Annotated in this window: 111 protein-coding genes, 2 tRNA genes, 1 pseudogene and 2 riboswitches (1 of these 116 running past the window's edge); of the genes and pseudogenes, 8 read left to right on the top strand and 106 right to left on the bottom strand. The window is 47.5% G+C overall.

Annotation, left to right across the window (positions count from 1 at the left end; all coding sequences use genetic code 11):
• The 98 genes from argB to EYB31_RS27325 all read right to left on the bottom strand — a co-directional run.
• Positions 1–736 carry the 5' portion of an acetylglutamate kinase gene (gene argB / locus EYB31_RS27810; RefSeq protein ID WP_131016744.1) on the bottom strand. 56 nt of this gene lie to the left of the window's left edge, so the window shows 736 of its 792 coding nt (coding positions 1–736); it begins with the start codon at positions 734–736; the stop codon falls past the left edge of the window.
• 71 nt (positions 737–807) lie between these two features.
• A complete protein-coding gene (argJ, locus tag EYB31_RS27805) occupies positions 808–2034 on the bottom strand; it encodes a bifunctional glutamate N-acetyltransferase/amino-acid acetyltransferase ArgJ (RefSeq protein WP_131016743.1) in 1227 nt (408 codons plus the stop codon).
• 41 nt (positions 2035–2075) lie between these two features.
• On the bottom strand, positions 2076–3125 hold the full coding sequence (argC, locus tag EYB31_RS27800; RefSeq protein WP_131016742.1) for an N-acetyl-gamma-glutamyl-phosphate reductase: 1050 nt from the start codon (positions 3123–3125) through the stop codon (positions 2076–2078).
• Between the two features lie 286 nt (positions 3126–3411).
• Positions 3412–4284, bottom strand: coding sequence for a YitT family protein (locus EYB31_RS27795; protein WP_131016741.1), 873 nt, complete (start codon positions 4282–4284; stop codon positions 3412–3414).
• Between the two features lie 110 nt (positions 4285–4394).
• Positions 4395–5526 (bottom strand): peptide chain release factor 2 gene (gene prfB, locus EYB31_RS27790; protein ID WP_131016740.1). Its coding sequence is split into 2 segments (ribosomal slippage): positions 4395–5453 and positions 5455–5526, totalling 1131 coding nucleotides; the frame shifts between segments, so codons are not numbered across the junction.
• Between the two features lie 99 nt (positions 5527–5625).
• Complete coding sequence (gene secA / locus EYB31_RS27785; protein WP_131016739.1) at positions 5626–8133, bottom strand: preprotein translocase subunit SecA; 2508 nt, start codon at positions 8131–8133, stop codon at positions 5626–5628.
• Between the two features lie 227 nt (positions 8134–8360).
• Positions 8361–8903, bottom strand: a complete 543-nt coding sequence (gene hpf, locus EYB31_RS27780; RefSeq protein ID WP_131016738.1) for a ribosome hibernation-promoting factor, HPF/YfiA family — start codon at positions 8901–8903, stop codon at positions 8361–8363.
• A gap of 235 nt (positions 8904–9138) precedes the next feature.
• The gene (locus EYB31_RS27775) at positions 9139–9336 is read right to left on the bottom strand and encodes a cold shock domain-containing protein (protein WP_131016797.1); all 198 of its coding nucleotides are present in this window, start codon (positions 9334–9336) and stop codon (positions 9139–9141) included.
• 289 nt (positions 9337–9625) lie between these two features.
• Positions 9626–9955 carry a hypothetical protein gene (locus EYB31_RS27770; protein WP_131016737.1) on the bottom strand — a complete coding sequence of 110 codons (330 nt, stop codon included), beginning with the start codon at positions 9953–9955 and terminating at the stop codon, positions 9626–9628.
• Entirely contained in the window at positions 9948–10346 is a 399-nt protein-coding gene (gene fliS, locus EYB31_RS27765) for a flagellar export chaperone FliS (RefSeq protein ID WP_131016736.1), read from the bottom strand. Before fliS ends, EYB31_RS27770 begins: the two co-directional genes overlap by 8 nt.
• A gap of 29 nt (positions 10347–10375) precedes the next feature.
• Positions 10376–12265: a flagellar filament capping protein FliD gene (gene fliD, locus EYB31_RS27760; protein ID WP_131016735.1), complete on the bottom strand. Its 1890-nt coding sequence runs from the start codon at positions 12263–12265 to the stop codon at positions 10376–10378.
• A gap of 29 nt (positions 12266–12294) precedes the next feature.
• Complete coding sequence (locus EYB31_RS27755) at positions 12295–12696, bottom strand: flagellar protein FlaG (protein ID WP_131016734.1); 402 nt, start codon at positions 12694–12696, stop codon at positions 12295–12297.
• Between the two features lie 74 nt (positions 12697–12770).
• Complete coding sequence (locus EYB31_RS27750) at positions 12771–13754, bottom strand: Gfo/Idh/MocA family protein (RefSeq protein WP_131016733.1); 984 nt, start codon at positions 13752–13754, stop codon at positions 12771–12773.
• 18 nt (positions 13755–13772) lie between these two features.
• The gene (locus EYB31_RS27745) at positions 13773–14801 is read right to left on the bottom strand and encodes a Gfo/Idh/MocA family protein (protein ID WP_131016732.1); all 1029 of its coding nucleotides are present in this window, start codon (positions 14799–14801) and stop codon (positions 13773–13775) included.
• The gene (locus tag EYB31_RS27740) at positions 14798–15685 is read right to left on the bottom strand and encodes an SGNH/GDSL hydrolase family protein (RefSeq protein ID WP_131016731.1); all 888 of its coding nucleotides are present in this window, start codon (positions 15683–15685) and stop codon (positions 14798–14800) included. Before EYB31_RS27740 ends, EYB31_RS27745 begins: the two co-directional genes overlap by 4 nt.
• Positions 15663–16391 (bottom strand): acylneuraminate cytidylyltransferase family protein, encoded by a 729-nt coding sequence (locus EYB31_RS27735; protein WP_131016730.1) that lies wholly within the window; start codon positions 16389–16391, stop codon positions 15663–15665. The genes EYB31_RS27740 and EYB31_RS27735 overlap by 23 nt, the downstream gene beginning before the upstream one ends.
• The gene (locus EYB31_RS27730; protein WP_131016729.1) at positions 16388–17437 is read right to left on the bottom strand and encodes a nucleotidyltransferase family protein; all 1050 of its coding nucleotides are present in this window, start codon (positions 17435–17437) and stop codon (positions 16388–16390) included. The genes EYB31_RS27735 and EYB31_RS27730 overlap by 4 nt, the downstream gene beginning before the upstream one ends.
• Entirely contained in the window at positions 17434–18072 is a 639-nt protein-coding gene (locus EYB31_RS27725) for an acetyltransferase (protein WP_131016728.1), read from the bottom strand. The genes EYB31_RS27730 and EYB31_RS27725 overlap by 4 nt, the downstream gene beginning before the upstream one ends.
• Complete coding sequence (neuB, locus tag EYB31_RS27720) at positions 18069–19148, bottom strand: N-acetylneuraminate synthase (protein ID WP_131016727.1); 1080 nt, start codon at positions 19146–19148, stop codon at positions 18069–18071. The genes EYB31_RS27725 and neuB overlap by 4 nt, the downstream gene beginning before the upstream one ends.
• Positions 19145–19819 carry a PIG-L deacetylase family protein gene (locus EYB31_RS27715; protein WP_131016726.1) on the bottom strand — a complete coding sequence of 225 codons (675 nt, stop codon included), beginning with the start codon at positions 19817–19819 and terminating at the stop codon, positions 19145–19147. The genes neuB and EYB31_RS27715 overlap by 4 nt, the downstream gene beginning before the upstream one ends.
• Complete coding sequence (gene neuC, locus EYB31_RS27710) at positions 19819–20979, bottom strand: UDP-N-acetylglucosamine 2-epimerase (protein ID WP_131016725.1); 1161 nt, start codon at positions 20977–20979, stop codon at positions 19819–19821. Before neuC ends, EYB31_RS27715 begins: the two co-directional genes overlap by 1 nt.
• A 2-nt stretch (positions 20980–20981) precedes the next feature.
• A complete protein-coding gene (locus tag EYB31_RS27705) occupies positions 20982–21626 on the bottom strand; it encodes an HAD family hydrolase (RefSeq protein ID WP_131016724.1) in 645 nt (214 codons plus the stop codon).
• Positions 21604–22503 (bottom strand): ATP-grasp domain-containing protein, encoded by a 900-nt coding sequence (locus tag EYB31_RS27700; protein ID WP_131016723.1) that lies wholly within the window; start codon positions 22501–22503, stop codon positions 21604–21606. The genes EYB31_RS27705 and EYB31_RS27700 overlap by 23 nt, the downstream gene beginning before the upstream one ends.
• Before the next feature lie 11 nt (positions 22504–22514).
• Entirely contained in the window at positions 22515–23201 is a 687-nt protein-coding gene (locus EYB31_RS27695; protein WP_131016722.1) for a class I SAM-dependent methyltransferase, read from the bottom strand.
• 5 nt (positions 23202–23206) lie between these two features.
• Complete coding sequence (locus tag EYB31_RS27690; protein WP_131016721.1) at positions 23207–23902, bottom strand: class I SAM-dependent methyltransferase; 696 nt, start codon at positions 23900–23902, stop codon at positions 23207–23209.
• On the bottom strand, positions 23895–25088 hold the full coding sequence (locus tag EYB31_RS27685) for a LegC family aminotransferase (RefSeq protein ID WP_131016720.1): 1194 nt from the start codon (positions 25086–25088) through the stop codon (positions 23895–23897). The genes EYB31_RS27690 and EYB31_RS27685 overlap by 8 nt, the downstream gene beginning before the upstream one ends.
• Positions 25085–26092 (bottom strand): NAD-dependent 4,6-dehydratase LegB, encoded by a 1008-nt coding sequence (locus EYB31_RS27680; RefSeq protein ID WP_131016719.1) that lies wholly within the window; start codon positions 26090–26092, stop codon positions 25085–25087. The genes EYB31_RS27685 and EYB31_RS27680 overlap by 4 nt, the downstream gene beginning before the upstream one ends.
• Positions 26093–26111: 19 nt before the next feature.
• Complete coding sequence (locus tag EYB31_RS27675) at positions 26112–27980, bottom strand: motility associated factor glycosyltransferase family protein (protein ID WP_131016718.1); 1869 nt, start codon at positions 27978–27980, stop codon at positions 26112–26114.
• Between the two features lie 25 nt (positions 27981–28005).
• Positions 28006–28581 (bottom strand): hypothetical protein, encoded by a 576-nt coding sequence (locus EYB31_RS27670; RefSeq protein WP_131016717.1) that lies wholly within the window; start codon positions 28579–28581, stop codon positions 28006–28008.
• Between the two features lie 299 nt (positions 28582–28880).
• Positions 28881–30854, bottom strand: coding sequence for a flagellin N-terminal helical domain-containing protein (locus EYB31_RS41315; RefSeq protein WP_131016716.1), 1974 nt, complete (start codon positions 30852–30854; stop codon positions 28881–28883).
• A 206-nt stretch (positions 30855–31060) separates the two neighbouring features.
• A complete protein-coding gene (gene csrA, locus EYB31_RS27660; protein ID WP_131016715.1) occupies positions 31061–31297 on the bottom strand; it encodes a carbon storage regulator CsrA in 237 nt (78 codons plus the stop codon).
• Entirely contained in the window at positions 31297–31821 is a 525-nt protein-coding gene (fliW, locus tag EYB31_RS27655) for a flagellar assembly protein FliW (protein WP_131016714.1), read from the bottom strand. Before fliW ends, csrA begins: the two co-directional genes overlap by 1 nt.
• Before the next feature lie 38 nt (positions 31822–31859).
• Positions 31860–32420 carry a DUF6470 family protein gene (locus EYB31_RS27650; protein WP_165452655.1) on the bottom strand — a complete coding sequence of 187 codons (561 nt, stop codon included), beginning with the start codon at positions 32418–32420 and terminating at the stop codon, positions 31860–31862.
• Between the two features lie 34 nt (positions 32421–32454).
• On the bottom strand, positions 32455–33747 hold the full coding sequence (flgL, locus tag EYB31_RS27645) for a flagellar hook-associated protein FlgL (protein ID WP_131016712.1): 1293 nt from the start codon (positions 33745–33747) through the stop codon (positions 32455–32457).
• A gap of 18 nt (positions 33748–33765) precedes the next feature.
• On the bottom strand, positions 33766–35460 hold the full coding sequence (gene flgK / locus EYB31_RS27640) for a flagellar hook-associated protein FlgK (protein ID WP_131016711.1): 1695 nt from the start codon (positions 35458–35460) through the stop codon (positions 33766–33768).
• A 20-nt stretch (positions 35461–35480) separates the two neighbouring features.
• On the bottom strand, positions 35481–35984 hold the full coding sequence (locus tag EYB31_RS27635; protein WP_131016710.1) for a flagellar protein FlgN: 504 nt from the start codon (positions 35982–35984) through the stop codon (positions 35481–35483).
• A 26-nt stretch (positions 35985–36010) separates the two neighbouring features.
• Positions 36011–36289 carry a flagellar biosynthesis anti-sigma factor FlgM gene (gene flgM / locus EYB31_RS27630; protein ID WP_131016709.1) on the bottom strand — a complete coding sequence of 93 codons (279 nt, stop codon included), beginning with the start codon at positions 36287–36289 and terminating at the stop codon, positions 36011–36013.
• Between the two features lie 95 nt (positions 36290–36384).
• On the bottom strand, positions 36385–36813 hold the full coding sequence (locus EYB31_RS27625) for a flagellar protein (RefSeq protein ID WP_131016708.1): 429 nt from the start codon (positions 36811–36813) through the stop codon (positions 36385–36387).
• Between the two features lie 118 nt (positions 36814–36931).
• A complete protein-coding gene (locus tag EYB31_RS27620) occupies positions 36932–37573 on the bottom strand; it encodes a ComF family protein (protein WP_165452654.1) in 642 nt (213 codons plus the stop codon).
• Positions 37574–37729: 156 nt separating this feature from the next.
• Positions 37730–39379 carry an ATP-dependent helicase ComFA gene (locus tag EYB31_RS27615; RefSeq protein ID WP_240762919.1) on the bottom strand — a complete coding sequence of 550 codons (1650 nt, stop codon included), beginning with the start codon at positions 39377–39379 and terminating at the stop codon, positions 37730–37732.
• Positions 39380–39580: 201 nt separating this feature from the next.
• A complete protein-coding gene (locus tag EYB31_RS27610; protein WP_131016705.1) occupies positions 39581–39985 on the bottom strand; it encodes a glycosyltransferase family protein in 405 nt (134 codons plus the stop codon).
• 57 nt (positions 39986–40042) lie between these two features.
• The gene (locus tag EYB31_RS27605) at positions 40043–40768 is read right to left on the bottom strand and encodes a response regulator (RefSeq protein WP_131016704.1); all 726 of its coding nucleotides are present in this window, start codon (positions 40766–40768) and stop codon (positions 40043–40045) included.
• Positions 40740–41930 carry a sensor histidine kinase gene (locus tag EYB31_RS27600; protein ID WP_131016703.1) on the bottom strand — a complete coding sequence of 397 codons (1191 nt, stop codon included), beginning with the start codon at positions 41928–41930 and terminating at the stop codon, positions 40740–40742. Before EYB31_RS27600 ends, EYB31_RS27605 begins: the two co-directional genes overlap by 29 nt.
• A gap of 90 nt (positions 41931–42020) precedes the next feature.
• Positions 42021–44534: a stalk domain-containing protein gene (locus tag EYB31_RS27595; RefSeq protein WP_131016702.1), complete on the bottom strand. Its 2514-nt coding sequence runs from the start codon at positions 44532–44534 to the stop codon at positions 42021–42023.
• 290 nt (positions 44535–44824) lie between these two features.
• Complete coding sequence (gene metK / locus EYB31_RS27590) at positions 44825–46030, bottom strand: methionine adenosyltransferase (protein WP_131016701.1); 1206 nt, start codon at positions 46028–46030, stop codon at positions 44825–44827.
• A gap of 141 nt (positions 46031–46171) precedes the next feature.
• Positions 46172–46441 carry an alpha/beta-type small acid-soluble spore protein gene (locus EYB31_RS27585; protein ID WP_131016700.1) on the bottom strand — a complete coding sequence of 90 codons (270 nt, stop codon included), beginning with the start codon at positions 46439–46441 and terminating at the stop codon, positions 46172–46174.
• A 449-nt stretch (positions 46442–46890) separates the two neighbouring features.
• A complete protein-coding gene (locus EYB31_RS27580) occupies positions 46891–50568 on the bottom strand; it encodes an S-layer homology domain-containing protein (protein WP_131016699.1) in 3678 nt (1225 codons plus the stop codon).
• 458 nt (positions 50569–51026) lie between these two features.
• A complete protein-coding gene (locus tag EYB31_RS27575) occupies positions 51027–55049 on the bottom strand; it encodes an S-layer homology domain-containing protein (RefSeq protein WP_131016698.1) in 4023 nt (1340 codons plus the stop codon).
• 244 nt (positions 55050–55293) lie between these two features.
• Positions 55294–56400, bottom strand: a complete 1107-nt coding sequence (locus tag EYB31_RS27570; RefSeq protein WP_131016697.1) for a glycosyltransferase family 4 protein — start codon at positions 56398–56400, stop codon at positions 55294–55296.
• Between the two features lie 187 nt (positions 56401–56587).
• The gene (csaB, locus tag EYB31_RS27565; RefSeq protein WP_131016696.1) at positions 56588–57721 is read right to left on the bottom strand and encodes a polysaccharide pyruvyl transferase CsaB; all 1134 of its coding nucleotides are present in this window, start codon (positions 57719–57721) and stop codon (positions 56588–56590) included.
• Complete coding sequence (locus EYB31_RS27560; RefSeq protein ID WP_131016695.1) at positions 57697–59772, bottom strand: DUF5693 family protein; 2076 nt, start codon at positions 59770–59772, stop codon at positions 57697–57699. The genes csaB and EYB31_RS27560 overlap by 25 nt, the downstream gene beginning before the upstream one ends.
• A 198-nt stretch (positions 59773–59970) precedes the next feature.
• A complete protein-coding gene (locus tag EYB31_RS27555) occupies positions 59971–61674 on the bottom strand; it encodes a phospho-sugar mutase (protein WP_131016694.1) in 1704 nt (567 codons plus the stop codon).
• A gap of 28 nt (positions 61675–61702) precedes the next feature.
• Positions 61703–62149 carry a 3-hydroxyacyl-ACP dehydratase FabZ gene (fabZ, locus tag EYB31_RS27550; protein ID WP_131016693.1) on the bottom strand — a complete coding sequence of 149 codons (447 nt, stop codon included), beginning with the start codon at positions 62147–62149 and terminating at the stop codon, positions 61703–61705.
• Between the two features lie 139 nt (positions 62150–62288).
• Entirely contained in the window at positions 62289–62813 is a 525-nt protein-coding gene (locus tag EYB31_RS27545; protein ID WP_131016796.1) for a CDP-alcohol phosphatidyltransferase family protein, read from the bottom strand.
• 106 nt (positions 62814–62919) lie between these two features.
• Positions 62920–63165 carry a DNA-directed RNA polymerase subunit beta gene (locus EYB31_RS27540; protein ID WP_131016795.1) on the bottom strand — a complete coding sequence of 82 codons (246 nt, stop codon included), beginning with the start codon at positions 63163–63165 and terminating at the stop codon, positions 62920–62922.
• A gap of 28 nt (positions 63166–63193) precedes the next feature.
• On the bottom strand, positions 63194–64063 hold the full coding sequence (locus tag EYB31_RS27535; protein WP_131016692.1) for a flagellar hook-basal body protein: 870 nt from the start codon (positions 64061–64063) through the stop codon (positions 63194–63196).
• 24 nt (positions 64064–64087) lie between these two features.
• A complete protein-coding gene (locus EYB31_RS27530; protein WP_131016691.1) occupies positions 64088–65020 on the bottom strand; it encodes a flagellar hook-basal body protein in 933 nt (310 codons plus the stop codon).
• A 46-nt stretch (positions 65021–65066) separates the two neighbouring features.
• Positions 65067–66068 carry a rod shape-determining protein gene (gene mreB / locus EYB31_RS27525; protein WP_131016690.1) on the bottom strand — a complete coding sequence of 334 codons (1002 nt, stop codon included), beginning with the start codon at positions 66066–66068 and terminating at the stop codon, positions 65067–65069.
• A 181-nt stretch (positions 66069–66249) separates the two neighbouring features.
• Positions 66250–66537, bottom strand: a complete 288-nt coding sequence (gene spoIIID, locus EYB31_RS27520) for a sporulation transcriptional regulator SpoIIID (RefSeq protein ID WP_131016689.1) — start codon at positions 66535–66537, stop codon at positions 66250–66252.
• 211 nt (positions 66538–66748) lie between these two features.
• Positions 66749–67477 (bottom strand): M23 family metallopeptidase, encoded by a 729-nt coding sequence (locus EYB31_RS27515; protein ID WP_131016688.1) that lies wholly within the window; start codon positions 67475–67477, stop codon positions 66749–66751.
• A 119-nt stretch (positions 67478–67596) separates the two neighbouring features.
• Positions 67597–68637: a stage II sporulation protein D gene (gene spoIID / locus EYB31_RS27510; RefSeq protein WP_131016687.1), complete on the bottom strand. Its 1041-nt coding sequence runs from the start codon at positions 68635–68637 to the stop codon at positions 67597–67599.
• A gap of 152 nt (positions 68638–68789) precedes the next feature.
• A complete protein-coding gene (gene murA / locus EYB31_RS27505) occupies positions 68790–70109 on the bottom strand; it encodes a UDP-N-acetylglucosamine 1-carboxyvinyltransferase (protein WP_131016794.1) in 1320 nt (439 codons plus the stop codon).
• A gap of 238 nt (positions 70110–70347) precedes the next feature.
• Positions 70348–70596: a DUF1146 family protein gene (locus tag EYB31_RS27500; protein ID WP_131016686.1), complete on the bottom strand. Its 249-nt coding sequence runs from the start codon at positions 70594–70596 to the stop codon at positions 70348–70350.
• 27 nt (positions 70597–70623) lie between these two features.
• The gene (locus EYB31_RS27495) at positions 70624–73173 is read right to left on the bottom strand and encodes a S8 family serine peptidase (protein WP_131016685.1); all 2550 of its coding nucleotides are present in this window, start codon (positions 73171–73173) and stop codon (positions 70624–70626) included.
• Between the two features lie 152 nt (positions 73174–73325).
• Complete coding sequence (locus tag EYB31_RS27490) at positions 73326–74834, bottom strand: NADH-quinone oxidoreductase subunit N (protein WP_131016684.1); 1509 nt, start codon at positions 74832–74834, stop codon at positions 73326–73328.
• A 3-nt stretch (positions 74835–74837) separates the two neighbouring features.
• Complete coding sequence (locus EYB31_RS27485; protein ID WP_131016683.1) at positions 74838–76481, bottom strand: complex I subunit 4 family protein; 1644 nt, start codon at positions 76479–76481, stop codon at positions 74838–74840.
• On the bottom strand, positions 76471–78354 hold the full coding sequence (gene nuoL / locus EYB31_RS27480; RefSeq protein ID WP_131016682.1) for an NADH-quinone oxidoreductase subunit L: 1884 nt from the start codon (positions 78352–78354) through the stop codon (positions 76471–76473). The genes EYB31_RS27485 and nuoL overlap by 11 nt, the downstream gene beginning before the upstream one ends.
• Positions 78355–78443: 89 nt before the next feature.
• Complete coding sequence (gene nuoK, locus EYB31_RS27475) at positions 78444–78755, bottom strand: NADH-quinone oxidoreductase subunit NuoK (protein ID WP_131016681.1); 312 nt, start codon at positions 78753–78755, stop codon at positions 78444–78446.
• A gap of 1 nt (position 78756) precedes the next feature.
• Positions 78757–79296, bottom strand: coding sequence for an NADH-quinone oxidoreductase subunit J (locus EYB31_RS27470; RefSeq protein WP_240762917.1), 540 nt, complete (start codon positions 79294–79296; stop codon positions 78757–78759).
• Positions 79286–79741 carry an NADH-quinone oxidoreductase subunit NuoI gene (nuoI, locus tag EYB31_RS27465; RefSeq protein WP_131016680.1) on the bottom strand — a complete coding sequence of 152 codons (456 nt, stop codon included), beginning with the start codon at positions 79739–79741 and terminating at the stop codon, positions 79286–79288. Before nuoI ends, EYB31_RS27470 begins: the two co-directional genes overlap by 11 nt.
• A gap of 21 nt (positions 79742–79762) precedes the next feature.
• Entirely contained in the window at positions 79763–80773 is a 1011-nt protein-coding gene (gene nuoH, locus EYB31_RS27460; RefSeq protein ID WP_131016679.1) for an NADH-quinone oxidoreductase subunit NuoH, read from the bottom strand.
• Complete coding sequence (locus EYB31_RS27455) at positions 80773–81879, bottom strand: NADH-quinone oxidoreductase subunit D (RefSeq protein WP_131016678.1); 1107 nt, start codon at positions 81877–81879, stop codon at positions 80773–80775. The genes nuoH and EYB31_RS27455 overlap by 1 nt, the downstream gene beginning before the upstream one ends.
• A gap of 4 nt (positions 81880–81883) precedes the next feature.
• Entirely contained in the window at positions 81884–82729 is an 846-nt protein-coding gene (locus tag EYB31_RS27450) for an NADH-quinone oxidoreductase subunit C (RefSeq protein WP_131016677.1), read from the bottom strand.
• Positions 82726–83244: a NuoB/complex I 20 kDa subunit family protein gene (locus tag EYB31_RS27445; protein ID WP_131016676.1), complete on the bottom strand. Its 519-nt coding sequence runs from the start codon at positions 83242–83244 to the stop codon at positions 82726–82728. Before EYB31_RS27445 ends, EYB31_RS27450 begins: the two co-directional genes overlap by 4 nt.
• Entirely contained in the window at positions 83229–83594 is a 366-nt protein-coding gene (locus EYB31_RS27440; RefSeq protein ID WP_131016675.1) for an NADH-quinone oxidoreductase subunit A, read from the bottom strand. Before EYB31_RS27440 ends, EYB31_RS27445 begins: the two co-directional genes overlap by 16 nt.
• Positions 83595–83856: 262 nt before the next feature.
• On the bottom strand, positions 83857–84267 hold the full coding sequence (locus tag EYB31_RS27435) for a F0F1 ATP synthase subunit epsilon (protein ID WP_131016674.1): 411 nt from the start codon (positions 84265–84267) through the stop codon (positions 83857–83859).
• A 152-nt stretch (positions 84268–84419) separates the two neighbouring features.
• Positions 84420–85826 (bottom strand): F0F1 ATP synthase subunit beta, encoded by a 1407-nt coding sequence (gene atpD / locus EYB31_RS27430; protein WP_131016673.1) that lies wholly within the window; start codon positions 85824–85826, stop codon positions 84420–84422.
• 123 nt (positions 85827–85949) lie between these two features.
• Positions 85950–86810: an ATP synthase F1 subunit gamma gene (gene atpG / locus EYB31_RS27425; protein ID WP_131016672.1), complete on the bottom strand. Its 861-nt coding sequence runs from the start codon at positions 86808–86810 to the stop codon at positions 85950–85952.
• A gap of 117 nt (positions 86811–86927) precedes the next feature.
• Positions 86928–88442 (bottom strand): F0F1 ATP synthase subunit alpha, encoded by a 1515-nt coding sequence (gene atpA / locus EYB31_RS27420; RefSeq protein WP_131016671.1) that lies wholly within the window; start codon positions 88440–88442, stop codon positions 86928–86930.
• A 15-nt stretch (positions 88443–88457) separates the two neighbouring features.
• Positions 88458–89009 carry a F0F1 ATP synthase subunit delta gene (locus tag EYB31_RS27415; RefSeq protein WP_131016670.1) on the bottom strand — a complete coding sequence of 184 codons (552 nt, stop codon included), beginning with the start codon at positions 89007–89009 and terminating at the stop codon, positions 88458–88460.
• Positions 89006–89491 carry a F0F1 ATP synthase subunit B gene (atpF, locus tag EYB31_RS27410; RefSeq protein ID WP_131016669.1) on the bottom strand — a complete coding sequence of 162 codons (486 nt, stop codon included), beginning with the start codon at positions 89489–89491 and terminating at the stop codon, positions 89006–89008. The genes EYB31_RS27415 and atpF overlap by 4 nt, the downstream gene beginning before the upstream one ends.
• A 112-nt stretch (positions 89492–89603) precedes the next feature.
• Complete coding sequence (atpE, locus tag EYB31_RS27405; protein ID WP_131016668.1) at positions 89604–89822, bottom strand: F0F1 ATP synthase subunit C; 219 nt, start codon at positions 89820–89822, stop codon at positions 89604–89606.
• A gap of 82 nt (positions 89823–89904) precedes the next feature.
• Positions 89905–90672: a F0F1 ATP synthase subunit A gene (gene atpB, locus EYB31_RS27400; RefSeq protein WP_131016667.1), complete on the bottom strand. Its 768-nt coding sequence runs from the start codon at positions 90670–90672 to the stop codon at positions 89905–89907.
• A gap of 36 nt (positions 90673–90708) precedes the next feature.
• Positions 90709–91086, bottom strand: a complete 378-nt coding sequence (locus EYB31_RS27395) for an ATP synthase subunit I (protein ID WP_131016666.1) — start codon at positions 91084–91086, stop codon at positions 90709–90711.
• Positions 91079–91312 (bottom strand): AtpZ/AtpI family protein, encoded by a 234-nt coding sequence (locus tag EYB31_RS27390; protein WP_131016665.1) that lies wholly within the window; start codon positions 91310–91312, stop codon positions 91079–91081. The genes EYB31_RS27395 and EYB31_RS27390 overlap by 8 nt, the downstream gene beginning before the upstream one ends.
• 198 nt (positions 91313–91510) lie before the next feature.
• Positions 91511–92653, bottom strand: a complete 1143-nt coding sequence (gene wecB, locus EYB31_RS27385) for a non-hydrolyzing UDP-N-acetylglucosamine 2-epimerase (RefSeq protein ID WP_131016664.1) — start codon at positions 92651–92653, stop codon at positions 91511–91513.
• Between the two features lie 41 nt (positions 92654–92694).
• Positions 92695–93324 (bottom strand): uracil phosphoribosyltransferase, encoded by a 630-nt coding sequence (gene upp, locus EYB31_RS27380; RefSeq protein WP_131016663.1) that lies wholly within the window; start codon positions 93322–93324, stop codon positions 92695–92697.
• Positions 93325–93481: 157 nt separating this feature from the next.
• Positions 93482–94729, bottom strand: coding sequence for a serine hydroxymethyltransferase (gene glyA, locus EYB31_RS27375; RefSeq protein WP_131016662.1), 1248 nt, complete (start codon positions 94727–94729; stop codon positions 93482–93484).
• 32 nt (positions 94730–94761) lie between these two features.
• Positions 94762–95346: a TIGR01440 family protein gene (locus EYB31_RS27370; protein WP_131016792.1), complete on the bottom strand. Its 585-nt coding sequence runs from the start codon at positions 95344–95346 to the stop codon at positions 94762–94764.
• An 84-nt stretch (positions 95347–95430) separates the two neighbouring features.
• The gene (gene rpiB / locus EYB31_RS27365) at positions 95431–95889 is read right to left on the bottom strand and encodes a ribose 5-phosphate isomerase B (RefSeq protein ID WP_131016661.1); all 459 of its coding nucleotides are present in this window, start codon (positions 95887–95889) and stop codon (positions 95431–95433) included.
• A 109-nt stretch (positions 95890–95998) separates the two neighbouring features.
• A riboswitch (ZMP/ZTP riboswitch) is annotated at positions 95999–96079 on the bottom strand.
• 68 nt (positions 96080–96147) lie between these two features.
• Positions 96148–96735, bottom strand: a complete 588-nt coding sequence (locus EYB31_RS27360) for a low molecular weight protein arginine phosphatase (RefSeq protein WP_131016660.1) — start codon at positions 96733–96735, stop codon at positions 96148–96150.
• Positions 96736–96808: 73 nt separating this feature from the next.
• Positions 96809–97321 carry a manganese efflux pump MntP gene (locus EYB31_RS27355; protein ID WP_131016791.1) on the bottom strand — a complete coding sequence of 171 codons (513 nt, stop codon included), beginning with the start codon at positions 97319–97321 and terminating at the stop codon, positions 96809–96811.
• Between the two features lie 154 nt (positions 97322–97475).
• A complete protein-coding gene (locus EYB31_RS27350; protein ID WP_131016659.1) occupies positions 97476–98531 on the bottom strand; it encodes an L-threonylcarbamoyladenylate synthase in 1056 nt (351 codons plus the stop codon).
• 182 nt (positions 98532–98713) lie between these two features.
• Complete coding sequence (gene spoIIR / locus EYB31_RS27345; RefSeq protein ID WP_165452653.1) at positions 98714–99550, bottom strand: stage II sporulation protein R; 837 nt, start codon at positions 99548–99550, stop codon at positions 98714–98716.
• Positions 99551–99638: 88 nt separating this feature from the next.
• Positions 99639–100688, bottom strand: coding sequence for a peptide chain release factor N(5)-glutamine methyltransferase (prmC, locus tag EYB31_RS27340; protein ID WP_131016657.1), 1050 nt, complete (start codon positions 100686–100688; stop codon positions 99639–99641).
• Positions 100685–101767, bottom strand: coding sequence for a peptide chain release factor 1 (prfA, locus tag EYB31_RS27335; RefSeq protein WP_131016656.1), 1083 nt, complete (start codon positions 101765–101767; stop codon positions 100685–100687). Before prfA ends, prmC begins: the two co-directional genes overlap by 4 nt.
• A gap of 165 nt (positions 101768–101932) precedes the next feature.
• Complete coding sequence (gene ychF, locus EYB31_RS27330; protein ID WP_131016655.1) at positions 101933–103033, bottom strand: redox-regulated ATPase YchF; 1101 nt, start codon at positions 103031–103033, stop codon at positions 101933–101935.
• A gap of 256 nt (positions 103034–103289) precedes the next feature.
• Positions 103290–104006 (bottom strand): flagellar brake protein, encoded by a 717-nt coding sequence (locus EYB31_RS27325; RefSeq protein ID WP_240762916.1) that lies wholly within the window; start codon positions 104004–104006, stop codon positions 103290–103292.
• Positions 104007–104104: 98 nt separating this feature from the next.
• Positions 104105–104198, bottom strand: a riboswitch (cyclic di-GMP riboswitch).
• A 344-nt stretch (positions 104199–104542) separates the two neighbouring features.
• Between EYB31_RS27325 and tadA the strand changes: the two genes are divergently transcribed.
• Together tadA and EYB31_RS27315 are read left to right on the top strand one after the other, a co-directional pair.
• The gene (gene tadA, locus EYB31_RS27320) at positions 104543–105040 is read left to right on the top strand and encodes a tRNA adenosine(34) deaminase TadA (RefSeq protein WP_420819478.1); all 498 of its coding nucleotides are present in this window, start codon (positions 104543–104545) and stop codon (positions 105038–105040) included.
• Complete coding sequence (locus EYB31_RS27315; RefSeq protein ID WP_131016653.1) at positions 105037–106224, top strand: MalY/PatB family protein; 1188 nt, start codon at positions 105037–105039, stop codon at positions 106222–106224. Before tadA ends, EYB31_RS27315 begins: the two co-directional genes overlap by 4 nt.
• Positions 106225–106405: 181 nt before the next feature.
• Here EYB31_RS27315 and EYB31_RS27310 read toward each other — a convergent pair whose 3' ends face one another.
• The 5 genes from EYB31_RS27310 to EYB31_RS27290 all read right to left on the bottom strand — a co-directional run bounded on the left by EYB31_RS27310 (position 106406) and on the right by EYB31_RS27290 (position 110607).
• Complete coding sequence (locus EYB31_RS27310) at positions 106406–107080, bottom strand: LiaF transmembrane domain-containing protein (protein ID WP_131016652.1); 675 nt, start codon at positions 107078–107080, stop codon at positions 106406–106408.
• Positions 107077–108246, bottom strand: a complete 1170-nt coding sequence (locus EYB31_RS27305) for a hypothetical protein (protein ID WP_131016651.1) — start codon at positions 108244–108246, stop codon at positions 107077–107079. Before EYB31_RS27305 ends, EYB31_RS27310 begins: the two co-directional genes overlap by 4 nt.
• Positions 108243–108764: a hypothetical protein gene (locus tag EYB31_RS27300; RefSeq protein ID WP_131016650.1), complete on the bottom strand. Its 522-nt coding sequence runs from the start codon at positions 108762–108764 to the stop codon at positions 108243–108245. Before EYB31_RS27300 ends, EYB31_RS27305 begins: the two co-directional genes overlap by 4 nt.
• Positions 108761–109252 carry an RNA polymerase sigma factor gene (locus EYB31_RS27295; RefSeq protein ID WP_240762912.1) on the bottom strand — a complete coding sequence of 164 codons (492 nt, stop codon included), beginning with the start codon at positions 109250–109252 and terminating at the stop codon, positions 108761–108763. The genes EYB31_RS27300 and EYB31_RS27295 overlap by 4 nt, the downstream gene beginning before the upstream one ends.
• 413 nt (positions 109253–109665) lie before the next feature.
• Positions 109666–110607, bottom strand: a complete 942-nt coding sequence (locus EYB31_RS27290; protein WP_131016648.1) for a fumarylacetoacetate hydrolase family protein — start codon at positions 110605–110607, stop codon at positions 109666–109668.
• Between the two features lie 329 nt (positions 110608–110936).
• Here EYB31_RS27290 and EYB31_RS27285 point away from each other — a divergent pair, with 329 nt between their 5' ends.
• The 6 genes from EYB31_RS27285 (at position 110937) to EYB31_RS27260 (ending at position 114197) form a co-directional block, all read left to right on the top strand.
• Positions 110937–111308, top strand: coding sequence for a cupin domain-containing protein (locus tag EYB31_RS27285; protein ID WP_206105505.1), 372 nt, complete (start codon positions 110937–110939; stop codon positions 111306–111308).
• Positions 111309–111357: 49 nt separating this feature from the next.
• Positions 111358–111753: a RidA family protein gene (locus EYB31_RS27280; protein ID WP_131016646.1), complete on the top strand. Its 396-nt coding sequence runs from the start codon at positions 111358–111360 to the stop codon at positions 111751–111753.
• A 16-nt stretch (positions 111754–111769) separates the two neighbouring features.
• Positions 111770–113098, top strand: a complete 1329-nt coding sequence (locus EYB31_RS27275) for a short-chain fatty acid transporter (RefSeq protein WP_131016645.1) — start codon at positions 111770–111772, stop codon at positions 113096–113098.
• A gap of 181 nt (positions 113099–113279) precedes the next feature.
• Positions 113280–113939, top strand: a complete 660-nt coding sequence (locus EYB31_RS27270) for a GntR family transcriptional regulator (protein ID WP_131016644.1) — start codon at positions 113280–113282, stop codon at positions 113937–113939.
• An 89-nt stretch (positions 113940–114028) separates the two neighbouring features.
• A tRNA-Arg gene (locus tag EYB31_RS27265) sits at positions 114029–114105 on the top strand.
• 18 nt (positions 114106–114123) lie between these two features.
• Positions 114124–114197, top strand: a tRNA-Pro gene (locus tag EYB31_RS27260).
• Between the two features lie 300 nt (positions 114198–114497).
• On the opposite strand, the gene EYB31_RS27255 is transcribed toward EYB31_RS27260, so the two are convergent.
• The 3 genes and pseudogenes from EYB31_RS27255 to EYB31_RS27245 form a co-directional block, all read right to left on the bottom strand.
• On the bottom strand, positions 114498–114752 hold the full coding sequence (locus tag EYB31_RS27255; protein ID WP_165452651.1) for a hypothetical protein: 255 nt from the start codon (positions 114750–114752) through the stop codon (positions 114498–114500).
• A gap of 29 nt (positions 114753–114781) precedes the next feature.
• A complete protein-coding gene (locus tag EYB31_RS27250) occupies positions 114782–115063 on the bottom strand; it encodes a hypothetical protein (RefSeq protein ID WP_131016642.1) in 282 nt (93 codons plus the stop codon).
• Positions 115064–115185: 122 nt separating this feature from the next.
• Positions 115186–115343, bottom strand: a pseudogene (locus EYB31_RS27245) (IS5-like element ISLpl3 family transposase); the annotation flags it as partial.

Here is a 115343-nt window from a genome sequence, read left to right as displayed (position 1 = left end):
CCGGCTCGGCGCCGTTCACGATCACTACTTCTTGCACATCGCCCTGAATGCACTGCACGGCTGCGCGCACCTTCGGGATCATACCGCCATATATTTCTCCGGATGCAATCATGTCTTCCGTTTGCTGTACCGTCACTGTCGGCAGCACTACTTTTTCCCCGTCCACCGTCTTCATAATACCCGGCACGTCGGTAACTACGATCATGCGCTCCACGCCCAGATGCGAAGCGACTGCGCCAGCTGCCGTATCGGCATTGATGTTATAACGCTGCCCGCCGTCAGCTCCAAGTCCTACCGGTGCAATGACCGGGATGAAGCCCATCGCCAAAATACCCTCGATCAATTCGTTGTTCACATGCGTCACATCGCCCACCAAGCCGACTTCATGCGCATTCGCCACCGGCTTCACTTGAATCAAACGACCGTCTACACCGGAGAGACCCAGCGCTTTGGCGCCGGATAGCTGAATTTTGCGGACGATCTCTTTGTTGATCTGCCCGGACAGCACCATCTCTACAACATCAAGCACCGCTTCGTTTGTTTTGCGCAAGCCGCCGACAAACTCGGTTTCAATACCCAGCTTCTCCAGCGTGCCGGAAATCGCCGGACCGCCGCCATGTACGATAACCGGAATCGTGCCTTCTTCCTGCAGCCGTTTCATATCGTCGAAAAAAGCGTCCGGCAGCGCCGCCAGCGTGCTGCCCCCGCATTTAATTACAAAACAATTCGGTTTCATCCGCACGTTTCCCCTTTTGACCCTTTTATAAATCCGCTTGTGCCCGGTACCTTCTCCGCTTATGGATGGGATTACGTCCGGTAAGCCGCATTGATCCGCACATAGTCGTACGTCAAATCGCAGCCCCAGCCAGTTGCTTTGCCTGCGCCCATGTTCAAGTTCACATGAATCAGCACGAAGTCGCCCTTCAAATACTCCAGCGCCGCAGCCTCGTCAAACTTCACCGGGCGGGATTGCTCCAGCGTCACGATATCGCCAAGGCGAATATCGACGGTTTCCGTGTTCACCGGCTGCCCTGCACGCCCAACGGCCGCGATAATGCGTCCCCAGTTGGCGTCCGCTCCAAAACATGCCGATTTCACAAGGCTCGATCCGATCACCGTCTTAGCAATCACTTTCGCCGCTTCGTCGGAAACTGCACCGACGACGTTGACTTCGATCAGCTTGGTTGCGCCTTCGCCGTCGCGGGCGATGGCTTTGGCCAAATATTCAGCCACATATTGAAAGCCTTCCTCATAAGCAGCCCAATCGGGGTGCGCCGGAGTCAAAGACTCGTTCTCAGCAAATCCGCTGGCCATAGCGACTACCATGTCGTTGGTGCTGGTATCGCCGTCCACCGTGATCATATTAAATGTGGAGTCGGTTACACCGCTCAGCAGCTTCTGCAAATTCGCGCTGTCGACAGCTGCATCGGTGGTGATGAAGCCAAGCATGGTCGCCATGTTCGGGTGTATCATGCCCGAGCCCTTGGCCGCTCCCGCGATATGTACCGTTTTTCCGTTAACGGTCAAGCTGACGCACGTTTCTTTTTTTACAAGGTCCGTAGTCAGAATCGCTTGGCTAAAATCGTCCCCGCCCTCTCGGCTAACCCGCTCCGGCAGCCGCTCGATGCCCGCGCTCACCTTCGCCATCGGCAGCAATTCGCCGATCACACCCGTCGACGTCACGCCAACGAGATGTTCGGCTACGCCAAATGCCTTCGCTGCAGCAGCGCGCATCTCCCGTGCGTCGTCTTCGCCTTGCTTGCCCGTGCAAGCATTGGCGTTGCCGCTGTTGACCAGCATCGCCTGCAGCTTGCCTTCCGCTGCGATGCTCTCCTGCGTCACATGCAGCGGCGCTGCTTGGAACGCGTTAAGCGTGTATACGCCGGCGGCTGCCGCCGGTACGTCGCAGACGATCACGCCGAGGTCGTGGCGCTCCGTTTTTTTCAAACCGCAATGAAGGCCGCCGGCACGAAACCCTTTCGGAGTCGTGACCGAGCCGCCCTCTACAACCGTGAAATGCTTACCCACGTCCATTCACCTGTCCCACTCTAGATTGGATATAACACCCTTGCCGTTTACGGATAAGCCGGAGTAAACTTCAATCCCGTCGTTTCGTCCCAGCCCATCATCAGATTCAAGTTCTGCACGGCCTGGCCGGCAGCCCCTTTAACCAAATTATCAATAACGGAAATAATCGTCAGCAGCCCTGTCCGCTCATCCAGCGAAAACCCAATATCGCAGTAGTTCGAGCCCCATACTTCCTTGGTCGCCGGGTATTTGCCCTGTTCCCGGATTCGCACGAACGGACGGCCTTCGTAATATTGACGGTACAACTCTCTGATCTCATCCTCTGAGCGCTGCACAATCGGCCTTACATATATCGTGCTGAGAATGCCCCGCGTCATCGGCACCAGGTGCGTCGTAAACGTCATGACCACATCTTTGCCTGCGACACGGCTTAACGTCTGCTCAATCTCAGGCGTATGCTGATGTTTATTCACTTTATAAGCAAAGAAGTTTTCGTTCACTTCGGAATAATGCGTCGTCATGCCAAGACCCCGGCCCGCTCCGGAAACGCCCGATTTGGCGTCCACGATAATCGAATTCGTGTCGATCCAGCCTGCTTTTACAATCGGCACAAGTCCAAGCGACGTTACCGTCGGATAACACCCCGGGTTCGAGATAAACTGCGCTCCCGGCACGTCGTCTCCAAATACCTCAGCAAGCCCGTATACCGCTTTATCCACATAAGCCGCGTCGGCTTGCTTGCGTTTATACCATCGCTCGTGTGTTTCCGCCGATTTCAAGCGAAAATCACCCGATACGTCAATTACTTTCAGTCCCGCGTCCAGCATCTTAGGTGCGATTTCGGTGCTGACTCCATGCGGAGTCGCCAAAAACACAACGTCGGCCTTGTCTGCGATCAAAGGCACATCTACCGCATCGAGCCGGTCTACAATAATTTCCTGCAAATGCGGAAAACTTTCCGCCAGCGGCGTTCCCGCACTAGACGAAGATACAACCGACGTAATCTGAACATTAGGATGCGTCAGCAGCATCCTGATGAGTTCAACTCCGCCGTAACCCGTTGCGCCTACAATAGCCGCACGTATATGTTGAGACATATCCGTCCCCTCCCACATTCAAAAACTATGTATTATTATACATTCGAAGGAATAATAATTCAATAACATTTCGTGCCCGGACTCGGGGAACATGCTACCAAATTACTCCTTCTATATAATAGCATATTCGCCCTGAAAGAGGGACCGGCAGATGAAAAAGCACTTTTAAAATACGGTTTAGTATTTTCCATTTCTGACATTCTCAACCGCAAACTTCCAGGTTTGCTCTTCCGCCACAACAAATAGCCCTGGCATCATCTTGTCAGGGCTGCATCCTTTTGTAGCTTCATACCGAATTATGCAGCTGGAACCCTTCCCCCAGAACCTCGTTGGTATCGCTGAGAATGACAAAAGCGTTCGGGTCGCATTGCTTGACGATCTCCTTCAGCTTCAACACCTCCGTCTGCCGCACAACCACCATCAGCACCGTTCTTTCTTCGCCCGTATAACCTCCGGCCCCCTTCAATCGGGTCAGTCCGCGGTCCAGCCCGTATAGAATTGCCTTCTGAATAGCCTCCGTTTCGTTCGAGATGATGAAGGCCACCTTGGAAAACGATAACCCGATCTGCACGACATTAATCGTTTTGCTGGTCACAAACAGCCCGATAAGCGCATACAGCGCCTTTTCTGCGGAAAATACAAAAGCCGCCGATACAATGACAAGCCCATCAAGTAGGGCCACTGTGATGCCTAGACTGATCCCTGTGTATCTATGAATGATTTGCGCCGCCAAGTCGAGCCCGCCTGTAGATCCTCTGCCGCGAAACACAATACCTAACCCGGCGCCGATCATAATTCCCCCATAGATGCTCGCCAGCAGCAGGTTATGCGTCATGACCGGCAAATTTTTGGTCAGCAGAATCAGCAGCGGCAGAAGAACGGAGCCAACCGCCGTCTTAACGCCAAATTGCCCTCCCAGCAGCCAAGTGCCTGCTATAAACAGCGGGATGTTTAAGGCCCATTGCGTCAAAGCCGGCTCAAAACCAAGCAGTTCTTTCACGATAATGGAAATGCCGGAAACACCGCCCGATGCCACCTGATTGGGACTCAAAAATATATTAAAGCTCGCCGCAATAATCAGCGAACCTAACAAAAGCAAGCCGTATTCCTTAACCAATCTCGCCGTTTTGGACAACGGCGCTTTCCTTCTCACGCCCATCGTTCTCCCTCCAAGTAAAAAGAAACATCCTACCCCGCAGTATCAGCTTAAGAGTAGGATGGGTTTTTCAGGCTATTATTATTTCACACCGAATGGCTGCATTCGCCCTTTTATTGTTCTGCGCCGGATTGCTTGTCGGTGTCCCTGATTTGCCAACGCAAATAGGCATCTATAAATTCATCGAGATCTCCGTCCATGACGGCCCCGATATTCCCTGTTTCCGCCGACGTCCGGTGATCCTTGACCATACTGTAGGGATGGAATACGTAAGAGCGAATCTGACTGCCCCAAGCGATATCACTTTGCTCACCGCGAATTGCGGCAATTTCCTTCTGCTGTTCAGCGATTTTCAGCTCATACAGCTTGGAACGCAGCATCTTCATGGCGCGATCGCGGTTCTGAATCTGCGAACGTTCCGTCTGGCACGCAACTACAATGCCTGTTGGCATATGCGTGATCCGAATCGCGGACTCAGTTTTATTGACGTGCTGGCCGCCGGCGCCGCTGGAACGGTACGTATCGACCTTCAAGTCGTCCGAACGGATTTCAATTTCAATCGAGTCATCGATTTCCGGCATAATATCGCATGAAACAAATGACGTATGCCGACGTCCGGATGCGTCGAATGGCGAGATGCGCACAAGCCGGTGAACACCTTTTTCCGCCTTCAAATATCCGTACGCATTGTAACCTTTGATCAGAAAGGTCACACTTTTTACCCCTGCTTCATCACCGGGCAAAAAGTCGATAAGCTCCACCTTAAAGTCGCGTTTCTCCGCCCAACGGCGGTACATCCGCATCAGCATCTCGGCCCAATCCTGCGATTCGGTTCCACCCGCTCCCGGATGCAGCTCCAAGAAGGCATTCATATGATCATAAGGCTGATTGAGCAGCAACTGCAGCTCAAAGTCCTCAAACTTCTTAACAAGGCTTTTCACCCCGCTTTCAATGTCTGCAGCCATGCTTTCATCCTGCTCTTCTTCCATCAGCTCGACCATAAGCTCCAAATCCTCATATTCACCCGAGAGTTTTTGGAATTGCTCCACCGTCGCTTTTACGGCATTGGCTTCGCTTATGACCTTCTGTGCTCTATCGTTGTCATCCCAAAAATCAGGAACCGACATTTTCTCTTCAAAATCGGCAATTTGCTCCAATTTGAAGTCTAAGTCAAAGAGACCCCCTAAGGGCTGCGAGTCGCGTGGACAAATCTCGCAAATTGTGTTTCACTACCGGATCCAACATATAACAGACACCTCATTTATCATAATATTGACGCAAAAGGAAGACCGGCTTACATACCGGCCCTCCTTCATCAAGACTTTCCAATTGGAAAATAGGTTATTACTTCCCGTGGCAGTTTTTAAATTTCAATCCGCTTCCGCATGGGCAATCGTCGTTGCGGCCGATTTTGTCCACCGCAACAGCCGGCTTCTTCGGCAGGGATTCGCCGTTCGAGCTCACCGCTTGACCTTCCGCAACCACTTGGCGCTCCAGATTCATCTCCACTTGGGCTTTCATGATATAAGTGGACACTTCTTCCTGAATGCTTTGAATCATGCCGTTAAACATTTCAAAGCCTTCAAACTGGTATTCGCGCAGCGGATCTGTACCGCCGTAGGCCCGCAAATGAATCCCTTGGCGCAGGTGGTCCATCGCGTCGATATGATCCATCCACTTGCTGTCTACAGCACGCAGAACAACAACCTTCTCGAATTCGCGCATGAACTCTTCGTTGACCATATTTTGCTCGCGTTCTTCATATTGCTTAAGCACGAAGCCCCAAATAAACTCAACAAGCTCCTCTTTTTCCTTGCCCCATAAATCTTCGGCAGTCAGTTGGCCTTCGTTTAAGAAGGTACCGTTACCGTAATCAATGATCGCTTGCAGATCCCATTCCTCAGGAACCAGATCGGCTGGACAATGCGCTTCAACGATTCGTTCAATAACAGGCTTGATCATGCCCAGCGTAATCTCGCGGATATTATCCGACTCGATTACTTCGCGGCGCTGCTTGTAAATGATTTCGCGCTGTTGATTCATCACGTCGTCATATTGGAGTACGACTTTACGAACGTCAAAGTTATTGCCTTCGACGCGTTTTTGAGCCGATTCAATGGCTCTGCTGATGAGCTTGCTTTCGATTGGCTGATCTTCTTCAAAACCAAGCTTATCCATCATGCCCATAATATTTTCGGCGCCAAATCTGCGCATCAGCTCGTCTTCCAGCGACAAATAAAACTGCGAAGAGCCCGGATCGCCTTGACGACCGGCCCGGCCGCGCAGCTGGTTGTCGATACGGCGGCTCTCATGACGCTCTGTACCCATAATATGCAACCCGCCGATTTCGGCGACTCCCGGCCCGAGCATAATGTCGGTACCACGGCCGGCCATGTTGGTCGCAATCGTCACCGCTTTCGGTTGCCCCGCCTGCGATACGATTTCAGCTTCTTCACGATGGTATTTTGCATTCAAAACTTTATGTGATATGCCTTTGGCTTTCAGCATGCTCGAAATACGTTCCGAGTTCTCAATAGAGACCGTACCGACAAGTACCGGCTGGCCTTTTTGGTGGCGCTCCGCAATTTCAGCGACAACGGCGCGGAATTTGCTGCCAACGGATTTATATACGACATCGGGCGTATCGATACGGATCATCGGCCGGTTGGTCGGGACGATAATGACTTCAAGCCCGTAAATTTTCTTGAATTCTTCTTCTTCCGTCTTCGCCGTACCGGTCATCCCGGCAAGCTTGCGATACATCCGGAAGTAGTTCTGGAACGTGATCGTTGCTAGCGTCATGGATTCATTTTGTACTTTGAGGTTTTCTTTCGCTTCAATCGCCTGATGCAGACCTTCGCTGTAACGACGGCCGACCATGAGACGTCCGGTAAATTCGTCAACGATCATAACCTCATCGTCTTGCACTACGTAATCGACGTCGCGTTTCATGATGACGTGGGCTTTCAGCGCCTGCTGCACGTGGTGGTTTAAGGTTACATTGGCATGATCAAACAGGTTCTCGATGCCAAATGCCTTCTCCGCCTTCGCTACCCCGCCTTCGGTCAATGTAACCGAACGAACTTTAATATCGACCGTGTAATCTTCTTCTTCCTGTAAGCGGCTGACAAAGCGATCTGCGGCATAATACAGCTCGGTCGACTTGGCAGCTTGTCCGGAAATAATGAGCGGCGTTCTGGCCTCATCCACAAGCACCGAGTCCACTTCGTCAATGACCGAGAAAAACAACGGGCGCTGCACCATCTGCTCTTTGTAGAGCACCATGTTGTCGCGCAAATAGTCAAATCCGAACTCATTGTTTGTACCATATGTAATATCGCAGCGGTACGCTTCTTGTTTCTCACTATGCTCCATTTGCGACAAGTTGATGCCGACAGTCATGCCCAGGAAGTTGTAAATCTGTCCCATTTCCCCGCTATCCCGTTGAGCGAGGTAATCGTTGACCGTTACCACATGCACGCCTTTGCCGGCGAGTGCGTTTAAATATACCGGCAGCGTACCTACCAGCGTTTTACCTTCCCCGGTCCGCATTTCCGCAATGCGCCCTTCGTGCAGCACCATTCCCCCGATCAACTGCACGTCATAGTGCCGTTTGCCGAGGACACGTTTGGATGCTTCCCGGACAACCGCAAAAGCTTCCTCCAGCAGATCGTCGAGCTCTTCCCCTTTTTCCAGACGATCGCGGAACTCCTGCGTTTTTCCTTTGAGCTCCTCATCGGATAACGCTTGTATAGTAGGTTCCAATTCATTGATACGTTCAACGACTTTCCAATATCGCTTAATCTCACGATCGTTAGAATCGCCGAATATTTTTTTCACGAGTCCAAGCATGGGCTAACCCCTTCCCCTGATCAATAACGGTTTGCCTTAAATTGTAGCAGTTATAGCTTCAAGTCGCAAGAAAAGCCGGAAAACATAGGCAGCTTTCATATCGTTAAAAATAATGACTTATGTAGTGACGCTCCCGGGAAATTGAAAAAAGCCCGGGCCGTATTGGCCTAGGCTTAAGTTAACTTAAATTGAATCGATTTATTCCCATTTTCATAAATAACTGTTGATTATTGCGCCGGCTCGATTAAACCGTACTTACCGTCATTGCGCTTATAAACTACATTGACTTTTTCTGTATCGGAATTCGCAAACACGAAGAAATTATGCCCGACCATATTCATTTGCAGAATGGCCTCGTCGATATCCATCGGTTTTAATGTAAACCGTTTGGTACGAACTAATTCATAATCGTCCTCATCCTCATGATAACTGGATGTGTCGATCTTGAACAAATCCCTCATGCCGCTTTCTTGGCGGATTCTGCGATTGACTTTCGTCTTATGTTTGCGGATTTGTCTCTCCAGCTTGTCTACGACCAAATCGACCGCTGCGTACATATCCTGATGCCGTTCCTCCGCCCTCAACATCACACCGGGAAGCGGAATCGTCACCTCAACAGCTTGCAAACCTTTTACCAGACTTAACGTTACATTAACCTCAGATGTAGGGGGAGCCTCGAAATATCGTTCTACTTTACCGAGCTTCTTCTCAACGTAGTCCTTCAATGCCTCAGTAACTTCGAATTGTTTGCTTCTAATGTTGAATTTCATAGGTATAACTCCTCCTTTCTCTTACATTATACTATATTCCACCTTCGATTTAAAAATCCTTCATATTCCCTTAACATTTTCGCAATTTTCTGACAAAATATGCTGACCTGTCACAAATCCGGCATATATTGCTCGTAGAAGCGGCTGAACGCAAAAAAAACCGGGAACTGAAGCTTACAGTTCCCGGCAGGTGCTTAAGATATACCTTTTATATGATGGCCGTCCGGCCATTTGATTACAGCTTAATTACGTTAGCTGCTTGTGGTCCGCGAGCGCCTTCTACGATGTCGAATTCAACCGCTTGGCCTTCTTCCAGCGTCTTGAATCCATCGGATTGAATTGCAGAGAAATGTACGAATACGTCTCCGCCGTCTTCACGCTCAATGAAACCGTAACCTTTTTCTGCGTTAAACCATTTCACTTTACCTTGCATGTAATACATTCCCTTCATTGTCAAATAACTGCAGGCTAGAGCCTTCAATTTGACTATATCACTGGCTTTGGCGGAATGTCAATGCAAACCGACACAAGAAATTCACATATTGATATTTTTCAAGTAATAGTTATTAATACCACGTATGAACCAATTATCATCATGTCAATTGTTTAATCCAAGCGAGTTATCCACAACATTATCCACACTGTGCATAAGTTATGCACAGCTCAGAAATTATTGCTAAGTACCATAGACATTGCCTTCCTTATGAGCAGCACCAATTTATTTAATACTTGCGATCAAAAAAAACACTACTACTATAGCTACTATCTGCATCATACATGCTCTGCTTTGTTTTATTCCGAGTTATTTTGTTCAATTCTTGTTGAGCCTGCTCTTTTAAACTAATCATTTTCTTTAAAATCACCTGATCTGCTTGCACAACATTTCGAATCCTGCTTGCCAAAGTTTCTTCATGAATAAACTCTTCACCCATAAGAGTAATTAGAACTTCGCGTTGCTCTATAAACAAAACATATTGTTCATATTCTACTATTTCCAAGCTATCCAATAGCCTTTGAGTCAACTGTTCTATTTTTTCGATTAATTCAAGCATGCGAAGCGTCGCCCGTTGTTTTCTGGGCTATTGCCAGTTTATTTGCCTCTACCCATGTATTTTTCAATTCCATTAGAAACTGCAGTACTTCTTCTGCAGGCTCGGCTTTCTTATTTATGTTAGCCTCCATTAATCGATGAATGAAATAGTCATATAGCTGTAATAGACCTTCGGCAACAGAAGATTTTTTATCCAATGTTATTACAAACTCGTTAATTATGTCCTGCACACGCATTAAATAATTATGGGCTTCCTGATGCTTATTTTCGTTAAGTGAATCAATCGCTTTCCTACAGAAGCGGATTGCTCCATCGCATAACATAATCAGCAATTGAGCGGGTGTGGCCGTTTGTATTGTCATTTCCAAATACTTATTTTGCTGTTGAAGCATCCGAACAGCCTCCTAAATTAAAATGGAGCTTAGCTTGTTCCGCCTATTTTACTTAACAGTGAACTCCCTTGTGACTGCAGCTTAGAAATTGCTGATTCCATTGCAGAAAATTGCTTGTAGTATCTGTCTTCCAAATCCTGAAGTCGGCTATTTTGAGTAGTAATCTGCTTATTGATGTCGGTAATCTGTTTTCCAATGTCATAATTACTTAATGTACTCTCTTGAGTCCCTGCTTTGTCTGTGATTAAGCTAAAAATACGGGAGGTCTGATCGTATAGCCTTACCGCAAAACCATGTCCGTTATCAGAAGTGTCGTTATCGCTGGCTGTAAACATATTCATAACCTTATCTGGGTAATTGGTGAGGGCTTCCTTTAACTTACTTTCATTAATGGTCAATTTTCCTCTGTCTAAGTAGGAGGTCGTGGTTATTCCAATTTCAGAAAGGACTTTTAAATCACCTGCCGGTAAATTATTAATAGCTGATGTCATACTTAGACGAAAATTAGACAAGGCTGAATTCAGAACTGTATCATTATGCAGGAGACCGCTCTTGGCTTGGGTTTCCCACAATTTAATTTGATCGTCTGTCATCGCAGATCTTTCATCATCCGTTAATGGCAGGTAACTCCGATTTCTTGTTTCGTTTATTTTAGAATCGATGCTACTGATCAGGTCGTTATATTTATCAATAAAATTCTTGATGTTGTTATAAACCGCATCTACATCCTGCGATACGGAGATACTGACGGGAGCAGTCATTTCTGATTTTGCAGTGTATGTAACGCCATTAATTGTGAAAGTATTGCTGGAAAATTTCTCTTCCTGCAGACCATTGTATTCTACCAGCGCATCCTGCCCCTGAGCCGCGGACTTATAATAATCATAGTCATCACCACCTGTTGGCGTGGATGTTAGCCCAAGAGAGCCCAAAATGTCCTCAGAATCAACCGTCATATCGGAAAACGTCAGTTTTTCATCTTTATCAGGGTTAAAAAAATTCAGCTTCCCGTTAACATCCAAATAAGCTGTTACGCCAGCTTTATTTAGACCTGTACTGTTAATACCGTTGATGAGCGTACTAATGTTGGTTGTATCTTTAATGGTGAAGTTATATTGTTCACCTTTATACTCAATCCGAAGTACTTGAGGGGCACTCAAAGATCCGTTTATTTTTGTCAAACCATCTGCAGTCGGCGGCGTTCCCGACGTAAACGCCTTTCCTGTGACGAGTCCGCCGGTAATCTTATCCGCCGTTGGGTCAAGGCCCGGCGAAAGTCCTAGGACATTTTGCAAAAATGCAATGTCCTTTGTTTTTATATCCACAACAGCCTTCTCGCCCGTAGTTGAAGACGCAAAGAAGAATCGGTCCAAAGTAGCGTCATAATTTGCGGTAACCCCTGTTAAGTTAGCCTTTAAATTAATAGCGCTCGCCAAACCAGATAATGTATCAGTCATATTAACTTGTATTGTTGTACTTCCCTTACTTCCTGTGATTGTTAACTCCGCAGGACCTGGAGGGGACATCCCCATATCGGCTAAGGTAGCATTTGCTCCACCCTTACTTGTTGCTCCAATCTTGTTGTCTGAGGTTAGCTGGGCCGCTGAGGCTAGCCGATTAACCTGGAGTGTATATGTACCATTGATGGCACTTGGAGTTGCCGCAGCTGAAAGTAAGGTATCGTTAGATGATGACGTTTTTTTAGTCAAATAGGAAGATTGCAATTTCATGTTAAAAGACAGGTTTTTAAAATCTAAAATCTTCGAGTTTAGAGTCCGGAAATCATCCTGCTGCCATTCCAACACTTGCTTTTTCTGTTTTAATTTATCCAAAGGCGCCTGCTGTGCCTTCATAAGTTTTTGGACCAATGAGTCTACATCTATACCGGAATTTGAAAATCCGTTTATTCTGGTGACCATTCAATATCCTCCTTCCGTGTTAAATCAGGTTAACTCCGTTTATCTACAAACAAACCGGCCAGATCCCAAAGTTTTGCGATCAAATCCTGCATTTTTTCCGGTGGAATTTCACGAATGGTTTCACCCGTATCATTATTAATAACTTTCACCATTATTTGCTTAGTTTTATCATGAATCGAAAATTTTAGGGAAGTGGAACTCCCTTGAACAATTTTCAGCGCCTTATCGATGACCTTAATGAGATGCTCGTCACTTATAGGAATTTGTTCCCCTCGAAGCTCCGCCAACTTCATATCTTTTTCCGTTCGAATCGAAGCAGCAACTTCATTTTCATTTGTCGTAGAACTATCTGCTTTCTTATCTTTGGAGTCATACACGCTAGGAGTTACATTGCTACTTGTACTCCCTCCAATCGATAAATTTGAGCTCATTAGATAGACCTCCATCCGGATATAGTTATATTAGCTATATCGGAAAATAGTCCCATATACTTTAGTGACAATTATCAACACTTGCCACTATCTATATATGTACCGGCTATTTTTTCAACTAATTCCAATGTCTTAATACCATCACTGATGGAGTTAAGGAAATTTATATCATTTCCGTGTACAACACGTTCAATGAAATATACCATCTGCGCCACGAATCCTGGCTTCACTTCTTTGTCTATTGTATCTGCTTCAATTTTTAATGGTTCTTCGCCCCGGAGGTGCAGTACAGGCTCTTCCAAGTTATTAAACGAAATTTTCCCATCCTCAAAGTATAGCTCATAATTCCAATTACCTATAGAATGAAAATAAGCCTGATAAGTCACCGGTACATTATTGTCTGACATAATTAGTGCAGCGTAGCGATGGTTATAAGGTTCGTCCTCGCGGAGGTTAGAAAATGAAACCACATTGCGTATATCACCAATATAATAGCGTATCAGATCAATACAGTGGATAGAATTTAAAATCAATAGATTTTCTAGCTTAAATTCGGGAAAGCCAGACTCACGATAAGGACGGTATCGTTCAAAGCCATCCATTCTCATCCCAATCAAACCGCCTTTTTCAGCGATTAAAAGTTTGGCTTTCTGCACGACACTGTAGAATCGACGGTTTAGTCCAATCATTACTTTTGTACCGTATTCTTCAGAAAGCTTTACAAGATTATATCCTTCACTTAACGTTAAACCAGGTGGCTTTTCGATCAACAAGGGGATACCATATGGGATTAATTGGGAAACAACCATATACAAATTTTCCGCGCTTACTGCAACTAAAATTCCGTCCGGTTTCTCGGTATCGACCATTTGATCTATATTCTGATACGTATGCAAAATATTAAAAGTATCTTGGGCTCTTCTATTGCTCTCTGCAGTTCGATTTACCGCGGCAACTACTTTTATATCCCTAGATTCAAATTGATTAAGCCATTCAATAGCTTTAACATGAAAGGCCGCTATCCCGCCTGTGCCGACTATTGCAAGTTTACAGGTCATTGCGGTGTCTCCTTAATCTTATGTAAATGAGAACTGCTGGTGTACAATTTGATTATCTTTTATCGGAAGAGTAATAAGTTTATTCTGATTAAAGTTAGAGTAATGAATAGCGATTATTGCCTCTAGAGAATTAATAGCTGCTGAACAATTTATCAAGGGCTCATTATACATCAGCATCTCTATCCCTTGTTGGCATAAGCGGATCAAATCCAATCCTTTAAATGGCACCTTCTCAACCACATGTAATGGAGTCCCGTATCTTGTTACTGGCAAGATCCTGTCTTCTACCTTCCGGGCTTCTATCGTATAGTAGCCTTTTAGTTCTTCAATAATTACACGCCCGTAGGATCCATTGATTATCAGCAGCGGTGTAATACCCAGATCGTCGGGCATTTCGAAAAACATCCGAGCGCCATTTTGAAAGTGAAGTAAAGCGTATCCCCCTGGATCATGGAACTGAGCCCCTCTCGGATTGGCGGTGTGAGGCTCAGTTAAAAAACCAACAACAGATTTGATTTCCGTATCCAGTAAGAACGATACGATATCAATTACATGTGTTCCGTTGCACGCCATCTGCCCCCCCCCCATGGTATAACTGACACTATGGATCTGACCAATCAAGCCATCCTGGAGCCGAAGTTTCAGTTCTTTATAATCCTGCATCCATCTTCTAGCGTGGTTAACAAGCAATAAAACACTCTTTTCCTTGGCGGTTTGTTGCATCATTCTAGATTCGTATAATGACGTAGCTATTGGTTTTTCACAAAAGATTTTTGTCACCCCATCTTCTACTAAATCCTCGAATATTTTTGAATGACTAGGGCCATTAGTGGCGATTATTACAATATCGGGGTTAACCGCAGAAACCATTTCACGATGGCTCGTAAATCCTATCCTTTCCGAAAGTCCATGATCTCCGATAACCCGCCTTACAGTTTCCAAATTTAGATCTGATATACCCGATAGCACTGCGTTCGGTAATTCTAATACAGATTTAAGGTGCCGAAGACCCATTGGGCCTAATCCGATAATTGCGATTCTGCTCATAGATTTGCCTTCTCTCTTACGGTGTGGATTAAATCGTTTAGCTCGGTATGATGCAAATTGTGTTTTTGAATTTTATCGAAAATTTGTTTAAGCAGAAGAAATTCATTTCGATCAAATGCCAAGCATATAAGATTGTATAAGTTATCTGCATAATCAGAGAATGATTCATAAGAAGATACAAAGTTGGAATAAGCCTCATCGAAATGATTTTGTTGATAATGTTGAAATCCTGCTACATTATAAATTATTGCCTGCAATAAAGATAATAGCTTTCCGGCAACCAATTGGTTACCCGCTTTGTTTAGATGATGATCATCTGGCAGTAAATACTGCTGCGGCTGTTTTGGATTTAAATCAGGTTCCATATCTATAAAGAAAACTTGGTTATTGTCTGCGCCTTTTTTAAGCACCTGATTGTATAAGGTTACTTGTTTGTTAATCCCCGAATATCTTGTATCCATTTTTACAGATGTGGGGAGAATGCCGACAACTGCCAGCTTTACCTGTGGCCTCATTTTTATAAATTCCAAAATTCGTGAGTAATAGACCGAAAATTCATGCACGTTTACGTACTGTTTACCACCAAGATGCTCTCTGTACCATAGATCTACAATACCTACTTGCAATACAATTACATCTGGTTGAAAAAAAAACAAGTGATCCGCAAATTGCTCAGCAACCGACTTGATAGTACAGGACCGCTGTCCCCTATTAATTACCTCAATATAGAGCTCGGGATTATTTTGCCTGAGCTTTCTGTCGATTAAACTACCGTACGTTTCGTGATAATGGACCGCCAACTCATTTTCTGTTACGGGATTAAAATTGTTAATTCGATGGGGTCTCGGTAAAGAGAGTGAATCAGCCGCGACTAATATTCTCATGGAAGTCCCCTGATTTCTTAAGATTTCTATAGAGAATTTGCTCTACAATAAAAAAATCGAATTCATTATCTATATCCACGGAGCGCTCACTAGGCATACAATATCCTATGGTCTCTTCGGTCAAAAATGTTTTCTGACGAAGCAGCCAGTCTGTCCTAGCGACATAAACGGCCCCATTAAGTACGTATACCTTCGGCAAATCCTGTCGGCGAGTCGCGAACTCACTCATTTTAATAACAGGTACCAGTTGATCATCCAAACCCAATGAATACATCCAGTAGGGGCTTTTTTCCGGTTCAGTTACCGTAACGCAAGCATCAGCTTCTTGTTCAATTAGTTTTTCCAGACAACCATCGATATCTTCAGATAAACGCATTGGAGAAGTTGGCTGCAGTTGTACGATCAGATCGTAGCCTGGGACTTGTTGTACTGCATGAAGAACAGGGTCTATGCCGGGTGTATGATCTTGTGCTAACTCGGAAGGACGAACAAAAGGCACTTCACATCCCCATTTACGAGCAACAGAAATGATCTCATCATCATCCGAAGTTAGAATGAGCCGGTCGATATATTTAGACTGTTCCGCTGCATGTATGCTCCAAGCAATGAGCGGTTTTCCGCATATATCCCTTATGTTCTTTCGGGGCACTCCTTTAGATCCTCCACGAGCGGATATAATAGCCAGAACTCGTTTGCCTGATATCATCCCAATCCCTCTTTAAAGTCATTATTTGCACGCTGGAAGTCATCCTTACGGCCAATATCAAGCCAGTACTCTCTTATGGGAAAAACAGATGTTTCTTCATTCTGTTCAATCAACTTTTCAAATAAAGTAGGCATATCATAAAAAGTACCTATCGGTACTCTTTCAAGTACTTCCGGCTCCAGGGCGTAAATCCCGCCATTCACAAAAAACCTTTGTACTGGTTTTTCTTCAATGCTCAACAATTTATGATGATCCACTTTTATAACGCCATACGGCACCTGAAACTCATACTCTCTAACACACATAGTTGCCTTGGAATTATTTTCCTTATGAAAATCTAAAAGTCGCTCAAAGTTCACTTTCGTTAAAATATCTCCGTTCATCACTATAATGGATTCACGTGGTTTTTCTTCTATTAAACTTAAAGCACCTGCCGTGCCGAGTCTTTTATCTTCGTGCAAATACTTTATTTGTATGCCCCATTGAGACCCATCCCCAAAATAATCTACAATCATGTCAGCACGATAGTTTACTGAAATATAAAACTTATAGAATCCGTGCTCGATAAAATTTTCAATGATTGTCTCCAGTATTGGCTGTGAGCCCACTTTTAACAACGGCTTAGGGCAATCGTCCGTAAGAGGACTTAGCCTTGATCCCAGACCTCCAGCCATCAGGACAACCCAATTCTCTTTTCTGTCTTTCTTTATGAGGTTCTCCAACAATTCCATCCCGGTTATGGAGCCGCCTTCATCTAATACAGGAATTTGATGAAGACGCTTTAGCTTCATAATTGCCAGCACACTTTCCTTAGTATCGTTGATATTAGCCGTCGTCGGGTTGGTCTTCATGACTAGCTCCACAGGAGAATCCAGAGAGATTCCCTTCAAAATTCCACGTCTGATATCGCCGTCAGTAACGGTACCGAGGAGCCTGTAGTACTCATCCACAACTAACGCCAACTGCATAGTTCCCCGGTCGATGATTTGTAGAGAATTCAATATAGTAGTGCTCGGGGAAATTAATATATCTTTCCAAGTTTTCATTGAGTAGCCTCCTTCACCTTGGCAGGAACCCCAAATACCTTTTGCCCGGGTGAAACGTCTTTTATAACAACGGAACCGGCACCAATCAATGACTGGGCTCCAATATGGATATTTTGGATAAGAGTGCTTCCTGCTCCAATATGTACGGATTCATCTATTATGACGCCACCACATAGAGTAGATCCTGGGGAGATATGCACATGAGCGGATATACGACAATCATGATCTAACGATACCTTCGTATTAACAATCGTATTGCAACCGATTTGGCAGCCCGGCTGAATAATAGCTCCCGCCATAATCTGTGTTCCTTCAGCTAAATCCACATCATTCGCAATTAATACGGAAGGATGAATGATATTTATAAAATGAAAACCAAGCGCTTTAAATCGGTCAAATATATTTTTTCTAAGCTCCAACGACCTCACAGATCCGATACCATTGACGAGATGTACCTGACTAGGCTCCACTTGTTGTAGAAAACTGTCGTCGCCCAGTCGTTTAACGCCCGGAATCAGCGCTGTCTCGTCCCAGTCGGTAAATCCCATAATCCTACAAGATTGCAGCCTTAAACAATCGGCCAAAACCTTTGCATGACCGCCACCACCTATAATAATAACCGGGGCATTATTCATTCCAGGAGGTCATCCTCGTCAAAATTGTGCATTGCGGATTTCCCGAGCATTTCCCAGTAATGAATAGGCGCTAAACCGTTGCCCGGTCGTTTGATTCCAATATTATCTTCCGTATATATATCGCCAATTGCAATTTTTTTTGTTGCAATTAGGCTCTTCCTGGCCACATGCATATTCTTTAATTCTGATGGGGCTGGAGTCTTTATTCCAGAACCTAAGGCCATTTCAACCTGCCTGATGCCTGCAACCATAGCTTTAAGCTCTTTTGCATCCAAGGAGGCTTTATGATCAGGACCAGGCAAATTACGATCTAATGTAAAATGCTTTTCGATAATTGTTGCTCCTATGGCAACAGCCGCTATGGGAATAGCAATACCTTCAGTGTGATCGGAAAGTCCAACTGGTAGTTGAAATGCAGCTTTTAGAGTATCCATCGCTTTTAAATTCACCTCATCGTAAGGAGTAGGATACTCCGTGGTACAATGTAACAGACTAACGTGTTTTTGTAATAGAGCTTGCCCCTCCGATGAAGTATAAGCATCTTTAAATTTCTTAATGGAGGGCATTTCAACCCCGCCAACAAGCCCGAATGCCAACACTCCCAAAGCCGTTTCAATTTCCCCAAGGCAGCTCAAACCAGTGGATAAAATAATTCTTTTCTTGGTTTTGGCCGCGGCGAGCAAAAAAGGGGCACTGCTTAAATCACCTGATGAAATCTTTATCGTTTCCATCCCCATCTGTCTTTCGAGCAAATCCAGACTATCAAAATCAAAAGGGGTGGACAAAAATTCAATGCCATATTTATCGCATATCTTTTTTAATTCATAATGATCGCTAACGCTTAATTCCAGCTTTTTGAGCATCTCCAGCTGGGATTCTCCTAGCTCTGTCGTTTTCAGCTGGTAATCTGATTTAGGAGCCGACTTGCTGACCAAACTTTCTGATTTAAATGTTTGAAATTTGATCGCATCGGCACCCGACTTTACAGCAGCATCGACAAGCTCTATTGCCAAATCCAAAGAACCATTATGATTCACCCCGGCTTCTGCAATAATGTAGGTACGCTTCTTAATCACCGTATAACCTCCCTCAGGAGCATAAACGCTTCGGCTGCTTCGCACCCCGAAGCCGATCCTCGAAATGCCGCCAAACTTTTAATGGATTGCTCACTGCGCGGAAAAGGGAACTCTCCAATCTCACTCTCAAACATAGACATGATTTGGATCTTCTGCTCTAAAAAAGCACTAATATCCATAAACACATTAGGCCGAAATCCATTAAGATCGGGATTGATTCCAAACTCTGTTTCAGATAATGTCTCGTATACTAAAATTCTTTCGATCCCGGGGTATCTAAACCATTTTGTACAAGCGATTGTCGCATCGAACACCATTTTGTGATCTGAATGAACATCTCCTGGATATGGTAAATATACAATCTCAGGTTGTAACTGTTTAAAGACCGTACTTAACTGCTGTACCATTTCACCAAGCGCTACCGTATCCAATTTAGCAGCCGGGAAGTCGAGTTTATGAACAGAACTAAACGGGTATACTGCCGCTACCTGTGCAATCTCTTCTATCCGTTTATCAATTAGTCGGGGTGAAAAGCCGTCTTCAACTCTCGCTTTCGTAAAAATAACCCAATGGATCCGGTCGCCGCTATTTACATGCTTTAACAAAGTCCCTCCGCAGCCCAGAGTTTCATCATCAGGATGCGGCGCTATCACCACAACTTGTTTGCTCATTAGTAGGTGATCTCCTTAATCAGCAGTTTATTGTCTATAGGAATATCAGCTAAAATCTTTGCAATCCTATGGGAAGATTGTCCATCGCCGTACGGATTTTCACAAGAGTAAACAATTTTTTTATACTCCTCATCGTACAATGCCTTACTCACCGCATCGCAGATCGACGAGATTTCATGTTCGACAAACTGTACATTTTGTGCATGCAGGCGTCCTTTTTGTCGATTGCCAATGTTGACAACAGGAAGCTTAAGTAGAGGCGCCTCCAAAATCCCGGCGCTTGAATTCCCGATCAAGCAGGAAGCTTTTCTCATAATATTCACGAATTCAAGTCGAGGTATATTTTTGGATATAAACAAGAACGGCAGCTGGGAGTGTTCTTCAATAGCTTTGATCATCTCTTGACTGCCCGCATCGGAATTAGGGTAGCTTAATACCGTTTTAATTCCCAACCGGCTAACCGCTTCCAAAGTAGTATTCATTTGTTCATATGCATGTTCTATTTCTGTAGATATAACATGTTGAATTAATAAGAGGAATGGCTCCCCATCCAGTATTTGGAACCCCAATCTTTCTGATAATTGTTCACAAGATAACTCCGGTATATTTAAAAGCCGATCCAGCCCGGGATTGCCTACGTTATAGACCCGAAACGGTTCCTCTCCAAGTTTAACGATCCGCTCACTGCTTTCTTGATTTGTGGTAAAATGCAAATGTGCCAGCTTAGTGACGGCATGCCGGACTTGATCGTCCACATTGCCTATAACCTTATCTCCACCACACAAGTGAACAACAGGAATATTTAAATAAGCACCAATTAATGCGGTAGTCATGGACTCCTCACGATCTCCTAATACAATAAGAAAATCTGGATTCACTCGAGTCACGGTTTGGATCATACCCTGAAGCTGCACTGCTAAGCCTTTTACACGAGAAGACGCGAAGTCTCCGCTAATCAAACTTTCTATTTTATCGGCGATCTTAAAGCCATCCCGTTCTATATCCTTGATAGTAAGTCCGTACTTGGGCGATAAATGCGCTCCTGTTACAATGAGTTCCAAATCAAGGCCGTCATGCTCATGGATAGCCTTAAACACAGACGACATGATATCGTATTCCGACCTGATTCCAGTAACCCCAACAATTTTACGTTTAGCCATGGTCATACCTTCTTCATACAGTTTACTTGAACGAAGTGAAAACCAGCATTTATTGCAAATCGCCGGTCTATATCTCTGTCTCCGAAATAAACAATTTTATCGGGAGAAATTTCTTGTAATACTTTAATTTGCGAAATCACTTGAATAGACGGCTTGTAGTAATCCGCACCAAAATCTCCAGTTACGATAATCGAATCATAGCTAAACCATTTTGGTAAACCGAGTGACTTGATTTTTGAATGTTGCAAACGACTTCCCCCGTCCGTGAGAAGGAAGCATTGATATTGATCTATACATTGGTCGAGTATTTTAACAACCTCGTCTGACAATTGTATTTGTGGACGACATTCCCGATAAAGGGTTAAGCAGACTTTAACATGCCTGTTTTTTTCTTCTTCATGAATGCCTCTCAATTGCAAGACCTCATCGAAAATATATGGGTATGAGCTCCCCTTACAATTCCATCTTTCAAGCATCCATGTATAAATTTCCTCTTTTGGGGTATTGGACACTTCGGCAATATATTTAGCAATGGGCCCATAAGCTTGTTGGATGAAATCATATTCATCGTATAAAGTTCCATCCATATCAAAACCAACTAATTCTATATCATCCCAAGGAACCTCAGGGAATAAATATCTCATCATAGAACCTCATCATCTTCATCCCATACTGAATATCTTTTGGTACAAGTTCTTTTTCTTTGATAAAGGTATCTATAATTAAACTTATCCAGTTTTCTGTCGCCGCAAATCCAAGAGCCATTCCGCCGGCAATTCGCGGATTGATTTCTAGAAACTTAATACTGCCATCAGGACATTCAAAGCATTGAATATTGATGGGCCCACAAAATCTCAGACTTTGGCAAATTCTCCGAACCCATTCAAATATGAGGGGATGATCTACCACAATTCCTCCTGTAGACTTGCCTTCCCTAACTTTGAGGCGCTTTCTAGGGACAATATAAATCGGTTGCGAGTGACGATCACAAAACACATCTACCGTATATTCGACTCCAGAGAGTAATTCCTGCGAGATCATTCCTTCCATAGAAACAGGACCCGGATCAACTAGCACCCCGACTGCCCCTCTGCCCATTCTTGGTTTAACCAGCGAATAGGTTTGCTCGAGGCTAGATTCTGGGGTAGGAATACCTGCCTCTTTAAAAAAAAGATAAGTCATCCACTTATCCGTGCAAACATGAACCGTCTCCGGGTCCGAAAGAATGATATGAATGTTTTTTTGCTTAAGCTCATTTTTTCTTTCAGCCCATCCAAGGAGTGTCTCATCCAAGGATGGAATCACGATATTAATTTGATTATTTTCGAGCAAATCAAGCGTTTTATTCCATAACTCAGGATCTCTGACACGAGGCATAAGAATAAAATCCTCAGCAATATATCTTCCAGCAATGTCGTCATCAATATCCGAAGCTACAGCCAAATGACCTGCCGATTGAATGGCCTTTATCAAGTATCCTGTTGTTAAACTTCCGGAAGCCTCAGTCAAAATCTTATATTTCATAGAGCTACTCCTTATAAAATAATATAGGAGATGTTGGGGTCAAACGGAAACCGATTTATTACATATTTCTTCAAATCTAGTGCCTCCAACAAAGCCTGGGTTTCCCCCGGCCACCAAGGATTATTAATTTCATCAAAAGCTAAGATCGATCCCTTGCTCATTCGCGGCAGAAAATACTCCAAAGCTGTTTTTGTAGGTTCGTATAGATCAAAATCTAAAAATAATAAACTTATCAATAAATAGGGATTATCCTTTACAAATTGCGGTATAGTCTCATTGGCATCGCCCTTTATTAAAAAAACCTTTTCAAACTGGTTTAAAAAGCGATTTTCGTTATACTCTACAATAAGCTCCTGCAGTTCATCGTATATGTTGTACCCAGTATCGAATCCGCCTTTTTTTAATGAATTATTAGTTTGGCTTTCCTGGCTCATATCTTTTTCTTGAATATCGGGAAACCCTTCGAAGGTATCAAATCCAAAAATCCTCCGATCTAATGCATAAGGCTCCAGTGCTGAAGAAATCTTAGCCCACGCCATTAATCCAGCACCATGATGTACCCCGCACTCTAAAATACAACCTTTTATGTTCATTTGAAGTTTAAAAAGTTCATATTTTGCTATGAATCTAGATAAATTTTGACGTCGTACATATTTTTCAAAATGATTGAACTTGATTTCCAAATCTGGTTGAGGCATTTTATCTATATCCTCCTTAATACCAAATGATAACGGGATATGAAGCTTCCTGTATGAATATTTTCTTTTCTAATGAGCAAAACCTCAACGAATTCAAAGTAGCCATTAAACAAATCAACTAATTTCTCATAATTAAAATAGGATTGCACGGTCCCTTTTTCGTGGTCTTCCGCAACGATATCTTCCCCACAGAATTCCCTACTATGAGACGAATCATCCCCAGAGACCAAATCGCAATAAAACAAACCTCCTGGTACCATAACTCTAAATAAATCTTTAACAGCGTCCCGGGCAATTTTGAAATGCATACTATCTAGAACGCCATGGCTAACCGCATAATGAAAAAATCCGTCATCCCATGGTAAGCTACGAATATCTCCTACCTTAATTTTTTCCTCCAGTTGAGATATTCCTTGTTGAGATGCCCAGCCTTTCGCAGTATCCACAGCATATTCAGAGAGATCGACACCATAAGCATCTAGCTCCATTTGGGACAAATAAATTACATGCCTCCCAATACCACATCCCAAATCCAACACTTTTGGGTGTGCGAACTGATTTTGCGTTTCCTTAAATTCATTTAACCCAATACGTTTCCTAATATATTTAGATGTGAATCGGATCACTTCTTCATGGGGATAAAAAACGAAATTGTCCCTGTTCAAGTAAGATGTTTCCCATTCCTTTTTTTGGTTATCCATTGTTAACCTCCATAGTTCTAGAAACAATGCTTGGACTACTCGGAATGTTGATTAACCTGTTGGAAAGTGCTTCTGAGTTCGTCAAATCCATTCGAGGAGCCTGACTAAACATGTCCAATTGATGCATGAGTCTCCACGCAGGTCTGGTCATGATTCCGCATTGGTTTGTCTTTGCAAGCAACTCATCACGGTACGAGGCGCAGCTTTCATCCAAGATAAGAACATTTAACCAATAATTGCTCTGGGAATTGGGCGGTTCTTTAAAGAATTTCACACCCTGAATGTCAGCAAATGCGTTTGCATAACGCTCTGCAAGATTTCTTTTCAAACGGATATACTCTGGCAAATTTTCCAATTGGGCACAACCTAATGCGGCATTAATATTGGGGAGGCGGTAATTATAGCCTATTTGATCATGGACAAACTCCCATGCATGAGCAATTTTTGCTGTCGTTGTAATGTGCTTGGCTTGCCTTGCTAATATAGTATCATTGGTGAGAATTGCGCCGCCACCGCCGGTAGTAATAATTTTATTCCCATTAAAACTAAGTGCAGAAAGTTTGCCCCAATGCCCTGTATGCTTACCTTTGTAATAAGAACCTAGAGATTCGGCTGCATCCTCAATTAACTCCAATCGGTATTTTACACATACCTCAAATAACGGATCCAAATCAACAGGATGTCCAAACGTATGCATAGGGACAACAGCCTTGATGCGGCGACCCGTTATTCGGTTAAAGCACCCTTCTTCTTTCATCTCAGTAATCTCAGATAAATACCGAGCTAGCTTTTCGGGGTCTAATCCCAATGTAGAAAACTCAATATCAGCAAAATGCGGTACAGCGCCGCAGTAACTAATCGCATTAGCTGTAGCAATAAACGTAAAGGCTGGCAGAATCACTTCGTCATCCGAAACAACACCAGCAAGCTTTAGACTAACATGTAGTGCAGCTGTTCCGTTTACAACGGCTATTGCGTGCTTCGTTCCTGTATAATCTGCCAGCATTTTTTCAAATAAATCAACATATTTGCCAACCGACGAGACCCACCCTGTATCGAGGCAATCTTTAACGTACTTCCACTCATTTCCCTCAAACTGCGGCGCATGCAGCGGTTCAAAGTCTGACCTATTGATAACACTCTCGACCGCTTCAATAATAGCATCTGGATTCAGAGACGACGTCATATGTTATAAATCCCCGCTTTATAGCCTGCTAAATGGAGCGGGTTTTTAAACCATTCTATCGTCTGTTCCAATCCTTTACAGAACCCTTCCTTCGATCCGTATTTAGGCGTCCAGTTCAGCATTTCCTTAGCCTTAGAATTGTCTGCCCATAAACGTTCGACCTCGCTCTTCTCAGGACGCAATCGGGATTCGTCAGTCGTGATTTCCACATTGACGTCCATTAGCTCGCCAATTAGAGCGGCTGTATCTCCAATCGATATTTCAAAATTAGAGCCGATATTAAATACTTCCCCAACCGATTGTTCCGAGTTCATCACTGAAATAAAGCCGTCTACCGTATCAAGGACAAAGTTAAAATCACGTGTCGGCGTCAAGGCACCCAATTTCAGCTGTCGCTGGCCCGAAGCAATTTGGGTGATAATGGATGGGATGACCGCTCTTGCTGACTGTCTAGGACCGTAAGTATTGAAAGGCCTGATGGTTGCAACCGGCGTTTGAAACGATGTATAAAATGACATAGCAATCTGATCCGCTCCAATTTTGGAAGCCGAATAAGGTGATTGCCCTTGGAGCGGATGCTCCTCCGTTATCGGAACAAACCGCGCCGTACCATAGACTTCACTGGTAGAAGTATGAACAACTTTGCTTACACCTAGCTCTTTGGCAGCCTGGACTACGTTTAATGTTCCTCTTACGTTAGTGTCTACGTAAGTGTCAGGTGAATGATACGAATATGGAATAGCAATAAGCGCGGCCAAGTGCAGAACAGCGTCGCAGCCTTTCATTGCCTGTTTTACCCCGTAAGGATCTCGGATATCTCCTGCAAATACATCGAGACTGGATTTTATATCAGATGGTGAGTGATCCAGCCATCCCCATGAATTAAAAGAATTATAGTAAACAAATGCACGGACATCATACCCGCGACGAACAAGCTCTTCCGTCAAGTGAGACCCAATAAAACCATCTGCGCCTGTGACTAATACTTTTTTATTATTTAACATTTGGTATCTCTCCGCTTCACTAATTGAACACAAGATTAACCGTATTGCCCGCAATTGCTTGATTCAACCCGAAGTAAACAGGTTCCAACGATTTCATATCTTGTTGTAATTCATACATATACTTTCCAAATTCATTAATAATCAGTTGCATCTTTATCTTAACATCTCTTTCAAACTTAATCCTTCCTATCTGTTTTAAAAGCAAGTCCGACCTCACACGATTCATGGGCGCTAAAATATAGTTGTAATAATGATTTTTTTGTAGAGTTCTGAATTGCTTGTCGAATTTACCAAAAAGCTTATCTGTATTTTTAAAAGCATTATGTTTAATTTGATAATCCATTTCCTGAAATAATGAAACTAACTGCTGAAAAACAACTATGATGTTATCGTAATGTTTCTTTAAAACTTCAGACTGAACAGTCAAGTAATCCCGCTCATAATGATCATTTTCTTCCGACTTATACCAATCCTTCTCGACTACTGATTGATTTAAATATTGCTCCATCACTTCATCCAAATGAACAAAGGTGGTCCCTTCGATTCTTGCGCCGCCACGTGTCGTGTTCAAGAATAGCGTACCCTTAACAGAGTTTAAAATATGTTCCATACTTCTTTTCATTTGTTTATACGATTCTGTCGTTACCGTTGTCTGCCCATAGACATCTTCCACCTTAGGCAAAAATGCCGCTTGCTCCTCCGTGATTTTCCAGGACTCGTACATCTCAATACTGCTTGAATACACCTTATCATTTCGATATGCAAAATTTTGTCCAACCAAAATTATCGGATTAAATCCTAGTTTCAGCATAAACTGAAGTGCAATCACAGAGATGGAAGGGGCATCACTAACAAGGTCTAAAATTCTCCCATCCTTTGGTTTAAAGAAAAAATCAGCAATGGCATCTTGACTTGTTACCATATGCAATTTAGGGCCAGGATAGCTATGAAGCGTTTCGAAGCCAACTGTAGTACCATAAATCAGTGGTATCGTATCAATCTTTGAATCTACTACTGACTTAAATACCGTTTGATTCATGGGCGTTGGATCATAAGTAAGAGCCGCATCAGGCTCAAATTCGTTTTTAATAAATGCATTAATGGAAGCACCAACAGAAAAAATGTACGCAGAACCGTCTTCTTTTATCTTTTTAAGATTATTAATCTCATCTTCTAGTGAAGGACCAGCAGCAACAAGGATAGCAGGCTTTCCATTAAACGCATCCTTTTTCATCTGTAAAATATCAGGTGTTTTTAGTGTTGTTTGGATGTTAATCATGCTATTCAAGATCCAGCGTTTTTCAAAAGCATTATTAACATGCATAGCCGATCGCCGGCCGTTTACAGCATTTTTTAATGTAGTTGAAAAATTCTCAAATCTATCCTTAAAGATTCTCTCATAACTCGGTAAAGTAACTATTAACACATCCTCGTTAATTAAATCAACGAAATTTTGTATTTCTTGCTGAATATTCTTGTGTGTATCTTCAACTATAATATTGCTAAATCTTAATTCTTCAATTGACTTTTGAGAAAGATATACAGATAAAATTTCCGCACTAGGCTCATATAGAGAATATGATTTATTTGGATATCTCTCAACGAACGATTTAATGTGGTATCCTAGTCCTATACCATAGAAAAAAATCTGCTTATATTTTTCTATATCTGTATATTTAGATATGATTAACTCTGCCTCTTCAATCGGGTTATATTTACTGTGCAAATACTGATAGCTGCCAGCCGATTGTATCTTAAATGTTAAATCTCCCGCCTTTGATAATTCCAAATGAACAGAATCCGCGGGAGTTTCCTGGAAATGCCGAATTTGTTCCCAAACCTTAGGGAATTGCTTTTTCAAATACGTCACATTATCTAATAAGATCATTTTTAACGACCTCTTTACATGAGAATTAAGATAAACTTATTTGGAACTCTTCAAAAATCGGCAATATCTCGTATTTCAGTATATCTCCAATAAGCACCATGTCAGTGTTATTCATCGCCTGCTCCAATTCGGAAAACTGCTTCTGTAAAGCTTCTGTTAAAGTTACTAATTGTGAGTAGTTTTTTATTTCATTATAATCAGTCCCCGGAATTTTCAGTATATCAACCACCTCAATAATCCATTCACAACCTTGGAGAAGCTCGATCAAGCGATCCCAAGGCTTATTCATATTTCCGTAGAACTCCTCATTCAGCCGATTAATTTCGGGTATCACACGCTGTACATATTCATGCATAGATTCAACAATACTTAAAACCATCTGCTTCTTAGTTTTAAGCTCCACTTTAATGAATTGAACTTGTGTCACTCTCTCTTCCAGATAACTTTCAAAATCATCGTATATTTCATTTCCATCGATCTTCATATAATCAAGATGCAACCGAGTCTCTTCTATTGTACGTTTTACATAGTCCACGGCTTGATGTATTCCTTCAATTGTATTATCAAAACCCAATGTTTGATCCATCATTTCGAGTCTCACTAAAATTCCCCCAATTACGCGATATTAAGAGGCTGTACAAATTTATATCGGATTTTTCCGACCTTTTATGAATAGGAACTTTCATCCAAAGAGCATCAGATCTATGATAAAAGGGCTGTCCTCTGCAAGGATAATTCATTCTTGCTGTTGACAACCTGATACATTTAAATTTTACTTGCTAAAACTCCCCTAAAGTAAGATCATTAATTACTCCTAGCCGTAACTCTTACTAAAGTTTACGATTGCCTATATTACAAAAAAGAGATCCCATACGGGATCTCTTTTTCCATACCAGCAAATTAACGGAGCAATTGCAGAACGCCTTGAGGTTGTTGATTCGCTTGTGCCAGCATCGCTTGTGCAGCCTGGGTCAAGATGTTGTTCTTCGTGAAGTCCATCATCTCTTTCGCCATGTCTACATCGCGGATACGGGATTCTGCAGCTGTCAAGTTCTCGGAGGAAGTCTCCAGGTTGTTGATGGTGTGCTCCAGACGGTTTTGGTTAGCACCCAGCTTGGAACGTTCGGAAGAAACACGCTCGATAGCATCGTTGATAACCGTAATAGCCGCTGCAGCTTTCTTGCTGTCGGACATATCCAATGCGTACTGAACGTCAGTGGAGTCTGTACCGTTCGTTACATTCGCAACCGTCGTATACCAAGCAGTCATTGCATGGTCGGCACCGGAAGTTACGCCGTCAACGTCACGAGACAAATTAACAACTTTTGCCCCAGCACTATCAGACACAACACCAATTTTGTTGGCTCTCATGTCGTTAATGCTCAAAGACATAGATTGATTTTGGTTGGCGCCAATCTGGAACGTAAGTGATTTATCTGTACCGCTGCTGCCAGCAGTAACTACATTGAAAGAAGAACTGCCTGCCTTGATATTGGTTGAGTCGATCTTCACACCACCAACTGAGAAGCCGGAAGCCGTAACAGTAGCACCTCCAGACACACCACTTGCAATCGTTGCAGCTGTACCACCATTTAACGAAGCCTTGTAAGTAAAGGTTGGTTTTGTTTCAAAGGAAATTTTATCGCCCGAACTACCGGAACCACCTTGAAGTTTAAATGTAAGTCCATAGCCGCTGTAGTTAACTCCACCAGAAACACTTGTTGCAATCGAATCCTGAATAAGAGTACCATCTTTACCTACGCCGGATACTCTGAATCCCTTCCCTCCAGCAGTGCCTGAAAGAATGATGGTCCAGTTCATATCAGTCATTGGCAATTGGGTTGGGCTGGTTGCACCGGAAGTCGGCAATCCAACTGTAACAGAAGTACCACTAAACCATTTATTGTCCCCTGCGTTGGTGCCTGCATATCCTTGCAAATCAGTACCCAGAGTGGTTTGGCCACTGACCTTAGCGCGGGCAAAAGTGATGTCACCATTAGCCGTTACTTTACTTACATCAATGCTAAATGTAATTCCAAGGTTATCGTAAGCAAGCTTGCCGTCAGAACCGACCTTTTTAATGTCATCGATTTTACCGCTGGCTCCGCTAGCTTTAATCGTAATAAATTTATCAGTACCTGATACAACTACACCGATTACAATGTCGCCGCTATTAGCATAAGTGTTGCCGCCCGAAGCACCAAGGTTTACCCCGTTACCTGAGAATGCAACTTTACCATCTACGCCAGACGAGTAAGATGCAGCAGCGTCTTGAACTTTTGCGTTTGCAAGCGCATCGACTGTTTTAGTGATGTTAATGGTATTAGTACCGGAAGTCAATCCCGTAGTTCCTGCAATTACTACATTAGTTATTCCATTAGCACCACTTGCAGTCGTAGTTTTAGATCCTGCTGCATTGGTGAAAAGCCCACTAAACTTCGTCAACGTATTAGCCTTGTCACCGTTCAACAGCTTTTGCGTATTGAACTCAGTGGTGTTACCGATACGATTAATCTCGGAGGACAGTTGGTTAACTTCCTTCTGGATCTCGTTACGGTCAACTGCTACGTTTGTGTCGTTGGCTGCTTGAGTAGCCAATTCACGCATACGTTGTAAAATGTTTTGAGTTTCGCTCAGTGCGCCCTCAGTTGTTTGAACTAAGGAGATAGCATCTTGAGAGTTCCGGGAAGCCTGGTCCAAGCCACGGATTTGCGCTCTCATTTTCTCGGAAATTGCAAGACCTGCTGCGTCGTCGCCAGCGCGGTTAATACGAAGACCCGAGGATAATTTTTCGATGTTTTTACCTGTGTTTGTGTTATTTGTCGACAGCTGACGATACGTGTTCAGCGATGCCAAGTTGTGGTTAATTCTCATTACATTCTTCCTCCTTGAAGTTCTATATTTCTCCCACATCCTTGTGGGGGAACCATTTCTTTAGGTCGGCCGCCCTAGAAATAGTGTCTATATTCAATATCGAACTTTCGCGCAAAAAATGTTAGAGCAATTTATTTCAAAATCAATAGATTTTTTGCCAAAAAAACAATTTGGGTTCACCCAATATGAGTTTTATACGAAATTGCTTAATTTTTCTCCGGATTTCTAAATATCTTAATCAAATCGTCCGGAAACATGGCTGATTCAGACGCTTCCTGATTGGACTGTTGAATGGATAGAAATACTTCCTTCCGAAATATGTCTACATCTTTCGGCGCCTTAATACCCAACCGTACCTGATCTCCCTCTACGCTGACGACAACGAGTTCGATGTTTCCGTTAATGACGATTGATTCGCCTTTTTTACGTGACAGCACAAGCATCAGAGGCCACCACCTTTACCCGCCGCCGAGTCGGCTCCTATTTGAAAAAAATGCTTTGTTTTATAATCAGTCTGATGGAGAATCATTTGCTTTCCGAGTTTGCATCGCTGATTGATAATGACAGGCGCTAATAAATTCAGACTAATTTCCCCTAATTTACTTATCGACATAATTGAAAAAACCATAAGGTCTGATTCGTTTTCTACTTGCAGATCCGCTTGGACACTTTCGGGTAGTTCAAAATTGTAGTTCGGAAAAAACTGAAAAGGATCAACGACAATAAAGGCCAAGTCACCGTCTTGAACTGACTGCATAAAAGAAAAGGGAATTTCCGATTGATTCTGATGGAGAAACACAAATCGATTCATTTGGTCAAATCCTGGAATTCCATGAGCAAAAGAAACGATCCCTTGCTCATCAATTTCTATTTCGCCAAATCGACTAGTGGTAAGCTTTAGCAATATAGCCACTTCCTTTTCCGGATTAAATCCAAAACTAATATATAAAAAACTATAGATTATCATCTATAGTCGGTATCCAGCATCTTTTATTATGACATAGGTTACAACCTAGCATCAATTTGAGGTGGCACAATTTCCACAGCGTTTTTTTGGAGCATATATATATTGACTTTACCTGGACTATAGTTAATCTCAGGAGGGTTCACCTTGGCGGTTATGTTAACATCACCAGGTTCAAAGTGAACCTCAGGCCTATTAGGAGTATACGTTAGCTTGACACTTGTTGTGTAGAAGGGGCCTTCATAGTTCATTTTGAAGTCTCTAAATGCACTTTCAAAGGCAATCTCAGAGATTGGATTACCTCCATTTTGAATGGCTGCCAACCGATTCCCCTCATCTACCCTGCGTCCAATACCTTCCATCGCAATGCTCTTTGACTCATCCGCAACACGTTCTGTAAACTGAAATATAGTTCCTTTACCCAATGCCTCCCAAGAAGCACTTTGGTCGATAACTTGATCTCCCTTGCGGTATGTCGTTTCAAGCTTGGCTGGTTTTGTCTGAATTTCAAAATCGGGACGAGGCTGCCTGATCTCTAGCTGCCCGCGGTCGGTTTCAATCCCTATTTGGGCGTATTGTTGGTGAATTTGAATGCTGGGCAAAGATACCAAGTCAACCTACCCCCATTTTAAAGTGTTATTTTAAAAAGTCGACTAAACTTGGCGTTATTACTTTAGCCCCTACTGACAATGATGCTTGATAGACGTTTTCATATGTTTTCAATAAGGTGATGGTTTCTGCCATGTCAGCATCTTCTGTTTTCGATTGCAGGTTGGTGAGATTCAATACAGTATCTTTTAATCGATCCGACGAAAGCTCCACACGGTTCATTTTGGCACCCAGATCTGCACGCACTTCTAAAAATTTGTTCATTCGGCTATCCAGACCACCAAGAAGATCGGAAACTTTACTAGTATCACCTTGCCCGAGAGCGTTCACAATTTGGTTCAGCACCTTAAACATATTATCAGGGTCCCCTGGTTTGCCGAAGGCGCTATCGCCCAGAATATTGACAGGCATATAAACGCCTGTAGCAATCTCGAATTTTATTTCTCGGTCGTCGGATTGGCTTTGCTGCGCATCTACTTGATAGATTTTCACATTAGACACCGGGTTTGGCGTTTTTACCAAGTCTGATAGGTTACGGGCAGCACTTAACCAATTGACGGCCAAACTGCCACCTGTAATCTCAACGCTCCCACTAGGTCCTGTATTATCCGAAGCAATTGCCAGTTCTCCAGTGTTCCCTATGGATACTGTAACAGCGGAATTCCCAAGCAAAGCGGTGTTAATGGCTGATTCGAGATCCTTGGCGAAAACTCCCGATCCAAGAGTAGAATAGTCCTTTGAAGGAAGGGTCACCGTAACTTCTTTTCCCTGATCAACGACGATTGTCAATTGATTGCTCGTATCTGTAACATTAGCTTGGCTTACATCAACATTGCCATGAACACTAATACTTAACGGAACCTCTGAAATATTAGTACTAAATGGTTGAAGATTTGTCTTTTGTCCGTTAAACACATATTTTCCATTAAATTGACTATTACCGATGGTAATAAGTTGGTTGGTTAGCTGCAGCACCTCAGATTTTACCGCGTCTAACGCTGTCTGCGGATTGCTTCCATTGGCTGCCTGCACGGTCAATTCTCTTATTCGCTGCAATGCAGCATTTGCTTGATCCATTAATGTGTCGGAAAAATCAATCCACGATATTGCGGAATCAACATTCTCCTGATACTGTTCATTTGCTGTAATGTCCGATCGATACCGCATGGAATAACTTAGACCTACGGGATCGTCAGATGGTTTATTTATTTTTCTGCCAGTAGACATCTGGTCTTGGTACGTATTCATTTGGTTAAGGTTACGATTTAAGTTTTGAAGCATCTGACTTGTCATCATACTTTGAGTAATTCTACCCATCATAAACGTTTCACCTCTTTATTATCTACCTACGGTTCCCATGCCGTTAATGACTTTATCCAGCATTTCATCAAATGTCGTTAATATTCGAGCCGCTGCATTATAGGCATGCTGGTATTTGATCATATTGGCCATTTCTTCATCGGTAGCCACTCCACTAACCGACTGACGTCTGGAATCGACCTGATCCACCAATACCTTCTGATTATCGGATTGACGGGTTGCCTCCTGCGTTTGGACGCCTAATTGACCCACGATAGCACGAAAAAACTCATCAAAAGTTCCACTCGCCAAAATAGGAACTCCACTTAATGTAGACTGCGAATCATTTTTCTTAGGGTCAAAATCGAACCTCAAATTTCTTATTCCTGCAGTTATTAGTGCAATGGAATTGTTGCCTCGAACTACCGTTTCATTTCCATTAGAATCTTTCACTATATTCCCATTCACATCAGTCATTACGCGCGATGAAGCCGTAATTTTTGAAATGTTTTCGATAATCGCCGGATTTAAAGTGATACTCGACGCCGTAAATTCGCTAGCACCTTTCTGCAGAGTGAAGAAGGGAATTCCCGACTGAGTAGGCTCTTCTAGACTATACCCCAACATGTGAAGACCATTTAATCCTTTAACGGTAATTTCAGTATCCGTTTTTAGCATTCTTTCCTGGTCAGTTAATGTTTCAGTACCTGTATAAGTCGTACTTCCGATTATTGTACCCTCTGGTAATTGGGGAGGTAACACCGATCCTGCCGGTAATGTGACTTTTACATTACCCTTGGCTATCGCTACTACCATAGAATCCAACTGAAATTTGTAACTGGCCACATATTTGTCTCTTGATTCGATCATTCCGAATACTTCGCCACTTTGTAAATCCCCATTTTTATAAGCAGCGTCAAAAGTCAGACCATCAGCGGAAGGAATAGTTCCATCAGCAGCAGGCACAGGCGTTGCAGCAAAACTCGTTACAACATTAATGCCATGCACCAATTCGACATTCCCCATTTTAACGTTATAACCGCCTTCAGCTCTTTCAACACTTACATTAATGATCTTGGATAAATTGTCGACAAGAAGGTCACGCTGATCCCTTAAATCGTTGGCGTCATTACCTAAACCTTCAACTCGGAATATTTCATTGTTCAGTCGGGCAACTTGATCCAAAATCGTATTTGTCTCACTTACTTTACTTCTCACATTCTCAGATAAATCATTTGTAAGATCATCTAATTGTGAGGCCGTGTGGTTAAAGGTTTCCGTCATGGCCAATGAACTTTCTTTCAAAGCCGCTCGTGCCGTCGTATTTTCAGGCTCTTTACTAAATACTTGCCAAGCATTCCAGAAGTTTTCGATAACCTGCCGTATTCCTGTATCTGAAGGCTCATTTGTAATAGCTTCCAACTTCCCAAGAACATCGTTTCTAACGGTCCAATTCCCGTATTCCTTATTCTCATTATAGTACTGAGTATCCAGGAACTGTTCCCGGACTCGCTTGACGTGATCGAATTCTACACCTTGCCCTAACTGACCAGGCACATTACTGCGCATCATACCTACCGCTTCCATAGGTCGAGAGGCGACCAAATTAACCACCTGTCTTGAATACCCGGCAGTATTCGCATTAGCAATATTATGTCCGGTCGTGGAAAGTGCTGTCTGCTGAGCAAACAACGCCCTTTTGGATATCTCTATGCCTCCAAATGTTGAAGCCATTCTATTCACCCCTGACTCATTTATGCGCGGGAATCGAACATTCCCTGTCTCTTAAAACCGTAACCCTGCTGTTGCTGCGGATTCTGATATACCGCTTCATCCTCCGGCGGCCCCAATACAAGATCTAATGAATAATTTACAAAAGTAAGCGATTGTTCCAGCAGCTGCCGATTCAACTCGTTTAGCGTCTTTAACCGCTCAATGGTCTGCAGCAGTGTCTGCTGCAAGGTTTGAAGCGCCTTCTTCTCGTCCATTTTAAAGATCAGCTTGGTCAAATCACTGATCGTGACATACGGGTTCGGACGATAACCTTTTTCCAACATAAACGCCCCGATCGCATGAATGCGCTGCTGATCCAGCTCCGTTACCTGCTTAATCAATCGGCCTTCTTTATTGACGGCAGCCGTCAATTGATCGATATCGTTGACGATCAGCGCCTGCTTCTTCCGTTCGCCCAGATCAAGAAGAGTCTGATGCGCCTCAATCAGCTTCTCCATATTTTCAAAAACCGCTTGTAATGACACTACATTCACCTACTCTTATGGAAAAGTCAGTCCTGATTTAAGTACGGCAAAAGCTTATCGGCAATTTTGCGCGCATCCACCCGATAAGTTCCATCATCCACCGAACGCCTGAGGCTCTCGAGTTTTTCCCTTTTTTGCTCCGTTCCGGTTGCGCCTTGCGCCTCGAGCAGTTCTTTAGCCATCGATGAAATTTCCACTTGATCTTTGTTTTTACCCTTTTTGCCTTCTTGAAGGTGGGCTCTGGCTTCAAGCGACTTCTTATACTCATTAATATTTCCGACCCGGTTCGTACCATTGATTTTCATAAGTAAACACCTCTTTATTTAAGACAAATAAAAAACCGACAAAAGCTTTAATACTTTTATCGGCAGGCGATATGCAAATTGTTATATAGTTCTCATTATTTCAAACGATCGTTCAAACGATCCTTAATCTTAAACGAAATGCCCTCTTGCTTCTGCTCAGCCAACAGCTTGTTGCGCTGTTCGTCTTCCGACATATTGCTGACATCTTTTAAAAGTCGGCCGCGGCACGATTCGCACATCAGCCCTTCTCGGATCGGCCCTCCGCATACCTCACAGGCAATGGACATATTCGGGTTATGCTTAATGGATATCCGGCCTTCCCGGATAAACTTCGTAATTATCTGCATCGGCACATCGGTGGCTTCGCTTAACTCCTGAAGCGTGCAGGAACGGTATTCCCGCAAATATTTGAGACATTTCTCGTATTGCAGTTCCATTTCTTTAATGCAATGAGGACAGATGCCATGTATATTTTTAACATAAATTTTACCGCAGCGAGGACAGTTCCCTACATTCAAACTCACTTAAATCCCCCCGATTCAAAACATTACATAACTACTATACACTCAGTTTAGCTTATTTTCTGTTAGATTGCATACACAATTTTGTTATTTTGCTGAACTTTATCGTTTCTTTAGAAAGTCATCTGGACCAACATATACCATATACAGGAATGTCGATGGCCCCGCATATTACTTCCGCACATTGGTTGAGTGTACTGCCCGTCGTGTATACATCGTCCACGATCAGCAAATGAACGGAGCCCCGTTTTCGAAGCTCCCGCAGCTGCTGCAAAGTCGATTCCTCAACTATAAAGGCCCCTCTCATGTCGTGAAGACGGTCCCCACGCGATTTGAAGCTTTGTTTATCCGTATGCCGGGCTCTTCGCAACAGCGGGAAAACCGGTAATTTAGCGCACTCCGCTAGATGCTCAGCCATTTGCTGAGCTTGATTAAACCCCCGCTCCATCAATCTGGTTTCACTCAGCGGAACGTAAGTGACCGCCCAGATAACATCATTATGGGGCGCTACCGACTTATGCAGGGCATAAGCATGCATGAGCATCGCACCCATTAACGGCCGGAGACGCTCATTCCCGCGATATTTGTAGGAAGCGAGCAGCTCCTTCATCATCGGATCATATTTTACCGCGCTGCGGTTATGGACAAAAAACGTATCGGATCGCCGATCGCAATCGTAACACGGCTCATATCGTCCGCATACCGGACATTTGACCTCACGAATCCATGGAATGGAGCTGGAACAGGCCGCACACAAGTTCAAGACGTTGGTTCCATGATACTCTCTGCCGCATATCACGCACTGACTGCGGCGAGGTGTCAGAAGCAACTCCGCCTTCCCTAGCCATTGATGGAGATACCGGGGCACTTCTTGTAACTTCAACCAAGGCAAAATAGGCATTTCCCCCTCATTCAAATGCTATGACTTATGCAAAAATCCTTTACGTAACGCCAGCTTGTTCATATCGCGAATTTGCCGGATTGCCCCCATGACGGAGGAAGTCTTTTCGCGTACTGCAAAATACACCGTGCCTGCCGGGTCGTCCTTCGATCTTCCCGCTCTTCCCGACATTTGTACCAATGCGGCGCTATCGAATAACGGGGCGTCCGCGCCTAATATCAGCACATCGGATTTCGGGATCGTCACCCCTCGTTCTAAAATGGTGGTTGTCACCAGAATACGAGTTTGCGTCTGACGAAATTGCACCACTTTATCCGCTCGATTCTCATCCTTGGATGAGGTACCTTCCACCGTTATACCGGGAAACCCCGACCGCAGCATTCCGATAAAAGGTTCTACCATATTGATTTTTGGGACAAAAACAAAGAGCTGCGCTCCCCGGTCCATCGAAATTTGTATAATCTGCTTGATCGCTTGAGGGATATTGTTTTTGAGTATTAACCGGTTCAAGGGCTCGGTGTAGATGATTTTAGGAACGGGAAGCGGATGACGATGAAATCGAGCCGGTACTCTGGCACAAGGAAGTTGATGACGTCTGACCGCTTTCTGCAGCGGTTCTGGAGGGGTAGCGGAGAGAAATAAATACGCTCCGCCGGGCTTGACCGCTTTGGAGGCGGCAAATTCCAACATGGGGTTATTATGATAAGGAAAGGCATCAATTTCATCAATAATCACAAGATCAAACGCTTCGGCGAACCGCATCAGCTGATGCGTCGTGGCAATTGTCAGCTGCCCCCGTTCCCAGCGTTCTTCGCTTCCTCCGTACAAGGTGACCACTTTGGTATGAGGAAAGGCCCGCTTTAACCGCGGCTGAAGCTCGAGCACGACGTCTTTTCGCGGAGTTGTAACCAGCACTTTGCCGCCGCGGGATAACACAAATGCAATCATGGGAAAGATCATTTCGGTTTTTCCCGCTCCAGTTACCGCCCAGATTAAAAAACGCTGCGGTTCAGGGCTGTTCTTTGCATATGCATTCAACAGAAAGTGAAGCGCTTCTTTCGAAGCTTCCGCTTGTACATCGCTGAGACCCCATGGTGTAATAAAACCATCCAAGCCATTAGGCTGCACAGCCCCCTGCCCGTTTACTGTGGCGATACTTGAAATCATTGGTGAGCAGAATCGAACTCGTCCCATTTGCATGCAGCTTTCACAATAAGAGCAGGGACAACCACAAAAAATACAGTCGGTTGTAAACAGGTTATCCCCGCCGCTGCCGCATCTTCGGCATGTATGCTCCGTGCGTTTCATAAACAGCGGCCAATTGCGTTTCTGTACCGTCTTAAAACCGCTTGATACCCGCAAATAACCATGTAAAAAAGCGTATTGTATATAATAAAGCGGATCTGCCGCTACGCTACCGAGCTTCACGTACTCCGTCAACTGAGCAAATTCTTCGAGCAGCAGCGAACGCCCTTCCAAGCTTTGCACCATCACAACAAACTCGCTTGGAGCAAGTTGCGGTCCGATTAGTTTACATGGAACGTCCCGCAGCGTCATTTGCTCTATCCATGGCGCGGGAATTTCAGCCTCGTGAGCTAGTTCTTTCATCTTCTTCAATAAGCTGATCTCATCGTTATGCCTTACACGCGAGCAATTCAATAATTCCATCAATCTGGCTGCTTGTCCAAAAGATAAAGACGGCTCAAGCAATCGGATGTGTGCTCGTTCACCCCATTGCTCGAGCCAATATCTCATGTCTGCACGAATATCTAAACTATATTTCCATTCCCATCCCTGATGCCCTGGAACAGCATAGAGAATCGCTTTCATGAGTCACCTGCCCATCCGTTATTGTAAGCGGTTACTGAGTTACTGCATCAAAAGAGGCATATCCCGAACATCCGTGACTTCACTTAACCTGACGACCACGACATGTTCGTCAAAATGATCCGTCATGACATCGTCAATCGCGTCAATCCCATTTTTAATGAGGATCTCCACTTCCTTCTCGCTGCCGATTCGCCTCACAATCTCCAATGTTTCATCCGACGAGCCTTCATCTACGACGGTTACGGATATATTGCGTCCTTTCATTCCGGAGAAGAAATACAAAGAACGCAAATACCATTCCATATGAAGCCCGTTATTTCGGGTCATAAGAACATAATGCGTCAAGTTTCTACGGTGCTTTGGTTTGCTTACACGGTGCATCCAATGGACCAAGGCGATACCCGCGGCATAACATCCGAAAATCCACAGCAACCCAACTATCATTGCGGCTCCCTCCCTTAAAGACAGTATATGCCGCAATGACGCCGTTGGTTCCTATCCTTACAAGGTGACCCAGCCGTTTTTTATCGCAATGATTACCGCTTGCGTCCGGTCGTCAACCTCCATCTTTTGCAAAATGCTACTGACATGGTTTTTAACCGTTTTTTCGCTAATAAACAAAAACTCTCCGATCGACTTGTTGCTTTTGCCCTCTGCCATCAAGCGAAGCACTTCCGCTTCCCTGCGCGTCAGCGGACTGTTATCGGAGTGAATGTACTTCACGCCGGCTTCCTTGCTGGATGCCCCGCTGCCGGCAATGCCCGCTTCGTCGAGATATGTCATTCTGCGCAGCTGATTAATCAGCTTCCCGGTTACTTTCGGATGTATGTAGGCATGTCCGGCAACAACCGAACGGATCGCGTTAATGAGAGACTCGGCTTCCATATCCTTAAGCAAGTAACCCGAGGCGCCTTTACGCAGTGTTTCGAATACATAACTCTCGTCGTCGTGAATCGACAAAATAATAACCTTAATATCCGGAAAAATGTCCTTCAGCTTTTCCGTGGCCACAACACCGTTCTCCACCGGCATATTGATGTCCATCAAAACAATATCAGGAGTTAACGAGTTGCACAGCTCCAGTACTTGTATCCCGTCGCCGCACTCCCCGATAACCTCCAAATCATTTTCCATGTTTAAAATTCGCTTTACCCCTTCGCGGAAAAGCTGGTGATCGTCTGCCAGAACGATCCTAATGTTACGTTTCGAACTCCCCGTGAATTCCACTCGCGTGCTCCTCTCTTTGTTCGGCCGAAATTGGTATAACCATCGATATTTTAGTGCCTTTTTCTTTAACGGATTCTATATCCATCCGGCCTTCCAGGAGTTCAACCCGTTCTCTCATGCCAATGAGTCCGTAATGAGTCGTTCCTTGTTCGATTTTGACAGACACTTTCTCGACAAAAAATCCGGTGCCATTGTCGGTTACCGTAATTTTCACCATCTGCTGCTGAAAGACAAGCTCCAGTGTGACAAATGTCGCGCCAGCATGCTTGTACACGTTGGAGAACGCCTCCTGAACAAGCCGGTATATCGCCACTTCCATCCCGGATGGGAGTCGGATTTCTTTCCCGCTTAATTCAATTTTCGTGCGGATTTTGGTCTTGTCCTCGTAGTCTTGTACAAACTTGCGAAGCGTAGGGACGAGCCCCAGATCATCCAATGCCATCGGACGCAGATTAAAAATGATTTTGCGCACCTCTTCAATTCCGCCCCGCACTTGGCCTTTCAGATCGGATAACTCTTCCCTCACACTGCCGTAAGCCTGCTTGACCATCATACGTTCGGCAATTTCCGTACGAAGTACAACGTTAGCCATAGTCTGCGCTAAGCCGTCATGAATTTCCCGGGCAATTCTTTTTCGTTCATCCTCCTGGGCTAGAATAATTTTCAGCCCCAGCAGTTGACGATTTTTGGCCGATTCCAAAATGCGAGTGACTTGATTCAAATCGCCTGACAAATATTCGAGTACAACATTCATCTGCGATACGATCGTTTCCGCCCGCTCAACTTGTTTATCGACATTTTTAATCCTTTTTTGCAGTTCATCCCGGCGCGCCTTTAAATGAAGCTCTTTTTCCCGCGTCAAAGTGAGCTGGGTCTGCTTCTGAGTAGCTCCTTCATAAGCAATCTTGATGTCTTCTTCCTTAAACTTGTGAAAATCCTTGCTTACCTCAGTGAGTCTCATTCTTGCTTTGCGGTATTCAATTTCCAGCTTGTCCACCTGTTCGATGGTTGCTGTTGTCTCTGCGATAATTTCCTCGTGCTCTTTTTTGAGTGCATCACGTTCTGCCCGGGCGCTTTCGCAAATCTCGAAAATTTGGTACTTACTGCTTTCCATCACATTGATGGCATTTTTAATGATGCGATCCAAGGCATCCGCTTGCATGCTTCTTGGCTCCTTTATAGGCAGACTTTTAAATATAAAATTATAGTATCATATTTCCTGCCGTTTTGAACTGCTCAAGTAGCACTATATTTATTCCAGAGTGATTTTCTTTGTTTTTTCATCCCAGGTTACTTTCCAGCCCAACTTCTCGGATAAAATGCGCAGCGGCACCATGGTCAAGTTTTTCATGATTTGCGGAGCCACCTCTGCTGTAACCCGCTGTCCGTTGATAAGCAGATCGGGCTGATCAATCCACAAATCAATTAATTTATCACCGCGGATCACCGTCACCTTGCGTTCCTTCTCATCCCATCGAACCGTCCCGCCCAAAGCATCCGTTACAAAACGAATCGGAATCATCGTATTGCCATTCACGATAACAGGCGCTTGCTCCAGTGTCATGGCTTTGCCGTTTACATTAACGGCCGTCTGGTTAACGGTCAAATTCACTTTATTATTGCTGTCCGTCGTATAGGTTCCTTTATAGGTGAAAGTGATATCGTCCAGTTGGATTTTACCTTCCGGATTCCGCTCATCCTGACCTTCCTCAACACTGACAACATAGATGCTTTTCATAATAATCGGATACTTTAAACCATAATCCGATAAATCGACGGTGAGCTGCTTCCAGCCCTTCCAGTTAATATTTTTGGCAATGTCGACATATTGGAGTTTCCCGGAATTGTCCATCACTTCGGCACGCAGCCAGTTCAGACTTTCATCGCCGTTGACCTTCAATTTCATGAATTGAGGTTCGCCTTCAATCTGGATCCCTGTATCAAAGGCCGCGTAAGCCGCCCGTGTTTTTTTGCCTCGTCCGAGATTGTATGCAAGCTCAAGCACCTTGTTGCCCCAGTCGGTTTTCACAATATTAACGGATGCTTTGATTTCATCAAGCGAAGTCCGTGACATTGTCATGACGGCCGTATTGTCCAAATCGTACCACACCTTATCAACGCCGATCGGTATAGTGACCATAGAGCTGAATCCGTCATATCGGGCAATCAATTGGGCGGCTTTGCGGCCGGCCAAGCTTTTCACGGTCAGCACACCGTTGTCTACAGTACCATCGATGCCAAGCACTTCCCACTGCACCAGCTCGGACGGAATTTCCCGGGTTTTACCCGATTTCGACGTCGCAATGACCGGCAGCTTATATTTCTCCCCTTCGATTAGCACCAGATCCGCCGCGTTGATCTTCATCCCGGCCAATTGAGCTCTCCCGGCCACTTCCACGTCCAAGCTTTGGGTTCCTTTACCGGAAGCAACACTAATTTTGGTGTTGCCTATCTTCGTTGGAACAAATACGTTATCGGTAAATGCACCCAGGTCGTCCGCAGTCCATTTTGCCGGGACCTTATCCGTGTCGATGACCGGGTTGTAATATTCGTCGTATGCCTTAAACTTAAAAGGCGCCTGCTCATTTAAAAACAACAAATTAGGCCCTTGAATCGTTATCCCTTTCACTTCACCCTGCGGAGCCGTAGAGAATACTCCCAAGCCGTTAACGACTTTACGCTCAATCCCGGTCTCGGTCTTGTTAATCAGCTTGGTAGCTGTTTCTCCTAAAGGACGCGCTACCATCTGTGTGGAGCCCCCACCGTCCAAAGTGACGCCTTTCCATACTCCCGCTTTAATCATAAATTGCTGAAACTCAGGCAGGGTCATCCCTTTGCTATCTCCCGCATTATCAACGGTGAGGATATACACCTTCTTCTGATCCTGAGAATAACCTACTCCCGTTCGGGAGCGGTAACTGTAACCTCCAATATCGTTCACATTTAAAGTAAAAGTGGAAGGTTTGCCGTCATCGACCATAATGGTATGGCCGCCGATCATCATCTTAAAATTTTTCCAGTCATATTGCTTGCTAGGATCTTGAGAGAGCACGTTGTAATTGGCGATAAGAGGGTCTCCCTCTTTCAGATGCGTGCGTACGAAGTCGGCCGCCTTCCCCGCCGCGCGCAATATGTACCCGTCTTTTGGAGCAATCATCTGAATAACGCCGTCGATGGCGATTTTGGCAATTTTGCCGTTCTGAACAAGCACTTCGGTAGGCGTACTTGTGCCATTATTTGATCTATCGCTTTGTGCCCAAGCATCCGTATACAAAAACAGACCGTTTACATGACTGTCATCATCCGAATCGTCTGTCCAATAATACGTTTTATTGACTCCGCCAAGATCAAACGTTACTCCGTCTTTGGCTATTACCTGCCCTTGAAAAGTGAAACTATCAATGATAGGTTTATTATCTTTGTCAATTGCAAACGAATAATGACCTGCCATCATCGGCGGAGTAGCCATTAACCGTCCTCCCGCAACTTCTGGGCCATCCGGAACCCCTTCAGCTTGTGTATTATAAAAATCGCCGTTTACGCCGGCAACCGCCTTGGTCTCAGTTGCCATACCATTGACGGTTTGCTTCTTCGTAAATACACCGCCGATACCGGTCATCACGTCAACTTTAACATTGGGATTGGACAAATCTACTTCTACCACATTGCCGTTAACCTGAACATCTTTTTTATTTCGAACGGTTTTCCAGACATACTTCTTTAATATGGCCCCGGAAGTCAAAATCTCTTCACTTGTTTTCGTCATAGTAGGTTCATCAGCGGCATAAGCAACACTAGCAGAATGTATAAAAGATGTAATTGGAAGTTCAAACTGCAATAACACGACACCAGACAAAACTATCGGAATCACTCTCTTAAAAAAAGACTTATGCAAAAACACGATGAAATCTCCCTTCGTTTTTCACTCTCCTTTTTAAATAGACTCTATCACTAGTAGAAAAGTTACGATTTTTACAGCTTAAAATTAATTGAAAAAGAAAAAAACCATTCTTCCCTGTGGAAAAATGGTTCCGTGCTTCGGAAACAAACCAAATATTATTTATATGCGTCAGCTTTTAACAGTTCTGCTTTGTCCGTACGTTCCCAAGGAACATCCAGGTCATTGCGACCGAAATGGCCATAAGCCGCTGTTTGTTTGTAAATAGGTCTTCTCAAATCAAGTGCTTTAATAATACCGGCAGGACGAAGATCAAAATGCTTACGAACCAATTCAACCAGCTTTTCGTCGCTGACTCTGCCTGTGCCAAATGTATCGACGCTGATCGATACCGGTCTTGCTACGCCAATCGCATACGCTACTTGCACTTCGCACTTTTCCGCAAGACCCGCGGCAACGATATTTTTAGCAACATATCTTGCTGCATATGCGCCCGAACGGTCGACTTTCGTCGGGTCCTTACCGGAGAATGCTCCGCCGCCATGACGAGCATAACCACCATAAGTATCTACGATAATTTTACGGCCTGTTAAGCCGGCATCACCTTGTGGTCCGCCGATAACAAAACGGCCCGTAGGATTGATGAAGTAATTTGTGTTTTCATCCAAAAACTTTTCAGGAACAATCGGCTTAATGACATGTTCTTTGATATCAGCTTGAATTTGTTGCAGCGTCACATCTTCGGCATGCTGAGTGGAAACAACAATTGCGTCGACGCGAACCGGTGTATCGCCTTCGTATTCAACGGTTACTTGCGTTTTGCCGTCAGGTCTGAGGTAAGGCAATGTACCATTCTTACGAACTTCCGTCAGACGACGAGCCAATTGATGTGCAATCGAGATTGGCAGCGGCATCAGTTCAGGCGTTTCGTTAACGGCGAAACCAAACATCAGGCCTTGGTCCCCTGCACCAATCGCTTCAATCTCTTCATCGGACATTTGTCCTTCTCTGGCTTCCAGCGCCTTATTAACGCCTTGAGCGATGTCAGGAGACTGCTCGTTTAAGGAAGTCAGCACTGCGCATGTCTGATAATCAAAACCGTATTTGGCACGTGTATATCCGATATCTTTTATTGTTTGCCGAGCGATGGACTGAATATCCACAAATTCGGACTGACTTGTAATTTCACCAATTACCAAAACAAGGCCAGTTGCTACGGAAACTTCGCAGGCAACCCGCGCATTTGGATCATTTTTCAAAAATGCATCCAATACTGCATCGGAAATCTGATCGCAAATCTTATCCGGATGACCTTCAGTAACCGATTCCGATGTAAACAAACGCCGTCCGCGTTGTAAAGACATACATTACCCTCCATCCCAAAATAACTTTCTCTACAAAAAAGGAACCTTTTCCACAGGGGAAAAGGTTAGTCCTTTACCTTCAATATCATATGTTACTGGATTTGTCGATAGCTGTCAATAAAATGGATTTAATAATTGCTGTTATAAGGATAATAAAATTTCTTCTGCTTTTTTCATAAGACGACTGGTTATTGCTCCGCCGACGGCACCGGCATCTCTAGATGAAATGTGACCCCAATAATCCTCCTTGACCGAACTTGCCGGTATAGATCCCAATTCTGTTGCAAACTCTACATCTGAATTCGTCATCTGCTGCCCCACCGGCAATCCCATCTCTGCAGCAATTTCATACTTGAGTAGGTCCAACTCTTTATGGCATTCAGGTACGACCTTTTTGCTTCTTCCCGCCATCTTAAGCCACCTCCTGAAGTTTTGGTACGCTCATAGTATGGCTCGGGTACAAACAATCAACCGCATAAGATGTTGTCAGTTCGGGTAAAATTATGGGGTGAAACCGAGCCATCGAGATTACTGGCCTTCTAGATTATCAATATCTGAACGTACAGTATGTTCGATGCCTTATGTGGGTATATCCATTATGGTGGTATAACCAAAAAAAATTGATGGTATCGATATTTACTACTTCGAAGTTAAGAAAAAATTGATGAAATTTACTCCCTAATTATCGAAATTATTATGAGGTTTAGATTTTTTTATGATATTTGAATAATCTTAATGTGCGATTCTTAGACATTGCTTGTACTTTAGATTCATGCTGTGCTAATACTTACGGACGAAATTTATCAAGAATATTGTACAAAATATAAAAAAAGACCCCGAAGGGTCTTTTTTTATAAGAATTAATATGCTTGATTTACTTTAATAGAAGTTGTAGCAGATTTACCACTTGGTGCAAATACATTGATAGTAAAGCTGGAAACATTAGAGCTCAAGGCTGTAAATTTACCAGTGCTATCAATTGTAACTGTACCAGCATTACCATCTGTGGTCACAACATCTGTAGCGTAGAATGTGAGGTTTAAGAGATTGGCATGAGATTGAATGAATTGGTCAGTACCTCCAATATCTTTACGTGCTCCAGTAACAGACCATGTTCCTGTACCATCATTACCATTATCGTCTTTGAGTGTACCTCTCAAAATATTTCCGTTACCATCAAGAACAAGTGGCGAACGATCAGATACATACTCTCCACCGAACTGATCTTTAACAGTTAATTTCTTCATCATGTTAAAGTCCCATGCATAAAGATTACTGTTAGCACCGCCGCCATTAAGCTTAGTTGCAATTTCATTTTTACCAATCATGTTGCTTGATTTAGTTGCAACAATACTTGTTACAGATGGGCCTTCATTCTTAGTTGTTACATCAAGTGTAGCAGAATTGAAGTCACCTTTACCATCTTTATACGTAACAGTAACTTTAGCAGTTCCTGCTTCAAGGCCAATGATAAATCTTTGAAGTTTGCCATCAGCGTCGTTAGAAGCAATGTCAACTACTTTAGGATTGCTACTTGTAATACTTTGAATTTGGCCATTAGCAACAGAGACCAACTCACCACTGCTAGTTTTAGCTCTCAGCTTAATTTCTTTAGCCAATTTCTTGTAATTATTGAGAACGTAAGTTGCTTCAGTTACTGCACCACCTGGATTATTGGCTGCAGCAGCCGCCAACTGATTGGATCCAATATAATCACGAGCAGCAAGCAAAGTATTATTGATAGACTTATCAGCAAATACTTCGTAAGTCAACTTGTTATTGGACTTAGTTGTATCCAATACTTCCAGGTTGGAAGTCACATTACTGATATCCTGCCAAGTTGTACCGTTGTCCTTAGTTGTTTGCAGATAAGCAGTAAATGTGTAGGATGCTCCCAGTTGTGCAGAAGCAGTTGTAAAGAATTTAAATGATTTGTCGAAAACTTGGCTCAATGGGAACAGATATTCACCAGCTGTGTAGTTAGTTTGAGTCGGTTGAGTATAGTCATATCTTTGAGCATATACTGTTCCGGCAACAGTCGGCGCAAGAGCAATTTTCTTTGTTGTAAGCAATTTAGAGCCTTTAGCCAGAGGAGTACCCAGTGTCGCAGGATCAACTGCTGGTGCAGTGGCAGTGGCATCGGCTGCCGGAGTACCATTAGAAGGATCAACATAAGTGCCTGCAACTTCGTTACTTCTTACTGCCAGACCGTAACCTCCAGTAGCAGGAGCAGTATTAGACTTAAACTCCATTCTAACACGTACGGTAGTATCGTCAAGCTTCATTTCACCACCGTTTTGATCGTACACTTTCAACTTAAGTTCATTGTCAGTGCCTTGAATCATATATTTATTCGGTGATGCTGAGAATGCAATTTTGTCAGCTCTACGTTTTTCTGCCACGTTAGTGCTAAATTGCGCTCTTACATTAGGAGTATCAAGAAGCTGAATTGTCGCACCAGCAGTACCCTTATAACCTACACTGCCGATTGCCAATTGTCCTTTGTGCTCACCAGATTGAACAATTGCAGTTGGCACATTGGATTGAGTATCTTTATTCCACACAGCATAAGATGTATCCAAGTTAATGCTACCTGTAGAGTAAATTGTGAATTTATAAGCATTTTCAGCAATTTCATCTGCAGTGAGCAAATCTCCTTTAGCATCTTTAACAATCAACGGAACAAAGAACTTTTGATCCAGTCCGCTATCGCCAGTTACTCTGTCATTTTCAGCCAAAGTATAGTTATAGTTACCAAACTCGAGTGATGCAGGAGTTTTAGGTGCATTTACTTTAACTGTCTTGGTAACCGTTTGACCAGAACCATTCGCAATTAAAGTTAACGTAATGTTATCTTTGGATTCAATTTTATTGTAACGGAATTTCAAATCAGCTGCATCCGAACCGATTTCGCTTGTTCCAGTAAACCAAGAATCGTTGTTGTTCTGATCTTTTGCCGCACGAACAACATTACCTTCCGAAGAATAAAACGTAATGCCTCTGTTCAAAGTTTCAGAATCTTCAACAGGAATACCATATTGGTCATAAGCTTGGAAGCCAAGGTAAGTGTCTTTATTCGCTTCAACCGAATCAATCTTCGTATTGGAGCTATTCAACAGATCCCCAACTTCAATTTTAGCAACGTTCGGAGATTCACCAACAGCAAACACTTTGTTTGCAGTTGCGCCGGAATCTTCATGGATGATCGTAACAGAAATACGGTCATTACGTTCCAAAGCACTGTCATTAGTAGTTGGGTTAGTGATGCCCGATTTAACTGGCTGTTGAACGTAGAACGCCTGCTCGCCACTTACACCAGTTACAGAGATGTTGCTACCTGCATTAATTGTAAAGTTGTTGTAGGATAACTTAGATTTAGCACCGTATTGGTTAGTTGCTTTGAAGTCAATACGAAGCTTATTTGTTGTTCTAGGCACAGTATCAGCCGCAGTCAAGAATTCAATTTTAGCAATTCTTTCAACTGTAGTAGATACTTTTGCTGTTTTGTTAGCATCGTCGATGTTGCTTACGCCACTGATTGCGATGCTATATTCGTTGTTTTGGAATTTGGTATCGAACTTGAATGTAGCAGTGTCCTTCTTGTCGTTCCAAGTAGTTGTGTAGTTAGTAACTACATTGCCGTCTTTCTTGATTTCAACTTTGAAGTTTTTAGCAGCGTCATCAGTCAATACGCCATTCAGTTGAAGTTGCAGAAGATCAGCATCAGTAGCTTTAAAGGAAGCAATCGCATATTTACCATTGAAAGTCGGTACATACTGTTGCTTAGCTTCATAGGAACCAAGTACAAGCAGGTCGCGAGTTGCGTTAGTTTGGCCGCCGAATTTGCCGTCAGTGCCGTTGCTCAGAAGCTTCAATTGAAGAGCCAGAGCTACGTAACCTTTTGCCCAGTCAGTTACAGTCGAATCAGTAACGCCCGGAGTCGCTTTAGCGTCCTTATCTTTACCCAAACCACGGATCAAGAAAGTAGCCAATTGCTCTTTAGTTACTTTGCCAGCTGGGTTATAAACGCCGTCGCCATAACCGTCAGTGATGCCAGCAGCCTTTACAGCTTCGATGTAAGGCAATGCATATCCATTAGCCGGATCGTCAGACTTAACATCGGAGAAGCTGGAAGTTTTCAAAGAAGTATCAACTTTAAGATTAAAAATAAGTGCTGCAACTTTTGCGAATTGCGCGCGGTTCATTTCGTCTTTAACGCCAAATTTGCCGTCGCCTACACCGTCAAATACGCCAGCGGCGATCAATGCATCAAATTTAGCTTTGGTAGCTGCGTCAAGATCTTTCAGGTCGCTGAAATCAGCAGAAGATTTAGCAGCGTCTGCAGAAGTTGTGTCTACAGAAGTATCATTTGCAGAAGTTTCATCTGCAGCAAGTGCTACGGACGAAAACACGGAGAACGTCATAGCCAATGCTAAGATCGTGGATAAACTTTTCTTCATAACCTTTTTTTCTCCTCCTCGAATATCTTTCGGTAATTGAGAGTTTTGTTTAGAAAAATTATAGCTCGATTCCCTCATTAGCCGATTCACCCCCTTTCCAGAGTTGAGCGGAATTATAATTTTAGAAGTCTGCCGCCTTACGACAGCAGAAACTAGTAAACTAGAATAATGCAAAACTAGGCCTCGCGTGCCCCTACCTATTATACAATGGCATAGATACGAGGTAAAGAGTTAATTTTGTGAAAAATATCCATGATCATTAACTCTTTGTCTTCAGTTACGCGATTCATTGTATTAAACGCTGGGCCGATAAAAAAGTTGCGGTCTTTGAAAAAGTTTTTTTAGCTTATTGCGACTTATGGAGGTAATCTCGGAATACCGCGCCACATCAGCACTTTTACCTCTCCTCCACGAAATTTAGTATACTATGATATATCACTTGAGTCATCACTAATTATTTTCCATGAAGAAAAGTGCAACATATTTAAAGACCATGGTTTTATGAACCATGGTCTTTAGTATGACTTCTTGCTCTATTATTTCGGCACTTTCTTTTGCTGCTTCAATACACGCATAGCAATGATCGAAGCATCTGCACGAGACATGTTCTCCAGCGGGTCAAACCGGTATGTCTTCTTGGTTTGCCCTTGCAGTAATGCATTCTCCACGCCTTCAATTAAACCCGCTTTGACGATAGCCGACACAGAGCCGCGCGAATAAGCATTAATGAGCGACGCGTCGGTAAATGACTTCTGCAACGGAGTCAGAGCCTTGGCAGGATCGCTTTCTACCTTCAGATCAGCCGCCCTAGCAATCATAACTGCCGCATCTTGACGCGTAATAGCCTCTGCCGGCAGGAACAATCCAGAAGCCGTTCCACGCACTATCCCTGCTCTAGCCGCAGCTTCAATATGCAGAAAGTCATACAGCCCATTGCTGCCTGTCAAAGTTCTATCTCGACGGACGTCATCGAAAGTTCCCATGTATGCAGGATCATTCTGATCTGTCGTCCGCGTCTTGGTATCTTCGTTCTCAAGCGGAATATCGAAAATATCCACCAACATAGTGACAAACTCGCCTCTTGTTACCGCATCCGTCGGATAGAAGAGGCCAGGATCCTTGCTCTTCATAATTCCCTTAGAATATAAGGTATCCATTGAGTCTCTCGCGTATTTATGGTCTGTGACATCATTAAAGCTGTCGTTCATATACATAACTTGGAAGTATCCAAATGACTTCAAAGGAACCGTAATTGTATTTTTCTTAAGATCGATCACACCGCCGATATTTCTCCACTCCGCTACCTGTTTACCGCCACCAGAATATTCGTTGAATATACCGTACTGGTATACAGTGACGTATTTCCAGGCATCATCCCGAATTGCTCCATCAAACTTCAAAGTAATGGTTCCGATTTTGTTCGGCACTACCAAATCGGTAATGTTGCGGACAAACAACCGGGTCGTCGAATCTGTCGGATTAAGCGGGAGTGTGCCACTGCCGCGCAGAGCGTCTTCTAAGCTGAAATTCAGCGTGGATGTCGGCGCTGGAATAATACCCGCGTCAATCCAGTACCTTTTACTTGCCGGTATAAAGCGTCCCGTTGGTTCAGCCAAAAAGTTTCTAGCCGTTTGATCTGTGGGTGGATTCGTATTGATATTCAGTCCGCCTTCAAGATATTTGTCGACCATACCGTCTTCATTTCGGGCAATGCCAAATAGAATTTGCCGATCAGTTGTCAAATATTGATCTGCCAGCGACCGGTCATTTTTCATAAGCTTTGTATCTTTGGGGAAGCTAATCTCAATATCGCCGTCAAATACTTTCATCTTTGATTGAAGCTTTTGTTTCTCTTGCGCGCCTTCAATGGGCGTATTGACATAGTTCAAAATAAACGAGCCGCTTAACTTATCTTTTCCGCGGACAATCGTAAATTTAATTTCATTTTTACCGGCCTTAAGTCCGATTAATTCATAAGCAAAGATATCTTGATTCAGTGTTGCTGCTGTGCTGGCCTCTTTTACAGCAAGCTCTTTGCCCACCAATACGCTGTCAGCCTTGTCAGCACGGATCCTGATCTTTTGAAAGTTCTGATTGATGTTGGCTTGATCCTTACCGTCTGAGTTTTTAATCAGCGGAGGACTCAGCACTGTATAAGGTTGCGGTTCTCGTGTAATGACTAAGCTTCTTGTGACGACCAAACCCGATGAGTTTCTTGCCGTAACCTCAAACGTATAGTCTCCATATTGATCCAGGGTAATCGGGTTGGTTGTAAATGTTTCTGTAAATGGCGGTGTCGCTCCCGATTGCTGCACAGACTCGTATCCTGTGTTAGGTGGCAGCCCCACCGTCGGAGAAATGGTGGTGAAATTAATATCTCCGGTTTTGCGATATCTAACAGTAGCCGTCCCATTCAGCACATCGGAGTTGGCCATGTCACCGACCAATTGAACCGAGGTTTCGTTAGTTGAGTAAGTATCGGCTTTGCTTCCCGCAACAAATTTCGTAGTTGTCCCCGTTTCCTTAGGAATAAAGGAATTAACTAACGGGACATCGTCTGTCAGAACAAATATGTCGTAGCTAGTTTGAGTTACCAGCTTACCACCGATGTAAATGTCAAAACGTATTGTCTTTTTACCGTCGTTAGTAAAAAATCCACTCAGCATCGCGCTCGGAATAGTGAAGCTACCTTGAGACGCATCCGCCGTCGTAACTATATAAGGCAAAGTTGAATCAAACGGATTCTTACCATTTGTGTCTTGAACAATTTGGTTGTTTACGGAAAGTTGCACATTTCCATACTCGGCTACTGGTAGATTGACCACTCTACCGGTAATACAAGGTCCGTCCGGCGCAGCTGGCGCTACAGTACAACTGATCTTCAATTCATTGTTAACGACCATACCGTTGTATAAATTTGATAAAATAATGTACGGCGCCCCGGAAATCACGATGCTATAGCTTTTTTGACCTGCCGGGTTGGCAATTTGCGTACCACTGCCATCTGGCTTATATGGGATGACTTGTAAAGTTGCATCTCCGTCTTGTATTCCTTGAATCGAAACCTGAGCAAAATAAATAGGATCTCCGGCAGCATTTGTTGTGCTCTGAACCTGATAAATCGGTTCATTATTAGCATCCCTGTCCACGGTAACACCGTCGTTATATGCCGAGCCATTTAGTTTAACTTTTACAAATTGAGCATTTTCATTGGTATATACCTTTAAAACTGCCGGCAATTCGTTAATTTGCGTCTTGCCTAAATCGCTTAGGTTTACCTCAGCCTGCTGTGCTGGCTGTGCAAGCGGATTTACCACTTTAGCGACATGATCGACATAAGCCTGAGCGTTGTCCTGGAAATAATAACTGTAAACAGATGTTAAGGAATCTCCGTTATGCTTTTTAAATTGGAATACGACTTGTTGAAACTTGGTACCTGTGTTTGTAGGCAATTGTGTTGTAAAATCGTACACCTCAAAAGCTGTTGTAGACGAAGCCGAGTCATATACGGCAGTGGATACTCGTCCTGTCGATGGGTCTGGAATTATCGTTGTCGTGTTGTTGGTTTCCGTGATAACACCTGTATTAAAATTATAATTGGCCACAAAATCTTGACCTTTTCCCAAGGTGAAAATATCGACGGATTCATAGTCCCTTACTCCGCCGGTAAAGTTGTTCTTCAATTTAGCTGTGATAGCCACATTGGTAGACCAATGGGGAGGAGTTGCAGCCGTGTCGTTGCTAACCGTCGGAATCGTGGCTAATTTAGCCGCTGGTTTGATATCTTCCACTTGCTTGATATATGCATTGTAAGCAAAGGACTTTCCGTTATTATAGACAAAGGACTTCTTAATAGTATAATAATTGGTGCCGTTTCGAGCGATAAACATAATTTCGTTATCGCCGGGAGTGAAATTGAGATCATTGGGCCGTCCTGTATTCACATAGTAGCTAAATCTCCCGCGGTTAAATACAGACGGATTGTACACCGTACCATTAACTGTTGCTTGAATTTGTGATGCATTTCCCGCAGTCCCCGTAATACTTAAGCTTGTATAAGGAGGAGCTGTAGGATACATAAGGTCATCAAGAAACGGCGCACCGTTAAACTGCAGATCGGTGATGTTCGACACCGGGGTAAAATACACCCATCCCGGCAAAGAAGAAATAATGCTGGTATCCCCGTACTTCACGGTAACTTTGTTTAAGCCTTCCGTGTAGCTGATATTGGTAAAAGTAATTTCATTATTATTGGAACTGCTTTTTACCGGTTTATTGGTTTTCTCTGTGGAGATCTTACCCGTATTGATGTTTACGATCTCATAATAGATGTTGTTGATCTGGTCTTCTGTAAAACCATTAATAGTTACATTCAACGTGCTTGGGTTAACTGTCAGCCGATCGACCGTTTTGCTACTGTCAGGAGCATCCGCATTTACATAGCTTATATTTGTTATCATAAGCTGCGCGGCCGCAAATGCGGAGAGCGGCGGTAGCAAGCTGATCAGCATCGACATGATGATGGCGGCGCTAATCCATTTGCGTGAGAAGCGTTTCAAGATGGTTTCCTCCTTTGTTTACAAAAAAAGTTACGTGTACGTTATTTATCGGCTAATCTAGCCCTAAATTTTAGGGCAAACCGTTTCTTTTTCGAGATCAATTCTATCGAAGCTCTGTAATCAATTTCGACACCGTTTTTTTGAGATTCTATATAATATGGAAGTTCACTGTTCGTACGGTGAATATAAGCGGGCAAAAAAACAACCCGGGCTAAACAGCCAGGGTTGTCTCATTATGTGAACCTTATTTATTCGATACTCGCGAGTTGACTTGAGCGAATTTGGCCAGTTTCTGCAGGAATTGCAACACCGGCTTCTTGCTCTTGCTGATGATGCCTATGAATTCGGCTCCGACCACCAAGACGAACAGCAGCACAGCAATAAGGATAACCATCGCCCATAACGTATCTTGGATCTGCGCGAACAACACGGAACATAATCCGAATATCAAGGCAATGCCGTAAATGACAAGCACCGTTTGGCGGTGGCTTAAGCCCAATTGCAGCAAACAATGATGCAAGTGGCTTTTGTCTGCCGCGGAGATCGGCGTCTTGTTGACCCAACGGCGCATGATGGCGAAAAAGGTATCCGATAAGGGCACACCCAATATAAGAATAGGGATAAGAAGCGAAACAACGGTCGCTTGCTTAAAGCCTAATATCGACAATGTAGCTAAACTAAAACCTAAGAACAATGCACCGGAATCACCCATAAATATTTTAGCAGGATGAAAGTTAAAAAATAAGAACCCGATAATACTGCCGAGCAATATCATACAAAGCATCACAACAATGACATTGTTCATCATCAAAGCAAGCACCATGATTGTGGCGGTGGCAATGCCGGAAACCCCAGCGGATAATCCGTCCAAGCCGTCAATCAAATTGATGGCGTTCGTCACACCGACGATCCAAAGAATCGTGAGTGGAACAGCAAGCCAAGTGAGTGAAATTGTCATATCGCCAAAAGGCACATTGACCAAATCAATGACGACTCCTGAGTACACAACAACACACGCGGCTAAAATCTGTCCAAGCAGCTTAATCTTCGGCGACAAATCAAACCGATCATCAAGCGCCCCAACTAGAACAATAATCGCTCCGCCAACCAATAAACCGATCGCAACATCCGATTTCTGAGTGTCAAGAGCAGGAGCTACGATAAAATAAGCTCCGACAAATCCAAGGAAAATCGCTAAACCGCCTAGTCTAGGCATAATGCGGCTATGTACTTTCCGATGATTCGGCGCATCCACCGCGCCGACCCAAAAGGCAAAGCGCTTGACGAGCGGCGTCAGCAGCAATGCAATGATACAAGCAGCGACAAACCCGATCCCGTACAACATATTCATCCTGTTATTCACAACCCCTTTTTCTCTATGTCCAGTACGTGGAATTACCCGCTTCAACACCGGACAAAGCAATTATACTCCGAATCGGGCGGGAATTCCATCATGGAAATTTTGCAAAACGATAAAAATGATGGGTTGGGTGATACAGCGGCCGACTAGCCGCTTCTTATTATTCTGTGATGTTGGTTCACGGCTTATCCGACTGCTTGAAAAATTGTGTTACGTGCCGTGCCGGCAGCTGCGCTTCCGCTTTAAGACGCTCGATTGCCGGCTGCTTTTCCCGCTTCCAGGCTTCCGTTTGCTCCAGCATTGTTAGAATATGCCGGGCAATCGATTCGGACTCTGCCGATTGGGTCGTTGCCGCAGCTTTCATGCCGATACGCCCGAGGAACTGATCAATTTTAGGATCGTAGGAGATGCCTACCAGAGGTACGCATTGTGAAGCCGCATAAATCAACGAGTGAAGTCTCATCCCGATCAAAAGATCACAGCGGCTGACTTCCGCCAACATGTCCTGCGGATGAGTAATTCCACCGCTGATGCTCACACGCTGCTTAAACTTAGGATCGATCGCATTCACAACATACTGCGATGCCAGATCATCGGATGGCAGATGAAAGGGCAAAAAGTTCAGTTTTACCGAGCTTCGTGCAAGAACTGCGTTTAATCCTAGAGCCAAAGCGGCAAGTTCGGAACGGTCTTCGTTCCAGAAACGAACGGAAATGCCGACAACCGGATCAGACTCACGATTCACCGCAGCGGCCCCTTCTTTAAGAGGCAGGCCCATTACCGGATCGGGAACGACTTGAACCCGGTCCTTCGGCAGGCCCATCGATTGAAGGAGATTCGCGGATTCTATGTCTCGAACAGAAACATACCGGCATTTAGCAAATGTGCCGCGGATCCACGGGTCAAAAAAGCGGCGATGAACCGGGCCGATGCCCTGAGAATAAATAAAAGTCGGTTTGCCGAACCATTGGGCCAACTTAAGGATGGCCAAGTAGTAAGGGATGGTTTTGGAACTGGTGGCATCCTGCAGCAAGCTGCCCCCGCCGCTAATGAGCGCATCAGCGCCCCGAATCGCCCCGAGCACGGCGCCGGGTTTCATCCGATGCGCCGCTTTTACGCCATAAGTGCGGCTTGTTTTCTCCGGATCAATCGAAAGCACCGTCGGTTCAAAGTGAATGCCGTGCTTTTCCCCCTGCTCCTTCAGCGCTAGCAAAATTGACTGCAGCACAGCCTCGTCGCCGCTGTTATCAAATCCGTAATAGCCGGATAAAACAACTTTAACCGATCTTATCGTTTGGCCGGTTTGACCCATGCTTGCCATCTCCTTGCTGCAATTTCCCATACGGCGATTATCACATACCCGATGATGGAGCCAAAAATGATACCGTACGTAATGCGAGTTAGCGATATAAGCACAGGCGTATGCAGATGGGCAAACGTATCAACGACGGATGCTTGTCCGATGACACCGACCAATATTAAAATCAATGCCCCACGCCCCCGGTATCGGGCCGCCAGAAATGCGCCTAATAAAAAAACCGGGTGAGCAAACAAAAATTCTTTTGTGCGCGGTCTGACACCAAGCGTATTTTCCAAAAACGACCGAAACAGCTTTTCGAAAGCGGATGCTTGTCCTTCATTGCCGGTACGGGATAAGTAGTACATACCCGCCGCTGCCACGATGGCAGCCGTAATGACCCAAAGGACACTTATATAAGAAGAAAGCAATTTGCGCACCTGAGCCCATTTTTCACTATAGGTCGTGGATTCGGTGAAAAACAAATAATAGATGACCGCAATGATGATCGGTACGATATGCAGCGCGCTAACGCCTCTAAACTGCTGAATGACAAGCGAATAAGTAATCTGGTTCAGCAGCCCTGCAATAAACAAGACACCAATCAACGAAGTTAGCGTAGTTCTCAGCAGTAATCCGATGGCAAATAAGGCTGACGCCCCCAACTTCTGACGGGAAGCACTATACTTTTCTTTCGACGTCCGGATGGCAAACATCATCGCAAGGCTTGGTGCGCTAATTCCCGCACCCAAAGCCAGCGCTTGCTGGAACATGCTTTGCGTCTGCGGCAATATATACAATCCGGCCGAGCCAATCAGCCCAAGCACAAACAATGCCAAGGTCGCCTCCGACACAAAATAGGAGATCATCAAGGCGATGAGCGCGACGGCTCCAATGACAAGCAGCGCTTTAGCCACAGGTTGCCATACGGAATGATATTGCCAGAACCTTTCGGCAATACCCAGAGTGTACCCGGCGTTTTTCACACGGTTCAACGCGCCGTCGGCCCCATTCAAACTATCGTATAAAGCGTCAAGCGGATTTAGGATTTTGCCCTTGTCCACGTTTTTCACTGCTCTGGCATTTAAGAACACCATGCGGATATTCCGGTCTTTCACCGCCAGCACAAATCGGTCGGCAACACCTTGAACGCGATCCTGAAGTTCTTGCTGAGTCAGGTTTTCGGTCAGCTTCTGTCCATCTGCTTCAGTAAAGGAATGGAGGCGCACGACGTCATAATTGATTTCTTTGGCCAAGCGATTAAAGCCTCTTTGGGGCGCCTTCAGCAGTTCAATCGCAGCAAGTCCCATGTTATATTTCGTCATTAACTCGGCCATTTGGTCAATGTTCTCAAAATGACTGTCGTCGATAAAGCCGGGGACCGTTTCTCCGTCAATGATAAAGCGTTTAACGCCGATGCCTTTTAGCTGGGCGAGAAGCTTGTCCATATTCGCCGCGTCAAAAGGACGGCGGTTAGACATACGAACGACAATCTGAAACCCTTTTTCCTTCAGCATTTGCAAGGTGATCGGGTCAGGGTCCATCGTTTTGAGCAGCGCTTCTTCCATCCCCATTTCAATAATCATGCCGGGCTGATTTTTGAAGCTCCACGGACGGACACGAACCCCCAGGCTGTTGAACGTATTTTCGATCAGCGGCTGCAGCCTTTGCTGAGATTCTTTTTCCGCAAACAACACATACGTAAAATTCTCATTTTGCGAGATCGGGCTTTGTGTTAATGCCATTGCCTCATGTGTAGAGAATACTTCGACCCTCCGGCTGAGCTTGAGTTCGGATAATGTGGATTCATACACAGCAAGCGAATGGATGCCCGCCTTTTTCATCTTATCCAATTGATCAAGCACAAATTTGTGAGGGTCTCCCTGTAAATCGGATATTTCCAACAAATCGCGGTAATCGAATACAAACTCGACTTTGCGGGCGGTGGTTTGCTCCGTTTCCACCCTTTCGTAAACGACGGCCACAGAAGCCAGCATACCGATGATGACAAGCCACCACAGCGGTTTTATGAACCTACGGTTCCATTGCTCATAACGACGAATCAAGCGTGTCACTCCTAAAAGTTTTGTAGAACAAAACGGCTTCGTAAGCATGTGCTCCGAGTTTGTAGTGCCGGCTCCATAAGCCGGTCTTGCCAGACTTGCTTAAGTTCAGCGCCAGTACAACTCGCTTCTATGCCCGTTAACATCCGAAACCTCCTTAGGGCCGTACCCTAAAGAGGTTTACATGAGTATCATCCGAGATTAAGCGTCGACTCTTGCCATTACCGTCTGCACAAGAGCGGAGAGCACTGCCGAAGCCCCTTCCGAAGAAGTGCCTCTTACCGCAAAATATACTTTAATTTTCGGCTCCGTTCCGGACGGACGAAGACAGAACCAGGAATCGTCTTGCAGCGTAAACTTGAGCACGTTCTCTTGTGGCAAGCCGTATAATCCTGTTGAAAAATCTTCCGATTTCACAACACCGACACCATTGATGTCGGTCGGCGGATTGCCGCGCCAGTCGTCCATGATGGAGCGGATTTTTTCCACTCCCTCTTTCCCCTTCATCGTACGCGATTCCAGCGATTCAAGGAAATACCCGTGGCGCTCATACAGCTCCTGAAGCACTTCATAGAGCGTTTTACCCTTGCTTTTATAATAAGCAGCCGCTTCGCAAATCAGTGTGGAAGCAACCACCGCATCTTTGTCGCGGGCGTAAGTACCTGCCAAATAGCCGTAGCTCTCCTCGTAACCAAACAGGAACTGGTGATCGCCGGAGGCGTCGAATTGCGTCATTTTCTCGCCAATATATTTGAAGCCGGTCAGTGTATCCAGCGTCTCGACACCATAATGCTTGGCAATGACCGCGCCCATTTCGCTCGTTACGATCGTTTTAATGACAACGCCGGAAGCAGGAAGCTTGCCTTTCTCCTTATAGCTGCTGAGCAAATAATCGACCATAATGGCACCCGATTGATTGCCGGTAAGCACAAAATACTCGCCGCCCGCGTCCTTCACAACGGCTCCCATCCGGTCGCAGTCGGGATCTGTACCGATAACAATATCCGCTTGGTACGATTTGGCCGCCTCGATCGCCAAATGAAACGCGTCGCGTTCCTCGGGATTTGGGGACTTCACCGTGCTGAAATTGGCATCCGGCAGCTCCTGCTCGGGTACGACATACACCTGCTCGAATCCGATTGCGGCAAGAGCCGAACGGACGGAAAGGTTGCCCGCTCCATGAAGCGGTGTATACACAATCCGAAAATCAGAGCTCATTTGCTGCACCAGACTGGGATTTTGACTGACGGAAGCGACAGCTTGTATAAAAGCCTCATCCAACTCTTCGCCGATCCACTGAAGATGACCTTTGCTCTCAGCTTCTTGACGCCCCAGCTTCTTAACCGCCGCAAACGACGTGATTTGCTGGATCTCGGCAATAACCTTCTCCGCTTGGTCAGGAACAAGCTGACCGCCATCGCGGCCGTACACCTTATAGCCGTTATACTCAGGAGGGTTATGGCTTGCCGTAATGACGACCCCCGCAGTCGCTTTTAAATGCCTTACAGCAAAAGAAAGCTCCGGGGTCGGACGCAGCGACTCGAAAACGTACGCTTTAATTCCGTTCCCCGCAAGCACCAGCGCAGTTTCCAGCGCAAACTCCGGCGATTGGTGGCGAGAATCGTAAGCGATAACTGCAGAGGGCTCAGCCGCACCCGATGACAAAACATATTGCGCCAACCCTTGAGTGGCTCTGCCCACGGTATATACGTTCAATCGGTTCGTTCCGGCACCGATGACACCGCGAAGCCCGCCTGTGCCAAACTCGAGATCCCGGTAAAACCGGTCTTCAATTTCTTTGTAGTTCCCTTGAATTGCCGTCAGTTCTTCTTTGGTGGCCTGATCGATAGCATCATCGTTCAGCCACAACTCATACTGATTTTGTACAAAAGAAGACAAACTCATAGTGGATCCCCTTTCCGTAACGAAAATTTTAACGGTCCGCCAACGCAAACATCAGTTCGCCTTCGGCGACTACGCGGTCTCCTACTTTGGCGGTCGCCTGACCTTTGCCAATAGCGCCTTTGAGCCGTGTAATCTCCACCTCAAGGGTCAACGTATCCCCCGGGAACACCTGCCCCCGGAAACGAAATCCGTCAATTCCGGCGAAAAATCCAAGCTTGCCTTGATTAGCTTCTACTTTCAACATGGCCACACTGCCCACTTGCGCAAGCGCTTCGACAATCAGAACGCCCGGCATAACCGGATATCCCGGGAAATGGCCGGCAAAAAACGGCTCATTGATCGTCACATTTTTAAGTCCTTTAGCCCTTACACCGGGCTCAACCTCTAAAATCCGGTCCACCAATAAAAACGGGTACCGGTGAGGAATCGTTTGTTGAATTTCGTTAATGTCCACTAATGCTGCCGCTCCTTCCAAGCACAAAGAATAAAAATCACAGCTTCAACTTACACTACTTGTTGTCCCCTTCATGAGCTGCAGATCGTGAGGGTTGATATAAAAGGAGCGTATGCGTGAGATCGTGCCTATATGGCGCTCTGAAGCATATGCTCTTTTTTCACAGGGTATGGTTCATGTTTTTCTTGTTTAACGAACGGAATTGAAATATGTATATAAATGAGGTTAAGAACGAAACACCGATGACAAACCATAAGTAAAACACAGCGAAAGGCAGCTGAAATGTAATCAACAAAATCGCTATGTAATACAGCACGGTTGTCAGTTTTCCCATCACATTAGCGGGAACGGTCTTTTTGCCGCGGAAATGAAAGAAGGCGGATCCCGCGATCATTCCGGCATCCCGAATAAAGATGGCAATAGCCGCTTCCCAAGGAATCATCTTGGAAAATACAAGCGAGACAATCACAGCAATCATCATCGTTTTATCGGCGAGCGGATCGAGCATGCTGCCCAATTGGGTCACAAGCTGTTGGGTCCGTGCGATATATCCGTCAAGCACATCGGTCAAACCCGCAATCAAGAGCACCAAAAAAGCCGTCTTGATATGCCCCGAATAGAATACGAAGAGGTAAACCGGGATAAGAATAAACCGGCATCCGGTCAGCAGGTTCGGCACGTTCATGCTTTGTCTGTCCACCTCCGTCTTCATTCTAGCTTGCATCGTTAAACCGCTGTCATCTATCCATTATACCGCTGTTTATCGCAAAAATAAAACTCCCTGCCGGGAGTCACGAAGCTGCGAACACCAGGTCGACCATGTGCTTCCACGTTTGAAGCTCAAACACGTCCGAAATCTGTTGGCCGCCCATATATACATATCCAATGTAAAGTCCGGCAACTAATGCCATAGCGCACAGCACGGGAACACGGATTAATTTCACGAAGAACCAAACGATCTTCTTCCACCGTGCACGCGGTTTCGCTTTTTTATTAGTTTTTGCTTTGTTTGCTTTAGTAGTTGGTTGTTCCGCCATCAATCTATTGAACCCTCACTTTACCGCTTTATCCGCGTAAATTGTTCGCGATGTTCATCATCGTATCAGCGGAGGTAATGGCTCGCGAGTTTAATTGAAATGCACGCTGAACAACAAGCATCTCCGATATTTCGTCAGCCAACGATACGTTGGATTGTTCAAGGAAATGCTGTTTTACCTTAATTGAATCCGTATCATTCGGGGTTGCTCCGTTGAACGTTTGCAAAATTTGCTCCCGATTCACGGCAGTATCCTGAGGAAGACCGTACATATTCTCGCCCATCTGAAGGAGCAGCTGAGGACGAATCACACGCACCAGCTTAATTTGCCCTGCGGCAATTGGAGGCGCGGTGTTATCTTCATTGCTGTAAGCCATAATTTGCCCGTTGTCCTCAATCACCAGCCTGTGATTGGCCGGCACCGATACCGGGTTATTGTCCGTCCCCATGACGTAATGACCGTCCTTGGTCGTCAAATACATGTTACCCGTTCCGGTTGGGTCGGGAGACAGCTGAAAAGCGCCGCTGCGCGTCCAAGCCGTTTGCTGCACCTGCTGGCCATTGGCATCCAGCGAGTTTACGGTGAGTTCAAACAAACCGTTTCCTTCAATCGCCAGATCCAAAGGGTTGTCGGAAGCAACTGCCGAACCTTGAGCCATATTTGTTTCCGAGCGCACCAATTTGGCCCCCCAGCCATGATTATATCCAAGAGGGGTCAACCGGCCTTCTTTCTGAAAACCTTCGGGTTGCTGCTTCACGCTGGTCAACACGTCTTGAAACGATGCTTCCCGGCGTTTATAGCCGATGGTGTTTGAGTTAGCGATATTGTTCGAGACCAAATCAAGCTTTTGCTGAAGCGCATGCATCGATACCGATGCATTGATCATGGAATGGTTCATATGACGCAGCTCCTCATCGTTTCATTATACGCGGCCAACCTCGTTGACAGCCTTGTCCATGCTTTTATCGTAATATTGAATGACCTTCTGGTTAGCTTCATAAGCACGAACCGCAGACATCATGTCAACCATCGATTGTCCTGCATCCACATTGGAGCGTTCCACATAACCTTGACGCACCTCAACTTGCTCGCCTAATTCTACCGCCCTTACCCCGCCTTGAGCGTCTTGATTCAAACGGTACAAGCCGTTCCCCTCACGAACCAGTTGATTCGGATCTTCGACGCGCGAAATCAGCAAGTTCATCGGCTGGTTGTCCGCCCCGAGCAAAGGCACCCCGTCTACATCGGTAAACAGACCCGATCTGGAAATGCGGAAGTTCGATATTGGCTCATTGGTAGTCGGATTCATCAACACGATCGGCTGACCGTTCCGGCCAAGCACCTGGTAACCTTCCGCCGTAATTAATTCCCCCGCCTCGTCCACCGAAAACTTACCGTTCAACGAATATTTCTGCTGTCCGTTCGCATCTTGCACGGTAAAAAGGGCTTGCGGCTGCGTCATGCGCACACCGTTCGCGCCTACATATTTACCCGATGCGTCAAAAGGAATAAACGTATTGCCGGTAGGATCGGCCGGATCAGGTACCCGAATGTTGGAGACAAGCGCAAAATCGTAAGGATTTTGCGTCTCCTGAATATCGCCTTGCGTATGTATAGAGACCGTTTCCTCTGCCATTACGCCGGTCGTAAGCCGACCGACGCGGCTTACCGGCTGCTCTCCCAGACCGCCGCCGCTGCGGACACGCTCAATCAGCATTTCCGGAAACGAGCGGGAAAGCCCTGTACCCTGCTTGTATCCGGGCGTATTGATATTCGCGATATTGTTCGTCACCGTATCGTGTTTCCGCTGCTGCGCAATCATTCCGGAGGCAGCCGTATAAAGCCCTCTTAACATGGAAAAGCCCCTTTCAACTTATCGATTGTTCATGATGAAGTTCGAATCAGCCAAATTTCCGTTTAGACACTTTGTCCAGGTTGTCGAGCATAATGCCTGTCCCTTTAACGACGCAGCTCATCGGATCCTCCGCTACAAGCACCGGCACCTTCAGCTCGTCGGCGAGCAATTGGTCAATACCGTGCAGCATAGCTCCCCCGCCTGTCAAAATAACGCCGCGGTCGATAATATCCGCAGACAACTCCGGAGGTGTCCGTTCAAGCACGCTTTTGGCCGCAGTTACAATCGAAGCAACGGGATCCCACAACGCTTCCTGCACTTCGTTGGAATGGATCGAGATCGTCAGCGGCAAACCGCTTACCATATCGCGTCCCCGAATATCCATCGTTTCATTGCGTCCGTCCGGGTATACCGTTCCGATTCTGATCTTGATATCCTCCGATGTCCGTTCCCCGATCAACAGCTTGTACTTCGATTTAATGTACTTCATAATCGCCGAGTCGAATTTGTCGCCGGCAATTTTCAGTGATGAAGAAGTTACGATGTCGCCCATCGACAGCACAGCTACGTCCGTTGTACCGCCGCCGATGTCGACGACCATGTTGCCGCTTGGCTGGAAAATGTCCATCCCGGCACCGATTGCAGCCGCCTTCGGCTCTTCTTCCAAAAATACTTCGCGTGCGCCGCAGCGCTCAGCCGCTTCGCGGATCGCTTTCTGCTCGACGGAAGTGATGTTGGTCGGAGCGCAGATCAAGATGCGCGGATGACTATACCATCTTTTGCCGCCAACCTTATTGATAAAATATTTCAGCATCATCTCGGTAATTTCAAAATCGGCAATAACGCCATCCCGGAGCGGCCGAGTGGCGACGATATTGCCAGGAGTACGGCCCACCATCCGGCGCGCTTCCTCGCCAACGGCAAGCACGCGCTTCGTATCGCTTTCGATCGCTACGACCGAAGGCTCATCCAGCACGACGCCCCGTCCTTTTACGTGAATGAGGACGTTTGCAGTCCCCAAATCTATGCCAATATCCTTGCTAAGCATCTTAATGTATCCTCCCTAAACCAACCGTTCGTCCGTAAATTAGCGGCACTTGTTCTCATTATAATACACAATAGGTACCGTCCGCCACTGAAAGGAAAATACTTCTTTCAAAATAGGACTACAGATGCACAAGCAGAAATAAACGGCTGGTTTGGAAGGATCTTGCTTATTCATAACAATCTTACTTTACGGTAACGAGCTTCTCGGAAGATTTGGGGCTTCTTGTTTTGCGGTACTTGATTTTCGTGGCTTCGCCGCCACGAAGATGCCGGATCGATTTGTGGTATTCCAAAATATGCTTTACCTGGTTAGCCAATTCCGGGTTAATCTCCGGCAGACGTTCGGTCAAATCCTTATGCACTGTGCTTTTGGAAACGCCGAATTCTTTGGCAATCGTACGGACCGTATGCTTCGTCTCGACAAGACACCGACCGATTTTGATGGTCCGCTCTTTGATGTAATCGTGCACTCCCCTCGCCTCCCTACTCGAGTTAGTTTGGTACATTATATTGAGGGGGCAAACTATATATTCTACGTTGCCAAGCCTGACAAGCGGATTTGCCCATAATTATTTTCATGAAGGGCCTTTATTTGCTGCTGAAAAATACAAAAAAGCAGCAGGAAGTTCCCTGCTGCTCGTACACGATACTTGTAAAGAAGATGCTGTACGCATCCGTTTCTTAATGTTCTGGGAAAAATTGCTCCGGATTCAGAGCGGCTCCGCCTTGACCTTGTCTTACTTCAAAGTGCAGGTGCACGCCTTCTTCTTTCTCCAGATCGTTGCGTCCGGCTTGTGCGATGACATCGCCTTTTTTCACTTGCTGATCTTTAGCCACCTTGACGTCGGCCAAGCTTTGATACACGGTGACAAGACCGTTGCTGTGCGTAATTTCCACGAGATTGCCGACGACCGGATTTTTTTCGACTGCAGTGACCTTACCGCTCATAGCCGCCATTACGTCAAAAGGCTTATCATCGTGTCTGGCGTAGTCGATACCGACGTGTGGGGTAAATGTGTCGCCGTATTCTACCAATGCCGCTTGCCTTACTTCATTGGAAGCTTTGCTGTCGAAATAAGGGAGTGACACATCAAGCTCGCCCCGGTCTTTGAACGGGAACGACATAGTTTCCGTCTGCGTATTGGCAGGCAAAGCATCAGGGCCGCTTACGTTATTGGTTACCGTTTGTTTCGACGAGTCCAGGCCAACTTTCATATTATCGGCCAATTTGGACTTGCCGGAATCCTGGTAGACCCACATTAACGTTAAGATAATTGCCGCTGCTGCGATGTACGTTGCCGGGAATACCCACTTTTTGGCTAGAAGCCTCTTCCAGGCGCTTCCTTTTGCTCCTTCGATAGATTTAGGAGCCTCTTCTTTTTTCTGCAAATCTTGTTTTTGATTGTTCATCTATCATCACCTCACATGCCATTGTTGCCAGCTGGCGGGCTTTTATACGTGAGGTGATCTATTTTTTATGCAATTTTCTAAAAATAATAATAGAAAGAAATCCGCTCTTAAGCAAAAACCTAATGTTTCGAAAAAAAAGAAGAGGCTTGCGAGATTTCAATACCCGAATAGTAGTATTTGACGATTTCCTCCGCACGCCGTCCTTCCTTGGCCATTCCGTTGGCTCCCCACTGGCTCATCCCCACACCATGCCCATAGCCGTATGTGGTGAATTGAAGATTGCCGCCGGTCCACACCCATTCAAATTGGGAGGAATCCAGCCCCAGATTCTCCCTTACCTCGCGCCCGGTAAACGTTTTACCGCCGATGGATATTTTTTTGATGCGATGCCCTTCCGATCTCTCGAGCACCTTAATGCCCGCATTGGACGATCCCACCGGAATGGCGCCGGCCAGACCGAGTTTGCGCTGCACATCTTTCAGCGGAATCGTTACGGTGCCCTTATATCGCGGAGACAACTTCAGGTCCCACGGACTGGGGACGCTTCTTAAATACGGTATGTACCGCTCCCAATAATCCTCCGAATTTTCGGTATACCCATTGCTCGTAGAGAAAAAGGTGGCATCAATCGGCTGGCCCCGATACGTTAATATTTGGCCCGCCGTTTCCTGCACGGCTTTGTTCAGCTTGTCCATATTGGGAGCATACTGCTCTCCCCACCTTGCTTTCAGCTCGTCGTCGGTTACGTAAGCCTGATGTGAGGTTGTATCCGTAACGGGTGCCTCCTTCTCTGAAACGGCACCCTTCTCCTGTTCCAGCAATCTGCGCACGACATACGTTCTTGCCGCCATCGCCTGCGCCTTCAGCGCCTCCGGTTCAAATTCAATGGGCATTTCAGCGGCAATAACACCCTGGATATACTTCTCCAAGTTAAGCTGCTCCGTACGCTGCTGTTTGCTTAAGTACACCGGCACCACGATTGGCTGCTCCGCCACCGCTTCGTTGGCTTTATCCGCTGCGCCATAGATTGAAGGGGTTGGGGCTGATTCCGGAAGATCGTGTTTTTTTACTAGAATCGCAGGCACCAGCAGAATGGTCAGAATCAGGCTGGACAAGCTGATGACAAGCCACAGGGCAAGGGGATAATTCTTTTGGATCATGAAGGTTCCTCCGTCTCTTGTTGCCGGGATAGAACCATCTTATGTATGCAAAAAATAGAATAGAACAAAGAAGAGACGCAACTCTCCCATAGAAGAAAGAGTTACGTCTCGTCGAGAACACTTTACCATATTATGCGGTGTATAGCCTCCGCTTATGCCCAAGTAGGCTGCACAGCGAAAAGCCCTACTTCCTCCTGCTGTTCCTGAACCACAATATCGGATACCCGCTGAATCTCGGCGCCGACTAAGCTCAGCTTATAAGCAATGTCGACATATCCCCGGTCAATGTGATGCACGCCGGTGATTTCCGTTTCCCCGTCGGCGACAAGCGCCGCAAGAATCAGTGCAGCTCCTGCCCGCAAATCGGTGGCGCATACTTTCGCAGCCCTCAGCTTGGCTTTGCCGCTCACTACGGCAGTGCGTCCGTCCACCTTAATCTGCGCATTCATATTGACGAATTCTTCGACATGCATGAAGCGGTTCTCAAATACGGTTTCCGTCACAAGTCCCGTACCGTCGGCGACAAGCAAAAGCGCCATCATCTGGGATTGCATATCCGTAGGGAAACCCGGATAAGGCAGCGTCTTGACGTCGACCGAGCGCAGCGGCCGTTCCGTGTAAACGCGCAGCCCGTTCTCATCCTCATCGATTTGCACGCCCATCTCCTGCATTTTGGAGATTACCGGACGAAGGTGATCGGCTATCGCGCCCTCTACGAACAAATCCCCGCCGGTAATGGCTGCTGCAATCATGTATGTACCTGCTTCAATCCGGTCCGGTATGACCGTATGTACGGCTCCCTGCAGCTGCTGTACGCCATCGATGCGAATGACGCCTGTTCCGGCTCCGCGAATTTTCGCGCCCATCGCGTTCAAATAATTCGCCAGATCGACGATTTCCGGTTCCTTGGCGGCATTTTCGATAATCGTGGTGCCTTTGGCAAGTGTTGCAGCCATCATAATATTTTCCGTTGCGCCTACGCTCGCCACGTCTAAATATATTTTGGCGCCCTTCAGTCTGCCATTAACCTTTGCCTCGATAAAGCCTTGACCGAGCTCAATATCCGCGCCCATCGCCTCAAAGCCCTTCAAATGCTGATCGATCGGGCGTGTCCCAATCGCGCAGCCGCCAGGCAAAGATATACGCGCGCGTCCCATCCGGGCCAAAAGAGGTCCCATGACAAGAAAAGAAGCCCGCATTTTACGCACCAACTCGTATGACGCCTCACAGGTCTCAATGCTGCCCGCGCTGATCCGAATGGTTTCGTTTCTATATTCGACTTCGATACCGAGACTTTCCAATACCTTGTTAATTACAATTACGTCGTCCAGGGGAGGCGCGTCATGAATCACGCTAATACCTTCAGACCCTAGAATAGAGGCTGCGATAATCGGCAGCACGGCATTTTTGGCACCGTGAATTTTAACTCTGCCCGATAGTTTCTTGCCGCCGCGGACGATAATTTTGCTCATCATGGTCCCTCCGCGTTGTTCTGGTTTACAAGCTTTTTGAAATAAGCCAATCCATAGTGTAGCATTGAACAGCCTTAGTATTCAATCTCTTTTTCAAAGACATCATGCGGCTTCCTTAACGGTTCTTTTTTATACGGTTGTACTATCCATTGTTGACAATAAGCGCCAATGTTATTCTCTTTGGGCCGTTGTTCGACATGCTTGGTTGCATCCAATGTTCGAGAAACCAGGGCGTGATTCAAAACATTTCATGAAGCCAGGTGGACCAATGAAAATACTCGATGATAAACCGGGCGACTTGGTACCCCAGCGCAATGGAGAGGAAAATTTGCAGCAGCCTCGCGGCTGCGCTTTTGGGACGCCGCAGCAGCATGTCAAAACGAAGCTCCTGCAGTCCCCACCAGGACAATCCGATACATACGATGACTGCAAAAATATTGACGAGGCCTTCCAGGCCCAACGTCGCGTTAAACGGATCCGTCCCCATGACGATGTCCCTCCTTACTACAATGGGTTAATTCAGGATATCTTCCAGCATAGTGACAAATTCGGCCCTTGTAGCGGGCTGCTCCGGCCGGAAGGAACCGTCCGGGAAGCCGGAAACCCAGCCTTCGGCTTTCATCTGCTTCAACACGCCGGTCCCCCAATAATTATCATCCGTATCGGTAAAAGGCGCCGCCCCTCTCTGTTTGCCTGACAGTTTCATGGCCCGCGCCATCATCGCAGTCATCTCCATACGGGTAACGGGAGAATCCGGAGCAAACGATTGGTCGGGATAACCTTCGACGATGCCGGCTTGAGCCGCCTTGGCTATAAACGAGTAAGCCCAATGATTGGCGCTCAAATCGGTATAGCCGATATATTTTTGCTTTGTCAGCTTAAAGCCTCTTACTAATATTGCCGCAGCTTCGGCTCTGGTAATCGTACGGTCCGGCATAAATTTATAGCCGCTGTACCCTTCGATCAAGTTGCTTTTGACCGCCGCCAAAATGTCGTTTGCAGCCCAGTGGCCTGCAATATCGGTGAATCCGCCCAGAAGCGGAGTGACATCCGCAGTAAGACTGTACATCTGATAATCGAACGGCTTATCTGCGGTCAGCTTCATATAATAACTTCCCGCTTGCCATCGCCCGCTTAAATCCGTCGTTGTGGCGCCTGGCGTATTCGTCGCTGTCGCAAGCTGCTTCAAATTGCTGTCATAGACCGTCATCGTCAAACGCACGTTCTCCGGTATGCCCGAAAGATGAAGATCGGCAAAGCTTTCCGAATTGATCTTTAGCAAAAACCAGTCTTGATCGGTGACCGACTCAATGACTCCGTCGTAAGGCGCCCCCGGCTTGATGGCCGTCGCTTGATAAGGCTTATCGTTCGGCTCGTTGGGGTCGATGAGATGGGCTTCATATTCTACAGTCAGCTTATATTCCCCTGTTACGGGAAACGTATATTCCTTGACATTGCTGACCCTTATATAATAATTCCCCGGGAAAACGGCCGTCTTCGGCATCACTTCCACCGCGCCGTCGCCGCCCAGATCGTAGGTGACTCCTTTTTCGCCCTGCTTTTGCACATACAATACCGGATCGATTCGAGCGGTATCTACGGATAATTTCAACCGCAGAAAGCCGGATTGCTCAACCGGCAGCATGAACCAATCCTGGTCGTTCATTTGGTGCAGCGTTCCTGTAATCGTTTGGCTGCGTATCGGCAGCACGTAGGCGGTATATTGTCGATCGTTGTCTTCAAACTCGTCTTTATATATGTCAAATGATGTCGTCAAACGGTAGGGCAGCTTGCCGGTGAAGGCGCGATCCTTCAACTGCAGCTGAATGTAATTGGTACCTTTGGAGACGGGAAGGGTTATCTTGCCGCCCGCTTGGAACGTGTAACTTTGCGCAGCACCGCTGGTCTGGATATGATTGACGGTTACCTCATAACCCTCTTCCGTCTGTAAGAGCAGATTCACATTTCCGTTATAAGGAGCATTAAACGAATACCAATCGGCATCGCCGCCGCCTTGAAACGTTGCGCTGATCATCTTGCTTGCCGAAATCGGACTGGCCTGATCCTTGCGGTTGTTCGGCTCATACATATCTTCGGAATACGGTTCGTTCATCACCCGGTCTGCACGCAGTAGCCCGTAACCGGAAATCGGATTCCAGCCGGATCCGCTAAGCGGTTCTGTTTTCTGCCGCAGCAAATTCCGAATTTCATAAGGCTTCATTGACGGATATTTCGACCAGGCCAGAGCAGCCACGGCCGCCACCTGGGGCGCAGCCATCGAGGTGCCGTCCTTATACTCGTAGCCCCCGCCGAGGGAAGTTGTAAACACATCCCACGGAGCCACGAGATCCAGCTCGGGACCCGTATTCGACCGGCTATCCGTCTTCTTGTCGGCGGTCATGCCGCCTACCGCGAGTACCGTCGGGTATGCCGCCGGATATTTGACACGGTTGCCTTCGTTGCCGGTTGCAGCCACAAGCAGCACATCATGGTCTTCCGCATATTGTACGATATCACTTAAATAAGTTGAATATTTATTTAAACCCAGTGATAGAACAACTATCTTCGCGCCGTGATCGACCGCGTATTTAATGCCTTCCCCAAGCTTCGCTTCGCCTCCGGTGCCGTCCGCTTCGAGCGCTTTAATCGGCATCAGCTTCGCGTTCCATAGGATCCCGGCGCCACCCCGGTCGTTGTTGGCCGCAGCCGCCATAACACCAGCCACATTGGTCCCGTGGCCGTTATCGTCCAATGGCAGTTCATCCGGATGAAGCAGATTGGCGCCATCCACCAAATTCGGCAGCAGATCTGGGTGCGTCAGATCCACGCCGGTATCCACCATAGCAATAATCAGGTTATTGTTGCCTGTTGCAACGCCCCACGCATCTTGAATATGAATCTGCTGCAGATACGTTTGCTTTTCGATGAGCGGGTCCGTAGCCGTAACGACAGCTGCATACGCTCGTGAGGTTAGTATGGTCCCCGTTATTGGCAGTGCGGACACGAAAATGCCCGTACCAATGACCGAGCCGGTTATGATTCGTATGATTGCTCTTTTTAACATCCCGATGGTTTCCCTTTTTAACTTCTTCTCTATAATGTTTTAAATATTTCTATACGAATGGCAGGTTTCCTGCCTTGTCTTCGAAAATCATGACTAAAGTCCCACAAAAAAACCTTTCCATTGTAGGAAAGGTTTGGGGAACACAGATTTTATTACATATTCATAAATAAATCGTGTGATAGGGTGAAAATTTTTCCGATCCAGGCCAATATGCCTTGCGGGAAAAAACCCATGATCAATGTCGCTGCCACGCAAATCCACAAGGTAACGCCAAGCGTGCCGCTTGTTTGTATTTCCCTGGACTCGTTATCGCTGCGCATGAACATTTGCCGGATAAATCCAAAGTAATAATAGAAGGATACGACACTTGTGCCGATCATCACCGCTGACAGCCAATAATGACGAGTCTGCGCGGCGCCGAGCATGATGTACAGTTTACCGAAGAAACCTCCAGTCACAGGCAAGCCGGCCAGCGATAGAACGATGACAACGGCGGCAACCGCCGTCCACGGAGCACGGAAATACAAGCCGGCAAGGCCGCTGATTTCCTCTTCCCCGGTAGAGCGCTCGATAATCATCAGCAGAGCGAAAGCGCCGATATTCATAAACAAGTAAGCGATCAAATAAAAGACAAGCTCAGAGAAGTTCGTATAGTGCGTTAAAGAGAACTGCACCGCAATCGGAACAAGCAAATATCCCGTATTGGCAACACCCGAGTAAGCAAGCAGACGTTTCATATTCTTTTGACGCAGGGCGATGAAATTACCCGCGATCATGGCGATCGCAGCTACGGTCATCAGCGAAGTCATGACATCCTGATAAAACGGATGATTGGCTCCGCTCACATACAACCCGAACATCACACGGAACACGATCGCAAAGCTGGCTGCCTTGGAGACAACCGCTAGAAATGCGGTGACCGGTGTAGCCGCGCCTTGATAGACGTCAGGCGCCCATGTATGAAACGGCGCTGCCGCGATTTTAAACCCGAATCCGGCGAGCAGCAGGAAAAACGACAGGTACACGATCGGACTCATCGACTGCAAGCTTTCACCGAGCGCGCTGTTGATTTGCACAATGTTTGTTGAGCCGCTTAAGCCGTAGAGGAAAGACATGCCGTATAAAATAATCGCGGAGGAAATGCCCCCCAGCACGATATATTTAAAGGCCCCTTCATTGGACAGCGCATTTTTCTTCCGCTGCGCCACCAGAATATATGATGTGATGCTGAGCAGCTCCAGCCCGACAAATAACGTAACCAAATCGCCGGAGGAAGCCATCACCATGCCGCCCAGCGTGGCGGGCAGCAGCATATAATAAAACTCGCCGATATGCGGGATTTCTTCTTCTTTCACCGAGCCGATGCTCATGAGAATAACAAACCCTGTCCCGGTCAGCAGCACCAGTTTGAAAATGCCGGCAAAATCGTCGATCCGGTAGCTGAGATTCAGCAGTTGGTGCGTTTCCGTCAAGTTCAAGCTGCCGACTACAAAAGCAGCCGAGATGACAATGGAAAGCAGCGAAAGCCAGCCCAGCAGCGTACGGCTTGATGACTTGGGAAGCGCAAGATCGAGCAGTGCCAGCACTACAGTAGCGATCACCAATGTAAGCTCAGGACCAAGCAGGGTGATATCCGATAACTGCAAACGTAATGGTTCCATGCTCTAGCCCCCCACCTTTGTCGCGATGCTCTGCAAGAATTGGTCGAACCCGCTTACCGTCGGGTGCAGCGGATTGCTGAGCACATACGGGTAAATACCGAGTACAACGATAAAAGCAACCAGCGCTACCATCGGGACCGCCTCGATCAGGCGGGCGTCACGGATTCCGCTGAAGCTGTTTCTGGCAGGCCCGTAGGTGATGCCAAGCACCCCGCGGAGCACGTAAACGGCTGTGAAAATAATGCCCAGCGCACCGACGATGGCAATTACTTTGGCCGACTTGAACAATCCGAGAAACGCCAGAAACTCGCTGATGAAGCCGGACAAGCCGGGGAGCCCCAACGAGGCCATGCCTGCCGTCAGCAATATACCGCTGATGAAAGGCACCGACGAAGCTAGGCCGCCCAAGTCTCCGATCATCGATGTCTGCGTCCGTTCGTAAATAGCGCCTACAAGCAGGAACATTAGCGCAGAGATCAAACCGTGGGACACAAGCTGGAAGATAGCCCCTTCGATTCCGATTGCGTTAAATGAAGCAATGCCGAGCAGCACGATACCCATATGGCTGATACTGGAGTATGCCAACACCAGCTTGAAATCCTTCTGTACAAAAGCAAGCACCGCTCCGTACAAAATGTTGATGACCCCTAGCACGCCAAGTACCGTCGCCCACTGCACCGCTTGCCCCGGGAAGAGCAGCACGCCAAAACGGATTAAGCCGTACGCGCCCATTTTCAGCAAAATCCCGGAGTGGATCATAACAATCGACGTTGGCGCTTCCGTATGCACCTTCAGCATCCAGGTATGGAACGGGAAGAGCGGCAGCTTGATGCCAAAAGCGACCAGCAGCATAATGAACAGCGTCCACTTCATGCCTTCGGTCAACAGGAACGGATTGTCCGGAATGTCGGTTTGATTCACATAAGCGTTTGCGTTCTGGAACAAGTTATGAATGATCGTCTCCAGATCGCCGGAATAATAAATCGATACCTCGTTTCCGTTCACCACTTGGTTAAACCCGGCCGTACTGATTAGAATGATGAAAGCAACCAGCATGATCGCCGAGCCAAGTCCGTTATAAATCAGGAACGAATTGGCCGCTTTTTCCCGGTTCATATACCCCCATATGCCAATCAAGAAGAACATTGGGATAAGCGTAACCTCGAAAAAGATAAAGAAAAGCGCTAAATCCTGGGCCATAAAGACACCAAACATCCCGATCTCCAGCAGCAGAAACATGATGTAATACGTCTTCCAGCGCTTCTTGATATACACCGAGGCCAATGCAGCCATGACGGATACGAAGGCGGTCAGGAATACCAGCGGAAGCGACAAGCCGTCTACAGCCATGCTGTACTTGGCTTCATAATAAAAGTCAGCCAGTTGGTTCGAACCGTCCGGATTGGCAAACGTCTCGCGGTTAAGCGGAATGTGAATCCAGTCCGTTTGCTCCTTATACTGCATGCCTTCATATTGGCGGTTAAAATCGGCGTACAACCAAGCAGACAGCAGCAGCGGTATGAGCGTTGCGATGATCGCGACAATTTTGATCCATCTGCCGTTGTTTTTTGGAATAAAAGCTAATACGAGAATTCCAAGCAGCGGTGAAAAGGCGATAAGCGACAGGATTGGAAAATTAGCCGGCATTGATGAACCTCCTTCCCGCCAAAGCCAAAATCAAGATCAAAAATCCAAGCAGCGTGGCCAAGCCGTAGGTTTGCACCTGTCCGTTCTGCAGCCTGGAACCAAGCCGTCCGATCCCGACCACACAAAATGTGCAAAGTTTGACCAGACCGTCCACCACATACACATCAAACAGATGGAACAAATGCCCGATGCTGGAAAGCGATCTTACAAAAACCGTATCGTAAATTTCATCGATGTAATATTTGCGGTGAAGCAGTTGGTACAGCCAAGGCGCCCGCGATGAAACGGCGTCCCGAGGAATCGAATGTTTGACGTAGATGAGATAACCAAGACCGATACCCAGCAGGCCAACCAGATTGGATAAAATGATGACAACCCAGTTCGCCGACTCATCGGTATGCGTTCCGGTCAGCCACTCGCCAAGCCACGGATTAAACGGCGTAAACGCGATACCGGCGACCACAGCAAGCACGGCCAACACAACCAGCGGAAACGTCATTGAAGCCGGCGATTCATGCGCGTGAGCGTCATTGCGTGGCTTGCCGGCAAACACCAGGAAGAACAGCCGCGACATATAAAACGCCGTGAAAAATGCAGCAATCAAGCCCACCCAGAATAACCCCATGTTATGATGGTAAGCCTCCGACAAAATCGCGTCTTTGGACCAGAATCCCGAAAGCGGGAAAATGCCGGACAACGCCAATGTGCCGATGGCGAAGGTCCAGGTGGTGATTTTCATTTTTTTGCCGAGTCCGCCCATTTCGTTAATATCCTGCGTGTTGACCGCATGAATGACGCTGCCTGCTCCAAGGAACAACAACGCTTTGAAAAAGGCGTGTGTGAATAAGTGGAAAATACCTGCGGTATAAGCAACTGTCGTGCCAATGCCCAGCGCCATCATCATGTAACCGAGCTGGCTGACCGTCGAATAAGCCAAGATCCGTTTGATATCGTTTTGCGCTATGCCTATGGTAGCTGCGAAAATTGCGGTTACCGCTCCAATTACGGCAACCACGGTGAGCGCCGTAGGAGACGCATGAAAAATATCAAAGGTGCGGGCTACCAGGTAAACGCCGGCTGCAACCATCGTTGCCGCGTGGATCAGCGCACTGATCGGCGTCGGGCCCTCCATGGCGTCCGGAAGCCATGTATGCAGCGGGAACTGGCCGGATTTGCCCATAGCTCCAATGAAGATGAGAATCGCAATCCATGTTGTGATATCGCCCGGTATTTTGCCGCCGCTGAATGCATTATGTATGGAAGTAAAGTCAAGCGCATGATTCGGCATCGTCCAGTACAGCAACAAAATGCCGATAAACAAACCGACATCGCCGATACGGGTAACGATAAACGCCTTTTTCGCCGCCGCTCTGGCCTCCGGCTTGAAGTACCAGAACCCGACAAGCAGGAACGAACAGACACCCACCAGCTCCCAGAATATGTACATTTCCACGATGTTTTCGGATATAACCAGACCGAGCATCGAAAAAGTAAACAACGCGATATACGCAAAAAACACATTGATTCGCTCGTCACCGTGCATGTAGCCTTTGGAGTAAATGTTGACAAGCAAACTTACGAGCGTGACGATAACCAGCATAAGCGCATTTAAGTTCGTCACTTCAAAGCCCATCGTGAGCGAAAAATCGCCGATTTTGATCCACGTGAGCTTATTCCACGTAAAATCCTCAACGCCGCCGCCAAGCCGTTCCATAAAAATCAGAAGAGCGGTGGCAAACGACGCGAATACGGCCACTATGCTAATATAGGCTCCCGCGTCCTTCAGCTGCCGGCCAATGGCGGTCAGAATCAAAAATGACAGCAGCGGGAACAGCGGGATAAGCCATGCGTACTGCGAGTATGCCGAGACCATGATTTCCCTCCTAAGAGCTTGCGTAGCAAGCTCACTTCGTAAGCAACTGCTAAGAGTTTTTCCGTAAGGAAAAACTCACTTCGTAAGCGTCAGTGCTTCATCGAATCCATTTCGTTTACGTCCGTGCCGCCTTTATTGCGGTACCAGGCAATCAAAATCGCGATGCCGACAGCAACCTCCGCCGCGGCTACCGTAATATTAAACAGCGAAAAGATTTGTCCCGTCAGCGACGGATGCGCTCCGAATTTGGAGAAAGCGACCAAATTGAGATTGACTGCATTCAGCATCAACTCCACGGACAACAGCACGATCACTGCATTTTTTTTGGACAATGCGCCGTACAGCCCGATGCAGAATAGAATAGCGGCTAACGTCAAATAAGGCGTTACGAGTCCGGCCATATTAATCCTCCTCCCGTTTCGCCACGACGATAGCGCCGATGAAGGCAATCGTCAGCAGCACCGACATAATTTCAAACGGAATTGCGTACTGGTTCAACAGCAGCTTGCCGATTTCCATCGTATTGTCAGCGGCAGCTTGAAACTCGCCGGATTTGAATTCGGAATATTGAATCGCGTAGAAGATGACACCAAACAGCCCGAGCACTCCGATCGCCAACAGCACGTTGTGCACCGGACGGCGCGGCTCCTCTTCGTCCCCTTGATGATGTTTGGTCATCATAATCCCGAATATCATGAGGATTGAGATGGCCCCCGCATAAATCAATACTTGAACAAAAGCGACAAATTCCGCGGACAGCAGTACGTATAAACCGGCTAGGCTGATAAAAGTCAGAGCCAGCGCAAGCACCATGTGCACAACCCGGTTGAAGCTGATCATAAAGATCGCTCCGCCGATCGCCAGCAGGGCGCAAACGAAAAAGACGATGCTCTCTCCGCTGGAGAAGAAAGTGGCCATATTGCCAAAGAAATTATTGAACATCCTTCTTAGCTCCTCCTTTCGGAAGGGCCGAATTGTTCTCCTGGCGGATGTTCTTGTTATTGTCATTCAGCCAATTGAGATTTTTGAATAAATCGTCCCGGCTGTACGTGCTAAGCTCGAAATTGTTCGTCATAACGATCGCTTCGGTCGGACAAACCTCCGTACACAAATCGCATAAAATACAAATCTCGAAGTTGATATCGTACGTATCGATTACTTTGCCCTTTTTCTCAGGGTCCGGGTTTGCTTTTCCCGTCAACGTAATGCATTCGGTCGGGCAAATCCGTGCGCATGCATTGCAAACAATGCATTTCTCCGGATCAAAATGCTGTATTCCCCGAAAACGGTCCGGCATTTCCAAGGGGACGTCCGGGTATGCGTAGGTCACTTTTTTCTGAGTCATTGCTTTGAAGGTTACCCCTAAGCCTTTGACAATGCCCTTCATGCTTGTATCACCCTTTCCGGATTATTTCATGAAAATGGTCGTACATACCGCCGTGATTAGTACATTAACCAGAGCAAGCGGCAGCAGCACTTTCCAGCCGATGCTCATCAATTGATCGACCCGCACACGCGGCAGCGTCGCACGAATCCAGAACAGGAAAAATACGATAAAACAAAATTTGATCAGGAACCAGATGATCCCCGGAATAAAATCAAGGAACGTAAACGGCGCATGCCAGCCGCCAAGGAACAACACAGTCGTCAGCGACGCAATCGCAAATACGTACACATATTCGGCCAGCATGAAAAATGCGAAGCGGAAGCCGCTATACTCGACATGATAGCCGGCAACAAGCTCGGACTCAGCTTCCGGCAAGTCAAACGGCGTACGGTTCAACTCGGATACGGCTGCGATCACAAATACGACAAAACCGATAATTTGCGGCAGGAAGTTCCAATGCCAGAACCCGCCCTGCTGCCCTTCCACGATCAATCGCAGGTTCATCGATCCCGTAGTCATAATGACGCCAACTACCGAGATAACAAGCGGAATTTCGTAACTGATCATCTGTGCAGCCGAACGCATGCCGCCAAGCAGCGCATATTTGTTGTTCGACGCCCAGCCGCCGAGCACGATACCGATTGTAGAAATCCCGGACAAAGCTACGTAATACAGGATGCCGACATTCAAATCGGATGCCATGATCGTTTTGGTAAACGGAATGGCCGCTATGACCGCAAACGAAGGAATAAATGTAATGGCCGGAGCGAGTATGAAAAGATCACGATCGGCCTTCTTCGGAATGGTATCCTCTTTAATGAGCAGCTTTGTCACGTCGGCGACGCTTTGCAGCAGCCCGAACGGCCCGGTCCGGTTCGGACCGATACGAAATTGCATCCAACCGATTACTTTGCGTTCGAAATAAATGGCGTACGTAACGAAGCCGAGAATGATGAGCAGCATCAGCACGCCCCAAGCGAAAAATAACGCAAAATTCGTTAAGGTTAGCTCCTGCTGGAGCAATTGCAACATTATGCATCGACCTCCCCGACGACTATATCAATTCCACCCAGAATCGTGATCAGGTTGGTCATCGTTTCCCCGACAAGCAGCTTGGGCAAAATTTGCAGATTCACAAACGACGGCCTTCTGAACTTCAACCGGTACGGCTTATCTTTGCCTTTGGATACAATATAACAGCCGATTTCTCCGCGTGGCGACTCGATCCCGGCGTATACCTCGCCTTCCGGCGCGCGCAATATTCTCGGTACCTTGCCCATCGTCTCGCCTTCTGCTGGAAATTGTTCGACAGCTTGTTCCAAAATCCGCAGCGACTGCCGAACTTCTTCCATACGAATCGTATAGCGGTCAAAGCAATCGCCGTTGTGCGTAACCGGTACGTCAAACTCAAAGCGGTTATACAAGCTGTACGGCTGCTCTTTTCGCAAATCCCACTTGATGCCGGTACAACGCAGGTTCGCCCCGCTCAAGCCGTAGCTGATCGCCGTCTCCGCATCATATTTGCCGATGCCTTTAATACGCGCCAAGAAGATTTCATTGCCGCTGACGAGCGTATGATACTCTTCCAGCTTATCTCTCATATAAGGAATGAACTTGCGCACCTTCTCAATCCAGCCTTCCGGCGCATCCCATTTGACGCCGCCGACACGCATGTAATTGTAAGTAAGGCGGGCGCCGCACAATTCGTTAAACAGGTCGATAATAATTTCACGGTCGCGGAAAGCGAACAAAAACGGGCTCATCGCCCCGATATCGAGCAAATAAGTGCCCCACCATACCAGATGGCTCGCCACGCGCTGCAATTCCATTACGATCAGCCTTAAAAAATCGGCGCGTTCCGGAATTTCGATCTGCATCAGCTTCTCTACCGCGTGAACCAAAGCATAATTGTTCGTCATTGCCGACACATAGTCCATGCGGTCCGTATAAGGAATAATCTGCGTATACGTTAAATTTTCCGCCAGCTTCTCGGTACCTCGGTGCAAATAACCCATAACGGGGATCGCTTCGGTTATCGTTTCCCCATCCAGCTTGACGATAATGCGAAAAACCCCGTGGGTACTCGGGTGCTGCGGCCCGACATTCAACAAAAGCTCTTCTGTTCTAATCGCGCACATCGTGTCACACCTCCGGGTCTATCGCTTCATAGTCTTTACGCAACGGGTATCCGACCCAATCGTCCGGCATCATAATCCGTCTTAGATCGGGATGTCCGGGGAAATCGATCCCAAGCAAATCGTATATTTCACGCTCGTTCCAATTGGCCGTTGCCCAAATCGGAGTAACCGACGGAATGGACGGCGCATCACGGTCCGTTTTGACTTTAATGCAGAACTCCTTTTTGGAGTTCAAAGAGATGAGATGATACACTGCTTCCAAATGTGTTTCCATATCATTTCCAGATACGTTGCGCAAATAATTCAAGTCGAACTCATCGCTGGACTTCAGCAGCTCGGCGACAGCGTACCATTGCGACGGATGGACAACCATGTACGGCATATGATCGTCTCTTTCGTTAATAAACGCCTCGACAATCGCAGCTTCTCCGACTTGTTCCTTCAAAAATTGAACAGCTTTGTCGAGCAGCGGCTGTTTCGGGGATGGCTCTTTCGGCGCAGCGTTTTCCGCCGGCTCCGCCGTTTTTTGCGCCCTCGCGCTGGCTCGTGCAGCCCTAGCTTCGGCGGCGGCTTTCGCCTTCGCCTCTTTATCCGCATCGGTAGGCTGCGCCTTCACCTCAGCAGCAGGTGCGTCGGACGGCTCTGAAGTCGTTTGCTTGGCCGGTGGCGCTGCTTGTGCCTCGGCCGCTTTCTCCTGCTGCTCCGGTGTAGCCGCACCGACCTTATCCGGAATGTCAGCTTGTTCCTTCACGCTGGATCCGGCTTCCAATAAAGCGGATTCAGATCCTGTCGCAGGCTGGTCCTTAGCAGGCTCACCCTGCTGTTCGTTTTGCTTTTTCTCTTCGCTCATGCATTTGTCACCCGCTTACCGGTCTTCGCCTCATAGCGAATTTTTTCTTGCAGCTTGTTGATGCCATAGATGAGTGCTGCAGGATTCGGCGGACATCCCGGGATATATACATCCACCGGAACGATCTGGTCAACGCCTTTGACAACGGCATACGACTTCACATAAGGACCGCCCGCAGTCGCGCAGGAACCCATAGCGATAACCCACTTCGGTTCAGGCATTTGTTCATACAGCCTGCGCAGCAGCGGAGCCATTTTCTTCGTCACGGTACCCGCAACGATCATGACATCGGACTGCCGCGGAGACGTGCGGAAAATAACCCCAAAGCGGTCCAAGTCGTAATGAGAGCCGCCTGTGCCCATCATCTCGATAGCGCAGCAAGCTAAACCGAATGTAAGCGGCCACAGCGAATTGCTGCGCGCCCAAGACTTGAGCTGCTCGAGCGTGGTCATAAACACGTTGCGCTCAAGTTCTTTTCTAACCTCTGGAGAGATGGATTCTAAATTGAAGTCCATTGCAGCACCTTCTTTTTCCAGGCATAGATGAGTCCCACCACAAGCAATGCGATAAAAATAAACATTTCCACAAGCGCAAACAAGCCTAATTGCTTATACGCAACGGCCCAAGGATACAAAAATACGGTTTCTACGTCAAAAATGACAAACATGAGGGCAAACAAATAGTAACGGACGTTAAACCGTACCTGCCCTGCGCCAACCGGTTCGTTTCCGCTCTCATAGGTCGTATATTTCTCCTCCACCGGCTTGTTCGGCCGAAGCAATCGCCCGAATGTAAGCGCTACAATGGGGAGCAATACGCCGAGGGCAAGAAAGATCGCGACAACCACATAATTGTTCATGTACATTGTGAACGAACCGCCTCCTGCTTATATGCTTTTGTTGCAGTACTGAAATATTTATCCTGTATGGATAAGTTTGGGTGAACACCTAGACAATTATATCAAATGGCTTGTAGGGTGTCTAATGAAACATTGTTAAATTTAGGTCTGCCACATATACATGATGTGTTTCTTCGTACAAAAACATACATTGTACAAACTTATACAGCCACCCGTTCTGTATATAGGAAAAAAACGGAGAACCTAGACGGTCTCCGTTTTTTATAAGTTATTGACCGCGACGTTCGAAAACGTCAACCCGGGTTAACGCTTTTTGCAGCGCGAGTTCGGCGCGTCGAATGTCGGTGTCGCTTTTCTTGGCTGCAAGCCGCTGTTCCGCACGTTCCTTCGCCGACTTCGCTCTGTCGATGTCGATTTGTTCAGGCAGCTCGGCTGTTTCGGCCAAAATCACAACTTTATCCTTGCGCACTTCCATAAAACCGCCGCCAACAGCGATGTACTCATCTCTGCTGCCGTTTTTCTTAACGGTCACAGGAGCAATTCTTAATGGAGTGACAAGCGGGATGTGATTCGGCAAAATACCAAGTTCGCCTTCCGCACCTTTAGCGATAATCATGTTCACGTCCTGCGCGTACACTTTACGCTCGGGTGTTACTATTTCCAAAAGGAAAGTACTCACTTGGATTCCTCCTAAGAACTTTCCGTGAGGAAAGTTCAACTTCGTAAGCATTTGCCGAACTTTTTCGTAGAAAAAGTTCACTTCGTAAGCATTGACGGAACTTTCCGTTAGGAAAGTTCAACTTCGTAAGCATATACCAAACTTAAGCCGAATTACAGCGTTTTTGCCTTGGCAATCGCATCTTCAATCGTACCCACGTTATGGAACGCCGGCTCCGGAAGATCGTCATGTTTGCCTTCAAGAATTTCTTTAAAGCTGCGGACTGTTTCCTTAATCGGAACATACAGACCAGGGATACCGTTAAATGCTTCAGCAACGTGAAGCGGCTGAGCAAAGAACAGTTGGATACGGCGAGCGCGGTAAACGACAAGTTTGTCTTCGTCGGACAATTCGTCCATACCGAGGATCGCGATGATGTCGAGCAACTCTTTATAGCGCTGCAAAATACTTTTTACGCCTTGTGCTACATGGTAGTGCTCTTCGCCAACGATTTCCGGAGTCAAAATCCGGGAAGACGAAGCGAGCGGGTCAACAGCAGGGAAGATACCCATTGCAGCGATGTTACGCTCAAGGTTCGTTGTTGCGTCCAAGTGGGCAAACGCCGTTGCCGGAGCCGGGTCGGTGTAATCGTCCGCCGGAACGTAGATCGCTTGGATCGATGTAACGGAACCTTTTTTCGTGGATGTGATACGTTCTTGCAATTGGCCCATTTCAGTTGCCAGCGTCGGCTGGTAGCCTACCGCGGAAGGCATACGTCCGAGAAGCGCGGACACTTCGGAACCCGCTTGAGTAAAGCGGAAGATGTTGTCGATCAGCAGCAATACGTCGCGGCCTTCTTCATCACGGAAATATTCCGCCATGGTCAGACCCGTCAAAGCTACGCGAAGACGAGCGCCAGGAGGTTCGTTCATTTGTCCGAAAACCATCGCTGTTTTGTTAATAACGCCCGAATCGGTCATCTCGTGATACAAGTCGTTACCTTCACGAGTTCTTTCGCCTACGCCGGCAAATACGGAAATACCGCCGAGCTCGGAAGCGATGTTATGGATCAACTCTTGCAGTGTAACAGTTTTACCTACGCCCGCGCCGCCGAACAGACCGATTTTACCGCCCTTAACGTAAGGAGCCATCAAGTCGATAACTTTAATCCCTGTTACGAGGATTTCCGCTTGTGTGGACAGCTCTTCAAACGTAGGAGCTTGTCTGTGAATCGGGTTAGCTTTCGAACGGTCAACCGTATCGTTGCCGTCAATCGGATCGCCCAAAACGTTAAACACGCGTCCCAATGTAGCTTCGCCAACCGGTACTGTAATCGGAGCACCCGTATCGACAGCTTCAATGCCGCGAACAAGTCCGTCTGTAGAGGACATAGCTACGCAGCGTACCAAGTTATCACCCAAATGTACGGCAGCTTCAACCGTCAAGCTGATGTTCTGCTCGTTAGCACCTTGAGCTTTTCTTTCGATTTTAATCGCATTTAAAATCTCAGGGAGGTGTCCGCGTTCAAACTCAATGTCGACAACCGGCCCCGTTATATTTACAACGCGCCCCTTGCTCATGTTTTACCTCCTAAAAGCTTTCCTTCAGGAAAGCTAGCATCGTAAGCATTCACCGAGCTATCCCTTCAGGGATAGCTGGTGTTTCTTATTGCAGCAAACTGCCTTATCCGGCAATCTGGACCTTTAGTTTTGTGCGTTGGCGCCTGCAACAATTTCCGATATTTCCTGGGTAATTGCAGCCTGACGTGCACGGTTGTAAACCAACGTCAAATTGTTGATCATTTTCTTCGCATTTTTCGTAGCGCTGTTCATCGCTGTCATCCGCGCGCCGAACTCACTTGCTTTGCCGTCAAGTACGGCACTATAAATGAGCGTTTCGGCGTATTTCGGAAGCAGCACAGCCAATACGCCTTCAGCGGACGGCTCATATTCGTAATTCGCTACAACCGTATCGCTAGCGACCTCTTCCAATGGAAGCAACCGTTTCACTTGCGGAATTTGCAGCGCTGCATTTCTGAACTCGTTGTATACGAGATACAATTCGTCATACGCGCCTTGTTCATAGTTGCTTACCGCCGAATTAGCCACATTGCGGATGTCTGCGAATGTAGGAGAGTCGGCCAGTCCCGTCACTTCTTCAACAATCGTCATATTGCGCTTGCGGAAGAAGTCTCTACCCTTGCGGCCAACGACAAAAATGACATACTCTGAAGGTGACTTATGCCGTTCGTTAATCTGCGCCATAACCTTACGAAGCACGTTTGCGTTATAACCGCCTGCAAGACCACGATCGGACGTAATTACAAGATATCCGGTTTTCTTCACTTCGCGAGTTTGCAGCATCGGGTGCTTCACACCTTTGGTGCCTGCCGCGATACTCGCAACGACTTCCTTCATCTTGTCGGAATACGGACGCGCTGCCTCGGCAGCCTCCTGGGCTCTTCTCAGCTTAGCGGCCGCGACCATCTCCATCGCTTTCGTGATTTGCATCGTATTCTTTTTGGAGCCGATTTGACGCTTAATTTCGCGCATACCTTTTGCCATACTTGCTCACCTCTCTCTCGAAGCTCTCTCCGAAGGGGAGAAGCCAAACTATAAGCTATCGTCCAAAAATGGAAGAGCGAGCTTCTCACGCTGGAGAAGCCCCGTCTATCCATTCATTTATGCGGAAGGAGCGAACCCTTTTTTGAACTGCTGAATCGCTTCTTTAAGAGCATTTTCGTTGTCTGCCGTCAAATCCTTCGTGTCGCGGATGCTTTGGAAAATCTCCGGACGGTTGGAATCGACAAAGCCGAGGAATTCCGCTTCAAAACGAGTTACGTCTTGAACTGGAAGTTCGTCCAAATGGCCTCTGGTTACGCAGTAGATGGCAACCACTTGCTTCTCAACCGGAAGCGGCTGGTTAACACCTTGCTTAAGCAGTTCCAATGTACGAACACCGCGGTCCAAACGGTTTTTGGTCGCTTTATCCAAGTCCGATCCGAAAGCGGCAAATGCAGCCAACTCGCGGTATTGGGCCAAGTCGGTTTTGAGCGTACCGGCAACCTTCTTCATCGCTTTGATTTGCGCGGAGCTACCTACCCGGGATACGGAGATACCGACGTTAACGGCAGGGCGTTGACCGGAGTAGAACAAGTCGGACTCAAGGAAGATCTGTCCGTCTGTGATGGAAATAACGTTTGTCGGGATATATGCGGAAACGTCGCCGGCTTGAGTTTCGATAAACGGCAATGCGGTCATGGAACCACCGCCGAGCTCTTCGTTCAATTTCGCTGCACGTTCGAGCAAACGGGAGTGCAAGTAGAATACGTCACCAGGATAAGCTTCCCGACCCGGAGGACGTCTGAGCAGCAAGGACAACTCGCGGTATGCCGCTGCTTGTTTGGTCAAGTCGTCATACACGATGAGCACATGCTCGCCTTTGTACATGAAGTACTCGCCCATTGCACAGCCTGCGTATGGAGCCAGCCACAACATTGGAGCCGGTTCGGATGCGCTTGCCGATACGACAATCGTGTAATCCAAAGCGCCCGCACGGCGAAGCGTCTCAACAAGACCTACGACGGTGGATTGCTTTTGGCCGATAGCGACGTAAATACATTTCACGCCGTTGCCTTTTTGGTTGATGATGGTGTCGATCGCGATCGATGTTTTACCTGTTTGACGGTCGCCGATGATCAACTCACGTTGTCCGCGGCCGATCGGGATCATCGCGTCAATCGCTTTGATACCGGTTTGCATCGGCTCATGAACCGATTTACGAGCCATAACGCCTGGAGCCATATTCTCAATCGGACGAGTGCCGGACGAGTTGATAGGCCCTTTACCGTCGATCGGTTGACCAAGCGAGTTCACGACGCGGCCAAGCAGGCCGTCGCCTACAGGCACTTCAACGATGCGGCCCGTACGTTTAACTTGGTCGCCTTCGCGGATGTCCTTGAAAGGTCCCAAAATAACGATACCGACGTTGCTTTCTTCAAGGTTAAACGCGTATCCGAGCACACCGTTGGAGAACTCCAGCAGTTCGCCTGCCATAACGTTTTCCAACCCGTGCGCACGTGCGATACCGTCACCGACATTGATAACCGTACCGACTTCTACAGTTTCCAATTCGGATTTATAGTTTTCAATCTGCTGTTTAATCAGCGTGCTGATTTCATCAGGTCTGATACTCACACGACTCACCCCTATCTACAGTGCTTGCGATTGATTCAAAGCTTTTTGTATACGTTGTAATTTGCCGGACAAGCTGCCATCGTACAAACGGTCGCCGATGCGAACTTTAATTCCGCCCAGCAAAGTTTTGTCAACAACCGAAGTTGCGCGGATCGATTTGCCGGTCAATTGGCCGAAACGTTCTTTGATCTGAGTAAGCTCAGCGTCCGATAACTCAAACGGGCTATAGACGACAGCACTTGCTTGACCCAAAGCTTCGTTGGCAATTTCCACATAATAGAGCACAAGCACGTTCAAGATGTCCTCGCGACGACGGTCGACCAGCAGTTGCAAAGTATTAAACACAACATCGGACACTTTGCCTTCGAAGATTTGCTTGAGCAGTCCTTTTTTCACGCCGATATCAATGCCCGGATGCTGAATGAGCCTCTGCAGGTCGCTGGCGCTTTGCAATGCTTCCACAACAGCGCGCAGCTCTCCTTCCACCTGGGAGACGAGATTGCGCTCCTGAGCCACTTCAAACAACGCCTTGGCATAACGTTTTGCTACGTTCAAGTCGCGGCTCATAGCTTGCCTCCTACCTCTTTCAGGTAATGTTCAATCAGCTGCTCCTGAGACTTCTCGTCGACTTGCTTTTCGATAATTTTGGAGGCGATCAACACGGACATTGCGCTTACTTGACTGCGCAGAGCGGCAACCGCTTTGTTCTTTTCGTTCTCGATGTCGCGAAGCGCTTCTTCCTTAATGCGGGACGCCTCAGCTTTGGCTTGGCCGATCAGCTCGTCAGCCTGCTTGGAGCTGGTTACGCGAGCTTGCTCGATAATTTCTTTGGCTTCGTTTCTTGCGTTATGAATCGCTTCTTTTTGCTCGGCGATCAATTGCTCAGCCGCTTTACGGCTTTGCTCCGCCTGCAAAATTTGCTCCGTGATATGCGTTCTGCGCTGCTCCATCATGCCGAACAGCGGTCCGAAAGCGTATTTTTTCAGCAAGAGATACAAGATCCCGAATGCGATTAGCGTGATAAAAAAACTTGACGGCACAAAATTCATCCAAGGTCACTCCCTTCTGAGAGACATATAGGTAAACGGCAGCGGATTTGCTGCGCAAATTATGTTCAGGCAAAACGAAGGCGAGGGCTTAAGGCGTCCCCGCCACCGGATACTATTTCAATACGAAAGTGTACAGCAATGCGAATACGAGGGAGATAACCGGCAATGCCTCTACGAGACCTACACCGATAAACATTGTTGTTTGCAAAGTACCGCGAAGTTCTGGCTGACGGGAAATACCTTCAATTGTACGACCAACGATCAAACCGTTACCAATACCTGCGCCAAGCGCACCCAAACCGATAGCAATTGCTCCTGCAAGAAATTCCATGGAAAAAATCCTCCTTAAATTGTCATTTAGATTTTATTTGAAATATAGATCTGATCGAACCTTTCGGGCCCGTTAGATTTTGTTAGTGCTCTTCGGCGTGGTCGATAACCTGAGAGATGTAAACCATCGTCAGGATCGTAAATACGAAGGCCTGGATTGCGCCAACGAATACGGAGAAACCTTGCCAAATAATCATCGGAATCACACCGCCAATTCCGGCCATCAAGATAACGCCGATCAACACCTCACCGGCATAGATGTTACCAAATAGACGAAGACCAAGCGTAAGCAGCTTGGAAACCTCTTTGATGACGTTCAGAGGGAACATCGCCCAATGAGGCTCCACATAGTGCTTCAGATAATGATGTGTGTTGCGGGTCAAACCAAGGAAATGGACCATCACGATGACCATGACGGCTAATGCCATCGTTACGGCCACATCGGCTGTCGGCGACTTCCAGAAAGCAAACGCGATGTGCTTGCCTGTATCATGAGCGTGGTGCAGCTCTTCGGCCGTAATGCCAAACAACGGCTGCGGACTGGTCACTTCAAAGACGATACCAAACGGCAAACCAAGCATATTTCCGACAAAAATAAACATAATCAGCGTAATCCCAAGCATCAAGAACGACTTACCCTTTTTCAGGTCCATCGTGCTTGTAATGAGCCCGGTGACGAAGTCAACCACCCATTCTAGAAAGTTTTGCAATTTGCCGGGATTGGCCATGGACAGCTGACGCGTGCCCAATCGAGCTAAAATAAAAACAACCAGACAGGTGATGACGATCATGATAATGCTGGATAAATCAAAGCGAATTCCGCCTAATTCCACTATCGGCAGTTCATGCATGCAGTATTTCACCCCTTTCCGCGGAATAATGTGAACCTACTTGCCTCGTATTCTTGAAATAATACCCAGTAGGAGTGTTGCCAACTGTACGAAAAATAATCCTGCCAGTGTGGTCGAGATTGCAATGTGATCCTTGAATTTATAAGCAACCAAAACGGCTAGCAGCGCAATTGAGACGCGAGTAGCAAAGCCCATGTTGATTTTGCGGTTCGTCTTTTCAATCACCGCTTTAGTGAGCTGCTCTATCTTCCATGCCAAAAAGCGGGCATTGACGAAGCTCGCGATCGTTCCAAGGATCAACCCCGCAAAGTAAAGCTTGTAAGATGGGGCTAACGCCCAGCCCATAAAACAGATGGACAAAAAAAATAATGTGACACGCTGAACCGTTTTCAGATGGGCGGAGAAATCATCCATTAGAGCCCCCTGTGTACTTACGAAGTATGAGGATGACGCTGAACACCCCGATAAAGAAACCCAACATGATACCGGAAACAATCCAAATCGGTTGTCCCCCATACCAATTGCTTAACTTATCGCCGATCCAATACCCTGCTGCCATACAAACGACAAGATCCGCCCCGATTGCGCTGACTAACGCAACGGCGCGCCACGGATTGTCACCGGAAGGTGGTTTGTGCATAGCAACCCCCTTGACATAAGGCTCAACAGCTTTTCCTTAAATCCTAGTTTATTTTATCGAAGTAAAGTCTCTTTTGTCAATTGTATTTCCAAGCAAAACCACAGTGAAGAAAATCACAAAAAGCCTGCTGCACCAACGATTTTTTTAAATATAAACCGAACAGTGCAACTGTACGCTGTTGCGTTTGTCATAAGTTTGTCACGGTTGAAAGGGAAGAGGCCGGTTTTCAGCCTTACCGAAGTGGTAAAGAATGGCCTGAACGATTCTTTCCGATGCTTTCCCGTCACCATACGGGCTTACTGCCTGCCGCATTTTGTTGTACAATGTCGAGTCTGTCAGCAAAGCGCGAGCACGGTCGAATACTTTTTCCTCGTCGGTTCCGACAAGCTCCAGCGTTCCGGCTTCGATGCCTTCCGGACGTTCCGTCGTATCACGCAATACCAGCACGGGTACACCGTACGATGGAGCTTCTTCCTGCAGTCCCCCGGAATCGGTCAAGATCATGTAGGTGTACGGATAGAAATTATGCAGCTCCACGACATCCATCGGATCGATCAGTTTGATACGCGGATGACCATCCAAAATTTCATAGGCCGGTTCCCGAACCGCAGGGCTCAAATGAACGGGATACACGATGGCGATATCCTCAAATTCGTCGGCAAGCCGCTTGACGGCGCGGAAAATTTGACGGTGCGGCTCTCCTTGGGCTTCGCGCCGGTGAGCCGTCATCAGAATCAGGCGTTTGCCTTCGGCCCAATCCAGCACGGGATGCCGGAATTCCTTGCGAACCGTGTATTGGAACACATCGGTTACCGTGTTGCCGGTAATGTAGATCGACGGCTCCGATTTGTTTTCTTTGCGCAAATTCCCTGCAGACCAATCGGTGGGCGCAAAATGCAGATCAGCCAACACCCCGGTTAACTGGCGGTTCATTTCTTCCGGATACGGCGACAGCTTATTCCATGTCCGCAAGCCGGCTTCGACATGACCGACTTGAATTTGCTGCAAGAAGGCCGCATAGCTGGCCAAAAACGTTGTCAACGTGTCCCCGTGAACCAAAATGAGGTTAGGTTTCGCCTCTTTAAAAATCGGATCAAGCCCTTGCAGCACGCGGATCGAGATTTCGTTCAGCGTTTGGCGTTCCTTCATCACGTCCAGATCGTAGTCCGGCCGGATTTGGAAAATATCAAGCACCTGGTCAAGCATCTGGCGATGCTGCGCAGTGACGCAAACCAGCGATTCGATTTGTTCCGGATACTTCTCCAGCTCCTTAATAAGCGGAGCCATCTTAATCGCTTCCGGACGGGTGCCAAAAATTGTAACCACTTTAATTTTTTCCATGAGCTGCATCCCCTTATTCATATGTATCCGGCACAACCCGTTTATTTCGTTCCGAACAAACGGTCGCCTGCGTCTCCCAAGCCGGGAATAATATACCCGTGATCGTTCAGATGGTCGTCAATCGCGGCAACGTAAATATCCACGTCCGGATGCGCTTTCTGCACGGCTTGCACACCCTCCGGTGCGGCAATTAAGCACATCAGCTTGATTTGCGTGCAGCCGCGTTTTTTCAGCGCTTCAATCGCAGCATTCGCGGAGCCGCCGGTAGCCAGCATCGGGTCGATCACGATGAGCAGGCGCTCCTGTACATCGGTAGGCAGCTTCAGATAATATTCGACCGGCTGCAAGGTCTCCGGATCGCGATATAATCCGACATGCCCGACTTTCGCCGCCGGGATCAGCTTTAATATCCCGTCCACCATACCGAGTCCGGCACGCAGAATCGGGATAAGTCCGAGCATCCGCCCGGAAATAATGCGGCATTCGGCCATCGCTACAGGCGTCTTTACTTGTACCTTTTCCAGCGGAATGTCTCTTGTAATCTCATACGCCATCAGCGTGGCCACTTCATCAACCAATTCGCGGAAGTCTTTGGTTGTCGTTTTCTCCTCGCGGATATAGGTCAACTTATGCTGAATGAGCGGATGATCGCAAACATACACTTTTCCCATAATGGTAATCCCCCTAAAACGTTACGGTTGTCCAAAATCTTGATTATTATAACATAACCGCATGAAATTATCCTCCCGCTTTTCCCTGGGGGCAAAGACGCACAAAACCGGCGCTCTCACAATGGAAAGCGCCGGCACGCGTGGCCCATATCTGAAATTAATAAGCTAGGCCGCTGTAGAGCGGGAATTGCGCCGTCAAATCCTTCACCATGCCGCGCACTTTGTCGTGCACTGCCGCATCCGTCGGATTTTTGAGCGTCAAGGAAATGATTTGCGCGATCGTTTTCATCGCATTTTCATCCATGCCGCGGGATGTCGCTGCCGGTGTGCCGACACGAATACCGCTGGTGACAAACGGGCTGGTCGGATCAAATGGAATTGCGTTTTTATTGACGGTTACGCCAACTTCGTCAAGCAAATGCTCGGCGTCTTTACCGCTGATGTTCAGGTTGCGGAGGTCGATCAGCATCAGGTGATTATCGGTGCCTCCGGATACGAGGTTGATGCCCTCAGCCATCAACGCTTCGGACAATGCCTTCGCGTTGTTTACCACGTTCTGTGAATAAGTTTTGAATTCTGGCTGCAGTGCTTCGCCGAAAGAAACGGCTTTAGCTGCAATAACGTGCATCAAAGGACCGCCTTGCGAGCCCGGGAATACCGCTTTGTCGATCGCTTGCGCCCACGGTTTGCGGGTCAGGATCATGCCTCCGCGCGGACCGCGAAGCGTTTTGTGCGTTGTGGTGGTTACAAAATGAGCATGCGGCACCGGATTCGGATGCAAACCGGATGCGACAAGACCGGCGATATGCGCCATGTCGACCATCAGCAAAGCGCCAACGTCGTTTGCGATTTTGCCAAGCGCTTCAAAGTCGATGGTACGCGGGTAGGCGCTGGCACCGGCTACGATCATGCGGGGTTTATGTTTGAACGCCGCTTTACGCACTTCGTCGTAATCGATGCGGGCATCTTTTTCGCTTACGCCGTAAGCAACGAAATTGTACAAAATACCGGATGCGTTCACCGGGCTGCCGTGCGTCAAGTGACCGCCATGGGACAAGTTCATGCCCAGCACCGTATCGCCGGAATTCAAAGCGGCAAGATAAACCGCCATGTTCGCTTGCGCGCCGGAGTGCGGCTGCACGTTGGCATGCTCTGCGCCAAACAATTCTTTGGCGCGATCGCGGGCGATATCTTCGACGATATCGACATACTCACAGCCGCCATAGTAACGGCGATTAGGGTAACCTTCGGCATATTTATTCGTCAGCACCGTGCCCATCGCTTCCATAACCGCTTGGCTTACGAAGTTTTCGGAAGCGATCAGCTCGATTTTGTCGCGCTGGCGGCCCAGCTCCAAGTTCATTGCTTCAACAATTTTCGGATCGACTTTACGCAAATGTTCCATGATTTATTTTCCTCCCTGAATGTGTATGTGTGTTAGGTGTCGCAGGAACCGGCATTTTCCGGCTTCCGGACGATTTCGTATACGGCGCGCGCCCCGCCAATCAGCCTCGGCCGCGTGAACCCCGCCGTGACCCGTGCGGAACCGACCGACCGGATGGACGGGCGAAAAGGAACTGCCACCCGCTTCAAATGCATGCCGATCATCGTTTCCCCGATATCTACGCCGGCATGCGCCGCAATGCTATCGACAACACAAGCCGCTTCAAAATGCCGGTAGGCATAAGCCGCCATGGAGCCTCCCGCTTTGGGAACAGGCACAACCGATACCTCCTCCAGCAGCGGATATTTCTCCAGCATGACACGCTCTACGACGAGCGCTCGGTTTAAATGTTCACAGCACTGGAACGCAGGATAAAAGCCAACCTCACGCCGTACCCGCTCCACCGCATCAAAAATATCCCGCGCGACGTCCACCGTACCGGCCGTGCCGATCCGCTGTCCCAATACCTCGCTGGTGCTTGTCCCGATGACTACGATCTGTCCCGGACCGATACCGCCCGCCTGCACAAGCTCGCGCAGGATGGTCTCAACACGGACCGACGTTTCGTTGTCCGTCACCTGATGGGCTGCAGATCCGCCCTGTTCCTCCGGGCCCGGAATCCGATTGGCCACACCAATCAACTCCTTTTCCGTATGGTTCGGTTACGGATGCAGCGACTGCGACCCTTCCAGCTGCATCACTTTGTGGATGCGGTTTTTATGGCGCTCCCCTTGGGAGAACTCCGTTTCCAGCCATATTTTCACGATTTCCTGAGCAAGCCCCGGACCGATCACGCGCTCACCCATAGCAAGCACATTTGTATCATTATGCTCTCTCGTGGCTTTCGCGGAGAACATATCGTGCACCAGCGCACAACGGATTCCCGGAGTTTTGTTGGCTGCAATCGACATGCCTATCCCTGTACCGCAGACCAAAATACCTTTATCCGCTGTCCCGGATACAACCGCGCCGCAAACCTGCGAAGCATAATCCGGATAATCGACCGACTCCGGCCCAAATGCTCCGAAATCCTTTACTTCATGGCCAAGCGAGCGGATAAATTCGATCAGTTCGTCCTTTAACCGATATCCGGCGTGATCTGCGCCAATTGCAATGTTCATAGGATAATCGCCTCCTGAAAATAGGGATGAGTTTACGCCTAGTATAACCCAAAAACGGTGAAGACGAAAAAAAGAGCGTCGCGCGCATACATTTTGCATGCGTCACAAGCTCTTTTGCCCAGGCGACCGGCCGTATGTCCCGATGCTCCACTGTGGTTGTTTCCACGCGTCGCCAGTTACACCGGGTACCATTTCCATACTCTTATCATAGCTCAAACCGGCAAAGGTGTAAAGATATAAAGACTGCGGCCGAAAGGCCTAATTTTCTCCAGTTGACTTGAGCCTTTTCAACAGCTTTAGCAAGCTGCGCTCGATCTCCACGGCGCTCTGCCGGTACAGGTCTAGCGATCCACCGAAAGGATCGGCGATATCATAATCGGGCAGCTTCCGCTGCAGTTCCCGCAGCCGGGCCAGCTCATCCTGTGTGATGGGCTCCGACAATGCCGCCTTCACCTGCAATTCCGCTTCAAGCTGGGCCAATTCCTCTATCGCATCAAGCACGTTCTGATCGTCCTCTACGAACTCTCCGAGCGAATGGATTTTATCGACCGACTCTGGGAATTTCTGAACCGCATAACGTTTATGGCTGCTTGTCATCGTCAAAATCACATCGGCCCAGCTTGCCAAACTTTCGGTTAACGAAGAAGAGCTCAGCGGCGCGGTAAAGCCTTTTTCCCGCAAAATGTGAACGGTATGCCGGGAAGCCGGCGCTCCTTCGTTTGCGGCCACGCCGGCCGATTTGACCTCAAGCTCCAGCCCTTGTTCCGCTGCGAGCAGCCGCAGCATTCCTTCCGCAAGCGGGCTTCGGCACGTGTTGCCGGTGCAAACAAACAATATGCGCTTCACGGCGATCTCCCCCCTTGGTTCATAGATCAGCAATACCTCTATTCTACCCTATAAACCGGTAAATATGGAGACCTTAGAACAAAAATTTAAGCCCAAAAGAAAGCAGCACGATGCCGCCCAGCGCTTCGCCGTATTCGCCGATCCAATGGCCGACCCGCCGGCCCAGCAGCAGCCCGATGATGGACATCGCACCGCCAAAGGACCCGAACAGCAGCACGGTCAGCAGCAAATCCGAGGAGAACATCCCCAAGGACACTCCGACGGAAAACGAGTCCACACTCACACTTAATGCAAATACGAGCATCCCCCATAACGTCCGGTGATCAAAAGGCCTGACTTCGTCGCCCTTCAGAGAACTATACACCATATGCGCCCCAAGCAGCACCAGCAGCGCGCCGCCCAGCATGGTCGCTATGCTCCCCAGCAGATGACTCACATATTGGCCTGTGAACATACCCATCAAAGGCATAATCATGTGGAAGACGGCAATAATCAGACTGATCTTCGCAATATCGAGCAAGCGGATCCCCCTCATGCCGATACCGATCCCAAGCGATAGGGCATCCATCCCCAAAGCGACCGCCATCACCAGAATGGTGATAAATTGCCCCCATTGATAGGGCGTAGCGAATGCCAATATCCTCTCCCCCTGTCCACTGTTCCTCAACAGAATATGCGGACAAAGGGACAAACATGACTAGCCGTCCATAGAGATATGGTTAATAATTCCATTTCTTTCTTTACACGTGAACAATCCGGTTTCCTGCGGCTTTGCGCAGCCGGTTCATAATCGCCTCGCCCAACCCTTCGTCCGGGACATGCTGCGCCGCGATAAAATCAACGCCTTCTTCATCAAAACGCCTCAGCGCGTCGTACAAGCGCCGAGCCAGCTCGAACGCGTCGTGGCGTCCGCCCCATTCGACGATGCAGTCGGCATCGCCGGCAAATTGCGGCGCGTCTTCGGTGAAGGCGAGCACGCCCGTCCGTTCGCCGGCGGCGCGGGCGGCGGCCAGCTCCTGCCGGATGCGGGCGGCCGCCGCTTCCGGGGTGCCCTGCACGATCAGCATCCGCCCCTGCGGCGCGTAGTGCGTGTACTTCATGCCTGGCGAGCGCGGCGCCTCGTCCGGTTTGGCTTCGCCGGCGGCGTCGATGATCGCCGCGCCCGGCACGGCTTCGCGCAGCTGGGCGGAGGTGACGCCGCCGGGGCGCAGGACGTGCACCTCGCCGGGGGCGACGGCGACCACCGTCGACTCGAGCCCGACGCCGGTCGGGCCGCCGTCGACGAGGCCGCCGATGCGGCCGGCGAGGTCCTCGCGCACGTGCTCGGCCCGCGTCGGGCTCGGCCGGCCCGAGCGGTTGGCGCTCGGCGCGGCGACCGGGCAGCCCGCGGCTTCGAGCAGCGCGAGCGCGACCGGGTGGTCCGGCATGCGCACGCCGACCGTGTCCAGCCCCGCCGTGACCAGCGGCGAAAGCGCTCCCGGCTTCAGCGGCAGCACGATCGTCAGCGGGCCCGGCCAGAATGTCTCGATTAAACGGGAAACGGTCTCATCCTCCGAGCTTGCAAGCTCGTCCAGCTGAGACCGGTGTGCGATATGTACAATAAGCGGATTATCCGAAGGCCGCCCTTTCGCTGTAAAAATACGCTGCACCGCTTCGCTGCTGCGGGCGTCGGCGCCAAGCCCGTATACCGTCTCCGTCGGAAATGCAACGGTTTGTCCTGCGCGCAGCATCCCGGCGGCCTCCCGAATCGCCTGCGGGTCTGCCGCTTCCGGATTCACATTCCAATATATCGTCATCTGGAGAAATCTCCCCTAACCTTCACCCTAAATTTCTGCATTCAGCTTTAAGCAAACCGGCTGACAGAGCCTATCGATCTTACTTTTTGCTTATGTTTCGTACGTATCATGGCAAGCACAGGCGAATCATATCGTCACACGCATGTTGACAGGTCCGCTCCATCTTAAGCACACCGGGATTCTTACGCAAACCAGGATTTCAGCAGATCCCAGAAAAACGATCTGACTTCCATTTCCGGTTGGGCTGCGGCTGCCGTTTTCACTTCACCTGCAGGTGCCGATACTGTTTTGCCTCCGGCCGCAGCCTTCGAGACGGATTTAGCAGCCGGCGCATCAGCCCTTTTGACCGAAGCGGCAGATTTGGCCGTCGACGCTTTGGCGGTTGCGGCAGCCGGTTTGCCGGTGCCTTCTTTGCCGGCCTTCTCCTGGCGCTCATTTAACGCGCTGCTGCCCACAGTTCCGGTCTTCGCTTTGTCAGCCGCCTCTTGCTCTTCGACATCGTTTTTGGAAACGATTTGGCCGCCCATAAAGCAAAGCGGAGGAAACAGCACGCACCACCAGTTTTGGCCTTCACCTTTGCCTAAAGTCACACGCAGCGCTTCGTATTGGCCTGCCGGATACACTTCGGAACCTACGGTTTTTTCGGGAAACGGCACCGTATCCAGCTCCACCTTGGCCTCATAGTTAAAACCCCGGTCATGCAAAGTTTTGTTGCTCAGCAGCTCGATTTGATCCAGCTTGGAGCGGATCAGCGTACGGGCTTCGCCCAGCGAATGAGGCTGGTTTACCCAGCCGCTGAGCTGTTCGTTTAATGCGTCCCGCACTTCGCGTTTCACCCATTGGTCGGCAACGGAATCGCTGTTGCCCAAAATGCGGATACGAATCGAGTCTTGCGGAATTTCTTCCCGGATCAGCGCCGAGGCTTGCATTTTGTTCGATTCCCAGCTCATCATCATAACGATAATTGCAAATGCGATATATGCGAATCGTATCCACGATTTAGATTCCTGCTTGACCATTGTGGTTAACCCCTTCCGCGTACCTGGCTTTAAGTTGCTCATAGCCTCAGTATCGACCGATGCGGAAAGGGTTAAACCTATGAACCTATCATTTTTTTTCGGCTGTTTTGCGAATTGCTAGAACGTGCCGTTCGATCCCAGCCAAATCCGGGATGATCGTCAATTCATCCCAATCCGCGATCCGCCCCAGCATCGCGGCAACTTCGCGCGCCTGCCCGGCGCCGACCTCGAAGCCGACAAGCTGCGGCATCGCGGGCAGCTGAGGCAGCTGCTCGGCCAGCCGGCGGTACGGCTCCAAGCCGCTCTCGCCGCCGACGAGCGCCGTGACCGGCTCGTACAGCCGCACCTCCGGCTGCAGCGCAGGCAGCTCATCCGCCGCAATGTACGGCGGATTGGACACCACCGCGTGGAGGGCAACCTGCCGTTCGATGAACGGCAGCAACAGGTCGCCCTCCACGAAGCCGATTCGCGCCGCTACGCCATGGCGCGCTGCATTGCGCCGCGCGACCGCCAGCGCGGCGGCGGAGATGTCCGAGCTGAGCAGCTGCCAGCTCGGGCATTGCGCCGCCGCGGCGACGGCGATTGCGCCGCTGCCCGTGCCGACGTCGGCGACCAGCGGCGCGCCGGCAGGCCACAGCCCGCGCCCGACTCGGACGACCGCCTCGACGAGCAGCTCCGTCTCGGGGCGCGGAATCAGCACCGCCGGCGTGACCTCGAACGGGAGCCCGTAGAACTCCTGCTCCCCGGTAATATACTGCACCGGCTCACCGGCCGCCTTGCGATGCAGCAGCTCGTCCCACGCCTCTTCCTTCCCGGCCGGAAACGGTTCGCTCCAACGGAAGAACAACCCGGTGCGGTCCACGCCGAGCAGATGCTGCAGCAGCAGCTCCGCATTGCTGGCGGCTTCCCCTATATCACAAGATTGTAAAAAAGAAGAAGCCTTAACAAAGGCTTCTCGTATCGTTGCCGGCCGCTGGCCGAAGCCGGACAAGCCGTTATCCCGCCGCACGGCTTGCGGCGCGCTTGCCTCCGAACCTTCGCGGGGCTCCGCTTGGTTCGCTAGCGCATCCGCGGAAGCAGCCGGCTTCACGAAGCGCTCTCCGCCGGCTGCGTCACGGTTGTTGTCCGGCGTCGTCATACGGCTTGATCTCCCCGATCCTCGCCAAGACCTTCGGTTTGCGCCGCAATGGTCAGCGAACCGATAATTTCATCCATATCTCCGTTCAAGACGGACTCCAACCGATGCAGCGTTAAGCCGATACGGTGATCCGTTACCCGGCTTTGCGGGAAATTGTACGTACGGATCCGTTCGCTGCGGTCGCCTGTGCCCACCTTGCTTTTCCGCTCTCCGGCGTACTTGGCCTGTTCTTCCTGCAGCTGCTTCTCGTAAATCCGCGCGCGCAGCACCTGGAGCGCCTTGTCTTTATTCGAGTTCTGCGATTTGCCGTCCTGGCAAGTAGCTACGATGCCGGTTGGAACATGCGTTACACGCACCGCCGACTTCGTCGTGTTGACGGACTGGCCGCCTGCTCCGCTGGAGCAGAACGTATCAACGCGGATATCGTTATCGTTGATTTCGATTTCCACTTCTTCCGCTTCCGGCATAACGACAACCGTCGAAGTCGACGTATGAATACGCCCGCCGGATTCCGTTACCGGTATGCGCTGCACCCGGTGCGCCCCGCTCTCGTATTTCAGCTTGCTGAACGCCCCTTTTCCGGAAATCATAAACACGATTTCTTTAAAACCGCCCAAATCGTTCACGTTGGAATCGAGCACTTCGGTTCTCCAGCCCTGCGTATCGGCATATTTGGTGTACATCCGGTACAAATCGGCCGCAAACAACGCCGCTTCGTCTCCGCCGGCTGCGCCGCGGATTTCCACAATCACGTTTTTATCGTCGTTAGGGTCTTTGGGCAGCATCAGAATTTGCAGACGGTCTTCCAGCTCCTGCTTACGATCGGTCAACTCGTCAAGCTCCATCTTGACCAAATCGCGCATCTCGTCATCGAGCTTTTCATTCAGCATTTCGCGTGCGGCTTCATGCTGCTCGACTACACTTTTATATTCGGTGTAAGCCTCATATGCTTCCTGAAGATCGGATTGCTCCTTGGAATACTCTCTTAGCCGTTTCGGATCATTGCCCACATCCGGGTCGCACAACAGCTCGCTCAGCTTCTCGTACCGGTCGGCCAATGCTTGTAATTTATCAAACAACGTGTTCACCTCCTAAAAGTTTTTTCGCTGTAAAACTTGCTTCGCAAGCATTCGCTAAGAGTTTATTTTGCAAAACCCGCTTAAACTAATCTTTTTGTGCGGTAGAAATTCTTGTCGTATTCCTCGCCGCTTGCGATGTATAACATGCTTTACGGTCCGCTTTAGCTAAACGTTAAAGCGGAAGTGCATGACATCGCCGTCCTGCACCGTATATTCCTTGCCTTCCAGACGGAGCAGCCCTTTCTCTTTGGCCGCATTCATCGAACCGCTGCCGATCAGATCGTCATATCCGACCACTTCCGCACGGATAAAGCCGCGTTCGAAATCGGTGTGAATGACGCCCGCCGCCTGCGGCGCTTTCATTCCTCTGCGAATCGTCCAAGCGCGAACTTCCTGTACCCCGGCCGTAAAATACGTGTACAGCCCAAGCAGCTTATAAGCGGCGCGAATCAGCCGATTCAACCCGGATTCCTGAAGCCCCAGCTCCTCCAGGAACATCTCTTTGTCCTCGCCCTCAAGCTCGGCGATTTCCGATTCCACCTTGGCGCTGATCGCAACAACTTCGGCGCCCTCGCGCTCCGCAAATTCGCGCACTTTTTGCACATATGGGTTGGCGGAAGCATCCGCAGCTTCCTGTTCGCTGACATTGGCCGCGTACAGCACCGGTTTCATCGTAATCAGGTGAAGGTCGCGAACCAGCAGCTTCTCTTCATCGCTCAGCTCTACGCTGCGCGCCGGCTGGTCATTATATAACGCTTCTTTCAACCGTTCGAGGCACTCGACTTCTTGAGCATATTTTTTGTCGCCGCCCTTCATATTTTTCCGGGAGCGGTCGATTCTTTTTTCCACAGATTCCACGTCCGTCAAAATCAGCTCCATATTGATCGTTTCAATATCGCTAATCGGATCGATTTTACCGGATACGTGGGTAATATTCTCGTCTTGAAAACAACGCACAACGTGCACAATGGCGTCCACCTCGCGGATATGCGCCAAAAATTTATTGCCAAGGCCTTCGCCTTTGCTTGCCCCTTTGACCAGACCGGCAATATCGACAAACTCAAACGCCGTCGGCACAATGCGGTTGGGCGTTACGATGTCGGCCAGCTTTTGCAGCCTTTCGTCAGGCACCTCTACGACACCTACGTTGGGATCAATCGTACAAAATGGATAGTTGGCCGATTCTGCCCCGGCCTGCGTGATCGCGTTAAAAAGTGTCGATTTTCCCACGTTAGGAAGACCGACGATGCCACAAGAAAGACTCATATAACTAAACAGCTCCTTAATATCATAAATACGTTCAACGGCGCGCATATGACATAACATGCAGACGCCGCAATGTCAACAGGCCACTCATCGTCTAAAATCATATTATATCGCAAGCGTGCCGTAAAGTCATCTAAGCGGAAAATGAATGCCGCATTCCCGATTAAAGGCAAAAAACCGGAAACTGACGGCCTTATGGCCTGCTCCGGCGTTTTTCATGACGAACGGCCGCTTGGGAACGCAAGCCATTCCTCAGTTATTTGAACTTCCGTTTGAAATCTTCATCTTTCTTCCGCGTAAAGTAATTTTCCACTTGCTTTTTAAGCACAAAGGCTCTTAACGAGTTTGCCTTTTGATCAAGCAGCTCCACATACCTTGCACCGTAATACACGCCGTTTTCCCCGGGCTCCTTGCGCATGATCTCGGCCGTGCAGGAGATCGGCGTTCCAAGATCCATCTCCAGCTCCACGTGCATTGTTTTTATTAAGGGAAACTCTTCTTTTATTGTAAAACCGACGCCGCTCAAGCTGATATTATTAATGACCAAGGCGGTCTCCGCCACATGCTCTTCATTATTTCCGCCGCCGGCAAGGGTTCTAACCCGCCCGTCCTGCAGCACTTGGATGCGCGGATGCTCGCGTTTCTCCGCAAAATGTTTTTGCATGCTGGGAGGGTTGATCACAATCAGCGAACCGTCGTGCCGTGCAACCAACGTGGAATCAAATACATAAACGCCGCCGGGAGAGTAGACGGTAAGCTTGACTTGATCGCCAAGCTGAAATTTTGTGAAGTCGGTAATTTCGATTTCAATAATATCTCCTTCGGCATAGGACAAAATACCTGTTGAAACGAAGTCCTTCTTCTCCACAACGGTGCGGCTGTTGAGCAGTATTCCTGATGGGCTCTTATACTTTTCCGCCCGGAAATCAAACTGCGTTTTTTTCGCTGCTGCTCGCATCGACGACATCATCATATGCCACCTCTCCCTGAAAATTATACAAAAAAAGCTGCCCTGTGATTTACCAGAGACAGCCAGTCACCTCAACAAAACGGGAGAAGAGAGCGGATGTATTCGGCAACCAGGCTGTCATAGTTTCGGCTGGCCGAAACGTTAGACCCTTTAGCTTTGCGTCCTTGCTTTTCAGCAAGTTTGCCATTATCGACACCACGAAAAATCGATGACCGAAGCCCTTGGGCTGGAGCGCTTGATAGTGTCAAGATGAGCCCGCTCTGCAGCCAACGAGGACCTTCTCAACTTCAGATTTGACTAAAGTATATCTAGTCACAGAGCCGTTTTCAATAGTTTTCAGCGTATTTTCTGAAAATTTTCATAAGTTTTCAAAGTGTAACCGATTACTTTCTGCGCTTGCGATTTTACTCACAAGTTCATACAATGAATGTGAATAAAGTTTTAGTTATCCACAATCTTATCCACAGCATGTTAACAACGAATAAGTGTTCGATTTTTATTATCCACAATGATGAGTTTGGGGTGCCGTTTTGGAACATATCGATCATGAACATTACATGAGGGAAGCGATCCTCGAAGCACGGCTCGCCGAGCAGAAAGGTGAGGTTCCGATCGGGGCTGTTATCGTATGGAACGGACAAATCATCGGCCGCGGCCATAATTTGCGTGAATCCGCCGCAGATCCGCTTGCCCACGCAGAACTGATCGCGATTCGCGAGGCAAGCGAGCATCTGCAAGCCTGGCGGCTGACCGGCTGCACGCTGTATGTGACTTTGGAGCCGTGCCCCATGTGTGCAGGAGCCATTGTGCAAGCGCGCATCGATCAAGTTGTATACGGCACGGCGGATCCGAAAGCCGGCTGTGCCGGAACGCTGATGAATCTGCTTCAGGAGGAGCGTTTTAATCACCGGACAGCGGTAACCAGCGGTATTCTGCAAGAAGAATGCGGATCCATGCTGACCCAGTTCTTCCGCCGTCTTCGCGGCAAATCAAACGATATTAGCACAACCACCGAGAAGGGAGCATGTTCCTTATGAAATACGATTTTGACCGCGTCATTGAACGCAAAGGTACTAACAGCAGCAAATGGGATCAGTTGGAGAAATTGTTCGGCGCGCCGGATGTACTTCCGATGTGGGTTGCCGATATGGATTTTGAAGCTCCGCCCGAAGTGGTGGAAGCTCTGGAGAAACGGGCCAACCACGGCATATTCGGCTATACGGTCCGGCCGCAATCTTATTATGACGCCTACATGCAATGGCAAAAAGACAGACATGGCTGGAAGATCGAGCAGGAATGGATCTGCACGTGTCCCGGTGTTGTGACCGCGATCAGCATGATCATCGATGTACTGACCGCTCCTGGAGACCGGATTATGGTTCAGGTTCCCGTTTATCATCCCTTTTATGACATGATTGCCTTAAACGGCAGAGAAATTGTCAGGAACCCGCTTCGTCTGGAGAACGGCCGATATACGATGGACTTCGAGCTGATCGAACGGCAGTTTGCCGAAGACCAGGTTAAGGCGCTGCTGCTTTGCAATCCCCACAACCCGGTGGGGAGAGTGTGGACAAGTGAGGAATTAACGCGCCTCAGCGAGCTGTGCATAAAGTACAACATTATGGTTTTCTCGGACGAAATTCACAAGGACATTGTGTATAAGGGGCATAACCATATTCCGATTGCCTCCCTGTCGGAAATATCCGCGCAACAAACCGTCACGTTCACAGCTCCCAGCAAAACGTTTAACATCGCCGGCCTGCAATCATCCACGCTGATCATTCCCAATAAGGAATGGCGTCAGAAGTATATCCGCAAACAGAAAACGCTGGCGCTGGACATGGAGAACTGCTTCGCCGCAGTCGCCGCGGAATGCTGCTATACGTCGGGAGGACCGTGGCTTGACGCGCTGCTTGCATATTTGGAGGAAAACAGAGATACGGTGCTGCGGTTTGTCGAGCAAGAACTGCCTGAGGTGACGGCTTTTCGTTCGGAAGGGACTTATCTGGTATGGATGGACTGCCGGAATATTTCGCCGAGCGGCGCCGAACTGAAAAAGCTGATGTTCCGTGAAGCCGGTGTCGCCTTCAGCGAAGGCTCGGGTTTCGGCAAAGAAGGCGAAGGGTTCGTACGGGTCAATATCGGCTGCCCTCGTCCGTTATTGCTTGAGGGATTGCAGCGGTTTGCCGATGCAGTGCACCGGCGCAGACCACAGCAGTAGCCCTGCGCGGCGGGGGCAGAGTCCCCGCATGTGCTTGTCTTTAATAAACAAACCTTGACCTACGATAAAAGGCTTCACCAAAATAAAAAAAGGCTGCCCGAAAGTGAAGTGCCTCAATGTTAGTAATCCCCTAACATGGGGGCGCAGTTCACTTTCGGTTCAGCCTCTTTTTGCCGTTACACTATGGCTTGATGATCTGGCCGTTATAACCTCTTAGCTCTACCTGCTTATCCTGAGGCAGAACGGCGGTGACCTCCATATGGCGGTAAGACGATTTCCATCCCCTCTCTGCAGGGAGCGGCTTCAACTGCACATACATCGTATCGCCCACCGTCCGCACGGTGCAATAATCATCCGAATTCGCGGGAGCTGCAGTCCCCTCGGTTTCCGACAGTGCCGTTTGTATGCGGTATGTGCCAAATACGTTAAGCGCAGGCTGTTCGCTTTTATCGATTTTCACCGCTTCGCCCGACGTCTGCACGATAATCCGCTTGACGGTCTGCGGGATCTCCTGACTGATCGCAGGCAAATCCCCGCTCCGCTCCACCGTATGCAGCGCTGACCGGACTTCCGAAACAACGCCAAGAGATGTCAGAAAGGCAAAACCCAAGCTCCCCAAGCACAACACGCCAACGAAAAAAATGCTGAGGATGTCGTAATAAATCACCTGGTTTTCTTTCCTGGAGAAGATGAGATATCCGATAATTTCAAGACCAAGCAAGATCAGAATGACCGGCCACCAAACCGCAAGCGCGTCAAACGCCTGAAGCCCCTCCCACTGCGAAGCAAATAACAGCGCCCCGAGCAGAACCAAGGTTAGCCCCATGGATAAGGTACCGACTCTCCACTTCTTCATTCGCTTCCCCTCCCGCGATGTTTATTGCTTCCGAGCAGCAGCTTGATCCCGCCGCCAATCAGCAGCACGGAAACGATGAACGTTTGGAAATATTTGTGGAACCAGAACGAAATGTTCTGCTTGGGCAGCAGCTTCTCGATAATGCCCAACAGCGCCTCGTCCAGCAAATAATACGCCCCCAAAGCAAGCAGCACGATGCCAACCCACTTCTGATGATTCACGAACCAATCGACTACCGGGGTATCCTTTAATTCCTCACGGCCCACCTTGGACGCCATCTGCAGCGCATCAAAAAAGCTGTAAAACCAGATGATCGGAATCATAAACAAAAACAGCGATAAATGCAGCACATCCAATATATAGATGCCGAGCAAAAATGCAGCCATCAATTGCAAACCGCGGCGCTGCAGCCCCAGATACATATGCCCCGCACCCGGGAATACCGACAAAATGGTAGCTACCATTTTATTTTTGCGGCCGTCCGCACGGCTTTCTTGAAAATCTTCAAAGATACTGCGATCGACAAGCTCTTCTCCCCTCATCTTGCGGGCCAGAAGCTGCAGCGCATCAAACAAACCGTACAGCCAAATAATCGGCAGCGCCCCCAAAAAGACGAGAAACTTGCCTGAGCTGAGCAAGAAGCAAACAAACAACACCATTACCATCGTGCCGAAATATCCGGTCAGAAAAATCAATCCGCGCTGCATCAAGCCAAGCTGAAAATGACCCAGACCCGGGATAAACGACAGCAGGATAATGCGAAGTCGCTGCAGTTCATACGGCATGCCGAGCATGCGCTGCTCTCGCTCGTGAACATAAGGCTCGGAAGCGGTGTCGTAGCCGTACTCCATGCTTGGATGCGGCTGCGCAAACGACTCGCCGTACATGGACCGGACACCCACGGCCTGCTCTCTTTTGTCGCGCAGCAGCGTTATGATCATATCCAGCACATTAATCGCCGCTACGGCGAATGCCACAAATAAACAGAATAATAGCATTTCCTTAGGAAAGCGGCTGCGGCTAATTACGGAGACAAAAATAATAAACAGCGGGCCAAAAAATCCGCCGGCGTACAAAAAAGCGCGGATCGGACGGTTTAAATACAGATGTCCCGCTCCGGGAATAAATGATAGCAGAAATGCGGTCACCGGGCTTTTCGGACTCATGGGCGCGTTCCCCCTTTTTCTTTGTTATGAAGCGTATCCAACACTTGCAGCGTTTTTTCCATCAGCTTGTCGGAAACGGACCTCTCCTGTATTGCGATTGAACCGGCTGCGGCGTCGATACGTCCGGTTTCGGCTACAAACTGTTCGAATATGCCTGTGCTCATCAGCAGCAAGGTGATCGCGGCGGCAATGGCATAATGAAACGCAGGGTGATGAATGAGTCGGCGGCGTCTTGGACCGGGAGTGGATAACTTCGACGCTTCCGATACCCCGGAAGGAATCTCGAACGTCGGAAGCGAACGTATCGTCTGCATCACCTGCTGATCCAGATGTTTGTATTCCCGTTCTTGGGTCTGCTCCGTATCCATCGGAAGAGGGTGTTCGTCCAAGCAGTTCATATATAAGCTCAAGCATTCATCGCAACCGTATAAATGGCTTTCCATCAAGTCCCGCTCCGCTGCGGACCCGATTCCTTGAACATACTCGATCCATTGTTCCATTGAATAATGGCGGCTCATTTGAACTCTTCCTCCTTCCAGGTTTTACGGATCCATTGCTTGGCCCGGTACAGCTTAACCTCTACCGTTTTCACGGCAACCCCAAACTCAGCGGCGATTTCCTGATAGCTTTTATCCTCGATATAGAAGGCGTGTACGACATCACGATAATTAGGCGGCATCTCCCGAATGCGATGACGGATCTGCTCCCGGCTGTATTCGCGCATATATCGGGCTTCGGGGGAGTTGATCTCGGTTGATTCCATCATTTCCATCGCCTCTTCGGGTTGATCGAACACCAGTTCCACCCTATGTTCCCGCGCTCTTTTATAATCAATCGCTTTATTGACCGCTATGCGGGTCATCCATGTTTTGAAGCCCTCGAATTTGTACTGGGGGAGAGAAACGTACAGCTTCACGAGCGCTTCCTGCGTGACATCCTCCGCATCTTTCGGGTGGCCTAACACGGAATATACGACCTTATACATATAATTGCGGTATTTTTCCATGAGCAGCCGGAATGCTTCGCGGTCGCCAGCGACAATGCTGCGGATAATTTCGTCGTCCTGAATGTTTCTCCCTCCCCTCTATAAGTAATAGACGGATAAAGATAAGCCTGCCCCTACAGTTTTCTTCAAAAAATATAAAATTGAACACTGAAAACAGAATTACTCAAAGCAACTCTATACCAATAAGGTAGCGAACGCCACTGTTTCAGGCACCTTATATCCAGGCAATCCTCAGATCCTTGTCAAAAAGCGATTAAAAAAAACTTCTGATCGAAGCCCTTTCGGTGAAGTACACTCGTGTCCTAGCAGAAGTTTTTCTTTACTCTATAAAAAAGGGACAGTCCCCAGCCATGAGAATATGGCGGAGCCTGTCCCTCTTAACTTGCATGTTTATAAACAGATCTTGTTCCCGATTAGTCGTTGATCCGCACTGCCCGATTTTCCAACATGCCGATATGTTCGATTTCGATGCGCACCAAATCTCCGTCCTGCAAATAAGCCGGCGGAATCATTGCTGTTCCGACGCCTCCAGGCGTCCCTGTAAGAATCATATCACCCGGCTCCAAAGTAATGACGCGAGAAATATATTCGATCAGGAACGGTACAGTAAATACTAGATTCCCTGTATTGGAATGCTGCCGGCGTTCTCCGTTGACATAAAGCGAAATTCCCAGCGCTGCCGGGTCCGCAATCTCATCCGGCGTAACCAGCCAAGGTCCGATGGCTGCGCTGCCGTCTGCATTTTTTCCGAAAAACCATTGAGTGGTCTGGCGCTGCAAATCACGATACGAAATATCATTGGCAATCGTATAGCCGGCCACATGCTCCAAAGCATCCTGCTGCGAAACGTTTTTCGCTCGTTTCCCGATAATAAAGGCAAATTCCGCCTCGTAATCGATCTCTGCGGATACCGGGTTTAAAGGAATATCGTCGTGTGGCCCGATCAACGTGCTGCTGAATTTGGAAAACAACACCGGATGCGTCGGAATTTCCCGCTTCATTTCCAAAATATGCTCGCGGTAATTGTGTCCGACACAGATGATTTTCCCGGGATTGGCAAGCGGTGTTTCCAAGCGGACTGTGGAAAGCGGCAGCATCATTCCTTGAACTTCCGTGTTTTCGCGAGATTGGACAAACTCCAATGCTTCCTGGGCAGCATTAAGACTGGTCGGACCGCCCTCCAGAAACTCCAGCATATTGGAAGGTACTACGGCCTCAGCCAGCTGATCCGCCCGCCGCTCTCCCTTGGAAAGCAGCAGCTGCCGAAACGCTTCATTTAAGTCGATAACAGCTTGGCTCTGTACAAGTGCCCCGATGCGGTGGCGATTTTCTTGACGGTAAGTAACCAGTTTCACGTGAAACACTCCTCGTAAAATTATCTTGGCAATTATCATATATTATATATAATATATTTTAAAGCGCAACCTGCTTTCCTTATTTAGCGCTCTATTCACTGTATGCTGCTATTTTACAATGGAAATCGAGTCGTTATTTAAGCTGAGCCTCATTTTTCCAAGCCCAAATTGCATATTGACATCATATATCATATATTATATATTTTACTCATCAATCACTTATGAGACATCAGCTCTCATTGGGATGAAGACGTTGTCTCTTGGTAAATACTTTTGTTGTGAGGATTTTTCGATAACAGAAAAAGGAGCAGATGAACATGATCGAAAATATGCGCGAACTGTTGCTTCACGCAGATGAGATGGAATGGACAGACAAATCGTTGGAAGGCCTTTCGGAGAAATTGCTTTGGAGAAACGAAGAAACCGGCGCCACTATCGCCTTAATCCGGTTCCGCAAAGGCGCGGGCATCCCTATCAAGCATACCCATGCCTCTAACCAGTTTATGTACATGCTGTCCGGATTGTATTCTTACCCTGATACGGGAATGCTGCTGCGCCCGGGATCTTTTTACTTGAACGAAAAAGGCAATGCCCACGGCCCCACTGTCGCTTTAGAGGAAACGGTTTTTGTTGAATACTATGACGGCCCTCATTATCCCGAACGCCCTAGCTTTTACGACAACGACGAAGACGCCCGCTGATAACACTGAGTTAATTCCCAAAAAAACTAAACAACAGGAGAGAAACAACATGGAAAAACGCGAACTGGTAAGCAGCGAATTGAGCACACCGCTTGGTGTCTACTCGCAAGCAACGGAAGTGACGAACTTTAATAAAATGGTTTTTGTATCCGGTTTCACATCACGTGATAACGACGGAGGAGTTATTGGCAAGGGTGATATTGTACTGCAAACGGAAACGATCCTGCAAAATATGCAGCATGTCCTGGCGGAGTCCGGCGGAACGCTGGCGGATGTGGTCAAGCTTACCGTTTTTATCCGGGACATGGAAATGTTTAAAGAGATTCACGACGTAAGAAGAAAGTACTTTCAGAAGCCTTATCCAGCCGCCTCCATGGTAGAAGTATCCCGACTTGTGGATCCGGATCACTTAATTGAAATCGAAGCTATCGCAGTCATCGGATAAAAAGTAGGGGGATTGTATGAAACAGCTATCCAGTTTCTTCACACAAGTCTGTCAAAGATTTTTACCCGACCCATTTGTATTCGCCATCATTCTTACATTAGGCATCTTTATTTCAGGTATCGTCTTTACCGGGCATACGCCGGTTCAAATGGTCGGGTATTGGGGCAACGGATTTTGGAATCTGCTGAGCTTCGCCATGCAAATGAGCTTAATTCTCGTTACCGGACATGCGATAGCAAGCGCCCCTTTCATGCAGAAGTGGCTCCCCCGGCTGGCGGGTATCGCCAAAACTCCGAAGCAAGGCGTTATGCTGGTCACCTTCTTATCGGCTATCGCCAGCACGGTCAACTGGGGCTTCGGCGCCGTATTCGGCGCTTTGTTCGCCAAGGTTGTTGCACAGCGCATTAAAGGCAGCGATTACCGCCTGCTGATTGCCAGCTCCTACATCGGCATGATCACATGGGGCGGCGGACTGTCGGGAACGATTCCGCTGCTGGCGGCAACGCCCGGCAACCCGATGGAGAAAGCGTTTGGGCTCATCCCTATTCAGCAAACGTTGTTCAGCAACTACAACATTTTTATCACCATAGCACTTATTTTAATTTTGCCGATTGCCAACCGGTTTATGATGCCCAAACCGGGCGATATTGTAGAAATCGACAGCAAGCTGCTTGAAAGCGATATATCGGTAGGTTCACACGGTGGAGCCGCGACAGTGGAACGCACTTTCGCCGTTCGCGTGGAAAACAGCAAAATTTTAACGTATCTGATCGTGATCATCGGATATGCTTATGTTATTTATTCATGGGTGACTCAAGGCTTCAAAGTAGACATCAACACCGTTAATCTGATCTCGTTTATTACCGGTCTGCTGCTACACGGTTCGCCGATGGCTTACATGCGAGCGATTACAGGAGCCGCCAAAGGCACCGCCGCGATTATGGTTCAGTTCCCATTCTACGCGGGCATGCAGGGCATGATGGACTTGTCCGGTCTGGGTACCGCTATCACTCATGGCCTTGTGTCCATCTCGACAAGAGAGACACTCCCGCTTTTTGCTTTCTTAAGCTCCGGCATCGTCAACTTCTTTATCCCGTCGGCCGGCGGCCACTGGGTCATCCAAGGTCCGGTTATTCTGGGCGCGGCGCATACGCTTGGCGCTTCACCGGGGCTTGCGGCGATGGCGATCGGCTACGGCGAATGCTGGATGAACATGGCGCAGCCGTTCTGGGCATTGCCTGCTCTAGCGATAGCAGGACTGGGCGTGCGCGATATTATGGGCTACTGTATCACAACACTGTTTGTATCCGGGGTTATTTTTATAGCCGGCATCATGTTATTTTAAATACGACCCGAAACATCCGTTCTGAGTTTTCTCAGCGGATGTTTTGTTCTAACTAGGCTTTCAGTTGCAGAAATGAATAATTGCTGCGAATCTGGTATTATTTACTTATAGATCTTTTGTTCGGTACGGAGACGCAACCTCCCTGCTATATAGATGGAGAAGCGGGTTTAAGGAGAGATGCATGTTGAAAGGTTTTCAAACAAAAAGAGATATGGTTTATTCCCGCATGAAAGAATCCATTCTTTCAGGTAAGCTCCGCCCTGGGGACCGCTTGAATATCGGGGTGTTAGCAAAGGAATTCAGCATCAGTGAAATACCGGTCCGCGAAGCGATTCAAGTGCTGGAAAGCGAGCATCTGATCAAAATCATTCCGCACACCGGCGCCATTGTCGCCCCTGTTTCAACGGATGAGCTGCATGAGATTTACGAGCTAAGAATGTACTTTGAGGCGCTGGCCACTTTTCTGGCGACTCCGTTCCTGACACAGGACGATTTTAATGAGCTGGACAAAAACGTAAAAAAACAGCGGTTTTGCGTGGAGTACAATGAGCTAGAGGAATTCGGCGAGTTGAATTTAGCCTTTCACCAGTTGATTTACAATAAAAACCCCAATAAACGGCTTAACAGCTTTATTCTGAATTTATGGGAGAACTCCAAGCGCTATAAAACCGTTTTTACCGACAACCTGGAGTTTACAAAAGGTTCTTTGGAGGAACATGTTCAATTGGTGCAAATACTGAAGGAACAGGATGCCAAACAAGCGGAACTGACGATGAAACGGCATCTGATGAGAGCCACGGTTGAGATTAAACGGAAATGGAAAAATATCGATACACCGTAAGTTCCCCTTTCTTGAATGTATTGAGCCGGGCGCTTTTCAGCGATGCTATTGCAGACCTGTTTGAGCCATGCTATAATAGATATCGCTGCGCGCCCGTAGCTCAGCAGGATAGAGCGACAGTTTCCTAAACTGCAGGTCGTACGTTCGAATCGTATCGGGCGCGCCATGTAGTCCTTCGTAGCGCCGAGACGTGGCTCAGCTTGGTAGAGCGCTTGGTTCGGGACCAAGAGGTCGCAGGTTCAAATCCTGTCGTCTCGATACTAGTAAAATCAAAGGATTGCGGTCATTGGACCGCAATTTTTTTTGTGCCTAAAACCGCAAATGTAATCCTGCTTCTCTCTTAACGTTAAAGCTTCAAAGTGTTTGTACCTTTGCATTTTTGAAAGATTCATGATTAAGTCCTCCTGGATATAGTTTCTTTTGAAAAACAAAAAGAAGCCGAGTGCCATAAAATTAGTGGCACTCGGCTTCTGCCTGATAGGCAGGACTACCTGTCAGCATAGGTATTATGATTATGATATATACTTGAATTTAGTTAATTTACTGTGTTTTACTTTACTATTTCATTCCTGGGGCTTTAATACCCTTTACAACAATTGAATCGTCCTTAAAATCGTAGCTGTAGTAAACCCTATGGCCTTGCACAAAAATCCGCCGTGTATTGGCCCATGGTCCCTTTTCGTACTCTTTATAACCCTCGAAAGGAGTTACTGCGCTTAGACGCTCCTGCATCGCTTTAATCAATTGAATTTGAAACTGTACTGTCTCCTCACCGGAAAAATGGATACTTTGTATATTTGCAATTCGCTTCAAGACACTTCCGGTTATCGTGACTTTACGCATTATTTTGAATGGTGCTCCCTGATATATCGAATGGCTTCTTCAGTCGTATAAACTCTGCTAGCCTTTATGTCCTCTTCCGATTCAAGCAACATTTGTTTCAATTCCGGGTCGGCTTCAATTTCTGCCGAAATGTCATCCGAATGGAACGAGTCGGCATGGAGTACCGTCAATCTTACTTCCGTTCCGTACACATCGGCAACAACATCACTTTCACTATGAAGCAGCTTCCAGAGCGCTTCTTGAGTTTGATTATCCAAGGTTACTCTTTTCACTTGAGACATCTTGATCAACTCCTTATAAATCATATTATACACCAATTACCGATTTCAGGATACCGCCTTGCTCTATGTAGTAACCATGTAGTAACGACGATACAATATAATAAATCATCGCAGCACCAAATGAGAAATATAGCCCAAGAATGAAGCACAGATAACGCTATGAATGACTTGGCTAACTTGTCGTAACGAGTAGCCACACGGCGAAAGTGCTTGATTTTATTGAAGAAGCACTCCACCAAGTGCCGTTCTTTATAGCGATACCCATCCACTTTCCATGGAT

The sequence above is a fragment of the Paenibacillus thalictri genome, from assembly GCF_004307995.1.
GTDB classification, from domain to species: domain Bacteria; phylum Bacillota; class Bacilli; order Paenibacillales; family NBRC-103111; genus Paenibacillus_AF; species Paenibacillus_AF thalictri.
Note: the sequence above shows the minus strand (reverse complement) of the source record. Positions and strands in the feature narration are given on the sequence as shown.

What these genes read in the sequence shown, in the direction of transcription:
- argJ (WP_131016743.1), bottom strand. Translation starts at nt 2,034, where the DNA reads ATGGACGTGGGTAAGCATTTCACGGTTGTAGAGGGCGGCTCGGTCACG.
- argC (WP_131016742.1), bottom strand. Translation starts at nt 3,125, where the DNA reads ATGTCTCAACATATACGTGCGGCTATTGTAGGCGCAACGGGTTACGGC.
- EYB31_RS27795 (WP_131016741.1), bottom strand. Translation starts at nt 4,284, where the DNA reads ATGGGCGTGAGAAGGAAAGCGCCGTTGTCCAAAACGGCGAGATTGGTT.
- secA (WP_131016739.1), bottom strand. Translation starts at nt 8,133, where the DNA reads ATGCTTGGACTCGTGAAAAAAATATTCGGCGATTCTAACGATCGTGAG.
- hpf (WP_131016738.1), bottom strand. Translation starts at nt 8,903, where the DNA reads ATGAAATTCAACATTAGAAGCAAACAATTCGAAGTTACTGAGGCATTG.
- EYB31_RS27775 (WP_131016797.1), bottom strand. Translation starts at nt 9,336, where the DNA reads ATGCAAGGTAAAGTGAAATGGTTTAACGCAGAAAAAGGTTACGGTTTC.
- EYB31_RS27770 (WP_131016737.1), bottom strand. Translation starts at nt 9,955, where the DNA reads ATGCTTGAATTAATCGAAAAAATAGAACAGTTGACTCAAAGGCTATTG.
- fliS (WP_131016736.1), bottom strand. Translation starts at nt 10,346, where the DNA reads ATGCTTCAACAGCAAAATAAGTATTTGGAAATGACAATACAAACGGCC.
- fliD (WP_131016735.1), bottom strand. Translation starts at nt 12,265, where the DNA reads ATGGTCACCAGAATAAACGGATTTTCAAATTCCGGTATAGATGTAGAC.
- EYB31_RS27755 (WP_131016734.1), bottom strand. Translation starts at nt 12,696, where the DNA reads ATGAGCTCAAATTTATCGATTGGAGGGAGTACAAGTAGCAATGTAACT.
- EYB31_RS27750 (WP_131016733.1), bottom strand. Translation starts at nt 13,754, where the DNA reads ATGACCTGTAAACTTGCAATAGTCGGCACAGGCGGGATAGCGGCCTTT.
- EYB31_RS27745 (WP_131016732.1), bottom strand. Translation starts at nt 14,801, where the DNA reads ATGAGCAGAATCGCAATTATCGGATTAGGCCCAATGGGTCTTCGGCAC.
- EYB31_RS27740 (WP_131016731.1), bottom strand. Translation starts at nt 15,685, where the DNA reads ATGAGAATATTAGTCGCGGCTGATTCACTCTCTTTACCGAGACCCCAT.
- EYB31_RS27735 (WP_131016730.1), bottom strand. Translation starts at nt 16,391, where the DNA reads ATGATATCAGGCAAACGAGTTCTGGCTATTATATCCGCTCGTGGAGGA.
- EYB31_RS27730 (WP_131016729.1), bottom strand. Translation starts at nt 17,437, where the DNA reads ATGAAAACTTGGAAAGATATATTAATTTCCCCGAGCACTACTATATTG.
- EYB31_RS27725 (WP_131016728.1), bottom strand. Translation starts at nt 18,072, where the DNA reads ATGAATAATGCCCCGGTTATTATTATAGGTGGTGGCGGTCATGCAAAG.
- EYB31_RS27715 (WP_131016726.1), bottom strand. Translation starts at nt 19,819, where the DNA reads ATGAGCAAACAAGTTGTGGTGATAGCGCCGCATCCTGATGATGAAACT.
- neuC (WP_131016725.1), bottom strand. Translation starts at nt 20,979, where the DNA reads ATGGCTAAACGTAAAATTGTTGGGGTTACTGGAATCAGGTCGGAATAC.
- EYB31_RS27705 (WP_131016724.1), bottom strand. Translation starts at nt 21,626, where the DNA reads ATGATGAGATATTTATTCCCTGAGGTTCCTTGGGATGATATAGAATTA.
- EYB31_RS27700 (WP_131016723.1), bottom strand. Translation starts at nt 22,503, where the DNA reads ATGAAATATAAGATTTTGACTGAGGCTTCCGGAAGTTTAACAACAGGA.
- EYB31_RS27695 (WP_131016722.1), bottom strand. Translation starts at nt 23,201, where the DNA reads ATGCCTCAACCAGATTTGGAAATCAAGTTCAATCATTTTGAAAAATAT.
- EYB31_RS27690 (WP_131016721.1), bottom strand. Translation starts at nt 23,902, where the DNA reads ATGGATAACCAAAAAAAGGAATGGGAAACATCTTACTTGAACAGGGAC.
- EYB31_RS27685 (WP_131016720.1), bottom strand. Translation starts at nt 25,088, where the DNA reads ATGACGTCGTCTCTGAATCCAGATGCTATTATTGAAGCGGTCGAGAGT.
- EYB31_RS27680 (WP_131016719.1), bottom strand. Translation starts at nt 26,092, where the DNA reads ATGTTAAATAATAAAAAAGTATTAGTCACAGGCGCAGATGGTTTTATT.
- EYB31_RS27675 (WP_131016718.1), bottom strand. Translation starts at nt 27,980, where the DNA reads ATGATCTTATTAGATAATGTGACGTATTTGAAAAAGCAATTCCCTAAG.
- EYB31_RS41315 (WP_131016716.1), bottom strand. Translation starts at nt 30,854, where the DNA reads ATGAGAATTAACCACAACTTGGCATCGCTGAACACGTATCGTCAGCTG.
- csrA (WP_131016715.1), bottom strand. Translation starts at nt 31,297, where the DNA reads ATGCTTGTGCTGTCACGTAAAAAAGGCGAATCAATCGTCATTAACGGA.
- fliW (WP_131016714.1), bottom strand. Translation starts at nt 31,821, where the DNA reads ATGATAATCTATAGTTTTTTATATATTAGTTTTGGATTTAATCCGGAA.
- flgL (WP_131016712.1), bottom strand. Translation starts at nt 33,747, where the DNA reads ATGATGGGTAGAATTACTCAAAGTATGATGACAAGTCAGATGCTTCAA.
- flgK (WP_131016711.1), bottom strand. Translation starts at nt 35,460, where the DNA reads ATGGCTTCAACATTTGGAGGCATAGAGATATCCAAAAGGGCGTTGTTT.
- flgM (WP_131016709.1), bottom strand. Translation starts at nt 36,289, where the DNA reads ATGAAAATCAATGGTACGAACCGGGTCGGAAATATTAATGAGTATAAG.
- EYB31_RS27615 (WP_240762919.1), bottom strand. Translation starts at nt 39,379, where the DNA reads ATGGAATTATTGAATTGCTCGCGTGTAAGGCATAACGATGAGATCAGC.
- EYB31_RS27610 (WP_131016705.1), bottom strand. Translation starts at nt 39,985, where the DNA reads ATGATAGTTGGGTTGCTGTGGATTTTCGGATGTTATGCCGCGGGTATC.
- EYB31_RS27600 (WP_131016703.1), bottom strand. Translation starts at nt 41,930, where the DNA reads ATGCAAGCGGATGCCTTGGATCGCATCATTAAAAATGCCATCAATGTG.
- EYB31_RS27595 (WP_131016702.1), bottom strand. Translation starts at nt 44,534, where the DNA reads ATGACGAAAACAAGTGAAGAGATTTTGACTTCCGGGGCCATATTAAAG.
- metK (WP_131016701.1), bottom strand. Translation starts at nt 46,030, where the DNA reads ATGTCTTTACAACGCGGACGGCGTTTGTTTACATCGGAATCGGTTACT.
- EYB31_RS27585 (WP_131016700.1), bottom strand. Translation starts at nt 46,441, where the DNA reads ATGGCGGGAAGAAGCAAAAAGGTCGTACCTGAATGCCATAAAGAGTTG.
- EYB31_RS27580 (WP_131016699.1), bottom strand. Translation starts at nt 50,568, where the DNA reads ATGAGGGAATCGAGCTATAATTTTTCTAAACAAAACTCTCAATTACCG.
- EYB31_RS27570 (WP_131016697.1), bottom strand. Translation starts at nt 56,400, where the DNA reads ATGAATATGTTGTACGGGATCGGGTTTGTCGCTGCTTGTATCATTGCA.
- csaB (WP_131016696.1), bottom strand. Translation starts at nt 57,721, where the DNA reads ATGGGTCAAACCGGCCAAACGATAAGATCGGTTAAAGTTGTTTTATCC.
- EYB31_RS27555 (WP_131016694.1), bottom strand. Translation starts at nt 61,674, where the DNA reads ATGAGTTTGTCTTCTTTTGTACAAAATCAGTATGAGTTGTGGCTGAAC.
- EYB31_RS27545 (WP_131016796.1), bottom strand. Translation starts at nt 62,813, where the DNA reads ATGAACGTGCCGAACCTGCTGACCGGATGCCGGTTTATTCTTATCCCG.
- EYB31_RS27540 (WP_131016795.1), bottom strand. Translation starts at nt 63,165, where the DNA reads ATGGCGGAACAACCAACTACTAAAGCAAACAAAGCAAAAACTAATAAA.
- EYB31_RS27535 (WP_131016692.1), bottom strand. Translation starts at nt 64,063, where the DNA reads ATGAACCATTCCATGATCAATGCATCGGTATCGATGCATGCGCTTCAG.
- EYB31_RS27530 (WP_131016691.1), bottom strand. Translation starts at nt 65,020, where the DNA reads ATGTTAAGAGGGCTTTATACGGCTGCCTCCGGAATGATTGCGCAGCAG.
- mreB (WP_131016690.1), bottom strand. Translation starts at nt 66,068, where the DNA reads ATGCTTAGCAAGGATATTGGCATAGATTTGGGGACTGCAAACGTCCTC.
- EYB31_RS27515 (WP_131016688.1), bottom strand. Translation starts at nt 67,477, where the DNA reads ATGAACAATCAAAAACAAGATTTGCAGAAAAAAGAAGAGGCTCCTAAA.
- spoIID (WP_131016687.1), bottom strand. Translation starts at nt 68,637, where the DNA reads ATGATCCAAAAGAATTATCCCCTTGCCCTGTGGCTTGTCATCAGCTTG.
- murA (WP_131016794.1), bottom strand. Translation starts at nt 70,109, where the DNA reads ATGAGCAAAATTATCGTCCGCGGCGGCAAGAAACTATCGGGCAGAGTT.
- EYB31_RS27500 (WP_131016686.1), bottom strand. Translation starts at nt 70,596, where the DNA reads ATGGGGACGGATCCGTTTAACGCGACGTTGGGCCTGGAAGGCCTCGTC.
- EYB31_RS27495 (WP_131016685.1), bottom strand. Translation starts at nt 73,173, where the DNA reads ATGTTAAAAAGAGCAATCATACGAATCATAACCGGCTCGGTCATTGGT.
- EYB31_RS27490 (WP_131016684.1), bottom strand. Translation starts at nt 74,834, where the DNA reads ATGGAACCATTACGTTTGCAGTTATCGGATATCACCCTGCTTGGTCCT.
- EYB31_RS27485 (WP_131016683.1), bottom strand. Translation starts at nt 76,481, where the DNA reads ATGCCGGCTAATTTTCCAATCCTGTCGCTTATCGCCTTTTCACCGCTG.
- nuoL (WP_131016682.1), bottom strand. Translation starts at nt 78,354, where the DNA reads ATGGTCTCGGCATACTCGCAGTACGCATGGCTTATCCCGCTGTTCCCG.
- nuoK (WP_131016681.1), bottom strand. Translation starts at nt 78,755, where the DNA reads ATGGCCGGACTCGTAACGCCTTATTTGACGTTAGCCGCTATTCTATTC.
- EYB31_RS27470 (WP_240762917.1), bottom strand. Translation starts at nt 79,296, where the DNA reads ATGTTCAATAATTTCTTTGGCAATATGGCCACTTTCTTCTCCAGCGGA.
- nuoI (WP_131016680.1), bottom strand. Translation starts at nt 79,741, where the DNA reads ATGAAGGGCATTGTCAAAGGCTTAGGGGTAACCTTCAAAGCAATGACT.
- nuoH (WP_131016679.1), bottom strand. Translation starts at nt 80,773, where the DNA reads ATGTTGCAATTGCTCCAGCAGGAGCTAACCTTAACGAATTTTGCGTTA.
- EYB31_RS27455 (WP_131016678.1), bottom strand. Translation starts at nt 81,879, where the DNA reads ATGTGCGCGATTAGAACAGAAGAGCTTTTGTTGAATGTCGGGCCGCAG.
- EYB31_RS27450 (WP_131016677.1), bottom strand. Translation starts at nt 82,729, where the DNA reads ATGAGCGAAGAGAAAAAGCAAAACGAACAGCAGGGTGAGCCTGCTAAG.
- EYB31_RS27445 (WP_131016676.1), bottom strand. Translation starts at nt 83,244, where the DNA reads ATGGACTTCAATTTAGAATCCATCTCTCCAGAGGTTAGAAAAGAACTT.
- EYB31_RS27440 (WP_131016675.1), bottom strand. Translation starts at nt 83,594, where the DNA reads ATGTACATGAACAATTATGTGGTTGTCGCGATCTTTCTTGCCCTCGGC.
- atpD (WP_131016673.1), bottom strand. Translation starts at nt 85,826, where the DNA reads ATGAGCAAGGGGCGCGTTGTAAATATAACGGGGCCGGTTGTCGACATT.
- atpG (WP_131016672.1), bottom strand. Translation starts at nt 86,810, where the DNA reads ATGGCAAAAGGTATGCGCGAAATTAAGCGTCAAATCGGCTCCAAAAAG.
- EYB31_RS27415 (WP_131016670.1), bottom strand. Translation starts at nt 89,009, where the DNA reads ATGAGCCGCGACTTGAACGTAGCAAAACGTTATGCCAAGGCGTTGTTT.
- atpF (WP_131016669.1), bottom strand. Translation starts at nt 89,491, where the DNA reads ATGAATTTTGTGCCGTCAAGTTTTTTTATCACGCTAATCGCATTCGGG.
- atpE (WP_131016668.1), bottom strand. Translation starts at nt 89,822, where the DNA reads ATGGAATTTCTTGCAGGAGCAATTGCTATCGGTTTGGGTGCGCTTGGC.
- atpB (WP_131016667.1), bottom strand. Translation starts at nt 90,672, where the DNA reads ATGCATGAACTGCCGATAGTGGAATTAGGCGGAATTCGCTTTGATTTA.
- EYB31_RS27395 (WP_131016666.1), bottom strand. Translation starts at nt 91,086, where the DNA reads ATGGATGATTTCTCCGCCCATCTGAAAACGGTTCAGCGTGTCACATTA.
- EYB31_RS27390 (WP_131016665.1), bottom strand. Translation starts at nt 91,312, where the DNA reads ATGCACAAACCACCTTCCGGTGACAATCCGTGGCGCGCCGTTGCGTTA.
- wecB (WP_131016664.1), bottom strand. Translation starts at nt 92,653, where the DNA reads ATGGAAAAAATTAAAGTGGTTACAATTTTTGGCACCCGTCCGGAAGCG.
- upp (WP_131016663.1), bottom strand. Translation starts at nt 93,324, where the DNA reads ATGGGAAAAGTGTATGTTTGCGATCATCCGCTCATTCAGCATAAGTTG.
- glyA (WP_131016662.1), bottom strand. Translation starts at nt 94,729, where the DNA reads ATGGAACATTTGCGTAAAGTCGATCCGAAAATTGTTGAAGCAATGAAC.
- rpiB (WP_131016661.1), bottom strand. Translation starts at nt 95,889, where the DNA reads ATGAACATTGCAATTGGCGCAGATCACGCCGGATATCGGTTAAAGGAC.
- EYB31_RS27355 (WP_131016791.1), bottom strand. Translation starts at nt 97,321, where the DNA reads ATGGCGGTCGCTTTGGGGATGGATGCCCTATCGCTTGGGATCGGTATC.
- EYB31_RS27350 (WP_131016659.1), bottom strand. Translation starts at nt 98,531, where the DNA reads ATGACGATATATTGGAATGTGAATCCGGAAGCGGCAGACCCGCAGGCG.
- spoIIR (WP_165452653.1), bottom strand. Translation starts at nt 99,550, where the DNA reads ATGGTCAAGCAGGAATCTAAATCGTGGATACGATTCGCATATATCGCA.
- prmC (WP_131016657.1), bottom strand. Translation starts at nt 100,688, where the DNA reads ATGACGACGCCGGACAACAACCGTGACGCAGCCGGCGGAGAGCGCTTC.
- ychF (WP_131016655.1), bottom strand. Translation starts at nt 103,033, where the DNA reads ATGAGTCTTTCTTGTGGCATCGTCGGTCTTCCTAACGTGGGAAAATCG.
- EYB31_RS27325 (WP_240762916.1), bottom strand. Translation starts at nt 104,006, where the DNA reads ATGATGATGTCGTCGATGCGAGCAGCAGCGAAAAAAACGCAGTTTGAT.
- EYB31_RS27315 (WP_131016653.1), top strand. Translation starts at nt 105,037, where the DNA reads ATGAAATACGATTTTGACCGCGTCATTGAACGCAAAGGTACTAACAGC.
- EYB31_RS27310 (WP_131016652.1), bottom strand. Translation starts at nt 107,080, where the DNA reads ATGAAGAAGTGGAGAGTCGGTACCTTATCCATGGGGCTAACCTTGGTT.
- EYB31_RS27305 (WP_131016651.1), bottom strand. Translation starts at nt 108,246, where the DNA reads ATGAGTCCGAAAAGCCCGGTGACCGCATTTCTGCTATCATTTATTCCC.
- EYB31_RS27300 (WP_131016650.1), bottom strand. Translation starts at nt 108,764, where the DNA reads ATGAGCCGCCATTATTCAATGGAACAATGGATCGAGTATGTTCAAGGA.
- EYB31_RS27295 (WP_240762912.1), bottom strand. Translation starts at nt 109,252, where the DNA reads ATGGAAAAATACCGCAATTATATGTATAAGGTCGTATATTCCGTGTTA.
- EYB31_RS27285 (WP_206105505.1), top strand. Translation starts at nt 110,937, where the DNA reads ATGCGCGAACTGTTGCTTCACGCAGATGAGATGGAATGGACAGACAAA.
- EYB31_RS27280 (WP_131016646.1), top strand. Translation starts at nt 111,358, where the DNA reads ATGGAAAAACGCGAACTGGTAAGCAGCGAATTGAGCACACCGCTTGGT.
- EYB31_RS27275 (WP_131016645.1), top strand. Translation starts at nt 111,770, where the DNA reads ATGAAACAGCTATCCAGTTTCTTCACACAAGTCTGTCAAAGATTTTTA.
- EYB31_RS27270 (WP_131016644.1), top strand. Translation starts at nt 113,280, where the DNA reads ATGTTGAAAGGTTTTCAAACAAAAAGAGATATGGTTTATTCCCGCATG.
- EYB31_RS27250 (WP_131016642.1), bottom strand. Translation starts at nt 115,063, where the DNA reads ATGTCTCAAGTGAAAAGAGTAACCTTGGATAATCAAACTCAAGAAGCG.